72 protein-coding genes (1 of these 72 only partly in view) are annotated in these 115,343 nt (G+C 64.2%); 21 read left to right on the forward strand and 51 right to left on the reverse strand.

Going from position 1 to position 115,343, the window contains the following annotated elements; genetic code table 11:
- The first annotated feature begins 72 nt into the window (after positions 1-72).
- On the forward strand, positions 73-1,200 hold the full coding sequence (locus tag ACFOW7_RS06915) for a ribonucleotide-diphosphate reductase subunit beta (RefSeq protein WP_449252217.1): 1,128 nt from the start codon (positions 73-75) through the stop codon (positions 1,198-1,200).
- Positions 1,201-1,784: 584 nt separating this feature from the next.
- On the opposite strand, the gene ACFOW7_RS06920 is transcribed toward ACFOW7_RS06915, so the two are convergent.
- Both ACFOW7_RS06920 and ACFOW7_RS06925 read right to left on the reverse strand, forming a co-directional pair.
- A complete protein-coding gene (locus tag ACFOW7_RS06920; protein ID WP_378162463.1) occupies positions 1,785-2,273 on the reverse strand; it encodes an FKBP-type peptidyl-prolyl cis-trans isomerase in 489 nt (162 codons plus the stop codon).
- Between the two features lie 30 nt (positions 2,274-2,303).
- Positions 2,304-2,810, reverse strand: a complete 507-nt coding sequence (locus ACFOW7_RS06925) for a peroxiredoxin (protein WP_378162465.1) — start codon at positions 2,808-2,810, stop codon at positions 2,304-2,306.
- Between the two features lie 39 nt (positions 2,811-2,849).
- Here ACFOW7_RS06925 and ACFOW7_RS06930 point away from each other — a divergent pair, with 39 nt between their 5' ends.
- From ACFOW7_RS06930 to ACFOW7_RS06945, 4 genes are all read left to right on the forward strand, one after another.
- Positions 2,850-3,971, forward strand: coding sequence for a JmjC domain-containing protein (locus tag ACFOW7_RS06930; RefSeq protein WP_378162468.1), 1,122 nt, complete (start codon positions 2,850-2,852; stop codon positions 3,969-3,971).
- Positions 3,972-4,001: 30 nt separating this feature from the next.
- Positions 4,002-4,415, forward strand: a complete 414-nt coding sequence (locus tag ACFOW7_RS06935; RefSeq protein WP_378162470.1) for a YchJ family protein — start codon at positions 4,002-4,004, stop codon at positions 4,413-4,415.
- Positions 4,416-4,826: 411 nt separating this feature from the next.
- The gene (locus ACFOW7_RS06940; protein WP_378162472.1) at positions 4,827-5,621 is read left to right on the forward strand and encodes a substrate-binding periplasmic protein; all 795 of its coding nucleotides are present in this window, start codon (positions 4,827-4,829) and stop codon (positions 5,619-5,621) included.
- A 92-nt stretch (positions 5,622-5,713) separates the two neighbouring features.
- Positions 5,714-6,937 (forward strand): AlkA N-terminal domain-containing protein, encoded by a 1,224-nt coding sequence (locus tag ACFOW7_RS06945; protein ID WP_378162474.1) that lies wholly within the window; start codon positions 5,714-5,716, stop codon positions 6,935-6,937.
- A gap of 289 nt (positions 6,938-7,226) precedes the next feature.
- On the opposite strand, the gene ACFOW7_RS06950 is transcribed toward ACFOW7_RS06945, so the two are convergent.
- The 7 genes from ACFOW7_RS06950 to ACFOW7_RS06980 all read right to left on the reverse strand — a co-directional run bounded on the left by ACFOW7_RS06950 (position 7,227) and on the right by ACFOW7_RS06980 (position 16,157).
- A complete protein-coding gene (locus tag ACFOW7_RS06950; RefSeq protein ID WP_378162476.1) occupies positions 7,227-9,392 on the reverse strand; it encodes a primosomal protein N' in 2,166 nt (721 codons plus the stop codon).
- A 359-nt stretch (positions 9,393-9,751) separates the two neighbouring features.
- The gene (gene hemE / locus ACFOW7_RS06955) at positions 9,752-10,822 is read right to left on the reverse strand and encodes a uroporphyrinogen decarboxylase (RefSeq protein WP_378162478.1); all 1,071 of its coding nucleotides are present in this window, start codon (positions 10,820-10,822) and stop codon (positions 9,752-9,754) included.
- Positions 10,823-10,991: 169 nt separating this feature from the next.
- Positions 10,992-11,450 (reverse strand): hypothetical protein, encoded by a 459-nt coding sequence (locus ACFOW7_RS06960; RefSeq protein ID WP_378162480.1) that lies wholly within the window; start codon positions 11,448-11,450, stop codon positions 10,992-10,994.
- 259 nt (positions 11,451-11,709) lie between these two features.
- Positions 11,710-13,413, reverse strand: a complete 1,704-nt coding sequence (locus tag ACFOW7_RS06965) for a glutamine--tRNA ligase/YqeY domain fusion protein (protein WP_378162482.1) — start codon at positions 13,411-13,413, stop codon at positions 11,710-11,712.
- Between the two features lie 256 nt (positions 13,414-13,669).
- Positions 13,670-14,647, reverse strand: coding sequence for a questin oxidase family protein (locus tag ACFOW7_RS06970; RefSeq protein WP_378162485.1), 978 nt, complete (start codon positions 14,645-14,647; stop codon positions 13,670-13,672).
- Between the two features lie 274 nt (positions 14,648-14,921).
- Entirely contained in the window at positions 14,922-15,800 is an 879-nt protein-coding gene (locus ACFOW7_RS06975; RefSeq protein WP_378162487.1) for a GNAT family N-acetyltransferase, read from the reverse strand.
- Between the two features lie 3 nt (positions 15,801-15,803).
- Positions 15,804-16,157: a DMT family protein gene (locus ACFOW7_RS06980; RefSeq protein ID WP_378162489.1), complete on the reverse strand. Its 354-nt coding sequence runs from the start codon at positions 16,155-16,157 to the stop codon at positions 15,804-15,806.
- Between the two features lie 66 nt (positions 16,158-16,223).
- On the opposite strand from ACFOW7_RS06980, the gene ACFOW7_RS06985 reads away from it, so the two are divergent.
- The 4 genes from ACFOW7_RS06985 to pyrC all read left to right on the forward strand — a co-directional run bounded on the left by ACFOW7_RS06985 (position 16,224) and on the right by pyrC (position 21,568).
- Positions 16,224-17,423, forward strand: coding sequence for a tetratricopeptide repeat protein (locus ACFOW7_RS06985; RefSeq protein ID WP_378162491.1), 1,200 nt, complete (start codon positions 16,224-16,226; stop codon positions 17,421-17,423).
- Positions 17,424-17,471: 48 nt separating this feature from the next.
- Entirely contained in the window at positions 17,472-18,731 is a 1,260-nt protein-coding gene (locus ACFOW7_RS06990; protein ID WP_378162493.1) for a L,D-transpeptidase family protein, read from the forward strand.
- A 571-nt stretch (positions 18,732-19,302) separates the two neighbouring features.
- Complete coding sequence (clsB, locus tag ACFOW7_RS06995; RefSeq protein WP_378162495.1) at positions 19,303-20,466, forward strand: cardiolipin synthase ClsB; 1,164 nt, start codon at positions 19,303-19,305, stop codon at positions 20,464-20,466.
- A gap of 64 nt (positions 20,467-20,530) precedes the next feature.
- Entirely contained in the window at positions 20,531-21,568 is a 1,038-nt protein-coding gene (pyrC, locus tag ACFOW7_RS07000; RefSeq protein WP_378162497.1) for a dihydroorotase, read from the forward strand.
- A 288-nt stretch (positions 21,569-21,856) separates the two neighbouring features.
- Here pyrC and ACFOW7_RS07005 read toward each other — a convergent pair whose 3' ends face one another.
- The 6 genes from ACFOW7_RS07005 to ACFOW7_RS07030 all read right to left on the reverse strand — a co-directional run bounded on the left by ACFOW7_RS07005 (position 21,857) and on the right by ACFOW7_RS07030 (position 35,486).
- On the reverse strand, positions 21,857-22,861 hold the full coding sequence (locus ACFOW7_RS07005; protein WP_378162499.1) for an ABC transporter substrate-binding protein: 1,005 nt from the start codon (positions 22,859-22,861) through the stop codon (positions 21,857-21,859).
- Complete coding sequence (locus tag ACFOW7_RS07010; protein WP_378162501.1) at positions 22,861-24,864, reverse strand: MFS transporter; 2,004 nt, start codon at positions 24,862-24,864, stop codon at positions 22,861-22,863. Before ACFOW7_RS07010 ends, ACFOW7_RS07005 begins: the two co-directional genes overlap by 1 nt.
- Positions 24,861-25,688: a hypothetical protein gene (locus ACFOW7_RS07015; protein WP_378162503.1), complete on the reverse strand. Its 828-nt coding sequence runs from the start codon at positions 25,686-25,688 to the stop codon at positions 24,861-24,863. Before ACFOW7_RS07015 ends, ACFOW7_RS07010 begins: the two co-directional genes overlap by 4 nt.
- Before the next feature lie 23 nt (positions 25,689-25,711).
- Entirely contained in the window at positions 25,712-27,343 is a 1,632-nt protein-coding gene (locus ACFOW7_RS07020) for a serine hydrolase (RefSeq protein WP_378162505.1), read from the reverse strand.
- A gap of 311 nt (positions 27,344-27,654) precedes the next feature.
- The gene (locus ACFOW7_RS07025) at positions 27,655-34,881 is read right to left on the reverse strand and encodes an amino acid adenylation domain-containing protein (protein ID WP_378162507.1); all 7,227 of its coding nucleotides are present in this window, start codon (positions 34,879-34,881) and stop codon (positions 27,655-27,657) included.
- 8 nt (positions 34,882-34,889) lie between these two features.
- Complete coding sequence (locus ACFOW7_RS07030; protein ID WP_378162510.1) at positions 34,890-35,486, reverse strand: YcjF family protein; 597 nt, start codon at positions 35,484-35,486, stop codon at positions 34,890-34,892.
- A 94-nt stretch (positions 35,487-35,580) separates the two neighbouring features.
- Between ACFOW7_RS07030 and ACFOW7_RS07035 the strand changes: the two genes are divergently transcribed.
- Positions 35,581-36,252: a hypothetical protein gene (locus ACFOW7_RS07035; RefSeq protein ID WP_378162512.1), complete on the forward strand. Its 672-nt coding sequence runs from the start codon at positions 35,581-35,583 to the stop codon at positions 36,250-36,252.
- Between the two features lie 433 nt (positions 36,253-36,685).
- On the opposite strand, the gene ACFOW7_RS07040 is transcribed toward ACFOW7_RS07035, so the two are convergent.
- The 14 genes from ACFOW7_RS07040 to maiA form a co-directional block, all read right to left on the reverse strand.
- On the reverse strand, positions 36,686-46,180 hold the full coding sequence (locus ACFOW7_RS07040; RefSeq protein ID WP_378162514.1) for an amino acid adenylation domain-containing protein: 9,495 nt from the start codon (positions 46,178-46,180) through the stop codon (positions 36,686-36,688).
- Positions 46,181-46,655: 475 nt separating this feature from the next.
- Positions 46,656-47,678, reverse strand: coding sequence for a DUF481 domain-containing protein (locus ACFOW7_RS07045; RefSeq protein WP_378162516.1), 1,023 nt, complete (start codon positions 47,676-47,678; stop codon positions 46,656-46,658).
- A gap of 56 nt (positions 47,679-47,734) precedes the next feature.
- Positions 47,735-49,603 (reverse strand): asparagine synthase (glutamine-hydrolyzing), encoded by a 1,869-nt coding sequence (asnB, locus tag ACFOW7_RS07050; RefSeq protein WP_378162518.1) that lies wholly within the window; start codon positions 49,601-49,603, stop codon positions 47,735-47,737.
- Positions 49,604-49,606: 3 nt separating this feature from the next.
- Positions 49,607-54,049 carry an amino acid adenylation domain-containing protein gene (locus ACFOW7_RS07055; RefSeq protein WP_378162520.1) on the reverse strand — a complete coding sequence of 1,481 codons (4,443 nt, stop codon included), beginning with the start codon at positions 54,047-54,049 and terminating at the stop codon, positions 49,607-49,609.
- Positions 54,050-54,059: 10 nt separating this feature from the next.
- Positions 54,060-64,169, reverse strand: a complete 10,110-nt coding sequence (locus tag ACFOW7_RS07060; protein WP_378162522.1) for an amino acid adenylation domain-containing protein — start codon at positions 64,167-64,169, stop codon at positions 54,060-54,062.
- A 244-nt stretch (positions 64,170-64,413) separates the two neighbouring features.
- The gene (locus tag ACFOW7_RS07065) at positions 64,414-64,995 is read right to left on the reverse strand and encodes a YcjF family protein (RefSeq protein ID WP_378162524.1); all 582 of its coding nucleotides are present in this window, start codon (positions 64,993-64,995) and stop codon (positions 64,414-64,416) included.
- A gap of 854 nt (positions 64,996-65,849) precedes the next feature.
- On the reverse strand, positions 65,850-67,370 hold the full coding sequence (locus ACFOW7_RS07070; protein WP_378162526.1) for a prohibitin family protein: 1,521 nt from the start codon (positions 67,368-67,370) through the stop codon (positions 65,850-65,852).
- Positions 67,363-69,006, reverse strand: a complete 1,644-nt coding sequence (locus tag ACFOW7_RS07075; RefSeq protein WP_378162528.1) for a cyclic peptide export ABC transporter — start codon at positions 69,004-69,006, stop codon at positions 67,363-67,365. The genes ACFOW7_RS07070 and ACFOW7_RS07075 overlap by 8 nt, the downstream gene beginning before the upstream one ends.
- 19 nt (positions 69,007-69,025) lie before the next feature.
- Positions 69,026-69,217 (reverse strand): hypothetical protein, encoded by a 192-nt coding sequence (locus ACFOW7_RS07080; protein ID WP_378162530.1) that lies wholly within the window; start codon positions 69,215-69,217, stop codon positions 69,026-69,028.
- A 47-nt stretch (positions 69,218-69,264) separates the two neighbouring features.
- Positions 69,265-69,804: a hypothetical protein gene (locus ACFOW7_RS07085; protein WP_378162532.1), complete on the reverse strand. Its 540-nt coding sequence runs from the start codon at positions 69,802-69,804 to the stop codon at positions 69,265-69,267.
- Positions 69,794-70,555: a thioesterase II family protein gene (locus ACFOW7_RS07090; protein ID WP_378162534.1), complete on the reverse strand. Its 762-nt coding sequence runs from the start codon at positions 70,553-70,555 to the stop codon at positions 69,794-69,796. Before ACFOW7_RS07090 ends, ACFOW7_RS07085 begins: the two co-directional genes overlap by 11 nt.
- Before the next feature lie 370 nt (positions 70,556-70,925).
- Entirely contained in the window at positions 70,926-74,471 is a 3,546-nt protein-coding gene (locus ACFOW7_RS07095; protein ID WP_378162536.1) for an indolepyruvate ferredoxin oxidoreductase family protein, read from the reverse strand.
- Between the two features lie 878 nt (positions 74,472-75,349).
- Entirely contained in the window at positions 75,350-77,653 is a 2,304-nt protein-coding gene (locus ACFOW7_RS07100) for a hypothetical protein (RefSeq protein WP_378162538.1), read from the reverse strand.
- 869 nt (positions 77,654-78,522) lie between these two features.
- Positions 78,523-79,170: a maleylacetoacetate isomerase gene (maiA, locus tag ACFOW7_RS07105; protein WP_378162540.1), complete on the reverse strand. Its 648-nt coding sequence runs from the start codon at positions 79,168-79,170 to the stop codon at positions 78,523-78,525.
- A 300-nt stretch (positions 79,171-79,470) separates the two neighbouring features.
- On the opposite strand from maiA, the gene ACFOW7_RS07110 reads away from it, so the two are divergent.
- Positions 79,471-80,622: a DUF3103 family protein gene (locus tag ACFOW7_RS07110; protein WP_378162542.1), complete on the forward strand. Its 1,152-nt coding sequence runs from the start codon at positions 79,471-79,473 to the stop codon at positions 80,620-80,622.
- A gap of 572 nt (positions 80,623-81,194) precedes the next feature.
- Here ACFOW7_RS07110 and ACFOW7_RS07115 read toward each other — a convergent pair.
- The 7 genes from ACFOW7_RS07115 to ACFOW7_RS07145 form a co-directional block, all read right to left on the reverse strand.
- Positions 81,195-83,687, reverse strand: coding sequence for a phosphoketolase family protein (locus ACFOW7_RS07115; RefSeq protein ID WP_378162544.1), 2,493 nt, complete (start codon positions 83,685-83,687; stop codon positions 81,195-81,197).
- Positions 83,684-84,583: a ribose-phosphate pyrophosphokinase gene (locus ACFOW7_RS07120; protein ID WP_378162546.1), complete on the reverse strand. Its 900-nt coding sequence runs from the start codon at positions 84,581-84,583 to the stop codon at positions 83,684-83,686. Before ACFOW7_RS07120 ends, ACFOW7_RS07115 begins: the two co-directional genes overlap by 4 nt.
- The gene (locus ACFOW7_RS07125; protein ID WP_378162549.1) at positions 84,576-86,081 is read right to left on the reverse strand and encodes a thymidine phosphorylase family protein; all 1,506 of its coding nucleotides are present in this window, start codon (positions 86,079-86,081) and stop codon (positions 84,576-84,578) included. The genes ACFOW7_RS07120 and ACFOW7_RS07125 overlap by 8 nt, the downstream gene beginning before the upstream one ends.
- Positions 86,078-87,448, reverse strand: coding sequence for an MBL fold metallo-hydrolase RNA specificity domain-containing protein (locus ACFOW7_RS07130; protein WP_378162552.1), 1,371 nt, complete (start codon positions 87,446-87,448; stop codon positions 86,078-86,080). Before ACFOW7_RS07130 ends, ACFOW7_RS07125 begins: the two co-directional genes overlap by 4 nt.
- Positions 87,449-87,711: 263 nt before the next feature.
- Positions 87,712-88,215, reverse strand: a complete 504-nt coding sequence (locus ACFOW7_RS07135) for an Hsp20/alpha crystallin family protein (protein ID WP_378162554.1) — start codon at positions 88,213-88,215, stop codon at positions 87,712-87,714.
- A 55-nt stretch (positions 88,216-88,270) separates the two neighbouring features.
- The gene (locus ACFOW7_RS07140) at positions 88,271-88,672 is read right to left on the reverse strand and encodes an Hsp20/alpha crystallin family protein (protein WP_378162555.1); all 402 of its coding nucleotides are present in this window, start codon (positions 88,670-88,672) and stop codon (positions 88,271-88,273) included.
- Positions 88,673-88,694: 22 nt separating this feature from the next.
- Positions 88,695-89,135 (reverse strand): Hsp20/alpha crystallin family protein, encoded by a 441-nt coding sequence (locus ACFOW7_RS07145; protein ID WP_378162557.1) that lies wholly within the window; start codon positions 89,133-89,135, stop codon positions 88,695-88,697.
- Positions 89,136-89,298: 163 nt separating this feature from the next.
- On the opposite strand from ACFOW7_RS07145, the gene ACFOW7_RS07150 reads away from it, so the two are divergent.
- From ACFOW7_RS07150 to ACFOW7_RS07165, 4 genes are all read left to right on the forward strand, one after another.
- Entirely contained in the window at positions 89,299-90,228 is a 930-nt protein-coding gene (locus ACFOW7_RS07150; protein ID WP_378162559.1) for a DnaJ C-terminal domain-containing protein, read from the forward strand.
- A gap of 14 nt (positions 90,229-90,242) precedes the next feature.
- Positions 90,243-90,557: a chaperone modulator CbpM gene (locus ACFOW7_RS07155; protein ID WP_378162561.1), complete on the forward strand. Its 315-nt coding sequence runs from the start codon at positions 90,243-90,245 to the stop codon at positions 90,555-90,557.
- 57 nt (positions 90,558-90,614) lie between these two features.
- Positions 90,615-91,154 carry a macro domain-containing protein gene (locus tag ACFOW7_RS07160; protein WP_378162563.1) on the forward strand — a complete coding sequence of 180 codons (540 nt, stop codon included), beginning with the start codon at positions 90,615-90,617 and terminating at the stop codon, positions 91,152-91,154.
- 164 nt (positions 91,155-91,318) lie between these two features.
- Entirely contained in the window at positions 91,319-91,906 is a 588-nt protein-coding gene (locus ACFOW7_RS07165) for an NAD(P)H-dependent oxidoreductase (RefSeq protein WP_378162565.1), read from the forward strand.
- A gap of 253 nt (positions 91,907-92,159) precedes the next feature.
- On the opposite strand, the gene ACFOW7_RS07170 is transcribed toward ACFOW7_RS07165, so the two are convergent.
- From ACFOW7_RS07170 to ACFOW7_RS07210, 9 genes are all read right to left on the reverse strand, one after another.
- Positions 92,160-93,485: an alkaline phosphatase D family protein gene (locus ACFOW7_RS07170; protein ID WP_378162567.1), complete on the reverse strand. Its 1,326-nt coding sequence runs from the start codon at positions 93,483-93,485 to the stop codon at positions 92,160-92,162.
- Between the two features lie 2 nt (positions 93,486-93,487).
- A complete protein-coding gene (locus tag ACFOW7_RS07175) occupies positions 93,488-94,096 on the reverse strand; it encodes a MotA/TolQ/ExbB proton channel family protein (RefSeq protein WP_378162569.1) in 609 nt (202 codons plus the stop codon).
- A gap of 55 nt (positions 94,097-94,151) precedes the next feature.
- On the reverse strand, positions 94,152-96,431 hold the full coding sequence (locus ACFOW7_RS07180; protein ID WP_378162572.1) for a TonB-dependent receptor: 2,280 nt from the start codon (positions 96,429-96,431) through the stop codon (positions 94,152-94,154).
- A 75-nt stretch (positions 96,432-96,506) separates the two neighbouring features.
- Entirely contained in the window at positions 96,507-97,220 is a 714-nt protein-coding gene (locus ACFOW7_RS07185) for an energy transducer TonB family protein (protein WP_378162574.1), read from the reverse strand.
- 7 nt (positions 97,221-97,227) lie between these two features.
- Positions 97,228-97,668 (reverse strand): ExbD/TolR family protein, encoded by a 441-nt coding sequence (locus ACFOW7_RS07190; RefSeq protein WP_378162576.1) that lies wholly within the window; start codon positions 97,666-97,668, stop codon positions 97,228-97,230.
- Positions 97,669-97,826: 158 nt separating this feature from the next.
- Complete coding sequence (locus ACFOW7_RS07195) at positions 97,827-98,810, reverse strand: fumarylacetoacetate hydrolase family protein (protein WP_378162578.1); 984 nt, start codon at positions 98,808-98,810, stop codon at positions 97,827-97,829.
- A gap of 231 nt (positions 98,811-99,041) precedes the next feature.
- Positions 99,042-100,163 carry a homogentisate 1,2-dioxygenase gene (locus tag ACFOW7_RS07200; RefSeq protein WP_378162580.1) on the reverse strand — a complete coding sequence of 374 codons (1,122 nt, stop codon included), beginning with the start codon at positions 100,161-100,163 and terminating at the stop codon, positions 99,042-99,044.
- A gap of 51 nt (positions 100,164-100,214) precedes the next feature.
- A complete protein-coding gene (gene hppD, locus ACFOW7_RS07205) occupies positions 100,215-101,294 on the reverse strand; it encodes a 4-hydroxyphenylpyruvate dioxygenase (RefSeq protein ID WP_378162582.1) in 1,080 nt (359 codons plus the stop codon).
- A 57-nt stretch (positions 101,295-101,351) separates the two neighbouring features.
- A complete protein-coding gene (locus tag ACFOW7_RS07210) occupies positions 101,352-102,143 on the reverse strand; it encodes a phenylalanine 4-monooxygenase (protein WP_378162584.1) in 792 nt (263 codons plus the stop codon).
- A 158-nt stretch (positions 102,144-102,301) separates the two neighbouring features.
- Between ACFOW7_RS07210 and ACFOW7_RS07215 the strand changes: the two genes are divergently transcribed.
- Together ACFOW7_RS07215 and ACFOW7_RS07220 are read left to right on the forward strand one after the other, a co-directional pair.
- Positions 102,302-102,805: an Lrp/AsnC family transcriptional regulator gene (locus ACFOW7_RS07215; RefSeq protein WP_378162586.1), complete on the forward strand. Its 504-nt coding sequence runs from the start codon at positions 102,302-102,304 to the stop codon at positions 102,803-102,805.
- A 65-nt stretch (positions 102,806-102,870) separates the two neighbouring features.
- Positions 102,871-103,557: an adenylate/guanylate cyclase domain-containing protein gene (locus tag ACFOW7_RS07220; RefSeq protein ID WP_378162588.1), complete on the forward strand. Its 687-nt coding sequence runs from the start codon at positions 102,871-102,873 to the stop codon at positions 103,555-103,557.
- A 403-nt stretch (positions 103,558-103,960) separates the two neighbouring features.
- On the opposite strand, the gene ACFOW7_RS07225 is transcribed toward ACFOW7_RS07220, so the two are convergent.
- Complete coding sequence (locus tag ACFOW7_RS07225; protein ID WP_378162590.1) at positions 103,961-104,407, reverse strand: CesT family type III secretion system chaperone; 447 nt, start codon at positions 104,405-104,407, stop codon at positions 103,961-103,963.
- Between the two features lie 143 nt (positions 104,408-104,550).
- Positions 104,551-106,491 carry a patatin-like phospholipase family protein gene (locus ACFOW7_RS07230; RefSeq protein ID WP_378162592.1) on the reverse strand — a complete coding sequence of 647 codons (1,941 nt, stop codon included), beginning with the start codon at positions 106,489-106,491 and terminating at the stop codon, positions 104,551-104,553.
- Between the two features lie 330 nt (positions 106,492-106,821).
- Between ACFOW7_RS07230 and ACFOW7_RS07235 the strand changes: the two genes are divergently transcribed.
- The 3 genes from ACFOW7_RS07235 to bfr all read left to right on the forward strand — a co-directional run bounded on the left by ACFOW7_RS07235 (position 106,822) and on the right by bfr (position 109,422).
- Positions 106,822-108,465: an electron transfer flavoprotein-ubiquinone oxidoreductase gene (locus ACFOW7_RS07235; RefSeq protein ID WP_378167984.1), complete on the forward strand. Its 1,644-nt coding sequence runs from the start codon at positions 106,822-106,824 to the stop codon at positions 108,463-108,465.
- A 146-nt stretch (positions 108,466-108,611) separates the two neighbouring features.
- Entirely contained in the window at positions 108,612-108,827 is a 216-nt protein-coding gene (locus ACFOW7_RS07240; RefSeq protein WP_378162594.1) for a bacterioferritin-associated ferredoxin, read from the forward strand.
- A 130-nt stretch (positions 108,828-108,957) separates the two neighbouring features.
- Entirely contained in the window at positions 108,958-109,422 is a 465-nt protein-coding gene (bfr, locus tag ACFOW7_RS07245; RefSeq protein ID WP_378162596.1) for a bacterioferritin, read from the forward strand.
- Between the two features lie 61 nt (positions 109,423-109,483).
- Here bfr and ACFOW7_RS07250 read toward each other — a convergent pair whose 3' ends face one another.
- Positions 109,484-110,098, reverse strand: a complete 615-nt coding sequence (locus ACFOW7_RS07250; protein ID WP_378162599.1) for an FMN-dependent NADH-azoreductase — start codon at positions 110,096-110,098, stop codon at positions 109,484-109,486.
- Between the two features lie 133 nt (positions 110,099-110,231).
- Here ACFOW7_RS07250 and ACFOW7_RS07255 point away from each other — a divergent pair, with 133 nt between their 5' ends.
- Entirely contained in the window at positions 110,232-111,146 is a 915-nt protein-coding gene (locus ACFOW7_RS07255) for a LysR substrate-binding domain-containing protein (protein WP_378162601.1), read from the forward strand.
- Positions 111,147-111,207: 61 nt separating this feature from the next.
- Here the strand turns inward: ACFOW7_RS07255 and ACFOW7_RS07260 are convergent, their stop codons facing one another.
- The 3 genes from ACFOW7_RS07260 to scpB form a co-directional block, all read right to left on the reverse strand.
- Positions 111,208-111,771, reverse strand: coding sequence for a phasin family protein (locus tag ACFOW7_RS07260; protein WP_378162603.1), 564 nt, complete (start codon positions 111,769-111,771; stop codon positions 111,208-111,210).
- Between the two features lie 488 nt (positions 111,772-112,259).
- Positions 112,260-114,407, reverse strand: a complete 2,148-nt coding sequence (locus ACFOW7_RS07265) for an HDOD domain-containing protein (RefSeq protein ID WP_378162605.1) — start codon at positions 114,405-114,407, stop codon at positions 112,260-112,262.
- A 752-nt stretch (positions 114,408-115,159) separates the two neighbouring features.
- Positions 115,160-115,343 carry the final stretch of an SMC-Scp complex subunit ScpB gene (gene scpB, locus ACFOW7_RS07270; RefSeq protein WP_378162607.1) on the reverse strand. The gene runs 386 nt beyond the window's last position, so 184 of the gene's 570 nt are visible here — the last part of the coding sequence; the start codon falls outside the window, past its right edge; its stop codon occupies positions 115,160-115,162.

Genomic DNA, 115,343 nt, shown 5'->3' on the forward strand with positions numbered 1-115,343 from the left:
GCCGGACGATTTCGACGCCGAATTCATCAAGTAAGCAAGATTTATCAGCAATTTCGCAAGACAGGAGCCGCCATGCTGAACTGGGAAGACGACACCGTGCAAACTCCGCGCCCCGCCCCGCAAACCCCCGCCCAACCGGGTACCGGCGCCCACCAGGCCGGCAGCATGAACGCGGTCAACCATGGACGGGTATCGGCAGTCGACAAGCGCATCATCAACGGCCAGACCGATGTGAATCAGCTGGTCCCGTTCAAATACAAATGGGCCTGGGAAAAATATCTGGCTACCTGCGCCAACCACTGGATGCCGCAGGAAGTGAACATGCAGCGGGACATCGAGCTGTGGAAGAATCCGAACGGCCTGACCGAAGACGAGCGTCGCATCGTCAAGCGCAATCTGGGCTTCTTTGTGACCGCCGATAGTCTGGCCGCCAACAATATCGTGCTTGGCACCTACCGCCACATCACGGCGCCCGAATGCCGTCAGTTCCTGCTGCGGCAGGCATTTGAAGAGGCCATTCATACCCACGCCTATCAATATATTGTCGAGAGTCTGGGTCTGGACGAGGCAGAAGTCTTCAATGCCTATCACGAAATCAAATCGATCCGCGACAAGGACGATTTCCTGATTCCGTTCATCGACACCCTGACCGACCCGAATTTCAAGACCGGCACCCCCGAAGCCGACCAGCAACTGCTGCGTTCGCTGATCGTGTTTGCCTGCATCATGGAAGGCATCTTCTTCTACGTCGGTTTCGTGCAGATCCTGTCGCTGGGCCGTCAGAACAAGATGACCGGCGCGGCGGAGCAGTATCAATACATTCTGCGTGATGAGTCGATGCACTGTAATTTCGGTATCGACCTGATCAACACGATCAAGCTGGAAAACCCGCATCTTTGGAACGAAGAGTTCAAGCAAAGCTTGATCGGCCTGTTCCAGAAAGCCGTTGACCTCGAATATGCCTACGCCGAAGACACCATGCCGCGCGGCGTGCTGGGCCTGAATGCTTCGATGTTCAAGGAATACCTGCGGTTTATCTGTAACCGCCGCATGCAACAGATTGGCCTGGAGCCGCTGTTCGCTGGTGCGACCAATCCGTTCCCGTGGATGTCGGAAATGATCGATCTGAAGAAAGAGAAGAATTTCTTTGAGACGAGAGTGATTGAGTATCAGTCGGGTGGGGCGTTGAGCTGGGATTGAAACAGAATTAGCAGACTCTCTGACGATAATTTCTGCGTCTTGTGCACTTGACAATACAACCATTCAGGTTGTGAAGTGAAAAGCTAAAAACGGCCCCATCATTGGGGCCGTTTTTTATTGCGACTGACAATACGACGAGCTTAGATCCTGTTATGCACTTCTATTGTAAGCCGCGTCCAGCCTAGCTTTGCGATCGATTTTTAGCTTCGTGGGGATGTAGCACTTTTCATGTATTTCACTCTTCCTCTCTGCTGGATACAAGAGGTGCTCCCTTGTAAATATTTAGTACATAACACCCTCTAGAAGAGAGATTGTCGGGGCAATTGTGTCATATGATTTTACTAGTGATGTATCCGCTTCCAGCTGGTTTAATGATATATAAAAGATTCGAATTAAATAAAAATCTGCCATGGTCAACGACGGATGAATATTTTCAATGTCAAATCCTCTCCCCGATAGATGGACGGTAATGAAAGAAGCTTTGAGAAAGGCTTTTGGTTTTTCTCTCGCTAAAGCTATATCAAGCTGGCGCAAAAAAAACGAGACGGCGGGCGAACCCGCCGTCTCGTCTTTTCGTGTACGACTTAGTGGTGGTGATGACCGTCCGGGCCGTGGGCGTGGCCGTGGGCCAGCTCTTCGTCCGAGGCCTTGCGCACGTCGGCGACGGTGGCAACGAAGCGCACGGTCTTGCCGGCCAGCGGGTGGTTGCCGTCGATCTCGGCCTTGCCATCGGCGATCTGGGTGACGGTGAACAGCATGTATTCACCGGTTTCCGGATCGTCGGCCTCGAACATCATGCCGACCTCGACTTCTTCGGGGAAGGCATCGAGCGGCTCGATACGGACCAGCGAAGCGTCGTATTCGCCAAAAGCGTCATCGGGTTCCATGGTGACGTCGATCTTGTCGCCGACCTTCTTGCCGTGGAGTGCCTCCTCGACCGTCGGGAAGATGCCGTCATAGCCGCCATGCAGATAGACCATCGGCGCATCTTGAGGCGTCTGGTCGAGCAGTTCACCGCTGACATCGAACATCTCGTAATTGAGCGACACGACGGTATTCTTGATGATTTCCATGAGGGGAGATTCCTGTTTTGTAATGGGCGCTCACGCGCCTAGTTGCTGAATAAGACGGAGGACCTCCGCCGCGTGTCCGCGCGGGCTGACGTGGTAAAGCGCATGGCGGACGAGACCGTCGCGATCGACGACGAAAGTCGAGCGGATCGTGCCCAATTTTATCATGCCGTTCCGCTCCTGCTCGCGCAGCGTGTAATACCGTCGCGATGCCTCGCCTTCGCCATCGGACAACAGGCGCACCTGCAAGCCATGTTTGTCGCGAAATTCCTCGTGGCAAAGCGGATCGTCGAGGCTGACGCCCAGGATGACGCTGCCGGCACGGTGGAACTTGTCGGCCAGCTCGGAGAACTCGATGGCCTCGACCGTGCAGCCTGGATCGTCGTCACGGTGATAGAAGTAAAGTACGACATGCTTGTCGCCGCGATAGTCCGATAGTCGCACCATTTCCATGGTGGCATCGGGCAGTTCGAAATCGGGGGCGGCTACTCCAGGAGACAGCATGATGTTTCCTCCCTGACGGCGCACGCTCGCGGTCATGCGATAATCGGAACCGGTTTCTTCTTCCTGTATACCTCAATGTCGAATCCGCCGCTGGCAGACCTGTCTCCCGCCACCTTCCTTGCCGACTACTGGCAAAAACGCCCGCTGCTGATCCGCAACGCCGTCGAACGCTTCGATTGGCTGCCCGACCTCGCCGAGTTGATCACGCTGGCCGGCCGCGATGAGGTCGAATCGCGGCTGGTCGAGCAACGCCAGGGCCGCTGGCGTTGTGAGAACGGACCGTTCAAGCCGGCCCGCTTCAAACGTCTGGCCGACAGTGACTGGACCGTTCTGATCCAGAACGTCAACCACCATATCCCCTTCGCTGCCGAGCTTTTGCACCGCTTCAACTTCATTCCGCAGGTGCGGCTCGACGATCTGATGATCAGCTATGCCCCGGCAGGCGGCGGCGTCGGACCGCATTTCGATTCCTACGACGTGTTCCTGCTCCAGGTCGGCGGCCGCAAGCGCTGGCGCATCTCGTCGCAGGACGATCTGGAGCTGGTCGAAGATGCCCCGCTCAAGATACTCAAACGTTTCCAATCCGAGCAGGAATGGGTGCTGGAGCACGGCGATATGCTGTATCTGCCGCCGCGTTTTGCCCATGACGGCGTGGCGCTCGAACCGGGCATGACCTGGTCGATCGGCTTTCGCGCGCCAAGTACCCAGGAGCTGGCCACTCAGTTTCTCGACTTTCTGCGCGACCGCATCAACCTCGACGGTCGCTATGCCGACCCCGATCTGCGCCCGACCGCCGAGCCGGCCCGCTTGCCCGAGGATTTCCTCGGCCGGGTATCGGCCATGCTGGCGCAGATCACCTGGGACGAAGCGCTGGTGCGTGAATTCGCCGGCTGCTATTTCAGCGAGCCTAAACCGCATGTGTTCTACGATTCGCCTGACGACCTGCCCGATGAGGACGAATTCGCCGCCGAACTGAGCGAGCGCGGGATTGTGCTCGATCTCAAGAGCGTAATGCTGTTCGACGATGAGCGCGTCTATCTCAACGGCGAAGTGCTCGATAGCGAGGCGGAAGCCCTGCCTGTACTGCGCCAGCTCGCCAACGAGCGGCATCTGCCGCCGGCTGATTATCCCGAAGCGGTCATCGAAGTGCTCTACCAGGCTTTCGACGACGGCTATCTGCAATGGCCGGCCGACTAACGGCTTTTCCCTACAGTTTTCCCTATTGCCATGTCCAAGAAATTCTCGTTTCCTGTCGATTGCCCCTGTGGCAGCGGCAAACCCTACAAGCAGTGCTGCGGCCCGTTCCATTTCGGCGACGACGCCCCGCCGACGGCCGAAGCGCTGATGCGTTCGCGCTACAGCGCCTACGCCATGCGGAAAACCGATTACCTGCTCGCTACCTGGCATCCGGAAACCCGGCCACAGGAACTCGATCTGAGCAGCGACACCACCAAATGGACCGGCCTGACCATCGTCACCACCGAAGGCGGCACGCCTAACGATCTCGAAGGCACGGTCGAATTCGTCGCCCGCTACAAGATCGGCGGCCGCGCCGCCAAGCTGGCCGAAAAAAGCCGGTTTGAGCGCATCGGTGGCCGTTGGCTTTATCTTGACGGCCAGGTTGAGGGCGACGAGGAGTGATTCTCAGCAAAAAGGGCACGAAAGTGCCCTTTTTTAGATATCTCTACCAACCTTAAAAAGATTTCGCGCCTTATTTTCCAATCAACCTCTATCGTTGGTTCCCCTCTCCTTCTTTCTCCGCATCTTGCCGCAGCCAGCAGCCAGCAGCCAGCAGCCAGCAGCCAGCAGCCAGCAGCCAGCAGCCACCTCAAAAACGGCAAGACATGAAACGATAAGTTCCTAATATTTTCCCAAATAGGCCTTGCATATATTTTGCAAGATTTTTTCTATTACTTATTCTCCCTTTTCCTTTTCCGCATTTCGTCGCCCAGCCTCTCCGTTGGGTCGCGCGCAAGTATCCGCTCCCTATACTGCAAACAGACTCAGCCTTATCGCCGCCCTGTGGCGGTTCATTTTCAGTGGGAGGCCGGCATGTCCATCCGCTTTATCAGTCTGATTGCCGCGCTCTGTCTGGGGCCACTGCTGGCGCTGGCGGAGCCGGTTGAATTCCACGTCGCCTATGAGGACAAGGACACGCCCGACCATACCGGGACGATCGATGTACCGGCCAATAATCCGGGCATCACGGTGGAGATGCTCAATATGCTGCCAAGCCGTATCCCCGAGTTGCGGCTGGTCTATTCGCGCAAACCCTGGGCACGCTGTCTGATGGAACTGGAAGCAGGCACGGCGGACGCCGTGTTTGCCAGCAGCTTCAAGACCGAGCGGCTCAAGATCGGCGTCTATCCGATGAAGAACGGCAAGGTGGACCGGACTTACCGGATCGACACCAAATCCTACAGCCTCTACAAACGCAAGGATTCCCAGGTGAATTGGGATGGCAGCCGGTTTGACAACGTCAGGCAGGAAATCGTCGCCATGCGCGGCTATGCGGTCGCCGACGATCTGCGCAAGCTCGGCATTGCGGTCCATGAGGTCGATCGTTCGGAAAATGCGTTTCGGATGGTATTGAGCGGTCGGGTCGACGGCTTTGCCCAGCTGACCGAGGTGGGCGATTACACACTGAGGAAATATCCCGATCTCAATCAGGCGATTATCAAGGTCGAAGTGCCGCTGGCGGTCAAGGATTACTACTTGCAGATCAGCCATGCCTTCTACAACCGCTATCCCGAGCTGAGCCAGACCATCTGGAAGACTCTGGCCGATATTCGCCAGGCCGAACAGGACCGGCTCAACGCCAAATACATGCCCTTCTATCAGGAATAGCCAGGGCTTTCATTTCCTGGTCCAAAGACGCAGCTATCGCTACGTGGCCGAGGGTCGGAAACCGTCAGGGGTTTGTGGCTGTCGGACAGACGATGACGCCCTGGGAACTGAACACCGACCTCTCCTGCCCACCCATCATCACCCGGGCGCTGGCGCTGATCGAGGCTGGCGCGCCCGATGGTGCCAGCGTGGCCGGGCGGCTGGGCGTGGACGAGCATTCCTTGCAGCACCTGTTCACCGCTCAGGTCGGCACGCCCATGGAGGCAGTGGCGACCATGCACCGGCTTTCACTGGCGCGGCAGCTACTCGACGCGACTTCCCTGTCGCTGGTCGATCTTGCCGATGTCGCCGGTTTCAGCAGTCTTCAGCACTTCAACGAAGCCTTCCAGACCATATTCAAGCACCCGCCCGGCAGCCGCAGATCTGACCGTTCAGGCGAAACGGGCCGTCTCCACGAGATCCGCCTGCTGCTGCCCTACCAACCGCCCTATGACTGGCCAGCCATGCTGACCTTTCTCCGTGCCCGTGCCATTTCGGGCATCGAAACGGTCGTCAATGGCGTCTACCAGCGCAGCTTCGACCTCCAGGGCGTGACCGGTGCGCTCAGTGTCGAGCCGGGCGCGACCGACGCACTGCAGGTCACGATACGCAGCGCCGCCCGCCCGCCTTTATTGCAGCTGCTTGCCCGGGTCAGGGCGCAGTTCGATCTGGCGGCCGATCCGCAGCGCATCGCCAGCCAACTGGGGCGGCATGCGCTGTTGGCGCCGCTGATTCAGGCCCGTCCCGGCTTGCGTCTGCCCGGATCATGGGACGGTTTCGAGCTGGCGGTGCGGGCAGTGCTCAACCAGCAGATCACTACAGCCGGTGCCATCCGGATCGCCGGCAAGCTGGTGCAACAGTTCGGTACGCCCGTGGCCGAGCCGCTGGCGCCTGGGCTGACCCATCTCTTCCCGACCGCAACGCGTCTGGCGGAAGCGGAGCTGAGCGCGCTCGGTTTACCCGGCGCCCGGCGCGCCGCGCTCAAGGGCGTGGCTGGGTTACTGGCCGCGCAGCCTGAATTGCTCGCCCTTCATGCCGAGCGGGAATCGGCGTTGGCGGCACTGCGGGCGATCCCGGGGATTGGCGACTGGACCGCGCAATACATTGCCTTGCGCGGCTTGCGCGATACCGATGCATTTCCGGCAGGCGACGTGGTGTTGCGGAAAGCCTTGAGTCGTCTTACCGGCATCGAATGTGATCAACGACAGGCCAAAGCGTTCGCCGAGGCTTGGCGGCCGTCGCGCGGTTATGCGGCGCAGTATTTGTGGGGGCTATGAAGAAGAGGAAGGTGGGCTTTTGCAGTAGATTGGATAAATACTTTCATATTTCTTTTTTTCTATCTATCTATCTATCAAATGTTTTGCATGTTTTCTAAAAAACGGGGTTTTTCTGTCTGCCGACGACCTCCCGCCCAGAGCATCTTCCCGTCAATTCGGCATCAGGTGCGTCCAGGAGACGTGAGGCTTAGTGGCGACGCCAATCAAACGGAAATGCACCCAAGCCGCCCGCAGCATCTCCTGTTCCGCAATAGCAGACCGGGACGCCAGGCTGCGCCAACAGCCGAAGCTATATTTCCAGCGGATCGACATCGAGCGCCCAGCGCACCTTGACGCCCTTGAGGGCACGCAGCGCACGCATCCAGTCGGCCAGCACCGACTGAAGCCGGCCGCGATGGGGCGATTGCAACAGCAGTTGTGCCCGTTCGCGGTCGTTGAGCCGTTGCATGGCGGCCGGAACCGGATCGAACAGCTCGACGCCGTCGCACAGCGGTGCCAGCGTGGCGGCCTGGCGCAGAAAAGCCAGCGCATCCTCGATCTCGGCAGCTTCGGCGCGCAGGACGGCCTGATGGACAAATGGCGGAAAGCTGGCGCGATGCCGTTCAGCCAGCTCTGAAGCGGCAAAAGCGGCGTAATCGCCCTGGGCCAGCGCTTCGTAGAGTGGATGCTCGGGGAAATCGGTCTGCACGATCACCTCGCCGCGATGCTCGGCGCGGCCGGCGCGGCCGGCGACCTGGGCCAGTTGGGCGTACAGCCGCTCGGCGGCGCGGAAATCGGCCGCGAACAGACCGCCGTCGGCACCGACCACCACCACCAGGGTCAGACGCGGGAAGTCATGGCCTTTGGCCAGCATCTGGGTGCCGACCAGAATATCGGCGCGGCCGCCGTGAATATCGTCGAGCGCGGCGGCAAAGCTGCCTTTGCGCCGGGTGCTGTCACGGTCGATCCGCAGCACCTGGGCATGGGGAAAGCGCGCGATCAGCAAGTCTTCGAGCCGCTGGGTGCCTTGGCCCAACGGACGTAGGTCCTGGTTGCCGCAGCCCGGACAGACCGGAGGCAGCCGGTCTTCCAGACCGCAGTAATGGCAGCGCAGCACACGTTCGCGCAGATGGAGGGTAAAGCGGGCCGAGCAACGGCGGCAGGCAGCCATCCAGCCGCATTCGCCGCACATCATGACTGGGGCGTAGCCGCGTCGGTTCAGGAACACCAGCACCTGTTCGCGTCGCGCCAGACGCTCGCCGATCGCTTGCAGGCTGTGACGGTGCAGCCCTTCTTGCAGCGGCTGCCGGCGGGTGGGCAGCAACAGCACCTCGGGCTGCTCGGCGCCCACCACGGCGCGCTGGCTCAGGCCCAGGCGGCGATAGCGGCCGATTTCGGCGTTATGCCAGCTCTCCAGCGCCGGGGTGGCCGAGCCCAGCACCACGGCCACACCGCGCTGGCGCGCCCGGTAGACCGCCATATCGCGCGCCGAATAGCGCAGGCCGTCCTGCTGCTTGAACGAGCTGTCGTGCTCCTCGTCCACGATCACCAAGCCCAGTTCCGGCATCGGCGTGAACACCGCGAGCCGGGTGCCGATCACCAGCCGGGCTTGCCCCGTGGCAGCCGCCACCCAGCCGGCGGCGCGCTCGCCGTCGGCGACCCCGCTATGGAGACTGACCAGCGACACCTTGGGGAAACGGGCGCGGAAACGGGTTTCCAGTTGTGGCGTCAGATTGATTTCCGGCACCAGCACCAGCACCTGACGCCCACGCGCCAGCGCCGCTGCGATGGCGCGCAGATAGACCTCGGTCTTGCCACTGCCGGTCACGCCATGCAGCAGGAAAGGCTGGAAGCCCTCGGCCGCGGCAATGGCCTCGACCGCGGTTTGTTGTTCGGCATTGAGCACAGGACCGACCGCATCGGCCGGATCGAACGGCGGCGGCACCGCTTGCACCGCCTTGACCCAACCGATGGCCAGCCATTGCTGCACCACCTTCCAGGCACCCGGCGCCAGCGCGCGCAGCTCGGCCTCGCTGCGGCTATGGGCCAGCTCGGTCGCCAACCGGTGTTGCATCACCGCCCGGGCCGGCAGCAATTGGCGCAAGGCCACGGCATCGACCGCCTGATAGCGCTGCGCTTCCTTGCTGCGGAACGGCGCCGGTTCGCGGAAGCGGCCGGGCAGCGCGGTATGGATGACCTGGCCCAGCGGGTGCTGGTAGTAGTCGGCGCAGAAATGGAACAGTTCGAGCAGATCGGCCGGCAGCGCCGGCATATCGTCGAGAATGGTCTCGACCGGCTTGATCGCGTATTGGCCGGCAGGCTCGGCCACCGTCTCGACGATCACGCCGACGCGACGCTTATTGCCGAACGGCACCACCGCCCGCCGGCCGATGTCGGCAGCGGTGGCCAGCTCTACCCGATAGTCGAAACAGCCAGCCAGCGGGACATCGAGGGCGACGCGAACATATTCGAACATTGTCAAACGAAAAATTTTTTGCCACGTCAGTCGGCGCTAAGTCACGGGTCCGACAGCGCTTTTCCAACTGTCCACAGAAACTGTGGATAATTTTGTGGGCAAGTTCTGGTTAAGTCGCTAAACCCCGGACGGAACAGGCAATTTGCTGGCTTGCCCAAAAAACGGGCAATCGGTTAAATCGTTGATAATCAACAACTTAACCTCAAAGCCCTGTTGCCACCCAGGCTGAAAGGGGCTTGACAGGTAGCGCTTCACTCTGAAAAGCCAGTGTGCATAAGTTACAAGCCACTATCGCGGCGATTTCTCAACAGATGCAGCCAAACCCCTGTTTTCCTGGGGAAAACCCCTGGTTTTCCGCTTCAGACCCCGGCGTGATAAGGAAGCGACAGACGGTGTACCGCATCGACCAGGGCCGCCACATGCTCAGGTGGAGTGAACTGGGAGATGCCATGGCCCAGATTGAACACATGGCCATGGCCCTGACCATAGTCGCCCAGCAGACGTGCCACCTCGCGCTCGATCATCGCCGGTTGGGCAAACAGCGCATTGGGGTCGAGATTGCCCTGCAAGGCCACCCGGTCGCCCACCAGCGCCCGCGCCGCGCCCAGATCGACGGTCCAGTCGAGCCCCACTGCATCGGCGCCGCAGCTGGCAATCTCGTCAAGCCACAGGCCACCGCCCTTGGTGAACACGATCACCGGCACCTGACGGCCATCGCGCTCGCGGGTCAGACCCGCGACGATACGCTGCATATAGTCGAGCGAGAATTCCTGGTATTTGCCGTAGGCCAGCGCCCCACCCCAGCTGTCGAAGATCATCACCGCCTGGGCCCCCGCTTCGATCTGGGCATTGAGATAGGCGGTCACGGCGCGGGCGTTGATGTCGAGGATATGGTGCAGCAGATCAGGCCGGTCAAACAGCATGGTCTTGATCCGGCTGAAGGTAGTCGAGCCGCCGCCTTCGACCATATAGCAAGCGAGGGTGAACGGGCTGCCCGAGAAGCCGATCAGCGGCACGCTGCCATCGAGCGCACGACGGATCTGGCTCACGGCATCGATCACATAGCCCAGATGATCGACCGGATCGGGCACCGACAGATTGCGGATTTCCCATTCCTCCCGGAGCGGCCGCTCGAACTTCGGCCCCTCGCCTTCGGAGAAATACAGCCCCAGTCCCATGGCATCGGGGATGGTCAGGATGTCGGAAAACAGGATCGCCGCATCGAGCGGATAGCGGGCCAGCGGTTGCAGCGTGACTTCGGTCGCCAGATCGGTGTTCTTGCACAGATCGAGGAAGGAGCCGGCGCGCTTGCGCGTCTCGCGGTACTCGGGCAGATAGCGCCCGGCCTGACGCATCAGCCACACCGGGGTGTAATCGGTGGGCTGACGCAGCAAGGCGCGCAGAAAGGTGTCGTTCTTGAGTTTGCTCATGCGGGAATCGCTTCCGGAATCGAAAGCTGGCGGCAACGGACCGGGACTGCCGTAGCGGTCGGTCCCCGCAAGGAGGACATAGCCGTGCCAGCTTTAAGAAATTTTAATTTTTAAACCAACAAGGCTATATGCCTTGCACAGCTATTGCAGAATTTTTTCTGCCAATAACTCAGCGCTTGATCACGCGCGCTTCGATTTCATAACCCTGCCCGAGCTTGTGCCGCTGCGGTGCCACACCACCGGCCTTGAGCGGCACCGTGGCGGAAAACACCTTTTTCGCGACCGGCACGAGCGGCTTGCACGACTCGGGTTTCTGCGCCTTGATCGCCTCGTCATGGCCTTCGACCAGATGATGTTCAAGATTCAAGATGGCACCGTCCTCACCGGGCTTGAGGCTGGCAGTCACGCCGGCAAACAGCCAGACCGAGTCGAGCTGCCGGGTGGGGGTGCATTGCAGACGCTGGTATTCGTCCTCGCTGCCGAAGCGGCCGGGACCCTCGTCCTGGCTATCGACGCTGCCCATCTGGACCACGTCGCCATCTTTGAGCAACTGGAACTGCACCGCGTACTGGGGCGCTGCCGCGCAATAGAGCGGCACCAGCGCCAGCAGCCAGAAAACAGGCTTCATCGCGGATATCCTTTGCGGTTGCGGAAGGCGCTGTCGCCTTCCGATAGTCGGGCTTTCCATCGGGCACTCTCCACCAGGTCGCCAGGCCAGTGGCCCTCCCTGCCCTGCCTGGCCTAAACCATGGCGGGGCCGGACGCCAGCGGTGCGTTACGCCTTGCGGCTGACGCAGCCTGTCCAGCGCCCGGGGCGGACCCGGGCTGAAGCGTCCTGGCGCCTCTGTGCTTGGACTGGGGCGCCATCTCGTCGTCAAGAACAGCGCTCAAGCCTGCTTGGCCCAGCTATCCTTGAGCCCCACCGTGCGGTTGAACACCACCCGGCCCGGGGCGTGGTCGTAGCGGTCGGTGACGAAATAGCCCAACCGTTCGAACTGATAGCGGGTCTCGGGCGCGGCATCGGCCACACAGGCTTCGATATAGCCTGTGCTGACGCGCAGCGACTCGGGATTGATAAAACCCTTGAAATCGAGATATTCGCCATCGGCGCCGCGCACCGCATCGGGCCGCAGCTCGGTGAACAGGCGGTCATACAGCCGCACTTCGGCCTCGATGGCGTGTTCGGCCGAAATCCAGTGGATCACACCCTTGACCTTGCGGCCGACCGGGTTCTTGCCCAGCGTCTCGTGGTCGATCGAGCAGCGCAGTTCGACCACCTGGCCGTTGGCGTCCTTGATGACCTCGTCGCACTTGATCACATAGGAATAGCGCAGCCGCACTTCGCCGCCCGGGGTCAGCCGTTGCCAGCCCGGCGGCGGCACTTCGGCGAAATCGTCACGCTCGATATACAGCGTGGCCGCCAGCGGCACTTCGCGCTCGCCGAATTCGGGATGGTTGGGATGGAAAGGCGCGCTGCGCGAGCCGGTCACGCCGGCTTCGAAATTGGTCAGCGTCACCTTGATCGGGTCGAGCACGGCCATCACGCGCGGGGCTTCGCTTTCGAGCACTTCGCGCACGGCGCCCTCGAGCACCGACAGATCGATCACATTCTCGCTCTTGGAGATCCCGCAGCGCTGGGCAAACAGCCGGATACCGGCGGCCGTATAGCCGCGTCGACGCATACCCGACACGGTCGGCATGCGCGGGTCGTCCCAACCGGCCACCAGCCCTTCGCTGACCAGTTGGTTGAGCTTGCGCTTGGAAGTGACGGTGTAGAGCAGTTCAAGCCGCGAGAATTCGATCTGTTGCGGGTGGCAGTCGATGCTGATGTTGTCGAGCACCCAGTCGTACAGCGGCCGGTGGTCTTCGAATTCCAGCGTACAGAGCGAGTGGGTGATGCCTTCGATCGCATCCGAGATGCAGTGGGTGTAGTCGTACATCGGGTAGATGCACCACTTGTCACCGGTACGGATATGGTGGGCGCGGCGAATCCGGTAGATCACCGGATCGCGCAGATTGATATTGGGCGAGGCCATATCGATCTTGAGCCGCAGGGTACGGCTGCCGTCGGCGAATTCGCCGGCCTTCATGCGGCGGAACAGATCGAGGTTCTCAGCCGGGCTGCGCTCGCGGTACGGGCTGGGCCGGCCCGGTTCGGTCAGATTGCCACGGTATTCGCGCATCTGTTCCGGCGTCAGTTCGCAGACATAGGCCAGACCTTTTTCGATCAGCTCTTCGGCGTAGCGGTAGAGCCGGTCGAAATAGTCGGAAGCCCATTTGACTTCACCGTCCCAGTCAAAGCCGAGCCATTTGATATCGTCCTGGATGGCCAGGGCGTATTCCTCGGATTCCTTCTCGGGATTGGTGTCGTCAAAGCGCAGATTGCAGTGGGAGTCATAACCCCGGGCGCGGTAGTCGTCCTGGATGCCGAAGTTGAGGCAGATCGACTTGGCATGGCCGACGTGCAGATAGCCATTGGGTTCAGGCGGGAAACGGGTGACGGTCTTGTCGTGTTTGCCCGCCGCCAGATCGGCATCGATCAGGTTGCGAATAAAGTTGCTGGCGACGGGGCTGTTGTTCTCGGTCGTCATAGTTGGGGCAGGATCAGATCGGATTATTGCAATCGGTCGAGTTTACCCGATTCCCCCTCACCTGAGCCGCCCTGCCGCTGACCGTATCGTCAGAAAGATGCCCGAGGGTCGGTGGCAAACGAAGGACAGCAGTGGATAGCTGGGGAGGGTGTGGTGAGGAGGAGGCAAAGGGATAAGCAAGAAAATTGCTTTTTCTTTTATTTACCTCACTATGACTAGCAATGATATTGCTCAATTTTTTCCAAAAATTCCCGGCTCAACTCAGCCCCACCGCCCGGGCGGCAATCGCCCGATAAAGCGGATTGGCATAGCAGGCCGCTTCTTCGCGGCAGGCATGCACCAGCTTGATCACATGCTCATCGTCGGCGGCCAGGGCGCGCAGTCGAATATCGGGCCAGTCGGCCCCTGTGGGCGGCTCGGCCGGCTGTCCGGGCAGGCTGGTCGTGCTGCTGAGCCAGGCCCCGACAAAGGCCGGCCATAGTGCAGGCAGCGGGTCGGCCGGAACGCGGCCATTGAGACAACGGATCGCATGGCACCCCGTGACGAGGTGCAGCAAGGTGAAGTTGGGGGTATGCCACAACAGTTCGGCCGCCGTACGGGCCAGCTCGGCCAGACTCAGCCCCGCCGGCAGTTGCCGGGTCTGCTCGGCAAATTCGGGCTGGCTGGCGATCCGCTCCACCCGGGCGCTGATGGTGCGCTCGGGCCAGTTCTGCCGCAGCGCAGGCTCCGCACCGATACGCCGTAGCCGGGCCAAGACGGACGCTGATTCCCCGGCGGAGCCTGGCCGGGCCAGTGGGAGTTTCAGATAGGTCGCCGCAAAGCTCGCCATGGCGTCGGCAATTTCGTTGTGATCCTCCACACGCAGGGCATAGGCGAGCCGGATCGGCCCATGAAAGGCCGCCGCGCCGCATCCCAGCAGCAAGGCCGGCAGATCGCGCCCCAGCACCACTTCGACGCCGTTGCGGGCGATTTCAGCCCGGTAGTGGCGCCGGTAGGCCGGGTAGAAATCGCGCTGACCAAGCCGGCCATGCCAGTCATCGAGCAGCCGGCCGTCGTCGTGGCAGGGCGACAACTGTGGCGTGTAGGCGTCCTGGAAAGCCGTCAGCCGCTGCGGATCGGCGCCCAGCTCGGCCAGGGCGACCAGGGTCATGGGCAAATGGTTGTAGAGCTCGAGATCGTGGTAGCGGTAGAAATGGTCGTAGTCGGCATTGCGCCGCAGCAGCTCGTTCAGCATCGTTCTGTCTCCTCCTCGTTGACGCAGCGTGGCGTCTGCCCAGGGTTTTTACTGCCTTACCCAGCGATTCTAGGCAGCACGAAGCCTTTGAAAAAATCAATTAAAACAATTTAAGCAATTTGTAAAAACTATATAAATCGAACCGACCGATCATAGGACGGTCCGGCAGTCAGGCAGTACTGGCGCGGGATACGCCAGCGCATTTGCAGACAGTGCGGAGGTAGCCCTCTCAGAGCCCAGGCGTGTGGCACTCAACCAGGCTGGCGACGCCGCTTCAAACAGCGGGGCACTGCGCCTCGCGGCGCAGGCCGATGCCGCGATAGACCAGTGCAAAGCCGGCGCGCTGATAGAGCTTGAGCGCTTCGGGCTTGTCGTTGCGGACCGTGAGATTGACGGCGGACAGGTCCGGATCGGCATACGCAAGCGTCAGCGCCGCATCGAGCAAGGCCCGACCCACTCCCTGGCCGCGCCGGTCGGGCCGCACGGCCACATACTCGATATAGGCTTCGCGGCCATCGAGCTCAGGCAGCATGGCCAGATAGCCGAGCAGCTCGCCGTCTGCCTCGACCGTCAGCAGGTGTTCGCCCGGCCCGTTGCGGGCGGCCATGGCGGTGGCGTCGAGATAGGTATCGGGAAAGGCTTCACGATGGATCGCTGTCACTGCCGGCAACTGTCCGGGAGCGAACGGCGTGACCTGGAAGCGGCTCGGGACGGGCGCCGGGGCCGGGCGCTCGGACCGCATCACCTGGGCGCAGACATAGCGGGAAAAGCCGGCCGCCTCGACATCGGCGATCAGCGGGGTGGCCGGCGCATCGATATAGGCGTAGAGGCGACTGGCCTGATTCTCGGGCAGGGCGAGTGTCGCGGCAAGCACGGTGCGGCGGGCGGCGCTATCGGCCGGGTCGCGCGACCAGGGGCCATAGAGCCAGCCGTGGCCGTCACAGACATGAATACCACACAGCGCCTGCGGCACTCCGTCCTGCCACAAGGCCAGCCAGCCCCGGCCCAGGTCGATGCCTTCGCTGGCCAGATCGGCGGCGATGCCTGCGGGATCGCGGGCGATATGCAGGCAATGCTGGGTCGGATCGGAATTCGCCTGGGCAATCAGGGCCAGAACGGCCGCGTGCTGCGAGGGAACGAGCGGGGTGGGCATCGATCAGCTCCGGAACATGAAATAGACGGCCCCCATCAGGCACAGGCTGGCCCAGACGAAGTCCCATTTAAACGGCTGACCCATATAGAACATCGCAAACGGGATGAATACGGTCAGGGTGATGGCTTCCTGGATGATCTTGAGCTGGGCGAGGCTATAGACGCCATAGCCGATGCGATTGGCCGGCACCTGGAGCAGGTACTCGAACAAGGCAATCCCCCAACTGGCCAGTGCTGCCAGATACCACGGCTTGGCCGCCATATCCTTCAGATGGGCGTACCAGGCAAAGGTCATGAAAACGTTGGAAGCGATCAACAACAGTACAGTCTGTAGCGAGGCAGGAAGCGCAAGTGACATGGCGGATGCGGGGAAAGAATTTATTGATACAATCGCGAGCCAGAAAACAGCCGACCAGTGTATCAGATGCCCATTTCCCGCCTCGCGCCCGCGCTGTTGTGCCTAGGGCTGACCGTCCTGCCCGCCTCGGCCGACGAAGCCCGCGACGTGGCCGAACTGATCGGCCGGGGTCAGTCCAAAGCCGCCCTGGAACGGGTCGATGAGGCGCTGGCCAAACAGCCGCGTGACGCCCGGCTGCGCTTTCTGCGCGGCGTGGCGCTGGCCGAACAGCAACGTCCGGTCGAGGCCATCAGCGTGTTCGTTGCCCTGACTGCCGATCATCCCACCCTGCCCGAGCCGTATAACAATCTGGCGGTGCTGTACGCCCAGCAGGGAGAGCTCGACAAGGCGCGGGCGGCCTTGCAGCAGGCGATCCGCACCAATCCGGCCTATGCCACGGCCCATGCCAATCTGGCCGATGTCTATGCCAAGCTGGCTGCCCAGGCCTACGACCGGGCCTTGCAGCTCGATGTGGCCGAGCGCCGCTACGCCCCGCCGGCCGCCGGCACCCCCGCGCCGACCCAGCCCAAGCTGGCCTTGGTCAAAGAACTCTATACCCCGGTGCCGGGCACCCCTTCGGTGGTCGCGGCAGTAAGACCGGTGACGCCGCCCCCGGCCATCCCGGCCAAGCCGCCCGCGCCGATGGTGGTGGCCAGTGCGCCGCCGTCCAAACCCGTGCCGGTGCCCGTTCCGCCAGCGCCCACCCCGCCGCCTCCTGCTGTCGCAGCCAAACCGGTCCCACCGCCCCCAACGCCTGTGGTCGCCCCACCGGTCAGCAAGCCCGTGGCGGCAGCCCCGGCACCCGTCGCGGCCGTCCCGAGCACAAGCAAACCGGTCGATGCCACCGCGACCAAGCCGCAGCCGCCGGTCAAGCCCGATGCCGACAGGGCCGCCGAGGTCGAGCTGACCCGGGCGGTCAATGGCTGGGCCGATGCCTGGTCCGACCAGCGCGTCGCCGCCTATCTCGGCTACTACGGCCGCGCCTTCAAGCCGCCCAAGGGCGAATCGCGCGCAGCCTGGGAAGCCAGCCGGCGCGAACGGATCGCCGGTGCCAAGCGAATCGAGGTCAAGGTGCAGAACGTCCGGGTCAAGCTCAATGGCGACGAGGCCGAAGTCCGCTTCGTGCAACGTTACCGCTCCGACCGGCTCGATTCATCGACCGGCAAGACCCTGATCTTCCAGAAGCAGGGAGAACGCTGGCTCATCAAGGAAGAGCGAGTAGGATGATCGTCAGTGCTTTCCCTTTGCAGCCCGAACCGATAGGCAGTTAATCCGATGCGTTCCTGGTTCAAGATCGCCACTTGTCTGGCCGCCGGTCTCTATCTGGCGCCGCCCGCCAATTCGATGCACTGGCAACGCGGCAGCCCGGTGCCGCCGCAACTGACCGAACGCGCACCGAGTCTTGCCGCCGACACCCATCCGGAGCGGGTGATCGTGGCAGCCCTGACCGCCGTCCGGCAAAACCGGCTCGACGACGCCAACCGGCTGATCGACGCGCTGCTGGCCACCCGGCCCAATTACCGGCTGGCCCATCTGATCAAGGGTGATCTGCTGCTGGCCCGGGCCCAGCCGCTCAACCAGCTCGGCAACGCCACGCCCACCAGCGCCGACAAGCTCAACGACCTGCGCCAGGAAGCGCTGATGCGGCTGGCCCGCTACGGCGCGCCGACCCCGACCACGCAAATCCCGGCCAATCTGCTGCAACTGTCGCCTTCGCAGGAATATGCCGTCGTGGTCGATGCCAGCAGCGCCCGTATTTATGTCTTCCGCAACGACCAGGGCACGCCGCGCTATCTGGCCGACTTCTACGCCACCATCGGCAAGCTCGGTTTTGGCAAGAGCAAGGAAGGCGACCAGCGCACGCCTCTTGGCGTCTATTTTGTTACCGGTCATATGCCGCGCGCCGAACTCGACCAGCGCTACGGCGTGCAGGCCGAACTCTATGGCGTGGGCGCCTGGCCGCTGTCCTACCCCAACGAATGGGACCGCCAGCAAGGCCGCACCGGCCACGGTATCTGGCTGCACGGCGTGCCCTTCGATACCTACAGCCGCGCGCCCCAGGCATCCAACGGCTGCGTGGCGCTGTCCAATGCCGATATGAGCGCACTGGCCGCGATGCTCAAACCAGGCACGCCGGTGGTCATCACCCCCACGATCGAATGGCTCAAACCCGCCGAGTGGCAGGTACGCCAACAGGCCGCCCGCGCCGAGATCGACGCCTGGCGCCGCGATTGGGAAAGCCTCGATACCCCGCGCTATCTGTCGCACTACGGCCGCAACTTCCGCGTCGGCAATACCGATCTGAACAGCTGGAATGCCCAGAAAGCTCAGGTCAACGCCGGCAAGCGCTGGGCCAAGGTGGCGCTCAACGATCTGAGCCTGTTCTTCTACCCCACGGCCGACCAGCCGATGCTGATGGCCAATTTCGAGCAGGATTACCGCAGCGACAATCTGGAAAACCAGATGCGCAAACGGCTCTATCTGCAACGCGAACAGGGGGATTGGAAGGTGGTGTTCGAGGGGGCGGGACGGTAAGACGGATGGCTAAATAGAAAATTATCTGCAAATCATTTGCCATATCTGAAGCGGAAAATAAACAGAAATAAATAGTCTCCGCTTAACACTTTCCCATTCTTCCCATGCCCCACCCATCCCGCTGCCAAACGGCCCTGCCCGCCTCGGCAAGCACTCCAACCGGACACCACAGGCTTGGCCGTCCGGTCCCCCAGGCGGCTGGCGTGTGTCCGATCAGACCCATCGGACGGGTCCGCCACTGAGGTCGGGTCGGTGCAGGTGCTGAAGCATTTCCATTTAAAGCGGCGTCGCCAGCCTGGTGGAAGGCTACGGCCTGCGCTTTGAGGTCGGGACACTGACTCCGGCTTGACGAGAAATGCTCTGAGGAGGCGCAGGCTTGTTGGCGCCAGGCCAGCGGGAACAGCCATCCTGTTCGACGGTCGATGCTGCTACGCCGTCTTCCTGAAGCGGGAATGCGGTTTGCGGCGATAGCTGCCGCGACGGGTGGAGCGACTCCCGCCATGGTTTCTGCCGGATGGCCGCTTTGCGGCGATTGCGGCCCGACTATTTTCCCGATCCCCGGCCTGCTCGCATGCGCTATCAGCCGAATAACCAGATAACCCTGCTGATCAACGGTACCGACTATTTCCCGGCCCTGCTGAGGGCCATCGATGCCGCACGCGAAGAGATCTTTCTGGAAAGCTATCTGTTCGAGGCCGACGTCACCGGCCGTCAGGTTTCGGCGCGGTTGATGCGGGCGGCGCGGCGCGGGGTGCGGGTACAGTTGCTGATCGACGGTTTCGGCGCCGGCGATCTGCCCTGGTCGCTGCGTCGCAGCTTTGCCCGGGCCGGGGTGCGCCTGTTGTTCTTCCGACCCGAGGTGTCACGTCTGTCGCTCAAGCGGCAGCGACTGCGCCGGATGCACCGCAAGTTGGCGGCGATCGATAACCGGATCGGCTTTGTCGGCGGCATCAATATCCTCGACGATATCGACCAGCCCGACTGGCCGCCGCGCTACGACTATGCGCTGCGAATCGAAGGGCCGCTGGCGGCCGAATTGCGGCTGGCCGCCGTCAAACTCTGGCGGCAGGAATGCTGGCGCCAGCTCAAGCGCGACTGGTCGCGCCTGCCGCGCCGGATGACCCTGCCGCCGCCAGCGGGCGAGGTCTCGGCAGCGCTGGTGATCCGCGACAACTTCCGCCATCGCCGCGCCATCGAGAACGCCTATCTCGACGCCATCCGCCAGGCGCGCCACGAGATCGTGCTGGCCAATGCCTACTTCCTGCCCGGACGCAGCTTTCGCGCCGCTCTGGTCGCTGCGGCGCAGCGTGGGGTACGGGTGGTGGTGCTGTTGCAGGGTCAGGTCGATAACCCGCTGATCCATTACGCCACCCGCGATCTGTACCGCCATCTGGTTGACGCCGGGGTGGAGATTCACGAATACGTCAAAGGGCTGATGCACGCCAAAGTCGCGGTGATCGACCGGCTCTGGGTGACGGTGGGTTCGTCCAACATCGACCCGTTCAGCCTGATGCTGGCGCGCGAGGCCAATGTGGTGGTGCAGCATGCGCCGCTGGCGGCCGAGCTGCGCAAGGATCTGCAACGGGCGATCGAATCGGATTGCCAGCAGGTGGTGCCGGCGTCGTTGGTCAAGGCGCCATGGTGGCGGCGCCTGGTGCCGTGGTGTGCCTATCTGCTGGTGCGGCTACTGATGGAGATGACCGGTTACGGCCATCGCGAATACCGCGAGGAATAGCCGCCATCGCCAAAACTGCCTGCTTGGCCGGATAATCACGCTTGTCCCATTCGAGGTAGTCCCCATGAACTCGCTCACCCTGATCCGCCCCGACGACTGGCATCTGCACCTGCGCGACGGCGATGCACTCAAGGCCGTACTGCCCGACACCGCGCGCCGCTTCGGCCGCGCCATCGTGATGCCCAATCTGAAGCCGCCTGTGCGCACCGTCGAAGACGCTGCCGCCTATCGCGAGCGTATCCTGGCCGCACTGCCCGCCGGGCTGAACTTCGAGCCGCTGATGACGCTTTATCTCACCGACGTCACCCCGCCCGAAGAGATCGCCAAGGTCAAGGACAGCGGCTTTGTCAAGGCGCTCAAGCTCTATCCGGCCGGTGCCACCACCAATTCCGACGCCGGGGTCACCGACGTCAATAAAGTCCTGCCCACGCTGGCTGCCATGGCCGAATTGGGCATTCCGCTGCTGGTTCACGGCGAAGTCACCGACCCGGCCATCGATGTGTTCGACCGCGAAGCGGTGTTCATCGACCGGGTGATGAAGCCGCTGCTCGACAAGCTGCCCGACCTCAAGGTGGTGTTCGAACATATCACCACCCAGCAGGCTGCCCATTTCGTCTGGTGTGCCGGCGAGCGGGTCGGTGCCACCATTACCGCCCACCATCTGCTGATGAACCGCAATGCGCTGTTCACGGGCGGTATCCGGCCGCATCACTACTGCCTGCCAGTGCTCAAGCGCGAAGTCCACCGCGAGGCGCTGCTGGAAGTGGCGATCAGCGGCAATCCCCGTTTCTTCCTCGGCACCGACAGCGCCCCGCACGGCAAATCGACCAAGGAAGCGGCCTGCGGCTGTGCCGGCATGTATACCGCCCACGCCGGCATCGAGCTGTACGCCGAAGCGTTCGACGCCGCCGGCGCCCTCGACCGGCTCGAAGGCTTCGCCAGCCGTTTCGGCCCGCTGTTCTATGGTCTGCCGGCCAATGCCGACACCATCACCCTGACCCGGGAAACCGTCGAAGTCCCGGCCAGCCTGCCCTACGCCGGCGGCGACACCCTGGTGCCGCTGCGAGCCGGTGAAACGGTCGGCTGGAAGTTGGCCGACTGAGCAAGGTGGGTGAATTTGCCTTGGCGCCGTTCCAGCTAACTCGGCGTCAGCGGCTCCGGCCACGACGCATCAGGCTGAGGCCAATCAGCCAATGTTGCCAGTGACGCCACTTGCAAAGGAAATGCGCCAAGCGTGGCGTCCAGAACGGCCAGATGCATCAGTCGCCAAGCGGTATAAGGCCCGCTTGCCTCTGTCCGCCCAAAGCTCATGACTGCCCGTCATGGCAGCTTATGGGCTGCACCTAGCGGTGCTGGCTCATCTGGATGCCCTGCTGACAGCGCAGTGGTCTTAGAACTTCACCACCTCCGCAAACTTGAACGCCGACACCGGCGGATAGACCTTCAACTGCTTGGCCGCTTCCATATTCACCAGATAGGAGAAGCGGTTGAGCCGGTCGATTTCGATATCGGCCGGGCGTTTGCCGCCGAGCAGGATCTGCTCGGCCTTGTAGCCGACGAATTCGCCCAGGTTGTAGTAGCGGCTGACCAGGCCCAGCAGCGCCCCGGCCTGGCGGATCGGGGTTTCTGCGGCGGAAAACACCGGCACGCCGGCAGCGCGGGCCGGTTCGATGATGCGGCGGGCGTTGGCGATCACGAAGGAGTCCGACGGTAGATAGAGAAAGTCGGGCTGCTGCACCAACAAGCGGTTCATGACGGCTGCGAGTTCGCTCATCACCGGTTTCTCATCGGCATCGAGCGTCATCGGTGCCAGTAACAGCGTGGTCTCGCGTCCTACGGCAGCCTTGAGTTGGGCGATGGTCAGTATCGAATTGGCCTCGGCCGGGTTGTAGATCACCCCCAGCCGCCTCGCAGGGCGCACGCTATGGAGCGCCCGCAGTTGGGCATCCATCGGCACCAGATGCGACGCCCCGGTCAGATTGCGCCCCGACGATGTCAATCTTGGCACCAACCGGGCACCGACCGGGTCGGCCACGATATTGAAGACCAGGGGAATATCGGTGATATGGCGGGTCGGATCGACCGTATCGATCGTCCCGGCCACCTCGGCCGTCACCGTGGTGCCGAAGGTGTAGATCAGATCGGGCCGCAGCGTGCGGGCTTCCCGGACAAACTCGGCGATGCGGCGCCGGTCCTCGTGGGCATCGCGCACGATAAACTCGGCCGCGATACCACGCCGGCTGAAATACTCCATAAAGCCCTTCTCGGCCTCGGTCATGCCCCGATAGAGGATCAGCATGATGCGCCAGGGCGGCCGCTCGCCAGCCGGATACGTGGCGGTCGTGGCCAGGATGGCCGTCAAGCCCAGCAGAAAACGGCGACGGGGCCAGGCCATCAAGCCTCCTTGCGACGGTCGCGGTGTTCTATCCATTGGAAAAAGCCCGTGAACAGCGTGGCACACACCAGGCACAGAATGCCGATGCCGTAGAAGGCCCCTTTGAAGCCATAGTGGGTAATCAGCAGACCGGCAATCAGCGGTCCCAGCACATTCCCCAACCGCTCGATCAGCCGGAAGATGCCGGTGGCCGTTCCCATCCCGACCTCGCGTACCACGTCCTTGCAGAAATCGCCGACCAGTGCCAGTTGCGGCGACACGCCGATCGAGTGGGCGACGCCCAGCAAGGTGATGCTCAGCGCCACTCCAAAGGTATTGTCCTCGAGATAGATCGCCAGCATCGCCAGCGCCGCCATATAGCCGCCGATCCCCACAAACCAGCGCTGATGGCCAAAGCGGTCGGCGAGCCGGGCAATCATCGGCGACACCGCCACGATCACCAGCCCATAGGCCATCATCGCCCGGCCGGTGGACGACTGGTTGCTGCCCAGGTATTTGAGATAGAGCGGCGCGGCATAGTAGAGAAAACCAGTCAGCGCGATCTTGGATGGAATCGCCGCCAGGAAGGTGATCGCGACGAAACGTGGATTGCGCAGCAGCAGACGGAAGTCGCCCAGGCTGAGCTTGCGCTTGGCTGCCTGCGGCGCTACCGGCTGGGCATGGAGGAAACGCAGCGCAAACAGCGCCGTGGCGGCGCTCAGCCCGGCCGACAGCAGGAAGGTCATGCCATAGCCGACCCGGTCGGCCAGGATGCCGCCGATTGCCGCGCCCGACAGCGAGCCGGCAAAGAAGCTCGCCAGAAAGATCGCCATGCCTTTGGTGCGCTGCTCGGGCGGCGTGTTGTTGGCGATATAGCTTTGCGCCGTCACGAACACCAGCCCATAGCCCAGCGCCGTCATCGAACGCCACAGCACCAGATCGAACAGGCTCTGCGCCCCGGCTGTCAGCAGCAGGCCCGCGCAGGTCACCGTCGCGCCGATGGCAAACGCGCGGCGGTGGCCGACCCGGTCGCCCCACAGCCCGGCCCACGGCATCGACAAGGCCCAGACGAACATGAAGATCGAGATCGGCAGGCCGATCACCAGCTCGCGCGACAGTCCCCAGTGCGGCGAATAGAACTGACCGACGAACAGCGGGAAGAACGACAGCGACAGCGATTCGGCAAAGATCAGCAGGAAGAACGGCCAGCGGATATAGTCCACCGCCGTATCGCGCAGGGTCAGCGACTGTTCGGCCAGATGGAACTGGAAACCGCGCACCCGCTCAAGCGCGCCGTGGCGCAGCCGGCGCAGGGTGTCGGCGCGCCGGTTGAGTGCGTCCATCAGGCGGTTGAGCGGGCCATTGAGCCGGCCGATGCCCCCCTGGTAGCCCGGCGGCAGATAGTGGCGGAAGTCGCCACGGCCGACCCGCGCCAGGAATTCATGCAATAGCGTCGCCGGCCCCTGCACGCAGATCGTCAGCACAAAGCGCAACAGCTCCATGGCGATCAGGGTGGCAACGATCAGCACGGTCAGCACGTCGTAGCCCAATTCCCTGATCTGGTCCTCGACAATCGCGGCCTGCTGGCCCAGATGGAGCACGCTGACGCCATCGGCCAGCGGCAGGCGGGTATCGTAGTAGTCGCCGACCCGTATCGTCTGGGCTGCGTCGGCATCGGTCGGACTTGGCCGGGCGATCCGGCCAAGTCCGACCGGCAGGGCCGCGCCGCTGCGATAGAGAATATTGCCCGCCGGGTCGGCAATCGCCAGATAGTCGACGCCGGGGTTGTCACGTCGCACCGAGTCGAGAAACTCGACAGCACCGACCAGGGCATCGGGCGGCACACCGCTGCGGTAGGCGCTCTCGAGCACCCCGCCGGCCGAGCGGCCCACCACGGCCACGGTGCGTGCCATCTCGGGCGGCAGGGTGCGCTCGAAATGGCCCAGCGCCAGCCAGGACAGCACGATGGCCGAACCGATCACCAGCAGGGTCGACATCAGGATCAGGCGGGTCTGCAAGGTCATGACGACGCTCCCTCACCGGCCCCTTCCGCCTCGTCCGGATCGGCTTCCACCCGCGCCAGCTCGCGGTCGGCGGCACGGATCTGATCGATAAAACGCTGCACCCCTTCCTGCAAGGACTGATCGAGCTGATTGGGCGGCAGCCTCACTGCCTCATCGCGCGCCATCAGATCGAGCGAGCCGGCCACCTGGTCGATCTGGCTGGTGAAACGGCGGGTCAGCAGCCAGGCACCGATCAGGCTCAGCAAGGTAAACAGCAGTTGGGTCGCCAGTGCCGCCTGGGCCAGCCGGGTCAACATGGCGTCGGTAATCTCATCGATCCCGCGCCGGTCGTAGGCGATCACCACCGCTCCTTCCTTGACCCCGAAATTGTTGACGTAGGACAGCCCGACCAGATAGCTGTCGCCGCTGCGTGCCCGCCACCAACTGTCGGCGGCGGTGGCGGCGGCATGGTCGCGCCAGTAGTCGGCCGATTGCTCGGGCACATCGCCATTGCCGAGCAACCAGCGGCCTTCCTGATTGCTGAGCCCGGCGAAGCTGATCCCCGAATGGCGCAGCCGCAGGCCGTTGAGTATCTGCGGCAGACGCTCGTTGGCAGCCGGGGTCAGGCCGATGTTCATGCCCGCCTCGACGGTCTGGCGCAGGTCGCGCGCCAGCACCAGATAGCGCGTGACATGCTGTTCATGCAGATTCTTGCGGAAGTTGGCGTAGTTGAGCAGCGCCACCAGCGCCAGCACAAAGCCGATCACCAGCGACACCATGCCGCCGACCAGCAGCCACAGGGGCAGCGGTCGGCGGGAGAGAACGGCAGCGGGGGGAGAGGTCACTGCAACGTTCTCCTAGCGCAGGATCAATACTCGGTTAGGAAGCCCGGCCGGCGCTGTTCGCCGGCATAGGCCGCTTCTTGGCGCAGCATCACGCTGCTGGCCGGTACCGGACGGGTCGGCCACAGTTTCTGTAATACCTTATAGGTCATTACTGCACTGTAGTCGGGCATGGCCAGGGTGCGGTTATAGAAGAAGGACAGCGAGACATCCTTGTCCGGCACGTAGTACATCTGCGAGGTATAGCCGATCATCCCGCCCTGGTGGCCGATCAGGTTGGCGCCGTTGTCGCGGACGATGCCCAGGCCGTAGCTCAGATTGCTCTCGCCCGTGAACGGGATGAACTGCATACGCTGCTGCTGCATCGCCGGCGTCAGCAAGGTGCCGCGCCCGAGCAGCGTGGCGATCTTGGCCAGATCCTCGGTGGTCGAGATCACATCGCCCGAGGACCAGACGGTCGACGGGTCGCGGATCGTCACATCGGAGAACAGACCGGTGAGGCTGTCCACATAATAGCCGCGCGAGAACGGCGTAGGCAGCGTGATATCGCCCATTCTGGGGATCGAGGTGCCGTTGAGGCCATGGGGTCGCAGCACCCATTCCTCCACCGCCTCCTCATACAGCGTACCGCTCAGATAGGGCAGCATCAGCCCGAGCAGCACATAGTTGGTATTGGAATAGCTGAAGGTGCCGTAGGCCGGCCGGTTCGGCACGTTATTGGCGTACTGGAGCAGCTCATACGGGTGGTAGAAGGCCATGGGCTGGGATTCGAACGCCGTACCCCAGGTCTGGTTGGTGGTGAAGTTGCCAAGGCCGCTGGTGTGCTGAAGCAGATTGCGCACCGTGATCGGGGCGATATTGTAGGTCGGCAGATAGGTCTGCATCACCGGACCCAGCGTCTTGGTCGCCGGATCATCGAGCCCGACCCGGCCGGCGCCGGCCAGTTGCAGGATGGCCGTCGCGACCAGCGGCTTGGTGTTGCTGCCGATGCGGAAACGCGTATTGGCGGTCATCGGCTGGCGGGTGGTCAGGTCGGCGTAGCCGCTGGTGGTGCTCCAGGTGGTGCCGTCGGGGTAGCGGATCGACATGGCCGTGCCCGGAATATCATATTGCTCGGTCGACTGATCGACGATGATCTGGATCTGCCGCTGTTCCTCGGTATCGCGCCGGGCGCCTGCTACCTTGAACTGCCAGCAGTATTCGCGGCTCAGGGGCTGGCCGGTGCTGCTCTTGATCGAGGTGGACAGTCTGGCCGAATAGCGCTGGTTGCCCGCCAGCAGCTCGGCCGGGTCGAAGACGATGCCAGGCAGGGTCGAGTCGTAGCGGACCCGGCCGGTCACCGCCGTGCCGCTTTCATTGCGCACGGTGATCGAGTTGGCGTCGATGCTGTTGGGGTCGAGTGCCGCGGTAAAGGCGGCCACCACCAGCGAATTGGTGGCAGCGTCGATGCTGTCATGGCTGCGGCTGGTATAGAGCACCTGGGGTGAGCCGGCCGGCACCGCCAAGCCTTCGATCGGCCCGAGGCATTCGGGTTGGGCCTGTACGGGCGGGGTGACTGGCGTATCGCTGCCCGAGTCGTCGTTGCAACCGCCCAGCCCCAGGGGCAGTAGCAGGCCAGCCAGCAGCCAGCTTATCGGGCTACTACGGGTAAAAGCCATGTTCAACGTCCTTTCTGTCCGGTTCGGATAAACAACGGTCGACAGGCCGGACCCACCGGCTGCCGACCGGGTTCGATACGAGTCGCCGCCTCGGTCGACGAGGGTGCGGCAGAGTTACCGTGGATGGGCGCCGACAGGCATCGGCGCCTCCCGGGCTTTTCAGCAAGGCGCTTGATCGCTCCGTCTGGCCGGCCTTTCCCCTCTCTCGGGAACGGCCGGCGCGGCTGGATCGAAGCATCAATCTTTATTCATTTTTTATTTAATTTGTCTTTTTTACTTGCACCTCTCTGTCCATATTTTTTCCAAAACCCTTAACCCACCGCCGCGTCAGCGCCCTGCCAGGCAGCCAGAATGGCTGCCGCGCTGGCTTGCAGTTGGGCCGGGGCCAGCAGTTGGTGGTGGCTGGCGCCAAGCGGAATCTCCTCGTAACCGGTCGCCAGATGCGACCAGTCGCGCCACCACTGGTGCGGCGGCAGAGCGCCGCCGAGATCGGCCAGCAGATGGACCACCGGACAGACCAATGGCTCGGTCGGCAGGAAGGCATCGATCGCCTCGCGATAGCGACGCTCGCGCTGCAACAGCCGCTCGCGCGCCGCAGTGAGGCGCTCGCCCGGCTGTGCCGCCAAGGCCACCAATCCCTCACTCAGCGGGGTCGCGGCAGCTTCGCGCGCGCCGTCAACATGCCAGCAGTCGAGCAACAACACCCGCTCCACCGCGCAACCGCGATCAGCCAGCCGGGCCGCCAGCCCCAAAGCAAGCTTGCCGCCGCCCGAATAGCCGAGCAGGGTCAGCCGCTTGCCATCGCGGCAGTCGGCGACCTCATCGGCCAGACCGTCGAGCCAGGGGGCGATCTGCTCGAAGTCGACATCGAGGCTGAGCAGACTGCGGCCGGGCCAATGGGCGGCAAGTGCCGCGTAGACCACGCCGAGTCCTGGTGATGGCGGCAGCGCCAGCAAGGTGCTGTCGCTGTTTCCCGCGCCATAGCGGCGCAGCCGGCCGCTGCTGACGGTGGTGGCGCACGGACGCGCCAGCGCGTCGGCCAGCCGACGTGGGCTGGGGTGCTCGAAGATCAGCTCGGCCGGGCACGGCAGACCAAGCCGTCGTTCGAGTTCGCGAGCCAGCCGCATCGCCGCCAGGCTGTTGCCGCCCGCAGCGAAGAAGTCGGCATCGATCTCGATCGTCGGCAGCACGCTGCGAAAGCCTTCGAGCACGGTCTCAAGCCACGGCGAAGCGGGAAGCGGGGTGGTAGTGGCAGAAGGGGCAACAGGCAGGGCCGCCAGCGCGGCCCGGTCCACCTTGCCGTTGACGGTCAGGGGCAGCTGGTCGAGCCAGCGCAGCCGGGCCGGCAGCAGATGCGGCGGCAGCAGCGCCGCCAGCCGGTGGCGCAATACAGCCTCATCGGTCGGCTCACCGCACAGGAAAGCGAGCAACTGGTCGCCATCGACGCCGGTTTCGACCGTCACGGCCGCAGCCGTGACACCGGGCTGGGCCAGCAAGGCGGCTTCCAGCTCGCCTGGCTCACAGCGCTGACCGCGAATCTTGACCTGATCGTCGCGCCGGCCCAGATAGATCAGCCGACCGTCGTCGCGCCACAGCGCCAGGTCACCGGTGCGATAGCCGCGCTCGCCGGCTGCGGTGCGGTAGAAACGCGCCAGGGACTCGCCCGGACGGTTGAGATAGCCAAGCGCCACGCCGATGCCTTCGACGCACAGTTCACCGGCGACGCCGATGGGCTGGTCATGGTCCTGGGCGTTGACGATCCGGATCCGGCTGTTGGCAATCGGCCGCCCGATCGGCAACCGGCCCTGACCGTCGGCGGCGGCAACTGCGCCCAGCGTGGCGCAGACGGCCGTCTCGGTCGGACCGTAGGCGTTGAAGACCGTCAGTCCGGGCCGGGCGACCCGTTCGAGGTCATGGGCAAACGCCGCCTCGCCCGCCAGGATCAGACAGCGCAGACTGGCCAGATCGGCCGGGTCGAGATGGCGCAGATGGGACGGGGTGAAAGTGGCCACCGATACCTGATGGTCGCGCAGGAAACGGCCGAGCCGGACCGGATCGCGGGCGGTCGCGCCATCGACCAGGGCGAGCGCGGCGCCGCACAGCCAGGCCATGAAGCATTCCGACAGCGAGGCATCGAAACAGCAGGCCGCCAGTTGCAGCGCCGTATCGTCGGCCGTCATGGCAAAGGCCTGCATCTGGTCGGCGATCATATTGGCAAAGGCGCGCTGCGATACCTTCACGCCCTTGGGCCGGCCGGTCGAGCCCGAGGTATAGAGCAGATAGGCAGGTGCGTCGGGGTCGGGACGGACCGCCGGCAGCTCGGCCGCCTCGCCCTCCCCTTGCTCACAGAACAACTCGACCATCGTCGGCACCCCGGCCGCCCGCAACCTGTGCGCCAGCGCAGGGCGGGTCAGCACCGTCAGGGCGCCGGCATCTTCGATCAGCTCGCGCAGCCGGGCGTCGGGATGACGCGGGTCGAGCGGCAGATAGACGCAACCGGCCTGTAGCGTGGCCAATAGCGCCACGGCCCAGTCGGCGTCGCGCTCGTGCAGGACGGCCACGATATTGCCGGGCACGACGCCCGGTTGGCGCAACAGGGTATGGGCCAGCCGGCGGGCGCGGCGGTCGAGTTCGGCGTAGCTGAACGTACCCGTTTCGCCACGCAAGGCCGTGCGCTCGGGCGTGCGGGCGGCCTGCTCGCTGAACCAGCGCCCCAGATCGGCCAATGGCGCCGCCTGCGGCTCGCCCCGGCCGAAACCGGCCAGCAGTGCGGCTTCGCTGCCATCGAGCAGCGGCAGCGAACCGATGGGCCGCTGCGGCTGGTCCAGTGCAGCACTCAGCAGCGTCTCAAGCCGCGCCAGCAGCCGCGCGGCTGTGGCCGGCTCGTACAGATCGAGGCTGTAGCGCAGCCGACACGACAGCGCACCGTCGCGGTCCACGCCGAACTCGAATACCAGATCGAACGCCGCGCCTTCGCTGTCGAGCGGCAGATCGTCGACGGCCACGCCTTCGAGCGAGGCGGGCGGACGCGGCGAGTTTTGCAGCACCAACAGGGCGTCGAACAACGGATGACGGCCCGGCTGCCGCACCGGCGTCAGTTCATCGACCAGCCGGTCGAACGGCCAGGCGGCATGGTCAAGCGCAGCCTGGGCGCGCTCGGTGGCGCTGCTCAGCACCTCGGCAAAACTGTCCTCGCCGTCGAGTTCCAGATCGAGCACCACGGTATTCACAAACAGCCCGACCGTGCTTTCGATCTCGGGCCGGTCGCGGCCGGCCACCGGTGTACCGAGACGGACCCGGCCTTCGCGATCATGCCGATACAGCAGCACGGCCAGCGCCGCCGTCACAAAGCCGAACAGGCCGCTGCGCTGCGCCGCCAGCCGCCGTTGCAGCAGCTCGGCATCGGCGCACAGTCGGCGCTCGACACTGGCGCCGCGTCCCGAAGGCTGAGCCGGACGGGGCCGGTCAGGCGGAATCATGGCGATCGGACCGGGTGCAGCGAGCCGTTCGCGCCAGTAGGCACGCGCCCGCTGCCATTCCTGCGCGGCCTCGGCCGAGCGGGTCCAGACGGCGTAGTCGCGGTAGCGCAGCACGCTGCCCTCGCGGTCGGGCCGGCCGTTATAGGCGGCAGCGAGACTATCGAGCAGCAGACCGAACGACCAGCCGTCGCCGGCGATATGGTGCAGCACGATGCCAAGCACCGCTTCGGCCGGACCCAGCCGGTAGAGCAGAAAGCGCACCGGCGGCTCGGCGTCGAGCCGCAGCGGCTCGCGCAAGCGGCGGCCGATCTCGCGGCTGGCCGATTCGGCCTCTCCGGGCCAGTCGCACACTTCCAGCACAGGGCCCTTGGGCAGGATGCATTGCCGCAGCCCCTCGGCCGTCTCCAGATAGATGGTGCGCAGCATGTCATGACGCGCCACGGTGTCCGTCACCGCCGCCGCCAGCGCCTGCGCATCGAGCCGGCCACGCAGGCGGAAGGCGGCACCGAGCTGATAGGCCGAGGCGGCACCGAGCCGGCTCAGCAGCCACATCCGCTCCTGCTGCGGCGAGACGGGATAGTGCTCCGCCTCGGCAACCGGCGCGATGGGGCGGCGACCCGCTGCCGAGGCCGGACTGGCCGCAAGCAGACCCGCCAGTGCCCGCACGGTGTCGTGGCGGAAGAAATCCACCAGCGCGATGGCACAGCCAAAGACGTGTTCGATCCGCGAGACCACCCGCACCGCATGCAGGCTATGGCCGCCTTGCTCGGCAAACGGTCGCAGCGCGTCGATGGCGCTGTGGCCCAGCACCTCGGCAAAGATGGCGGCGATTTTCTCTTCGGCCGGACCCGCTGGTGGCGTGCTGACTGGCGCAGCGTGACCGGACTGGACCGTTGCAGCGGCTGTCCAGCCACGGCAATAGGCAAGCAGCGGCAGATAGTGGAGGCCGTGGCGCAGGCGCGCTTCGTTGACCAAGGCCAGCGGGAAGGCCGGCCGCACCAGTCGGGTGGTCGGCTCGGTCGAGGTGGGAACAGACGTTATGGCGCTCGGCGGCGGTGCTGCCGGCTCCTGTTCGGGGAAGCAGTAATCATCGAGCAGCGTGACGGCATCGATTTCAGCGCCGAGCTCGCTCAGGCGACACTCGAAGTTATCGTCTCCCAGCGAACGCCACGGTGCTGTGGCCAGGAAATCACGGACCGGCTGATTGCGCTCGGTCGGACGCAGCGGTGCCGTGATCCGCTCGCAGCCGCTGCGGCGAGCCAGCCGGCCCAGCGCGCACAGGATGGCCCATTCGGCGCGGCGGCCCAGGACACGGCAGCTCAACAGCAGCGTATCGATTTCAAGGCAGCGGCCGGGGCTGTCCAGCCGCAGCAATAGCGCGCCCGTCAGGCCATAGCGGCCGAAGCGGTCCTCGACCTCGACGGCCAGCGCCATCTGGCCCGCTGTGGTGGCGAATTCGCCGATTTCAGACTCGCTGCGCCGGCGTCCGCTCAGATTGAACTGGTTGGTGCGCAGGCTCAGTTGCGACAGCCGCGTCCACTGCCACGGCCGCGCCGGCCCGATACGCACGGTCAGCCCGATCTGGCGGGCAAAGGTACCGTCGTCGCGCTCGCTCAGCCGCTCCCGCAGCGAATCGCGTTCGCGCTCGGCACGCAGCAGATCGGCCCGTTCGCGGTCCTCGCGGGTGATCTCAGCCACATCGAAGGCCCAGACCCGGGCCAGCCAGGCCGGGAACTGGCGCGCATCGGCCGGCAGGGGCAGCGCCAGCGCTTCGGGGCAGCCGTTCATCACTTCGGTGCATTCGGCCGGGCTGTCATCGAGCAGCACAAAACTGTCAACGCCCAGATTCAGCTCGCGGGCCAGTGCCCGCAGATTGTCCGATTTAGGCTGCCAGTTGATCGCCGCCGCCGAGACATGTTCGCGCTTGAGCAGCATCTCGGACCGGCGCTCGAAGACTGCCCAGACATCGGCCTCGACATTCTTGCTGGCCAGCGCGATCAGCCAGCCCTCGGCCCGACGGGCCAGCAGAAAGGACTGCAAGGCCAGATGGCCTTCGCTCAGCACCACGCCTTCGGGTCCGACCTCGCCGCAGACATCGCCCCACAAGGTGTTGTCGCAATCGACGGCGATCACCTTGAACGGCGGCCGGGCACGGCAGACCACGGCACGGGCCAGCTCGGCCCCGAGAGCGGCACAGCCGGCCGTCGAATACGGCAGATGGCCGACCAGATCGGCGACCGGGTCGAACAGGGGACCGTCCACTTCCTGACGCAGCAGCTCGTCGATCTGGCGCACCGTCACGCCGGGCAGCTCAGCCACTTCGGCCTCGAAGCGCCGCTGCCAGGCCTGGGCGTGTCGGGCTTCGGCCGAGTCGGTGCCGGCACAGGGAAGGCCGAATACCACCAACGGCAATCCGCCCGGCCGGTTCCGTACCGCGTCGAGCATGGCGCTGCCGAGCTGGTCGAGCTGGCTCAGCGCCTGTCCGTCATCGGCCAGATCGCGCAGCGCGTCGGCAAAGCGGAACAGCAACAGGCCGAAGCGGCCACGGTTGAGCGGGCTGGCCGGATCGTGCAGCGCTTGCAGGCACTGGTTATAGGGCGCGAGCACGATCTCGGCCGGACAGGCCCATTCACGCAGCCAGCGGCGGGCGGCGTCGGCGACGGGTTCGGCGGTGAAGCTCGCAGCAACGCCGATCGGCCCGGGCGCCGGGGTGCGCCGCTCGGCCTCGGCCAGCTCGATGGCGCCCTGCTCCGGGTTGGCGATAGCAGCTTCGGCCAGGGTCTCGAAACGGGCAGCCACTTCGGCCATCACGGCGCTGTCGTACAGACCACGATGGAAACGCAGCCGCAATACCGTGTCGTCGCCGGGCAGGAACTGGCATTCGAACGGATAGTGGGTGTATTCGAACAGGCCGACGTCGTCTTCGATGGGGCGCGGCAGATCGGGGTCGGGTGCCGTGGCCTCGGCCTGCGGGTAGTTCTCGAACACCAGCACATGGTCGATCAGCGCCTGCCGCAGCGGGTGGTCGTTCATCGCTTCGGACAGGGGGTGATGATGATGCTCGCGCGCGGCGATGGCCGCTTGCTGGACCCGGCCCAGCAGCTGGCGCAGCGGCGGATTGTCGTCAAAGCGCACCCGTACCGGCACGGCATTGATGAAGATCCCCACGGTCCGCTCGGCTTCGGCCAGATCGCTGGGCCGCCCCGAGACGGTGGCGGCAAATACCGCATCGCGCCGGCCGTTGAGCCGACCCAGCAGCAGCCCCCACAGCGTCTGCACCACTTCGCTCAGGGTGACGCCGGCTTCGCGCGCCAGCGTCTGCAACCCGGCCACCGTCGCCGGCGCCAGGGTGTGGCGGACTTCACCGGCAGCGTAATCCTGCTGACTTGCCGTACCGAACCGGGCTTCGAGCCGGTGCGGCATCGGGGTGGCGATCTCGAAGCCCGCCAGCAGCGTGCGCCAGAAATCGCGCGAGGCGTGGCGGTCGCGGTCTGCCAGCCAGCGGATATAGGCCGAGAACGGCGGCGCCGGGGGCAGACGCAGCGGCGTGCCGTGCAACTCGGCCAGGTAGAGCGCATCGAGGTCGCGTTCAAGGATGGCCAGACTCCAGCCATCGAGCAGGATATGGTGAAAGCTCCACACCACCCGGTGCAGCCGCTCGCCCACCTTGAACAGCGCCAGCCGCAGCGGCACTTCGCGGGTCAGCTCGAAGCCGCGTGCCACATCGGCCGCCTTGTAGCGCGCCATCGCACTCTGGCGCGCTTCGGCGTCGAGTGCGCTCAGGTCTTCGTAATGGAACAGCAAGGGCGCCTGCTTCAACACCAGTTGCACCGGTTGCGGCACCTTGCGCACGGCAAACACGGTGCGCAGGATGTCATGGCGATCCACCAGCTTCTGCCACGCCGCCTGCCAGCGCACCACATCGAGCGGGCCGTCGAGTCCGTAGTCGATCTGCTCGAAATAGGCGTGCGAGTCGGGTTCGCGCAGGGCGTGGTAGAGCATGCCTTCCTGTAGCGGTGACAGGGCGTACAGATTCTTGATATTGCTGCGTTCGATCATGGATGGGATCACCGGCTCTGCCGCGCAGCCTGGTGACGGATCACTTCGGCGGCGGCGTAATGGGGGTCGAGGTCGGACAGCGTGCCGTCGGTTTCAAAGTGGGCGATGAACACCTGGCCGATGGCATAGGTCAGTCCCGAGGCGATCACCGCCGAGGGGACGAAACTGGTAAAGAAACTCGCCACCGATACCGCTGCCAGCGCACTGCCGGCCGCCCAGCCCGTCGATACACCACCGACCGTGGCCGCCAGCAGCGCCCGCAGCCGGTGTTCGGTGAAATCGACCGAATAGAGCTGGCACAGGCGACGCACCAGCTTCAACTGGATGGCAAAGCTCGCCAGGGTATCGATCAAGGGCACCGGAATCGCCATCGAGGCGCCCGCCAGCAGGGCATGTTCACGCACAATGTCCTCGGCGTAATGGCGACGTGCCGACACCGATTCCTCCTTCGAGATCGGTTTGAGCAGACCGGCTTTCTTGCGCACCGACGGCTGGCGCTTGCTGGAGGGCACGACTTCAGCGACAGCCGGCAACGATTCGGGGGCTGCGGCAACCTCAACCTTGGCAGGCTGAACCGGCGCCGGCTGGGCCGATTCGGCAACCACGGCCGGGACGCTGCGCTCTGGCTCAGAAGACGACTGCTTATCGCCACCGGCTGGCCCTGACGCCGCCTCAGACTTCTTGGGCGTCGCATCCTTCTTGGCACTGCTTTCGTGTGAAGAAGCGCTGCCCGCCTTCAACACCGACTCCGCCTTGGCCTCGCTCGGACGCCCCGACGAGGCATCCGACGCCTTCAATGCCGGCGCCGCTTTCGCCTCGCCTGGACGCACCGACGAGGCACCCGACGCCTTCAGCGACGGTTCCGCTTTCGCTTCACTCGGACGCACCGACGAGGCACCCGACACTTTCAGCGACGGTTCCGCTTTCGCTTCGCTCGGACGCACCGATGAGGCACCCGACACTTTCAGCGACGGTTCCGCTTTCGCTTCGCTCGGACGTACCGATGAGGCACCCGACACCTTCAGCGACGGTTCCGCTTTCGCTTCGCTCGGACGTACCGATGAGGCACCCGACACCTTCCGCGACGGTTCCGCTTTCGCTTCGCTCGGACGCACCGATGAGGCATCCGATGCCTTCAACGCCGGCTCCGTCCTCGCCTCGCTCGGATGCACCGATGAGGCATCCGACGCCTTCGAGGTCGGGTTTGTCTTTGTGTCGTTTGGATGCGGCGAGGGGGCATCCGATGGCTTCGACGACAGGTCGAGTTTGACTTGGGTCGGCGCAAGCGAAGCGCTGCCCGAGCCTTTCAGGGCAGGATCGGCCTGGGTATCGCCCGGTCGCATCGATGCGGCTTCGGCGGTTTGGCGCTGAGGTTCGGCTTTGGCACCAGCGGGGCGCACCAGCGATTCATCCGAGGGTTGCAGGGCAGCCTGGCGTTGGTCGGCGGGTTGCGTGCCGGTTTCTGCCTGGGCGGCCTGCTTGGTTGTGTTGGCGCCGGACGGATTTGCTGCGGTGCCAGCCGTTTGGGCGCTGGCGGATTTCGCCTCGTGCCGTTTGGCACCGGCCGGCCGTTGGCCATGGCGGTGCGAGGATGTCTTTTTTGAATCGGTCATGCGACTTCCTCCTTGCAAGGTTGAGGCGAGCGATGACGGATCGGTCGCCGGGACGCCATAACTTCCCTCTGGACAAGTAAAATATTTATTTCTGAATATTTACTGACATACATCTAGCACCGTTTTTTCCTGAAATTTTCCTTTTCAAACGGACAGGCGGAGACGGCTCGATTCCGTCTCCGCCGGCCATTTCATCGCACGCTCTGCTCCAGATCGTCGAGGAAGGCATCGAGCGCGGCGATGTCCATCCCGTCGAAGTCGATGTCGCTCGGGCTCAGTTGCGGCGCGCTGCAATCACGGCAGTGTTCGGCCAGCTCATGCAGATTGCGCTCGAAGTCGCGCCGCAGCGTCTCGAACAGCGCAAGCGGGTAGCGGCCGCTGTCGGCCACCATCCGCACATGGAGGCAGCCGTCCTTGACCTCGGCCGTTACATCGAGCGCATGGGGAAGACGGGTATCGGGCGCGATCTCGTCGCCGGTCGATTCGGGTGCCAGCAGCAACGGCATGGCATCGTCGAAGCGGCCCAGGTAGTTGAAGCTGGTTTCGGCGACCGGTCCGTGCGCCAGCTCGGCATCACCGTGCAGATAGCGCAGCACCCCATAGCCGAGCCCACGGTCGGGCACTCCCCGCAGCGCTTCCTTGACCTGGCGCACGCACAGCGACCACTGCTCGGCATCGACCTGCACGCAAAGCGGATACATCGCGGTAAACCAACCGACGCTGCGCGACAGATCGAGGTCATCGAACAAAGGCTCACGACCATGCCCTTCGAGTGCGATACGGCAGACCGGGTGGTACTGGATCTGCGCCAGCGTGCGCAGCCAGGCGGCCAGCAACAGCTCGTCACCCTGGGTCTGATAGGCCGTATGACCGTCGCCAAGCAGCAGGCCGGTCGCGGTCGAATCGAGCACGAACGCCAGCAGCGGCCGCGCCTCGACTGGCGCCGGCACCGCCTCGGCGCGCAGCTGCGGCAGATGACCGCACGGCTGTCCCAACCGCTCGCGCCAATAGGCACGCTGCTCGACAAAGCGTGGCTCGGCCGCCAGCCGGCGCGCCCAGGCGGCCGGCGAATGGGTGCGCGGCGGCAGCTCGGCCTGCTCGTCCTTGAGCAAGCGGGACAGATCGTCGAGCAGCACGCGCCATGACACCCCGTCCACGGCCCAGTGATGAATGGTCAGGAACAGGCGGGCCGCCTCGGGCAGACGGTAGAGCACCGCTTGCAGCAGCGGCGCCTCGGCCGGGCGGAAGGACGCCTGGGTCGCGGCGATATCGGCCTGCATCTGCGCCAGCTCGGTACAGCCGACCTCGCGCAGCGCAGCCGGCTGTGCCGACTCGAAACGCTGCCATGGCCGCCCGGACGCATCGCGGCCAAAACGCAGCCGCAGGGCATCGTGCCGGTCGATCAGCCGGTCCAGCGCACTCTGCACCGTCGCCAGCGTGGTAGCGGCCGGCAACACCAGCAATATCGATTGGTTGAAATGGTGGGCGCTGCTGAAGTCCTGTTCGAGGAACCAGTGCTGGATCGGCAACAACGGCGCCTGGCCCCACTCGACCGACACGGCCGCACGACCCGACGTGCGTTCGGCCAACTGTGGCGCCAGCGCGGCAATGGTCGGGCTTTGCAGCAACTGGGTGACTTTGAGCTGGAAGCCCCGTTCACGCAGTCGTGCCGCGATCTGGATCGCCTGGATCGAATCGCCGCCCAGGGCGAAATAGTTGTCCTCGACGCCAAAGTCCTGCCGGCCCAATACCTCGGCCCAGCACTGCCACAGCACCTGCTCGCGACCTTCGCTGGGCGCGACCACTGCCGCCAGCGGCGCTGCGGCAGGTTCGGGCGCAGGCAGGGCGGCACGGTCCACCTTGCCATTGCGGTTCAGCGGCAGCGCCGCCAGTGCGACACAGTGCGCCGGCCGCATATAGCCCGGCAGCCGCTCGGCCAGATGAGCACGCAAGACGGCTTCCCCGACCTGCGCCCCGGACGCGACGGTGTAATAGGCCACCAGTTCCAGATTGCCCTGTGCCGTCGCCCGCGGCATCACATGGACCTGGGCGACCCCGGGCAGCGTCAGCAGCGCCTGCTCGACCTCGCCCAGTTCCACCCGATAGCCGCGAATCTTGACCTGTCCATCGAGCCGGCCCAGGAACACGATGGCGCCATCGTCGCGCCGCAAGGTCAGATCGCCGCTGCGATAGAGCGGCTCATCGACCGAGCGGACCCGCACAAAACGCTCGGCAGTCGTCTCCGGCAGGCCCAGATAACCGAGCGCCAGCCCCGCCCCACCGATATACAGCTCGCCCGGCACGCCGACCGGCGCGGGTTCGCCCAGCGCATCGAGCACATGGGCCGTGGTGTGACCGATCGGCAAGCCGATCGGCAGACGCGGATGGATACCCGCCAGATCGGCAGGTTGCACCACATGGAAGGTGGAGAAGGTGGTGGTTTCGGTCGGTCCGTAGACATGGACCAGCGCGCCGGGCTGCATCAGCCCGAGTGCCCGTTCGACCAGCGGCAGATTGGCTTCCTGGCCGCCGAAGTAGAGCTTGCGCAGCCGGCGCAGCGACTGCGGTGCCGCTTGCACCCACTGGTTGAATAGCGCCGTGGTGACAAACGACACGGTGACGCCGTGCCGCTCGACGAAATCGGCCAGCGCCTCTGGGTCCATCGCCGTATCACGGTCGGGCAGACACAGGGCCAGACCATGACACAGCGCGGCAAACAGATCGAAGGTGGCGCCGTCGAAGGCGTAGTTGGACAGTTGCAGCAAGCGGTCGCCCGTGACGGGCTCGAAGTACCGGCTGTCCGACACCAGCCGCAACACCGCACGCTGCGGTGTCGAGACGCCCTTGGGCCGACCGGTCGAGCCCGAGGTGTACATCAGATAGATCGGGGCCTCGCCGCCACGGCGCGCCACCTGCACGGGCTGTCCGTGGCCGACTTCATCGAGCTGCAACAAGGGCAGCGCCGGCAGATCGTCGCGCTCGCGCTCCCGGTCGTAGAGCAGCAGCGCCGCGCCGCTGTCTTCGAGCAGGAAACGCCGGCGTGCAGACGGCGCATCGGGCTCGATCGGCACATAGGCCGAACCCACCTTGAGCACGGCGAGTACGGCCACGATCCAGCCCGGCCCCCGCTCGAATTGCAGCGCGATATGCCGGCCGGCCGCCGCCTCGACGCCCAGCGCCGCCTGGATGCGGGCTGCCCAGTCGGCTGCGGCGGCGTCAAGCCGGCCATAGCTCCAGCTCTCCCGATCATCGATCAACGCCGGCGCCTCGGGCATTGCCTGGGCCCAGTATTCGAAACGCTCCAGCACGCTGCTGTCAGCCAGTGCCGGTGAGGCGGGATTGAGCGTATCGAGCAGCCAATGCCGTTCAGCAGGCGCCAGCCAGTCGAGCCGATGGAGCGCTGCTGCCGGCGTGGCCGCGGCGGCCTCGATCAGCCGGAACAGCCGCTCGGCCAATGCCTGGACCGTGGCTGGGGCAAACAGATCGCTGTCGTATTCCAGATCGAGCCGGCCGCCCTGGCCGTCCAGACCGAACATCCAGCACAGATCGCAACGCGAGCCACTGCGCGGCAGCTCGCGTTCGGCACAGACGACGCCGTCGAGTTGCAGCGGTCCACCCAGCGGTTCGACCGACAACATCACATCGAACAGCGGCGAGCGGGCCGTATCGCGCTCCAGACCCAGCTCCCCGACCAGCCGGTCGAAGGGATAGCCCTGGTGCTGCACCCCCTCCGCCACCTTGGCCGCGGTCCACGCCAGCCAGTCGGCGAACGGCATCTCGGGCACCAGGCGGTCGCGCAGCGGCAGGGTGTTGACGAAACAGCCGACCATCCGCTCGCTGTCGGGATGCAGTCGCCCGGCCACCGGCGCACCGATCACCAGATCGGTCTGGCCCGCCAGACGCCACAGCAGCAGCCGCAGCGCAGCGAGCGCCACCGCAAACTCGCCGCAGCGGGCGCGCTCGGCCAGGCTGGCCAGCGCCGTGCGGGTCGCCGGCGACAAGGGCAGCCGCAGCGTGGCGCCGCGCAGCCCCTGGACTGCCGGGCGCGGGAAGTCGGTCTGTAGATCGAGCGTGGGCAGCGGTCCGGCCAGCTCGCGCCGCCAGTAATCGGCATCGGCCGCAAAATCGCCGCGCGCCAGCGATTCACGCCAGTGCACCGACAATTCGCGATAGGACGAAGGCAGGGCCGGCCAGTCGGGCGCGCGGCCGGCGCGGCGGGCAGCGTAGGCCAGCGCCAGATCGTGCGCCAGCAGCGGCATCGACCAGCCGTCCGCCGCGATATGGTGCAGCACCGTCAGCAGGCTGCCGCGTCCCGGACCTTCCTGGCACCACAGCACGCGCAGCGGCCATTGCTGCGCCAGATCGAACGGCCGGTCGCGGAATTCGAGCAAGCGCGCCCGCCGCTCGTCTTGGCTCAATGCCGAGCCATCGAACTCGTGCCAGGCAACCGCGCCGGGCGGGTCGAGCCGTTGCAGCGGCTCTGCGCCCTCGACCACGATCCGGCTGCGCAGCACCGCATGGCGCCCGGCCAGATCGGCAAATGCGGTGCGCAGGGCCGGCAGATCGAGTGGTCCTTCGATCTCGCTTGCTCCGGCGATATGGTAGGCGGCGCTGGCCTGGCCGATGCCATGGAGCACCCACAGCCGCTGCTGCATCGGCGACAGCGGCGCCGGGGCGGTGTCGGACAGGGCCGCCAGCGGGGCCGCCCCGGGCGCCGAGTCGCCACCCAGCCTTGCCGCCAGCGAAGCCGGCGTTGGCGCTGCATACAGATCGGCCAGTGTCACCGCCCGCTGCAAGGCACGCGCCGCACGCAATACCAGCCGGTTGGCGGCCAGACTGCGCCCGCCCAGGGCAAAGAAGTCGGCGTGACGGCCCACCTGGGCCAGATCGAGCACTTCACACCACAGTCGCGCCAGTGCCGTCTCGGTCGGACCGACCGGCTCGGTGCGGTCATGGCTCAGCGCCGCCCGCGGCTCGGGCAGCGCAGCCACATCGAGCTTGCCGTTGGCGTTGAGCGGCAGTGCCGTCAGGCGCACCAACAGCCTTGGCACCATATAGTCGGGCAGTCGGCTCGCCAGAGCTTCGATCAGTTGCTGACGCTGGGCCGCTTCGTCCACCTGGGCCGCCTCGGCCGTGGGTGTCCAGTAGGCGACCAGCGCCGTATCGTCGCCAACGGGCCGCACCAGCACGCGGCCGTCCATCACGCCAGGCAGACTGACCAGCGCCCGCTCGACTTCGCCGATCTCGATCCGGTGGCCGCGCACCTTGACCTGACCGTCGAGCCGACCCAGGAATACCAGTGAGCCGTCGGCCCGCCGCACTACCCGGTCGCCGCTGCGATAGCGCGGCGTGCCGTCGGCGGCAAGGCCGAAAACGGTGGCGCTCAGGGCACTCTGGCCCAGATAGCCCAAGCCCACCCCGACCCCTTCGATCAGCAGCTCGCCCGGCACGCCGACCGGCAGCGGCGTCAGATCGGGCGCCACCACGCGCAGCGCCGTGTTGGCGGTGGGTCGGCCCAGCGGCAGCGGTCCCTCGCCTGCGGCGTCGAGACATTCGTGAAAGGCCGCACAGACGGCGGTTTCGCTCGGGCCATAGGCATTGATGTAGCGGATGCCCTGCGCCAGCACCCGCGCCACATCGGCCCGGCGCGGCGACTCGCCGCCGGTGTTGAGCAGGCGCAGCGGCAGCAGCGGCAGCTCGATCAGACTGTTGAGAAAACCGGGCGTCACCGCCGCCACCGTCACCCCGTAGCGGCGCAACGCCTCGACAAAGCCTTGCGGCGTGGCGGTGCGGGCGCGGTCGGTCAGCACCAGCGCTGCCCCCGAACCCAGGGCCAGGAAGATTTCAAACAGCGCCACATCGAAAGCGGGTGCGACGAATTGCAATACCCGGTCCGTGGGCTGCATATCGAGCGCCTCGATCTGGTCTTCGATCATATTGAGGAAGGCACGATGGCTGACCTGGACCGCCTTGGGCCGGCCGGTCGAGCCCGAGGTGTAGATCAGATAGGCCGGCGCAAGCGGATCACCCCCCGTCTGCGGCGGCACCGGTCGGCCCGGCAGATCGAAGCCTGCCACCACCGTGGCGATCTGCTGCGGCAGACCGGCGCGGCGCAAGCGGGCTTCCTGGGTCGCGTCGGTCAGCACCACGCCCGCACCGGCATCGGCGATCAGATCAAGCAGACGGGTGTCGGGGAAGGCCGGGTCGAGCGGCAGATAGACCGCCCCCGCCTTGAGCGTGGCCAGCAGCGCCAGCGGCCATTGCGGGGTGCGCTCGAGCAGCACGGCGACAATCTGGCCGGGCTTGACGCCCTGCGCCAGTACCAGCCGCTCGGCCAGCGCATTGGCGGTCTGGTCGAGCGTGCGGTAGTCGATCTCGCCGGCGTCGCCCAACAGTGCCGGCGCCTCAGGCCGCAGCGCGGCCTGACGGGCAAACGCCGCCTCGATCGTGCCAAGCGGCAAGGGCCGGCTCGGGCCGTTTTCCCAGTCGCGCAGCGCTTCGAGTTCGGCCTGATCAAGCATCGGCAAGGCCGCCACCGTGGCGTCCGCCGCGGTCGGCAAGGCCGCCAGCAGATTGGCCAGATGGCGCCCCAGCCTGGCGACGAATGCCGGTTCGAACAGCGCGCGGCGGTAATCGAGCCGCAGCCGCCAGCCTTGCGGACCGACTGCCAGCCGCAGCGTCAGATCGTAGCGGGCGGCACCGGGGTCGAGTTCATGTTCGAGCACGGCAAGCGGCTCAAGCGCCAGTTCGCCCGGCGCCGGTTCCATCGCCAGCATCACCTCGAACAGCGGATTACGCAGCGGATCGCGCGCATCGCCATAGTCGGCGGCCAGCCGCTCGAACGGGTAGTCCTGATGGGCATGGAGTTCTGCCACCGCGCGGCGGGTGCGTTCGAGCAGCTCGCCCAGCCCCAGCCCCGGCTGCACCTTGAGTGCCAGCGGCAGGGTATTGACGAAGAAACCGACCGTATCGGCCAGTTGCGGATGGCCCCGGCCTTCGACCGGGGTGCCGAATACCACCGTATCGCTGCCGCCATAACGTTGCAGCAGCACCGCCAGCGCCGCCGCCACCCCCATGAAGGGTGTGGCCTGACGCGCGGCCAGCCAGGCCTGCAACTGGGCCGCCGTGTCGGCCCCCAGCTCGATCGCGGCCGTCGCCGCCCGACCGTCGTCGCGCCGCACCGACTCGGGCGAACGGGTCGGCAGCATGGCACGGCGGTCCAGATCGGCCAGCCGACCGCGCCAGTAGTCGCGGTGACGACTGAGCTCGGTCTGGCGCGCTTCACTGGCCTGCCAGTGCGCCACATCACGCATCTGCAAGGGTGCCTCGCCCAATGACGGTGTATGGCCGGCGCACAGGGCCCGATAGGCCGTGGCCAGTTCGCGGTTCATCAGCGCCATCGACCAGCCGTCGCAGATCAGGTGATGCATCAACACCAGCAGATGATGGCGCTCGGGCGTATCGCGCAGCAGGGCCACGCGCCACAGCGGCGCGCCGGCTTCGAGACCCACGGCCAATTCACGTTCGATGGCCACCGCAAGCGGCTCGATCTGGCCTTCGCCCAGGTCTTTCTCGACCCAGGCCACCTCGGCCCGCTCGAGCACCCGTTGGCGCGGGCCGTCTTCGCCGGCCTCGAACACCGTGCGCAGCGATTCATGCCGGTCCATCAGACACTGGAAGGCCGCGCGCAAGGCCAGCGGGTCGAGTTCGCCATGAAGTTCCAGCCATTCGGGATTGAGATAGAGCGCTTCGCGTCCCTCGATCCGGGTCAGCACCCACAGCCGCGCCTGGGCTTCGGTAAGTGGATAGTCGGACGCCAGCGGGGCGCGCTCGATGGCCGCCTGTTGCGGTCCGGGCTGGCTGGCGGCGAGCCGGCGGGCCAGCGCGCGGACCGTGCCGTCCTCAAAGAAATCGCGCAGCGTCAGGCTGGCGCCGAACTGACGGTTGATGCGGCCAAGCAGGCCGATGGCACGCAGCGAGTTGCCGCCGATATGGAGGAACTGGCTCTCGACGCTGACCCGATCCAGCGCCAGCGCTTCGGCCCATAGCTGTGCCAGCGCGGTTTCGAGTTCGCCTTCGGGCGCGACAAAGCCACGATCGCCGGTCTGCAAGGCTTCGGGACGCGGCAGGGCGCGGCGGTCGATCTTGCCGTTGAGGTTGCGCGGGAAGTCATCGAGACAGACCACATGGCCCGGCAACATCCCGGTCGGCAGCGTCTGCGCCAGATGCTCGCGCATGGCCGTCTCGCAGTCGGTGCGACCGTCGGGCAGCACCGCCGGATCGGCCAGCGTGAAATACACCACCAGCCGGTTGCCACCATCGGCCAGCCGGAAGGCATGGGCCACCGCTTCGCCGATGCCGGGCCATTGCCGCATCGCCAGTTCGATCTCGGGCAGTTCGATCCGTACCCCGTCGATCTTGACCTGCCGATCGGCCCGACCAACGAATTCGATGCTGCCGTCGGGCCGGTAGCGGCCGAGGTCACCGGTCTTGTAGATCCGGTCATTGGGGTCGTCGCCAAGCGGGTTGACGATAAAGGCAGCCGCCGTGGTGTCCGGATCGCGGTAGTAGCCATTGCTGGCAAACGGGGTCTTGATATGCAGCTCCCCCACCTCGCCCGGCTCGCATAGCCGGCCGTTGGCCAGGATCAGCACCACGGCATTGGCGATCGGCCGGCCCAGCGGCACGATGGCGCCGGGCGCGTAGGCTTCCTCGATACGATGGAACAGCTTGGCCAGCGTGGTTTCCGACGGGCCATAGAAATTGATCAGTTGCGCCCGGCCACCGGCAGCCTCGCGCCAGTTGGCCACATCGGCGCCATAGAGCGGTTCGCCCGCCAGCACCACCTGGCGCAGCGAGTCGGGCGCCCGGCTCAGGTCGCGGGCGGCCCGGGTCAGCAGGCGGAACAAGGACGGAACGCAATGGAGCAGCGTAATCCGGCTGCGTTCGAGCCAATCGAGCAGCGCATGGCTATCGGCCCGGTCGGCCGGCTCGGGAATCACCAGCGTGCCGCCCGCCAGCAGCGGCACAAAGATCTCGCGCAGGCAGACATCGAACGTTGGCGCTGCCAGCCAACTGGCCCGGGTGTGCGAGTCCAGGCCGAATTCCGTCTTCTCCCAGTGGGCGAAATGGCTCACGCCCTTGTTGCGGCCGGCAATCAGCTTGGGCACCCCGGTCGAGCCCGAAGTCTGGATCAGATACCCCGTATCGTCGTCACCGGCCAGAATCGGCGGGTTGGCATCCCCGGCCGAAGCCGGCAGGCCATGGAGCCGCGCCACATCAAGCGGCAGCAGCGACACCCCTTGCGGACAACGCTCGGCCATCGCGCGCACCGTGGCCTCGTCCTGCGGCCGCAGGCACAGCACGCGCGGGTTGACCATACCGAACAACTGCCGCTGCCGCGCCTCGGGCGCGGCCAGATCGAGCGCCATGAAGATGGCGCCGCGCTTGATGGTGGCCAGGATACCGATCAGACATTCGATACTGGCCGGCATGGCCAGACCGACCACATCGCCCGGCACCACCCCGGCGTCGCGCAGGGCAGCGGCCGCCAGATTGACCAGTCGATTGAGCGCCCGATAGCTGAGCTGGCGCGTTGCCTGTTCCACAGCGATCGCGTCGCCGCCCGAAGCCATCAGATGTTCGACCACGGCGTGCAGGTTTTTTTTATTCAGGGCTGAATTCACTCGCAAGCTCCAAGAAAATGGGGAGGTGGGCGCCGTTCCGGCCGGCACCGGCCAGGAACGATCCTGCAAAACGGCTTCTACAAGGTACTTCCCAATAATTTTTTGTTTTTGTTTGAACACCGCTCCACATATGGCGGATTTCTTTCCTGAAACTTTCCTCTGTGGATGAATCCAGGTCGGGTCCGCCACAGCCACTTCGCCGCCAGACCCCTCGGACGCTGACCGGACCCACCACCTTCGCAGACACCAATCCCGCGGCAGCAGCCCGCTCCGCGCTGTCCGGCATCACGTCGTCCTGTGCTGCACCGCTTCGCCCGGATCGCGCGGCGAGGGCCGGTCCGTTCGGGGCCGGTCCGGACGCAGCAATGCGCACGGCGAGTGAGCCGAACGCATTGTTTATTTCTTTTCTTCTATAACTGACTACTGGTCTTGCAGATATTTTTCCTGAAATTTTATTTTTAGACGCTTCTCTCCCCTAATACTGGAAAGTGAAGTTCAAGCGCCGCGTATAGTCGGCGCGCAGCACATCGGGCCAGGGGTTGCTGTCGTAGCGTTTCTCGAAGCCGAAGCTCAGCACCGCCTTGGGAGCCAGCTGGTAATCGAGATTGAGCGAGGCGAGATAGCGGTAGCGGTGGACATATTCAGCCGCCACATAGCGTCCGCTGCGCGGATTGACTGGGTCGAGCACATAGCGCCCCGAGCGTCCGCCGTCGTTGATCAGCCGAAAGCCCTGACGCAGCGACCAGGCCGGTGCGAGCTGCCATTGCAGGGTCTGGTAGGTGTAGAGGATGTCGCTGTCGCGCCGGTTGATGCCGACGTAATCGCGCACGAATTCCATATAGTTTTCGCGGAAACGCCCCAGCCCGACGAAGGTGTCGAGCCGCAGCCCCGGCCGGTCGATCCAGTAGTAGCCAACCCCGGCGAGCACGGTATGGCGGCTGTCGATCAGGTTCTGCTCGTCGAGCTCCCAGATATAGCCGCCACCGACGTACCAGTTGGGGCTGAGGTCGCGCCGCAGCGTCTCCTGGACGATACGGTAGTCCTTCTCGTTGAGGCCGCCACTGACCTGCTCGATCTTGCGCTTGTCGATCGATACCGACAGCTCGTTGGTCCAATGGCCGATCTGGCTATAGGCCTTGCCGCCGATCCGCAGCGCATGGCCCGAATCATTGCCGCCCAGCGAGGTGGCCGACAGATTGGCTTCGAGATGGTGGCGCCAGCCATCGCGGTTGGGGTAGAGGAAGCTACTGTGATTCCACCAGTCGGGCATGCCTTCAGCAGGCGGCGCCGCCAGCGGCAAGGCCGCAGGCGCCGGGACCGTCGGGGTAGAGGGTGTCTCATGCTGACGCGCCGTCAGCTCCTTGAGTGCTGCGGCGTAACCGGCCTTGAAGCCGGCGTCGTAGCCCGGTTGCTGCTCGACGGCCGTGTCGGCCGACACGGCCGCCGCCAGCAGCAGACTCCACAGGCCAGGGCCGGCGCAATGGACGGATCGGTTCATGGCATTCCTTGTCTGTTGTTCCATGTTTTTCTGCCTCACCCTGCCTTGGCGGGCGCTCAGCTCCGCGCCGGCATGTCGAATTCCTCAAGGAAGATCTGGAAGGTCAGCACCACCATCAGCAGATCGACATCGAAGGTCTGGTTGACGCTGAAACCGGGCCGCAGATACGCCTGACGCAGACGCTCGACCGTGGCCGCGTTGAAATAGCCCTGACGGCGGATGCGCTCGGGCGCCAGCAGATCGGCGATCCACTCGGCCCCGCCGGCCAGGAGCGCGGGACTGCCCGGCGCCACAAAGGCGAATTTCTCGCGCTCGATGATGGCAGGCGGCACATAGCGCCGTGCCACGGTGCGCAGCGGGTATTTCTCGCGGCCGTCGCCGATCAGCAGATCGGGCGGCAGCCGCCGCACCAGATCGATCAGATCGCGATCGAGAAAGGGATAGCGGCCCTCGACGCTATGGGCGAAGGTCATCCGGTCGCCATGGTCGGTCAGCAGATGGTCGGCGATTCGCAGCTTGAAATCGACATAGGAGCGGCGGTGGATCGGATGGCGCCGCCGCAGCCGTTCATGCGGCACGGGCGCCGTGCGGGTGGCGGCGAACTCGGCATGGCGCGCCGCCAGATCAGGGGCATAGAGCGCGGCCAGGGTGTCGTGGAAAGCGTGGTAATCGCGCTCATAGAAAAACTCGCCATCGCCCCACAGCTTCTCGCGCAGCTGACGCTCGGCCCAGCCGTCGCCATCGAGCAGACCCTCGTCGAGACGGTCGCCGCGCAAGGCATCGAGCCGATAGCCGACGTAGCCGGCGAACAGCTCGTCGGCTCCTTCCCCGGACAGCACCACCTTGCAGCCCGCCGCTCGCACCCCTTCGGCCAGGGCGTGCGAGCAGGTGTCATAGCTCTCGCGCAACGGCGACTCGGCATGGCGGATCACCGCCCGCAGCCGGCGCTCGATATCGGTGGGCGCAAACGCAATCTCATGGTGACGGCTGCCCAGCCGGTCGCTGACCATGCGCTGGTAACGACGCTCGTCGATGCGGGCATCGTCGAACACGATGGAGAACGAATGCCACGCTTCAGCGGGCCGCAGGCGGTGGATCAGGCCGGCGATCAGCGAGGAATCGAGCCCCCCGCTCAGATAGAAGCCCACCTCGACATCGGCTTCGAGCCGGCGCGCCACCGCCTGGCGCAGGCAGTGGTCGAGCTGTTCTTCCCAGTCCGCCGGCGCCTCGCGGGCGGCTTGTTCGGGATAGTCGAGATCCCAATAGGCGCGTGTCTCGATCCGGCCGTCCTCCAGTATCAGCAGATGCCCCGCCGGCAACGAGCGGATGCCCTGGAACATGGTGGTCGGGCTGATCAGGCCGGGAAAGGTCAGACATTGATCGAGCCCGGTCGGATCGACGACCCGTATCACATGCGGATGGGCAAGCAGCGCCTTGATTTCCGAGGCAAACAGCAACTGGCCCTCGGCCACCGTGTAGTAGAGCGGGCAGATGCCGACCGGATCGCGCGCCAGCAGCAGGCGGTGGGCGGCGCGGTCATAGAGCGCCCAGGCGAACTGGCCGTTGAGCCGGTCCACTGCCCCTTCGGCGTATTCCTCATACAGATGGGGCAGCACCTCGACATCGCAGCGCGACACGAAGCGATGCCCGCGCGCTTCGAGTTCCTGGCGCAGGTCGCGATGGTTGAAGATTTCACCGTTGCAGACCGAGACATAGCGGCCGTCGGCGCTGAAGTGGGGCTGATTGCCTTCGGGGCGCGGGTCAACGATGGCCAGCCGGCGAAAGCCCAGCCCGGCTGGGCCGGCGACGTGCAGTCCGCGGTCGTCGGGGCCACGATGGATCAGGGCGTCGCGCATCTGCTCGACCAACCCGGCCTCGACCGCACGGCGACGGTCGAGCGAAACGATGCCTGCAATGCCGCACATGATTCAGAACTCCTCGTCGAGTGCCAGACTGGCGGCCAGGATCGCAGCGGTATCGCGCGGCGCGGCATCGCCGCGCAGGCGGCGCGCCAGCTCGGCCAGCGACAGGGCCGGTTCTTCCACCAGCGCCTGCAAGGCCGCTTCCCAATGTTCGAGCAGACGGGCCGCGCTGGTCGGCTCGAACAGACCGCTGTCGTATTCGAGAAAACCGTATAGCCCGGAGGGATCGCTCCATAGCTCGAAATCGACATCGAAGCGGCTCGACCAGGACTGGCCCGGGTAGGCGGTGGTCAGTGCGCCGTCGAAACACGGCAGCGGCAGCGGCTGCTGATGCAGGATCAGCATGGCGTCGAACACCGGATGACGGCCGGGCGCGGCCGCCAGGCCCAGCGACTCGACCAGGCAGGCAAACGGATACTCGGCATGGGCCAACACGGTCTCGATCTCGTGCTGGGCCGACTCGCGCAGGGCCGCCAGACTCGTCTGGGCCGTAAAGCGCAGCCGCAGCGGCAGCAGGTTGAGATGAAGGCCGACCTGGTCCTGCCATTCGGGCCGGTCGCGGCCCGATACCGGTGTGCCGAGCACGATATCGGTCTGGCCACTGGCCAGATGGAGCACCGCGACCGTCGCGGCGACCGCCGCGGCAAAACGGTCGCCGCCCGACAGGGCCGCCTGCCAGCGCTCGGCCAGCACGGCCGGAGCCGACCAGTCGCTGCGCGCCCCGCGCCGCTGGCGTTGCGGCCGACGCGGCAGATCGAGCGGCAGTGACAGGCTGGGCAGATCGGCGAGATGGCGACGCCAGAAGCCGGCATGGTCGAGTTCGCGCCAGACGGCCACGCGCTGACGCTGCCAGTGGGCAAAGTCGCGGTAACGCCAGACCGGCGCTGGCGGCAGCGCCTCGCCGCGATAGGCCAGCGCCAGATCGCGGACCAGCAGTGCATCGGACCAGCCGTCGCTGATGATATGGTGGGTCACCAGCGCCAGCACCGCGTGCGGGTCGGCGCCGCCCACCTCGATCAGCGCCAGCCGGAACAGCGGCCCATGCGCCAGATCGAACGGCCGGGTGGTGATCTCGCTCAGCAGCGCCGGCACGGCTCCGGGCTGCTCGACCCGCTGCCGTTCGACCTGGCAGGGCATGCTGCCGAGCACCCGCTGCCGGGGCGTGCCGCCACTGCCGTCAAATACCGTGCGCAGCGATTCATGCCGCGCCACCAGCGCCGTCCAGGCGCGCTCCAGCCGGTCGGCATCGAGCCCCGGATCGACCCGGTAAGCGCCCGGCACGTTATAGCCGGCGTAACCGGGCACCAGCTGGTCGAGTACCCAGAGCGATTCCTGTTGCAGCGACAGCGGATGATCGGCCGACTCCGGCGCATGGGCGATGGCCGCGTCCAGTGGCGCTGCCGCCACCCGACGCGCCAGCGCGCGGGCGTCGCGCGCCTGGTAAAGATCGGCCAGCCGCAGCGAGGCACGCAGGGCACGGTTGATCCGGCCGATGGCCCGCATCGCCAGCAGGCTGTGCCCGCCCAGCGCAAAGAAGTCGTCATCGACACCCAGTGGCCGCTGCAAGACCTCGGCAAACGCCGCCACGATGGCGGCTTCGGTCGGGTCCGCCGACGCTTCGATTCGCTCGGTGCGGATCGAAGCAGGCAGCGGCAAGGCGCGACGGTCGAGCTTGTTGTTGGGGGTCTGCGGCAGTTCGTCCAGGCTGAGCCAGTGGCTCGGAATCAGCGCATCGGGCAGCCAACTCGCCAGCCGCCGCCGCCCTTCCTCGGCCGTGATGGCCGGGGCACCGGGACGCGGCACCAGATAGGCAATCAGTTCAGGCTCGCCCCGGCCCAGATCGGCCACGCCGACCACCGCATCGCGCAGCTCGGCAAAGCGGCGCAGCGCCGCCTCGATCTCGCCGGGCTCGATGCGCACGCCGCGAATCTTGACCTGATCGTCGCGCCGCCCCAGATAACGCAGCCGACCGGCGCCGTCCCAGCCGGCCAGATCGCCGGTCAGATAGATCGGGCCGGCCGCCAGCTCAGGCCGCTCGATAAAGCGGCGCGCACTGACTTCGGGCTGATCGAGATAAGCGGCGCTGACGCCGATCCCGGCAATCGCCAGTTCGCCCACGGTGCCGTCGAGCTGAAGCCGGCCGGCCTGGTCGAGCACCAGCAGCTGTTCGCCCGGAAAGGCGCGGCCCAGATGGACCGGGCCGGCATCGAGTTCGGCCTGGCTTGACCAGATCGTGGTCTCGGTCGGGCCATAGACATTGAAGACCCGCGCCGGCAGTTCACGCAGCCGTGCCGCCAGCGCCGGTGTCAGCGCCTCGCCGCCGACCAGCACCGTGGACAGACGGGCCAGCGCCGCCTCGGCACCGCTCTCGAACAGCAGCTTGAAACGGGTCGGGGTCGATTGCAGCACATCGACCGCCTGCGCCTCGATCAACTCGGCCAGACGCAGCGGGTCGCGCGCCTGGGCGGCATCGGCGAGCACCACCGTCATGCCGTACCAGAGCGCGCCGATCAGTTCGAGCGCCGCAATATCGAACGACACCGTGGTGACGGCCAATAGCCGCCGTCCCGGCGCAAAGCCGAACAACTGCCCCAGCGCACCGAAGAAGGCAGCGGCGTTGCGGTGGCGCACCACCACGCCCTTGGGGCGGCCAGTCGAGCCGGAAGTGAAGATCACATAGGCCGGGTCATCGGGCGTCACCGTCGTGGCAAGTGGCGGCGCGGACAGCGCAGCGTCCACCCGCAGCGTCGGCCAATGTCCGGCCAGCCCGGCCAGGGTCGTCTCGCTGCCCAGCACCAGGCGGCAGCCGCTGTCGCCCAGCATCTGTTCGATCCGCTGTGGCGGGAAATCCGGATCGACCGGCACATAGGCCGCCCCGGCCTGGAGCACGGCCAACAGGGCCACCACCAGTTCGGGCGTGCGCTCGCACAGCACCGCCACCCGGTCGCCCCGATTCAGCTCGACCCGCTGCCGCAGCGCAGCAGCCAGTCCTTCGACCCGGGCCAGCAGTTCGCCGTAGCTCAGCGTGATACCGCCCTGCTGCAAGGCCGCACGGGCCGGGTCGTGGCGGGCGTGGTCGAGCCAGCCCGACTGAGCCAGCGCCGGCGGCTCGAACCACAGCGGTCCCTGACCGCGCATCAGCAGCCGGGTCCGCGTCTCCGCGTCGATCAGCGTCAGTTCACTCACGCTGCGCCCGGGTTGGCGCGCCACCTGTTCCAGCACCAGCCGATAGGCTTCAGCCAGCGCTTCGAGCGCATGGGGAGCCACTTTGCCGTCGCCGCTGCGCAGCGTCAGGGTCAATGCCTCGCTGCCCGGTGTCAGCACGACTTCGAGCGGATAGGGAGTGTGTTCATAAAATGCCACCTCGCGCAGGGCGAGTTCCGGCGTCAGCGGACCGGTCAATCGCCCCTGGTCGGCGTACTGGACGATAAACACATGGTCGATCCGCGCCCCGGCGAGCGCCAGGGCTTCTCCGAGCGGCAGATGCTGATGCGGCAGCGCGGCAAAGCTCTGCTCGCGCGCCATATCGAGCAGTTCCAGCCAGGAAGTGGTCGCTTGCCAGCGCAGCCGCAGCGGCAAGGTATTGATCAGCAGACCGACCAGCCGGTCGCTGTCGGGCAGTTCGGCCGGACGGCCCGCCACCACCGTGGGAAGCAACAGGTCATTGCGCTGCGCCAGCGACCCGGCCACCACGGCCCAGGCCGCCAGCAGCGCATGTTGCAGCGCGGCGCCGCGCGAGCGGGCCAGTTCGGTCAGCTGGACGGCCAGCGTGGCCGGCAGCCGCAGCACATATTCAAGCGGGCTGGCGCCGCCAGCCGGCTCGGGCGGCAACAGACAGCCGCCCAACAGCGCATCGGGCTCGCAGCCGGCCAGCCGTTCACGCCAGAAATGGCGGGCGGCATCGGCGTCCTGACTGAGCAGCCAGCGCTGGAAGGTCTCGTAAGACGGCGCTGGCGGAAGCTCAGCCACCCCGCCGGCCCGATAGTGGGTCAGCACCTCGTCGAGCACGAGGCCGATGCTCCAGCCGTCGAGCAGGATATGGTGAAAGCTCCACAGCAGGCAGTGCTGTCCGGCCGGGTCGTGGAATTCGGTGATTCGCCACGGATGTTCGCGTTCGAGCGCAAACGGCTGGGCCCGGTCGATCCGCAGCACCGCCTCGGCCTCGACCACCTCGGGCAGACTGCGCCAGACCAGCGTTTCGTGCCAGGGCACCACCTGGACCGGCCGCGACACCCGATCGTAGACAAAACGGCCGCGCAGGGCTTCGTGGCGATCGAGCACGGCCTGCCAGGCGGCCCGCATCGCGGCGATATCGAGCCGACCGACAAAGCGCAGCAGCAGTTGCTCATGGTAGGCGGCCGAGCCATCGACGCTGGCGGCGTGGTGAAGCAGGCCCTGCTGCATCGGCGTCAGGGCGTAGACCTGTTTGACTTCTGCTTGGCTGAACATGGCCGCTCGCTTACCGGAACAGATCGGCCAGCTCGTCAGCGGCAAGCCCGGCCGGATTGGTCGGCTCGGCCGTCGCCGTCTGGCGCAGCGGGGTCAGTTGCCGCGCCAGCGCTTCCGCCTGCGGGTGCGAGAAGATCTGGTCAAGGCTCAGCGCAAAGCCGGCGCCATGGAGCCTGGCTACCAGACGCAAGGCCCGGATCGAGTCGCCACCCAGCACGAAATAATCGTCGTCAAGCCCGGCCTCGACACCCAGTACCTCCGAGAACGCCTGCAATACCGCCGCTTCGGCCGCAGTGGCCGGCACACGCCGGGCGCCCTCTGCCGCACGCCGTGGTGCGGGTTCGGGCAGCGCACGGCGGTCGAGCTTGCCGTTGGGGGTCTGCGGCAGCCGCTCCAGCGCGACAAAACGGGCCGGCACCATGGTCTCTGGCAGCTTGCCGGCCAGCCAGTGGCGCCAGGTGGCTTCATCAAGCCCGTTCGCCATTCCACCGCGCAATACCAGATAAGCCACCAGTAGCGCCTCGCCCGTGCTGTCGTGCCGCAGCGTCACGGCCGCCTCGGCCACTTCGGGATGATGGCGTAGCGCAGCCTCGATCTCGCCCGGTTCGATCCGGGTGCCGCGTAGCTTGATCTGGTCATCGTTGCGGCCGACGTAATAAAGCCTGCCGTCGGCGCCCCAGCGGCCCAGGTCGCCGGTCAGATAGAGCGGACCTTCTGCCAGCGCCGGCCGATAGACAAAACGGCCATCGGTCAGCTCAGGCTGGCCCAGATAGCCCGCCGACACGCCGACGCCACCGATGGCAATCTCACCGATCGCGCCTTCGGGCAGCAATTCGCCGTCGCGGTCGAGCACGAACAGTTGCTGGCCCGGCAGTGCCCGGCCCAGACAGGGGCTTGCCGCATCGAGCAGACAGGCGCTCGACCAGATGGTGGTTTCGGTCGGACCATAGACGCCAAAGCTGCGACCCGGCCGGGTGGCGAGCCGCGCCGCCAGCGCTGGACTCAGCGCTTCGCCGCCGACCAGCAGGGTTTCGAGCCGATCGAGCTGGCCGTCGCCATCGAGCGCGAGCAGCGGTGCCAGCCGGGTCGGCGTCAGTTGCAGGGTGTCGATCTGCTGCTCACCAAGCAGCGCCAGCACGGTGGCCGGATCGCGCGCCTCCCGGCTGCTGGCCAGCACCACCGTCATGCCGTGCCACAGCGTGCCCAGCAGTTCCAGCGCGGCAATATCGAAGGACACGGTGGTCAGCGCCAGCATCCGGTGGCCGGCGGCAAAGCCGAAGCTCGTGCCGAGCTGACCGAAGAAGGCTGCCGCATTGCGATGGCGCACCATCACGCCCTTGGGGCGGCCGGTCGAGCCGGAAGTGAAGATCACATAGGCCAGATCATCGGGACCGATGCCGGTCACGGGCGACTCGTCGGAGGCGCCGGCATCGGGCCGGTCGATCCGCTGCACGGGCAGCATCTCAGGCAATACGGCACGGCCGAGTGCCGCGGCGTCGCCCAGCACCATCCTGGCGCCGCTGTCTTCGAGCATGGCGGCGATGCGCTCGGGCGGGAAATCGGGGTCGATCGGCACATAGGCCGCGCCGGCTTGCAGAATGGCCAGCAGGCCGATCAGCAGATCGGGCGTCCGTTCACATAACAGCGCCACCCGGTCATTGGCCTGTAATGCCACCCGCCGGCGCAGGGTATGGGCAAGCTGGTTGGCGCGGCCAAGCAGTTCGCGATAGCTGAGTTGCGTCTCCCCCTGCACCAGGGCGATCGCCGCGCCGCGCTCGGCGACCTGAGCCACGATACCGGCACAGGCGGTGGCCGGCGCAGCGGTCCAATCGGGACCGCGTCCCCAGCTCAGTTGACGGGCACGACCGACGTCACTGAGAAAGGGCAGCTCGGTGGTCAGCGAACCCAGCCGCTCGGGCAAGGCGCGCAGCAGATCGAGATAGAGGTCGAGATGACGCCGGGCCGTCTCGGCCCGGAACAGATCGGTGGCGTATTCGCAGCGCAGTTGCAGGCCGCCTTCTGCCTCGACGGCTTCCATGCTGAGGTCGAACATCGCCGCGCCGCGCGAGACCGTCAGCGTCTCGCAGCGCAGCCCCGGCAGCCGGTATACCCGGTCCTCGCCGTTTTCCATGATGAACATCACGTCGAACAGCGGATTGCGCGACAGATCGCGTTGCAGCTCAAGCGCGCGCAGCAGTTCCTCGAGCGGATAGTCCTGGTGCTCCAGCGCCCCGAGAAACACCCGATGGCACTGCCGGGCATGCTCGACAAAGCTCTGTACCGTGCCGGCAAGCCGTAGCGGCAGGGTCTGGGCGAACATGCCGACAGTGCCGGCAAAGCGCTCGTCGCTGCGCCCGCCGACCGGCACGCCGACCACCACCTCGTCCTGACCGCTCATCTTCTGCAACAGCAGGCTCCAGGCCGCCAGCAATACCGGGAACAACGGCAGGCGCTGCTGCCGTGCCGCTTCACGCAGCCGGGCGGTCGTGGCGGCGTCGAGCGTCGCATAGCAGTCGTCACCGCGCTGGCTGCGCCGTGCCGGACGCGGAAAGTCGGTCGGCAGCGCCAGCAGCTCGGGCAGGCTGGCGAACTGTCGCCGCCAATAGTCGGCACCGGCCGGCGAAGGCGCCGCCGTCTCGCTCTGATCGAGTGCCTGCACCAGCGGCCGGGGCAGCGACTTGCCCTGATACAGGGCCATCAGCTCGGTGGCGATCAGATTGAGCGACAGACCATCGACCACGATATGGTGGGCATCCATCGCCAGCACATGGTGCTCGCGGCCCAGTTCAAACAAGACGGCCCGAAACAGCGGCGCCTGCCCCAGCTCGAACGGTCGCATGAATTCGCGCAGCCGCGCCGTCAGCGCCGCCGGCTCGATCGAGGCACGTTCGAGGGTCAAGCCGGCTTCTGCCACCACTTCCTGCCGCACGCCCTGCTCGTCGAGGAAGAAGCGGGTCCGCAGTGCATCATGACGGCGGAACACCCCCTGCAAGGCCGCTTCGAGCGCCGCCACATCGAGCGGACCATGGAGCGCAATCGCCAGCGGCACGTTGTAGGCGGTATTGGCGCCTTCGAGCTGGTTCAGGGCAAACAGGCGCCGCTGGGCCGGACTGGCCGGACCCGAACGTTTGCGCGGCGGCGGGCCGTCGGGGCTGCGGAAGGCAAAGCCGCCCGCCCGCAACTGCGCCACGGCCTGTTCGACTGCCGTGATGATGCGTTCGACATCGGCATCGCTATGGGCCACCGACAGGAAGCAGATACGCCGCTCCCAGATATAGACGCCCTGCAAATTGAGCAGCAGCGCGAACAAATCCATCTCGATCGGCTGGAACAGCGCGGCATAACGGCCGTTGCCATCGAAGCGGAACAGCGAGCCGAAATGGTTGAGGGTGATCGGCACCGACTCGGCGGCAAAGAAGCTGTTGAGCCGCTCGGCCATTCGGCGGGTACGCTCGTTGAGGTCGCGATAGAGCGTGGGCGAGGATTCGATCAAGGCAAGACCGGCGCGGGCCGCTGCCAGCGACAGCGGATGCTTGACGTAGGTGCCGCCGAAATAGATTACCTCGTGCTCGGGGCGCGAATCGTCGCCATAGCGCCAATCGCCGCCATCGACGGCATCGAGGAAACGGGCCGAGCCGGCCACGATGCTCAGCGGCAGGCCGCCGCCGACGATCTTGCCGTAGGTGGCCATATCGGCGCGGATGCCGAACGCTTCCTGGGCACCGCCGGCGGCGATGCGAAAGCCGGTGATCATCTCGTCGAAGATCAGCGCCGTGCCGCTCTTGGCGGTGATCTCGCGCAGCGACTGCAAGAAGGCGCGCGGCTGGAAACCGGGCCGGCGCGACTGCACCGGCTCGACCAGCACGGCCGCCAGTTCATGGGCATGCGTCCTGACCTGCTCCAGCCCTTCCTCGGTGCCGTAGTTGACGATCAACAGGTCCTCGACCATTCCCGGGGGAATCCCGGCACCGGTCGGGAACACCCGGCCTTCATGCTCGACGCCGAGCACCCCGTCCCAGGTACCGTGATAGGCACCGCTGAACACCACGATCTTGCGCCGGCCCGTCACGGCACGCGCCAGACGCACGGCCATCATCACCGCTTCGGCGCCGGTATTGCAGAACGTCACCCGCTCCATCCCGGTCAGCCGGCTGACCTGGGCCGCCACCTCGGCCGCCAGCGGTGTCTGCGGGCCGATGGCAAAGCTCCTGGCCGCCTGCGCCTGCACCGCCTCGACCACACTGGCCGGCGAGTGGCCCAACAAGCCGATGCCGCAGCCCATGGTGATATCGATGTACTCGTTGCCATCGACATCGATCAGACGCGAGCCCTCGGTTCGATCGGAGGCGATCGGATACATCATTTCCTTGAGGCTGTAGCGGAAACTCAACGTGTTCTTCCAGTCGGCCAGCACACGGCGATGGTCCTGGGCCAGCCGGCGCGAGCCCGGGGTGCGGGCCGTATAGCGCTCGACCAGTTCAGTGACGAAACGGCGCTGCCGCTGGTCCAGCGTGTCCTCATCGAGCTTGAGCGAGCGGAAATTCGGCACGGCCGGCCGCTCGGCCTCGGTCGGCTGGACCACGGGTGCCTGCAGTGCCTGGACGGCCACGGCCGGCTGCACGGCAGGTGCCGCCTGCAGCACGACCGGCTGGGCGCTGTGGCCAAGCAGACTGAGCTGCTGCTGCATCAGCCGGCTCATTGCATCGAGCTGGAGCGCCAGCACACCTTGCAGCGAACCGTCGAGCGGCACGGCGGCGGGCTGCATAACCGGGGCCGCTGCGGGCGCGGCATGGAGCACGGGAGCCGGCACGGCAGCCGTGGCAGGCGGCGCGGCCCGCTGTAGCGGCGGCGCGACCGCTGCGGCCGCCGGTGCGGTTTCGGCCAGCCGGCCGGCGATCTTGCGGGCGGTTTCCAGTCCCTCGTAGAACTCGGCCAGGGTGGCATGCAGCCCATGCTGCCTTTCGAGCTGCGACCCCAGTTGCACCAGCATCAGTGAGTCCAGCCCAAGTTCGAGCAGCGACAGGTCGGCATCGACCTCGTCGGCGGCAAGACCCGTGAGCTGGGCAATCAGCCCGACCACCAGCGAAAGAGAGGATGCGAGGGAAGCCGGATCGGCCATGGAAAACGCCTCCTGGGCAATAGAAGAAAGGGAAGACGAAACAGGATCGGGCATCGCCAGCAGCACAGCCTGGCCGCTTGCCTCATCACGCACCGGCTCGACCCGGAAACCGGCCTCGACCAGCGCTTCGTGCCAGTGGGCCAGATCGAGCAGCGGCGAATCGGGCAGCCGGCGGAACCGGTCGACGGCACGATGCCAGCCCGGTGCGATGCCAAATACCAGATGGACAAAACCATGCGGCTGCACCTGCTCATGGAGCACCAGACAGCCGTCGGCCGCCAGCAGCGGCCTGAGGTTATTGAGGCAGGCCACGATATCGGCCGTGGCATGGAGCACGTTGTTGGCGATGATCAGATCGAACTCGCCCGCCACCAGGCCCTGCCCGGCTGCCGGCTGCTCCAGATCGAACAGGGCGAACTCAAGCGTCGCGTCCTGACCAAGCCGGGCCTGCAAATAAGGGAAGAAACCCCGGCTGATATCGGTACAGAGATAGCGGCCATGCCAGTCGGCCGGCAGGCTGGCCCGCACCGCCGCCGTGGTGCTGCCGGTACCGGTGCCGACTTCGAGAATGCGCAGACGCTCGCGGCGCGGGTGGCCGGCCAGCCGTGCCGCCACCACATCGGCCACACGGCGGTTGTAGCTGTCCTGTACCTCGTTGTCGGCATAGCAGGCCGCTACCCGGCTCATCTCGCCACCGGGGAACAGCACTTCGGTCGGATGCAGACGACCGGCCAGAATGGCCGGATAGGCATCGAGGCAGGCATCGATCAGATCGAGCGTGCCGGCCATGCGTGGGTGGCGGCCCAGCAGCGCCGCCCGCTCCGTCGCCAGCGAACCAGCGTCATGACCGCTGCCCGCCGGCAACAGCGTAAGCGAGCTGGCATCGAGCGCAATCAAGCCAGCCCTGGCCAGTACGGCCAGGCCACCGTCCAGCACGCCCAGCCGCGCCGGATCGACCCGGGCTGCCAGCGCCGCGCGCGATTCGGGCCGGCCGGGCTCGCGCAGGACGTCGTAATGGTTGCGGAGGAGATCGAGAAAGCGCCGCTCGGCGTAGTGGTCGATGCGTCGGTAGATCGCGTCGGCATCGAGCCTTCCTCCAGGCAGCACCGGCTCGCGCCAGTGACGTTTACGCTGGAAGGGATAAGGCGGCAGATCGACCCGGCGTCGGCCGGGGCCGGCATAGCGGGGCCAGTCAACGCGATGACCACGCGCCGCCAGCGTCGCCAGCACTTCGGCCAGCGTGTCGGCGGCGGCCTTGCCGCGTCGGACCGAGGCAAGCCAGGCGTTGTCAGGAGACGGTGGCGCGGCCGGACGCTCAAGCCCCAAGGCGCTCAATACCGCCGCCGGGCCGATCTCGACATAGCTGTAGCCAGGCGTCTGGCCGAGCCGGCCCAGCGCCGCATCGAAACGGACCGGGGCCACGATCTGGCGGGCGAAATAGCCCGGGTCGAGCACTCGGCCGAGGTAGTCCTCGCCGTCGACGCTGGAAATCCAGTGGCAGCACGCCGGTTGATAGTCAACTTCCGCACAGCACTGGGCAAATGCCTCGGCCGCCGCACTCATCAGCGGACTGTGGAAGGCATGCGACACCTGCAGGCGGCGTGCTTGCCGGCCAACCGGGCCCAGCCCGGCTAACAATTCCTCCAGCGCATCCGTTTCGCCCGACACCACGACACGCTGCGGACCATTGAAAGCCGCCAGCGCCAGCCGTCCGCCATAGGGCGCGATGGCCGCTTCGGCGCTTGCGGCATCGAGCGGCAGCGCGGCCATCGCCCCGCCTTCGGGCAAGGCCGCCATCAGTTCGCCACGCTGACGGACCAGCCACAGCGCATCGGCAAATTCCAGCACCCCGGCAGATACGGCCGCGGCAAATTCGCCGATGCTGTGCCCCACCACGGCGTCGGGCTCGATGCCCCAGTGGCGCCACAGCTCGGCCAGCGCCGCCTCAAAGCAGAAGATCGCCAGTTGCGCCCGATCGGTCTGCGCCAGGGCCGCCGCGTCGCTCGACGCGTCGAGCAGACCGGCCAGCACGCCCGGGTGGCCATCGGCCTGTAGCAGCGACTCGGCCAGATCGAGGCTGCGCCGGAACACCGGTTCGCTGTCGTACAACTGGCGGGCCATGCCCGGGTACTGGCAGCCCTGGCCGGTAAACAGGAAACACAGCCCGGCCGCCTCTCCCTGGCCCGTCCGGCGATACGGACTGGCCGGATCGGTCAGCGCCGTCGCCAGCGCAGCCGGCTCATCGCCCCAGACGCTCAAACGCTCGGCAAACGACTGCCGACTGCCATGGCTGCTGAACAGCAGATCGGCCGCGGCCGCACGGTCGGTGTGCGCCAAGGCAGCGGCATAGCGTCCGGCCAGCGCCGTCAGCGCTTCGCTGGTCGGGGCCGACAGCACCAGCAGCAGGGGCCGCTCGGGCGGCGCCAGCACGGGCATCGGCTGGTCCGGCACCTCGACCACCACATGGGAATTGGTACCGCTGAAGCCAAACGAGCTGACCGCCGCCACCCGCCGGCCCTGCCGCGCCGGCCAGGGCCGCAGGCCGGTCACCACCTCAAGCGGCAGCGTCGACCAATCGACCCGGCTGCTTGGCGGTTCGGCATGGAGACTGGCCGGTATCCGGCCCGCCTCCATCGCCAGCACCACCTTGCATAGCGAGGCGATACCGGCTGCGGCCTCCAGATGACCGATCTGCGATTTGACCGAGCCGATGGGCAGCGGCGTCTGGCGCGAACCATCGCGTTGCAGCACTTCCGCCAGCGCTTCGAGCTCAATCGGATCGCCAATCGGCGTGCCGGTGCCATGGGCTTCGAGATAGTCAATATCGGCAGCCCGGCAAGCCGCGCGCTGCCACGCCTCCTCGATCACCCGCGACTGCGCCGCGCCATTGGGCGCGCTGAAGCCGGTGCTCGCCCCATCCTGATTGAGGGCCGTGGCGGCAATCCGGGCCCGTACCCGCCGGCCGCCCGCCGCGGCATCGCTTTCGCGCTCCAGGATCAGTACGGCACAGCCTTCGGCCCGTACATAGCCGTCGGCCTGATCGGAGAAGGTATGGCAGCGGCCGGTCGGCGACAGAATGCCGGCCTTGGAGAAATAGACATACAGATGCGGCGTCAGCAGCGCATTGACCCCGGCCACCACCGCCAGCTCGCATTCGCCCTGGCGCAGCGCCTGGACGGCCAGATGGAGCGCCACCAGCGAGGACGAGCAGGCGGTATCCACCGCCATATTGGCGCCCTGCCAGCCGAAGAAGTAGGACAAGCGGCCGGCGGCGGTGCAGTCCATCGCGCCAGCGGCGCTGTAGGGGTCGAGCGTGGCCAGATCGTTGCCGTAGAGCGTGGCCGTCTTGTAATCGTCGGTACTGAGCCCGGCATAGACCGCCACTCGCCGCCCCTTGAGCGACAAGGGCGGAAAGCCGGCGTTTTCCAGGGCTTCCCAGCACACTTCGAGCAGCAGGCGCTGCTGTGGATCGAGCGCGCTGGCTTCTTTGGGGGTCAGACGGAATAGACGGGCGTCGAAGTCACGCAGATCCTGCCCTTCGATAAAGCCGCCCCAACGGCTGACGCTCTTGCCAGGCGCCGCCCGGTCGGGGTGATACCAGGCCGCAGCGTCCCAGCGCTCGGGTGGAATCGGTCCAATCGGGTCGCGGCCCGATTCGAGCAGCGCCCAGTACGCGGCAGGATCGTTGGCGCCACCGGGAAAGCGGCAGGCCATGCCGACAATCGCCACCGGGGCGTCGCCGGTCGATTCCCTGGGCGTCGCCACCGTGGCGGTCGGTTTCACGGCGGCCAGCTCAGCAAGCAACAAGGCGGGCGTCGGGCAGCGATAGGCCAGCGTGGCCGGCAGTACCCGGCCCAGCCGTGCGGCCAGCGCCCGGGTCAGGGCCACGGTCTGGACCGAGCTGAGGCCAAGCTCTCCCCAGCTGGTCTCCAGCGCCTCTGCCAGCGGCACGGGCCGGCCCACCGTTTCGGCCAACGCGGTTTCGAGCGTGGCTGTCAGCGCGGCCGTGTCGGGCGTTGGGGTGTCGGGGGAGGCGTGGTGCGAGTCGGACACGGCAGCAGGACGCTCGGCCAGGGTGGCCAGCGTGTCGTCGAGCAATGCCACGCCCTCTTCGCGGTGCAGAGTGGGCAGAACCGGCAGCAGCAGCCGTTGGGCACCGAACAGATTGGCAATGTGCTGAGCAAGCACCGGGTGCGGGCCGACTTCGATCACACAGCCGGGACGCAGCCGGCCAAGCAGCGTGGCCGCTTCGACGAAACGGATGGGCTGGCGGATATGCCGCGCCCAGTAGCCGCCATCGAGCGTCTGGCCCGGCAGGACTGTGGCCTCACACGAAGACAGAAACGGTACGGCACTGGCGCGCGGTCGCAGCGCCGTCAGTTGCGCCATGAAGTCGGGCAGGCCTGCTTCGACCGCCGCGCTGTGAAAAGGCAGACTGACACTGAGCAGCCGGTGCGACACGCCTTCGTGCTCAAGCCGCGCCAGCAGCGGCATCAGCGCGTCGTCGTCGCCTGCGACCACACTGGCACCGGGGCCGTTGATGGCGGCAAGTTCGAGCCCGCGACAGTCGCGCAGCCGTGCGGCCACCGCTTCGGCGTCGAGCGCCACATGGAGCATCCGCCCAGGCGGCGTTGCCCGCATCAGCTCACAGTGGGCGCTCACCAGCCGGGCTGCGTCATCGAGCGTCAGCGCATCGGCCGCGACCGCCGCCGCCACTTCGCCGGCGCTATGACCCAGCACCATGGCCGGGCGTACGCCGTGGGCAGACAGATAGTCGGTCAGGGCAAGCTGGATGGCAAACGTGGCCGGGTAACTGAGCGTGGTGTCGTCCCAGTCGGCCTTGCCGTCGCCGAGCAAAAGGCCGGTCAGACGAAGATCGGAGTACGGCGCAAACGCCGCGTCCACCTGTTCGAGACGACGGCGGAATCCGGCATCGCGTCGCGCCAGCGGGCGCGCCATATCGGGCCAGTGGGCGCCGACGCCCGAGTATACGAATGCCACATCGCGCACGCGGTGTCCCCCTCGTTGCAGCGTTGACTCTTGGTGTGGTGGATGGGGGTGGACAGCACGTCCATCCGGACACAAACCATTTCAAGACCCGGCGCCTGAGCACCTGCCGGCCTTGCGTCTCCCGTGCCAACCCGGCCTGTGCCGGCCGTCGGTCTGCCCGGTCTCCCTGACGCCTGTCCCACCCGAAGCAAGCTCACCGTCTGTAGTCGCGCAGCAGCCACAGACGGTGAAGGCCTTACGACTTCTTGACGTTCTCGACCACGTCCTTGCCGGCTTCCTTGGCTTCACGCACGAACTGCTTGCCTTCAGCAAAGGCCTTGCTGAAATGCGAAGACACCGAGCGCGGGTCGAAGTCGAGGAAGGTGCCGCCCGACTCGAAGTGCTGCACGAACACCTTGCCCAGGGCATAGGTGGCGGCACCGGCAGTGATCGAGACCGCCGCGGCGCCGGCCAGTTGACCGACAAAGGGCACGATCTTCAGCACGCTGGCCACCGGCGCGGCAATCGCCACTGGGGCGTAGGCGCCGAGCACGGCGCCGATCAGCTTCTTGCCGAGTTGGTCGGTCAGCGACAGACCATAGAAATTGCCGAGCTTGCGCAGCAGATTGAGCTGTACCCCGCTCAATGCCAGTACATCCACCCCCGGCACCGGAATCAGACCGACCGTCAGGGCCACGAGCGAATGGGTTTCGATGGTGCTGGACGTGGCGGCAATACGCTCGTCGAGCGAGAGGTTCCGAGCGGAAGGTTCGGAATGGTCATCTTGATTGGCATGTTGACCGGTTTGAACTTTCGTTTCGCGTGTTACGGCTTCCATGGGCGGTATCCTTTTCAATGGTGAAGAGACACTGGAGCCAACAAACAATAGAACATCCAGAATAGTTCTGCTGAATGTTTTTAAAAAATTTTTTGGAATATCCGACGCGCGGTACTATGAGCCAACAAAATGAATGACAAAAACATTAAATATTATCTGGTTATTTTATTTATCAACGACTACCGCACCAAATCTTGAATCTATTTGTCCAAAAACTTTCATACAGGACCGACCAACAAAAAAGCATCACCCCGGCCACAGCAAGCAGGCATAACGTAATTTCAGAATATTCGCCCAGACGGATCGCACACCAGGCAATGCTGTCATTTATACAACAGCAGAATACCAGACCCATTCGTTGCCAGAATCGAATAATTAGGGGGAATTTATTGGAATTTTATTGATGGATGCGTAGGCGATTTCCTCCAGATATTTTTCACCGCCTGCTGAATGCGGTATTTTCCAGAAGCTCTGACCAATATGACGCCCGCCCTATCGGCCGAAGATCGTTTTCAACATAGCGTCCAACAGCAGCGCCAGGCAGATCAGCCAGCCGCCCCCCTTCTGCCACCAAAACAAACTTCCCTCCGGATACCCACCACAGCGCCTTAAGCTGCTCTGCGCTGCGGCTGACGCAGCCTGTGAGTTCGTGCTCCACCACAGCTCTGTCGGACCGGATGGAGCCGGAGCCGGAGCCGGAGCCGGAGCCGGAGCCGGAGCCGGAGCCGGAGCCGGAGCCGGAGCCGGAGCCGGAGCAAGAATTATCGATTTTTTAAAAAGACGCTTATATCCGGCTCCATACTTAGCACGTTAATCACATGAATCTTTCCATTTGCTCCGAACTGCTTCCCACCTCAGCCCCCTGTCTGCCATACCGCCCGCAGACGTTGCCACCATGACTGGTCCGGCTCTGCCGCTTCGGTGTGCTGACGAGGCTTGGCCGGGGCGCGGTCATGCTGGCCGACGCTGTCGCGCAGCACGGCCCGGTCCTGGCTGGTGCTCTGCGGGATCACCGCACTATGTCCATGCCGCCTGGGCTGCGCGGCCGCCACCACCGGCGCAGCAGCCGTGGCCGCGGTCGTGGCGGTCGTCGCATTGCTTGGCGTGGTGGTGGTCGCGGTGGCCGGGGTCGTTGCCGTACTGCTGGTGGATGACGTGGTACTGGCAGGTATCGTGGCAGTGCTTGAGTGGGCTGCCACCGTCGAATTGTTGTTCTGGTTGCCGGCAGCATGCGTCCCGCGCAGGCCATGGCCGCCCTCCTCGGTATTGAGGATCAGCGGCAGGCCGTTCTTGCCGTTGCCGATCACCACCACCTTGGCATTGGGCGAATTGGCCAGGGCCAGGGTGGCCTCGATGCCGCGCCAGCGCAGATAGGTGTCGGACATGGTATTGCTGATGATTTCCTGGAAGTTGCGGATGCTCAGTGCCTCGATCCGCTTGCGTTCGGCTTCCTTCTCCTCGCGGGCGATCTTGAACACGAACTCCTCGACCTCATGCGAGGCCACGGCCTTGCGCACGATGGCTTCCTGCACGCCCTTGGGCAGCGTGATCCCCTTGATCAGCACATCTTCGAGCACAAACCACGGAATGCTGTTGAGGCACTTGTCCTTGCGATAGCCCGGGTCGAGCTTGGAGCACTGCAACTCGATGCGCCGCTGCTCCTCGATGGCTCGCTCGGCCGCCTGGACCAGCGAACTCGCGGCATCGGGGTCGATCCGCTTGAGTGCCTCGACCTCGTGCTTCAGGTCGGCCTTGTCGATCCGAGCCTGCGGGCTGTCGGGGTCGGGATCGGGGTTGAAGTTGTTGCGCAGCTCTTCGCGCACCGTGCGGGCGATGGTCGACTGGATCACCAGTCGCCGCTCGGTATAGATCTCATCAGGGCGATAGACCGACAGCACATCGCGGGCACGCGCCGTCACGGTCGGGTTGAGCAGGTCTTCCTCGTATTTGGGACCGACATACTTATGCAGCCGGCCCACCGAGCCACGCACCAGCCGGTAGCGCCATACCAGATCGACCGAGATGCTGAGGCCATCGGATGACAACACCTCGATCTGCCGCTCGACCTGACGCAGGCGCAGGTCATAGATCGCCACCTTGTCCCACGGCCAGGTGAAGATCGTGCCTTCGCTCTCGGGCATGCCTTCCTCGGTACCGCCAAGGAAACGCTTCCAGCGCACCCCGACATGACCAGCCGGGATCGTATGGATGATCAGGGGCAAAGTGAAAATGATCAGCGCAAGCAGAATCAGACCGGCGATCAGCAGATCGTCACGGTAGCGGCGCAGACGGACCTTGAGCCGATCCCAGAAACCGACCCGCCACGACTCCTCGGGCGGCAGTTGCAGCGGGTCCAGCACCAGTGGGCTATTCATGGACCGGCTCCTTATACAGTTCGGTCAGTCGGCCTTCGTCCATATGGAGGCGGCGATCGGCCTGATGGAAGTAACGGTCGTCGTGGGTGATGGCGATCACGGTCTTGCCCAATACCTTCAGTTCAGGAATCAGCTCGTTGTAGAACTTGGCGCGGAAATGCGGGTCCTGGTCGGCTGCCCACTCGTCGAGGATCACGATGGGCTTCTCCTCCAGCACCGCCGCGATATAGGCTAGCCGCTTGCGCTGGCCGGTCGACAGCTCCACCGTCGAAAAGCGGTCGGGCAGGATGCGCACCTTGTCGGCGATCTCCATATGCTCGGTCCAGCGCAATGCCTCGTCCGGATCGGGCGTAGGCAAGCCGTAGAGCTTGGGAAACAGATGGAAATCGGCGAACACGCCGCAGAACAGATTGCGATAGTCCTGCACCCGCTCGCGGTCGATGCGGATGCCGTCAAGGACAATCTCGCCCGAAGCCGGCGGATAGAGCCCGGTCAGCAGGCGCAGAAAGGTGGTCTTGCCGCTGCCGTTGCCGCCCGTGATAAAGATCACTTCGCCGGCACGCACCGTCAGATCGATCGGCCCGACCGAGAACCGGTTCTCGCCCTGCTCATGGCGGAAGAACACCCGGTGCAGATCGAGCCGCGAGAAGGTCTGCTCGGTCAGCGGCGCGCCGACCTCGTCGGTGCGCGCCTCGGGCTCCTTCAGATTGGCGTCGAGCAGCAAGGACAGCCGCTCGATATTCTCAGCCGCGGCATTGGCCATCGCCATCTGCGGCACGGCGGTCATCACCCCGGAGATCGGCCCGATCAGGAACATCACCGCCGTCAGAGTCTTCATGATGGTTTCGGAATAGCTCGGACTCAGTGCCGGCATCAGAAACACCACTGCCCCCAGCAGCACGAAGAACGACAACTGGGCAAAGATGAAGTGGGTCGCCAGCGCCCGCTGTGCCTGCTTGCGGAAAGCCGCCGTGCGGGCCGAGGCTTCCGAGGCATCGCGGATCACTGCATAGGCCCGCCGCGTCGACAGCTTGATTTCCTTGAAGCCTTCGAGCACCCCGCTCACCAGGTCATGCAACTGACCCTGTTCCATCCCGGCGCGCTGCAATGCCGCTTTGACGGTGCGGATCTTGCGCCGGTAGATCTGCGCCGACACGGCCAGCACCATCACCGTCAACAGCAGCGAAGCCGGTGAGATGGCCGCCAGATAGATCGCCGCCCACACGATCAGAATGCCCGCCTGCGCCCCCAGCACCAGACCGCTGGCCGTCTGCGAGATCACCTGGGTGTCGGCGGTGATCGCATTGAAGATCAGGCCGCGGCCAATATGCTCCACGCCGCTCAATTCGCTGCGATGGAGCCGGTCGATCAGCCGGCGGCGGTGGCGATGCACGATATTTTCCACCTCGTCGGTGGTGACGATCAGCACATAGCGCTGGGCATAGACATAGGCGCTGATCGCCAGCCCGAACAGCACGATCGAATAGAACTGCGACTCGCCCCGTTCGAGCGCCACCGCCGCATGGTTGACGATGGCCAGCACCGCCGCGTTGGCGCCACCGGCGATCACCGCCATCAGCGCCAGCCGGCGCAGCGAGGTCTTGCTTTCCTTGACCAGGAGTTCAACGAGCTTCATGGATTGGTCCCGTTGCCCTTCACGGTCGGCGTTCCTGTTTGCGTCGCAGCTCGGTTTCGAGCGAGACGAACATCAGCAGATACAACAGCATGATCACCGGAGTGACGATCACCGAAAACAGAAAGCAGCGGAAGAAACCAAGCTGACTCTGCCGTCCCAGATAGGCCACCATGGCACACAGGGCGAGATACAGCACAAACGGTACGGGCATAGCACTCCCTCGGGTAAGCCGGCGACCGGTCCGGTCGCTGGGTCGGTTCAATCCTGGCGGTACAGCGGAATGGCCCCGCCGTCGACCGGACGAATATCGGGACCGCAGTCACGGCCATCGGCATAGACGCAATGGATCACCTTGACCTGGCCTTTCAGGCCGATGCACTGGTCGGTATCGAGCTGGTAGAAGTAGCGGAATACCGAGCCTTGCACCGGCACCTTGATAAAGTTGGTGACGGTCGAGCCGACGCTGCGCTCGTCCTTGCGGGTGAAGAAATGGATGCTGAAGGCGATATCGCTGATCGCGGCATTGGAGAAGTTCACCACCCGCAGTTGCGGCGAACAGGCGCGCGGCAGACCGGTGGCCTCGGGCACCCCGAACAGCAGCGCCGAGCCGATGGCCACCAGAATCGGTCCAGGCGGCCGTTTGCGCCGGATGGCGCTTTGCAGCGATTCATCCTCTTGCAGGATCTGGGCAGCCCGGGTCACCGGCCCCGCATGCGGCGGGTCGGCCGCTACCGGCAGGCTGAGCGAACAGGCCAGCAACAGGGCCAGGGCCGGGCGGAAGGTGAGCTTATGATGCATGGGAAGCCTCGCGATGGAGCGCCGCCAGATCGGTGCCCAGGCATGCCAGGAATTCCGGTGCACTGCGCAAGAAGAAATGCCCGCCCACGAACTCGCGCAGCACGAAGCCCAGCGGGGCATAGGCAGCCCAACCGGCCATCAGGGCGGCATTGGCGCTGTCGTCGTCACGGCCGCAGTAGCCGATCAGCGGGCAGCGGCTGGGGCGGGGCAAGGTAGCACTCTCGATCAGCGCGAAATCGTGGCGCAGGACCCGGAACACCATTTCCGACCACTCGGGATCGGCCAGCACCATCTCAGGCACCCCGTCATAGCGGCGCACATATTCGATGAATTCGGCCTGCGGCAAGGCGGACACGCCCTGATGATGGGCAACGCCGTCGGGCGCCCGGTTGGCCGCCACCCATAACTGCTGCGGCGGCGGACAGCCCAGCTCAGCCAGGCGGTTCTCGAGCGCCAGCGCCAGCCGCGCCCCCATGCTGTAGCCAAACAGCCCATACGGCCGGTCGAGATAGGGAAGCAGTGCCTGGGCCAGGGCCTCGACCATCGTGCCGAAGTCGCGCAGACAGGGAGCGTGGAGATGGGTCTCATGGCCCGGATACTGCACCGGCGCCACCGCCCAAGGCCGCAGGGCCAGACGCCAGGGCAGGAAATTGGAAGCCCCGCCACCGGCATAAGGCAGACAGAACAGCCGCAGCGGCGCCTCGCCGCCCAGCCCGAATGGAAACCACGGATCGGTGCTAGCGCCCGTCATCGGCCACTCCACCATACTCGGCCGCCCTTAGCAGCCCGGATAGTCGCGGCGTCACGCATGCCGTCTCCCCTGTGCCGGCCGGGTCGAATGCCCGGCGCTTTGTCGTTTGGATCACGCCGGCCGATTCTATACACAAAGCCCGCTCGGCGGGTCGGTCCACACAAGAAAATAAAATTTTCGGTATTAAGCTTGCAACATATAGATTTGCTTTTAGATAAAAATGAAAAATAGAAGACCATCGATCACAATTTGTCATCGAATGGTCCGCCACCTGGGCGGCAGGCAACCGGACCGACGGGCGGGTGCCTGTAAACAAAGGGCTGGGCAGGTCGAAAGGACGGGTGGCGTCTCCTGTAGCGCGTGGCAGCCCTCAGGGCACCTGCTTGAGTGGAATCACCCGGCGCGGCGCGGCCAGCGTTTCCGCCTCGTCGCGCGGCTCGCCCAGCGGCGACTGGTAACTGATCCCGAGCCGATGGGCCAGCCGGCGCTCGATCGCTTCGACCCGCGCCACATTGGCCAGCTTGACCGGCCCGAAGCCGCGTATGCCCTGGGCCGCCTTGGCGAAACTCACCGCGTCGCCATGGTTGCCGAGATTGAGCTGGCTCAGGATCAGATTGATATGGAGCACATAGCAGCCGACCAGCCGGCGCTCCAGCCGGCGCTCATGGGTCCAGCCGAACGGGTCGAGCAGGGTGCCGCGCAGCGGCTTGAGCGCGGCCAGCAGCGTCAGCGGCCAGCGGAACGCCTGGCCGAAGCGGGTCTTGGCCGGCCGCTTGCCACGTCGGCGGCGCGACAGCCACAGCGGCGGCGCCAGATGGAAAGTGAAGCGATAGTCCTGCCCGGGCGTACCGTCGAAGCTCTCGCCCAGCCGCGCTTGCAGAACACCATCGCTGAGCAGGCGGGCGACTTCGTATTCGTCCTTGTAGGCCATCAGGCGCGCCAGACTGGTCGCGACGGCCAGGGTCAGCGGCAGTGTGGCCTCCTCGCCCAACAAGGCCCGTTCACGTCGCCGCACCGTATCGACCATCTGGCGATAACGCTCGGCGTAGCGGCGGTTCTGGTAGGCGCCAAGCAGACTCATGGTGCGGGCCAGCAGTGCCTCGACATCCTGTGGCGGCGCCTCCTCGCGCTGCCAGGGCGACGGTTCGGGCAGCGGCACGGCATCGACGGCGGCAAGCCGACCCAGCGCAAAGGCGCGCAGATTCTGCGTCACCGCCACCGCATTGAGTTCGATCGCCCGTTGCAGCGCAGCGAGTGGCAGCGGCAGCCAGCCGCGCTGGAAGGCGAAACCGAGCAGCACCATATTGGCGCACACCGCATCGCCCAACAGCCGCCGGCTCAGGTTCTGCGCTTCGCACAGCGCCGGCGTGCGGCCGGCGGCCCGGCTCAGTGCCGCTTGCAGGGCGGCGCCGTCGAGCCGGGCATCGGGGTCCTGCACAAACTGATGGGTCGGGGTCTCGCGCGGGTCGAGCACCACATGGCTATGACCCGGCCGCAGCGTTGCCAGTACCTGCGGACTCGCCCCCACCACCAGATCGCACGCCAGCACCAGATGGGCACGGCCATGGTCGACCCGGCTTTGCTGCAGACCGACCGAGGCGTCGGCAAAGCGGACAAACGAATGGACCGCCCCACCCTTTTGCGCCATGCCGGTGTAGTCGAGCGAGGAAACCGCGCGGCCGCACAGATGGGCTGCCATCGCGATAATGGCGCCGACCGTCACCACGCCCGTGCCGCCGATTCCGGCCACCACCACATCGCAGCTCGGCCCGTCGGGCAAGGCGGCAGGCGGCGGGCTGAGCCGGGCCACCAGCTGTTCCAGCAGCTCGCCCAGCTCGGCCGGCCGACGCGGCTTGGCGCCATGGAGGCTCAACATGCTGGGGCAGAAGCCGTCGAGGCAGGCGGTATCGCGGTTGCAGGCCGACTGGTCGATCCGGCGCTTGCGGCCAAGCGGGGTATCGAACGGCTCGATCGCCACGCAGTTGGACTGAACCCCGCAATCGCCGCAGCCGTCGCACAGTTCGGGATGGATAAACACCCGGGTAGCCGGCACCGTCTCGGGCTGGCGCTTGCGCCGCCGCCGCAGTTCGGCGGCACAGGTCTGGTCGAAGATCAGTGCCGAGACGCCGTCGATCTCACGCAAGCGGCGCTGCATGCTGTCGAGCTGATCGCGCTCGCCCAGCCAGGCACCGGGCGGAAACTGGTCACGCCGCCGGGCCACCCCTTCGCCGAGCACCGCAATCACCCGCACCCCTTCATGGGCCAGTTGCCAGGCCAGTTGTGGCACGCTCAGCCGGCCATCGACCGCCTGGCCGCCCGTCATCGCGACCGCGTCGTTGTACAGAATCTTGAAGGTGATGGCGGTGCCGGCCGCGATGGCCTGGCGGATCGCCAGCACGCCCGAGTGGAAATAGGTGCCGTCACCGAGGTTCTGAAAGATATGGCGACGCCGGGTGAAGGCGGCCTGGGCTACCCAGTCCACGCCCTCCCCGCCCATCTGCACCAGTCCCACCGTATCGCGTTCCATCCACGACGCCATAAAGTGGCAACCGGTGCCGCCATGCGCTTCTGAGCCTTCGGGCACCCGGGTGGACAGATTGTGCGGGCAGCCGGCGCAGTAGAACGGCAGGCGGCGCGGCAAGCCGGTGCTGTCGGGCAGCGCAGGCAATAGACAGTCGCGCACCGGGCCGCCCTGGCTGCGCAGGAAAGCCGCGAACAGGGGCGCCAGCATGGCGGGGCGCAGTTCATCGACCAGCGGAATCAGGGGTCGGCCGTCGAGATCGGTCTTGCCGAGCACCCGGGGCCGCTCACCGTCTGGCAGGTTATAGAGTTGGGCGCGCAACTGGTTTTCCAGTAGCGGGCCTTTTTCCTCGACCACCAGCACCGCCGTCAGCCCGCGGGCGAATTCGGCCAGCCTTTGTCGTTCGAGCGGAAACACCAGGCCGGGCTTATAGATACGGACCGCGCCGCGTTCTGCCTCGTCGAGTTCGAGATAGTCGAGCGCGGCGCTGACATCGAGCGCCGCCTTGCCGCAGGTCAGGATGCCCAGTCGGGCCGTGGGCGCCCGGTTGATCCAGCGGTCGATGCTGTGGCGGGCGGCAAAGCGGGCCACGGCCGCGAGCCGGCGCGGCAGCCGCGCTTCGATGGCCATGCCGGGAAGATCAGGCCAGCGGTTATGCAGATCGCTATCGGGGTCGGGCGAGCTTTCCCAGACGGTGCGTATCCGGTCCAGAGAGACCGAGGCGCCGGTATTGGCGGTTTCCGAGGCGAGTTTGAGGCCGACCCAGGCGCCCGAGTAGCGCGACAGTGCCCAGCCATAGAGGCCGAATTCCAGCACTTCCTCGAGGGTGGCGGGGTGAAGCACCGGCATCGACCAGGCCGCCATCACTCCTTCGCTTTGATGCGACATCGACGAGGACACGCAGCCATGGTCGTCACCGACCACCACCAGCACCCCGCCATGGGGCGAGGCACCATAGCTGTGACCATGGCGCAGCGCATCGCCGGCGCGATCGAGCCCCGGTCCCTTGCCGTACCACAAGCCGAATACCCCGGCGACTTCACGTTCGGGGTCGGCTTCAACCCGCTGGCTGCCCAGCACGGCCGTGGCGGCCATTTCCTCGTTGACGGCCGGCAGAAAACGAATCCGCCGCTCGGCCAGCCACGCCGCCGCCTGCTGCAACTGCTGGTCGTAGCCCCCCAGGGGCGAGCCACGGTAGCCGCTGACAAAACCCCCGGTCTTGAGGCCGGCACGTCGATCCAACTCGCTTTGCCACAAGGGCAAGCGCACCAGCGCCCGCATGCCGGTCAGGAATACCCGACCGCGCTCAGCCAACAGGGCGTCATCCAATTGGTAATCGAGTGATATGTCCTCGGGAGTCACCACCTCAGCGGGCGGCATCGCGGATTTAAGCATCGAATACCCTTTGTCTGGCGCCATGTGCTGGTCCGCAAATTCTTATTAGGATCGCTGCTAAGGCTAATCGGTCTTTGATGACAACTTGACGAAAGCGGGTCAGAGCAGACCGATCCATGACCACGCGGTCATAAGAATCTAGTTCAAGCCGATCGGATGTAAAGCCAGGCAAAACTTGAGAAAGAAGCAATTGACTGGGAAGGCCGTCCAATATAATCAATGAATAATTAATGAAATCACTGCAAAGCCACCTTTACCCCTTCCTCCAACCGAAGGATGCCCGGCGAATTTCTCCAGAATAATCAACACACAAGGCAAGCGGGGTCGCTTCCGGAATCTATTGGACAGTGGCGTGTTCAGCCACCTCCGCCTCCACTGCCGCATCGACACAATAAATTCGGCTATCGAAAATTCCGGTCGCGGCAACGCGACAAAAAAAGCCGTCAACCCGGTTTATCGGGTGGGCTTATCGAGCAAGAAAATACAAGTGTGGTTTTGGCGCAATAGTCGGCGCCGACATTGACCGGCTTGTACCAATATCGCCGATTCAATTTTTGGGACAGTTTGCAGTAAGCAATTCACACAAAGAAATTGGCGATATAAAAAAATGCCAATCGGTGCAGAAAGAAAACTGGGCAGCGGCAAGCTCAGGCGGCTCGGCTGGCTCGGCCATGGCGAACGACATAGACCATTTTGCGAGCCGGGTGCCAGTCGATACTGCCCGACCCTTTTGCTTGCCGGGGAGGAGGACGCGCTGGAGAGCAGGCTTGGGCAGAGGGTCCGGGGCCGGTTTGGGCCGGACCCGGACGCTAAGTGCGCATCCTTAACCGCTCTGGGATTGCGGACTTGGACGCGCTATCGAGGCTGACGAGGCGCTGTCAAAGCTCCCACTGCAACTTGACCGTCAGCTCCCGGCTCTCCCGCCCGGGTGCGCGCTCGCGCACCCAACCGGCGCTCCAGGAGCGACCATGGCCCCAGCTATGGCGATACAGCAGCGAGCGATGCCGTTCACGCTCGGCCCACGGTTCGATATCGGCCCGCACATCGGCCCGGTGTTCAAGCAGCGTGTTCTGGGCAATCCAGCGCAGCGAGTCGCGCGGGCTCAGATGAAGCACCGCCAGCCAACGCCAGCTGCTTTCGATATAAGCGGGTTGTCCGGCCGGATCGCGCACCCAGGCCCGGCTCCAGCGGTGATCCGACTCAAGGCTCCAGCCGCCGCGCAGCGGAAAGCGCAACTGGGCTTCGAGCCAGCCGTTACCACCGCGCCCTACCCGGTCGGCTTCATCGTCGAGCCGGCGGCCCACGGTGAATTCGCCGCTGATACTGGCCAGCCACGGCCACGGTGCCGATTCAAAGCCGAGATGGACGGCCGGTATCTCATGCAGCCGACCATAAGGCCGGGCGCGGCGCTGATCAAGGCCCAGGTCGAGCCAGAGATTGGTCCGCCGCGCCGCCCATAGCGAAATGCCGGGCTGGAAGCGCCGTTCCACCACTTCGCCGCCTGGTATTTGATGGGTCGGATCGGCCAGGGTGCGGCTGTCGAACAAGGCTAGCGTCGCTTCCAGGTCATACAGCGACAGCGTCGAGCCGGCCAGAACGAGGCTCGGGTCGCCCAGGCGGCGGGTGATTTTCCACTCGGTATTGCGTACGCCGGACTGGGCGACGAAGCCGTTGTCGTGGACAAAGCCAGGACCGATCCATTGCCAGTCGATTTCATGAATCCAGTCCGCCGAGCGGTAATCGGCCTTGGCCGACAGATAGCTGCCTTCACGCCGGGGCGAGCGCCAGGGATTGCCGTCTTCGTCGAAACCGGCTGTGTTGTCCGAGCGCAGCATGGTCCAGCGCAACTGCCCCTGCCCGCCTTCACCGAGCGCACCACGCCATTGGCCATCGAGCCCGACCGCCCGGTTCTGGCGACCTTCACCGTAATCGCGTGCCGACGCCAGCAGCCCCCACGACGCCAACTGTCCATGCCAGCGGGCCCGCACCAGACTGGCCTGTGATACCCGCGTCTGCCGCCATTCCTCGGTCAGATAAGGGCTGCCACGCAACAGCGTACCGCCCTGGTCGTCATTGACGCTCAACACCGTGGCGTCGGCATTGGCACCGCGCCAGGTGGCACGCGCGCCCCAGCGCGGGTCGGTAATCGTGCGCGAATAAAAGGCCGGCAGCGGCAAGCCCAGCACGTCTGCGCTCTCCAGAAAAAATGCGCGCTTTTCAGGCAGGCTGAGTGCAATCCGGCTGGCGCCGCTGCTGGTCGGTACATCGAGTTCGACCTGGGAGAAATCGGGGTTGAGGGTGGCGTTGAACACCCAGTCGGCCCGCGGCCGCCAGTGAATATCCGCGCCCAGGCTGGCCTTGCTGTCGCGCGCTTCTCTGCTCCGACGCTGGCGCAGCGTCAGTTCAGGCCGCACGCTGAGAAAACTGCGGTCGCGCACTTCGCCCAGCAGCTCGTCCAGCCCTTCCATCTGCTGCTGTCTCGACAGCAGATTCAGGTCGTCCTTGGTCAGTGGCGCACTGAGCAACAACATGCCATCGGCGTGCGGGATGCTGCGCGCCACGGTAATGCGCCAGGGCGCACCATCGACATAGGGGTAGCGCAGACTGGCCAGCGGCCAGCGGATTTCCATGCTGTAGCCATCGGACAGGCGCTGCACGGCGGCCTCGATGGGGAAATCGGGGCCGAAATCGTTTTTGTCTTCGTCGGCCCGGTAGAGACCATCGGCCAGACTGCCGGCCACGCCGACCCGGATAAACTGCGCCGCACCACCACGCCCGGTGGGATCGAGCCAGACCGAGATAAAGTCCTGATCACGGTAGACCTGATCACGCCGGGTCAGCACGCCATGAATCTGTTCGGGCTTATCCCAGGCGCGCACGCCAATGATCAGCGCGTCGCGGTCGGCCAACACCTGCACCGTAGTGCGCAATTCACTCGGGGCGACCTGGTTGTCAGCCGGCTCATACTGATAGAAACCATCATGAGGCGGCACCTGGGCCCAGATCGCCTCATCAAGATGACCGTCGATACGCGGTGCAGCTTCGGTCGGCGCCAGCAGCTTGACCCGGAGCCGGGCAGCTTCGCCAGGCAGTGCTTCAGCCGCCAGCACCGCCGGACCCAGCAGGCCAATGAGCGGTGACGCCAGTGCGCTAACAAAAGCCTTACGTTTATTGCTATTCAATGAAGGATTTCCTCGATAAGTCGTCCCGACTCCGGGACTTATTCTCAAATGACTTACGCCATGCCTTATAAGAGGCCCGACGTAAGAATTCCGAAAGATTTCAAAGAAAACTACCGTGCAATTTACGCACAAACTGTGTCCATTTTTCTGCAACCAATAAAGCCAATGCAGTTCCATGGATGGCAAAGCACCGGATTCTACTCACACTCTTCCGAAAAACATAAGCCCATGATTAACAACTCACAGTTGCATCCAAGCAGGCATAAACCATTCCAGACCAAATAAACCCGAAACAAAACATCAACTTGAATTCAAAAACCCTGACCCCACCTCCCAACCCGTCCCTTGAAATACCCAACCTCGCCTTCTGCCCTGCCATAAAGCCACTGATCTGGGCGCTTCTCCATCTTTGTTGACCATGAATATCACTGTGTATTGACCGATACGGAAGTGAACTCGATGAATCGTTTTTCTTTTATTTATCTCCGCTTTGGAGTCGGCAATTCGACGACAGATAAGGAGACAGAGAGAAGTCGGAGGAGGAGGCGAACAGGAACTGGATGGCAGTTTTATGACAAATGCTGTACAGAGCATTAGCTCGTATACAAAATAAAGGAAATTTTCATGAAATCCCCTGGCTGAGACGGCCTGGCCTTGCGGCTGCCTGTGAAGGTGGGAGGAGGAATTGAACAGCCCGATGCATCAGATCGATTGTCAGAGATATTGGACAGAAATTTGTATTTATATATATTTACAGGGCCACTTCTGGCAGTTGTTTTTCTTTATTTTTTCATTTTGCCCGCAAAAAAAGCCAGGGCCGCCTTGGATCAGGCGGCCCTGGCCGGTCGAACCGATTGTTGGCGTCCGCCCTACTCGGCGTCGGCCTGCTTGCTCGGATGCGTTTCGGAGAAGGCATGCAGCGTGTTGAGATGGGCATCGATCCGGCATAGCGTCGGGAAGGCTTGCAGATCGAGCTGCAAGCGGCGGGCATTGAACATCTGCGGCACCAGGCAGATGTCGGCCAGCGTCACCGCGTCGCCATGGCAGAACAGATTGGCGCCGTTGTTGGCCAGGCGCGTTTCGAGTGCCTCGAAACCCAGACGTATCCAGTGGCGATACCAATCGTCCACCTGCTGCTGGTCGTGGCCCAGCGTGTTCTTCAGGTATTGGATCACCCGTAAGTTATTGATCGGATGAATATCACAGGCAATCGACAATGCACTGGCCCGCACCTGGGCCCGCTCGATCGCATTGCCGGGCAGCAGCGGCGGATAGGGATAACGCTCTTCCAGATATTCGCAGATCGCCAGCGACTGGGTCAGTACCGCACCGTCATCGACCAGTGCCGGCACCAGCCCTTGCGGATTGAGCGCCCGGAAAACCTCGCTGTGCTGTTGACCGCCATCGCGCAGCAGGTGGATGGATACGGTCTCGTAGTCCAAGCCTTTCCATGCCAGAGCAATGCGGACTCGCCAGGCAGCGGACGAGCGAAAGTAATTGTAGAGCTTGCGGGACATCGAAAATCTCCTAGACAGGGCAATCCAGCCCATTGTAATGACAGGCTCAACAGGCTGAAATCCAGACCTGGAGCCGTTTTCGACACGGCCGTACCAATTCTTACGTCAGACTTAAGTTCAACAATTTAAAACTGCGGCATATTCACAACAAAAAATAATATACGGTTGGCATTGAATATGGGGCCCTCATAAGCTGTGCCGGTCACTTACATGACGGGTGGAGCACGCCACCCGTTGCCGACAACGTGCCGGCACGGTACCGGTACGCCAACCATCACGTGCAAGAGGAGTTGTAACCCCATGATCAAACGTCCGTTGTTCGCCCTGACCCTGTTGGCGCTGGGCGCCACACAGGCCCTGGCCGCCACCCCCGCCGTCGAGAAGACGCCCCATATCGAGCAACTGCAGTTCGTCGATCAAGCCAAGCGCAAGCTGGCCGTCGATGTGGCCCAGATGCTCAATGATCCGTCGTTCTCCCATCTGCTGAGCGAAAAGCTGCAAGGTCAGCGTGAAGTGATGATCAACCCGCTGATGAGTGAATACCGTCAGCGCGATCCGATGAACATCGCCAAGGCCGAAGCCGCCGACACGCTGCAAGCCATGGATCTGGCCACACGCCAGCACAAGGGCATCACCGCCTACAGCAAGGGTCTGCTCCAGGTTCGTATGGTGGCCCCGCAGGGCATGTCCACCGAGAACGTCGATACCAGCAACATGCTGGTGGCGTTCGAACCGGCCGGTGACGACAAGCACTGGAAGGAAGTGGAAGCCTATGACCGCTTCGGCAATGTCCACAAACTCGACGCCAAGGTGCAGCCGTCGATGCCGGTGCTGGTCGCCGACATCAATGGCAGCGAAGACCTGCGCGCCGGCGTGGCCATGATGAACGAAGCCTTCAAGAGCCGTGGCTGGGGTGGCCTGAACGTGCGTCCGCGCGCTGGCTACGTTGAAACCACCAAGCTCGAGAAGATCCGTCTGGCAACCGACGAAGAACCGTGGATCTCGGGCAAGGCCGAAGTCTACGCGCTGGTGTCGGGCATCAACCCGTCCGAGGAAAAGCCGACCATCGCCGTGGTCGATATGCCTTACCTCGACTATGCCAACACCGACTACGCCCCGAACCAACTGGTGCTGTTCTGGAGCAACTACCGCTACGCCGCAGCCAACCTGCAACTGTTCGAGCACGACGATAACACCAACTACCAAGACCTGGTGGTGGCCATCGTCTCGGGCGTCGAGAAGATTCTGCTGGCCTTCAAGCCGGAATTCGCCGCCATCGCCACCGTCGCCGGTGCCATCCTGCAAGCCATGCCGGCCCACTGGTTCAGCAATGACGACGACTACATCGACAGCTTCTACACGCTGGAAAAAGGCAAGACCTACACCGACTACAAGGGTGTGGGCGGCAATGCGATGATGACGCTGAAGCCGTACCGTCTGCGCGAGCAGTAAGCCCGTAGCTGCCGGGAGTGGCGGCTTACCGAGCCGCCCGGGTGCGGCCCCGGCCACAAGCCAGGGCGCGCCAATATGCAACTCCCCCGAGATTTCCCGACACAACTCCCGGACTATTTCTCGGCAGCGACACCCGGCCCGCGCCTAAGCAATGCCCCGGTTCTTCCGGGGCATTCTCTTTTCCGCTACCGCCTCCATCCCCGAAGTCTCCCGACCGTCTTCAATAAGGACAGCACCACAGCCCGCAAAACCGCAGGCTGCGCCAAAGTCCGCCCGGTCCACCCTGAGCCAGGCGGGGAGACAATAGATATAAGCTGCGAGAGCGGCTCTGCTTCATCCTCGGTATCCGAATCAAAGGCTCTTCAGGGGGCCAACGCACCCGTGTGGCGGACGCACTGTGTCCTTGGATCGATCCATGAGGAGTCAAACAATGGTCCGAGACCTCACGTTCCCACCGCGCCTTTTGACGAGGATTTTTGCCTTTTTAAATTATTTATCTCTATGTTACTCACTGGATCTTGAAGATATTTTTCCTGATTTTTTCCAAATAAACGCCGACCAAGCCGCCAGCCTCAACGCAGTTCAGCCGGATCACCCAAACCCAGCACGGCATCCCGTTCTTCCGGCGTCAGCCATTCATCGAGTCCGCAATGAAGCAGACCGGCAGCCGCGGCCAGCACATGGGCCCAGGTGGCCTGATTGGCGTACAGCATTCCGGCCGCATCGAGCGTGCCGCCACGGTTGCGAAAACCCAGCACCCGGGTGTGCTGCGGACCGGTATCGATGGTGCGTAAGGTGCCGATCAAGGGTTCAGGCCGGGTATGGGTCAGAATCACCCGCTGAATCAAACGGGTGGGAAAGCAGCGTGCGACGGCATCGGGATCGGCCAAGATCGTGGCCTCGATTGCATCGCGTGCCAGCCGCAGCCGTCCCGGTTCGTACAGGTAGACCAGACTATGTGCCACTTCATGCTCGGCAAGCCGGCGCGAAGCGCGCAGCATTTCGGTCAATTGATAGGCACCGACTGCCACCAACAACAGCCGCTCATCGTCGGCGCCGCTGCCATGGAGGCGGACAAAGCCATCGCGCACCATGGCCTCGGCCTGGTCCCGGCTCAGACGGGTCGGCACCGTGCGCTTGGGCGCCACCACGCACCAGATCTGGCCACGGCTGCGATAACAGGCGTCGAGCGTGGCCACGGCGCCGTTCCAGTCAGGCGGAAAGACCACTCGGGCCCGGTCGTTCATTTCGCCGATCCAGGCTTCGGCCAGCGTGGTGTCCTGATGGGACAGCTCGTTCTTGCCGTTCTCCCAGGCGTGCGAAGACAGCAACAGCGGGAGGGACAGCCAGCCGGGCGGCCGACCGGCCTCGCTCTGGTGGCGGGCAAACAGCACCTCCTGCCGCAGTGCTCCCAGCATCTTGACGGCGAACGCCTCGTAGCTGACCGCGAGATTGAGTCCGCCCTTATTAGCCAGCACCGCGCTGATCACCGCTTCCTCATTGAGCGCGGTAATCACCCCACCCGTGATCGACTCGGGCGCACCGGCTTCAGGATGGGTGGCGCGATGCTGGAAGCGCTCCAGCGTCTGCGCCATGCCATTGCTGCGCAACTCATCGGGGTTGCCGACCCGCACGCGCAGTTGCGGGTTGGCAGCGGCAATCGCGCAGAACGCCGCATCGCAGGCCGCCATCGGCGACAGCGTGCCGGGCGCCTCGCGCCAGGGCAGCTCGGTGCGGCGCAGGTCGGGCTGACGCCGGGTCAGCGCATGGTCGCGTTCAAGCGGCCGTTGCTGTGCGTCATGGGTATGCAGACAGGCAAGCGCCGCGTCCAGCTCCGACGGCGACACCCATAAACAGGCCGTCGCCGCATTGAAGCGCTCACGCGCCGTATCATCGGAAGCCGGGTTGGCCCCCAGCGGCAGATTGTGGGCCAGATTGCTGCCAGCACCGGGAAAGCCGAAGCCCTTGGGCGCATGGGCAATGGCATAGGGCAGCCGCACCGGATAGCTGGCCTTGCCCGCCGCCACCGCAGCGGCCTCGGCCTCAAGATGACGTTCCATCTCCAGAATGGCCCAGGCAAACGCGGCCGGGTCGGTGCCGTCGATTTCGACCGGATCGAAGCCGTTGAGCTGTAGATGCTCGATAAACCACGCCACCCCACCATCCTGCTCGACCCCGCTGCGCTGCTCGATACGGCGGCCGTTCAGGATCATCACCGGCAGCGCCGCACCGCAATCCTCGGCCCGCCACCAGCGCGGCGCCCAGTCGCTGCCGCGCTGTTCCTCGAAGGCGCCGTCGCTCAGAAAGGCCACCAGCGTCTCGCCGGGCAAGGGCATATGGACGTATTGCAGCTCGGCAAACCCCAGATAGCCGCCTTCGATCAGACCACCCGCCGTATGAGCATTGACATGGCTGCCAAGCGGCGCCGCCGGCTGGCCGTTGGCGTCGATGGCGTAGCGGTAGAAATCCTGGCAAAGCCGGCTCAGCCCCGCCTCATCGGTGCCATAGCGCTGAGCCTGCTCGGGATGGAGATTGCCCAGCAGGACATTGACCGCATCGATTGCCGCCACGCAATGGCCCTGCCCCATCAACCAGCTCCGGGTATGACCGCTCAAGGCATTGGCCAGCAGATAGCCGACATAGGCCGGCACCATATTGAGCGAGCCACCGGTATGGCCTTCGGGGGAAGGCTTGAAATCCTCTTCGGTCAGCGGCGCCCCATCGAGCCTTACCCGTCGCGCATAGGTCATATGCGCCACCAGCCACATCGCCGCGCTGCATAAGCGGTCGGCCGCACGCAGCAAGGCCAGCGCCTTTGCTTCTTCGAGATGTTTGAGCAGCCCGCGCACCCGATCCTGGGTCACCGAGGCATGGGCGATCACCCCATAACCGGCCGCCCACTCGGCAAACGCCGGGTCGTCCGGCAAAGGTGCCGCCACCTGCGGCATAAAGGCACTGCTGCGGCCGATACGCAGCTTTTGATAAGGGAAACCGAGCCGGCCATCGCGCTGATGCGACAGCGCGTCGGGACCATCGGGCTGCAACAGATCGTGGAGCTTGCTCATCGGGATTCTCCAATCAGGCCGCGCAACGCCTCGGCCAGCAGCGGGACCAGATCGATCCGGTTGGTAGGATGAGGAATGCTGTTGCTGCTGACCACCTGCGCCGCCCCGCTCGCTTCGAGTGTGGCCAGCGCGTCGCCGGCGAGGATGGGATGGACCGCCACGCAAACGGGTGCCACCAGGCCGGCTTGCTTCAGCCGCGCAACGGCCGCGGCCATGGTCCGGCCGGTCGATAAGATATCGTCGAGCAGTACCGGCGTATGGTCACGCCAGGTGGCAACGTCAGGCAGCGATACGCTGACGTTGCGGTCGCCCTGCCGCACCTTGCTCAACACGATATACGGTGCGCCCAGCCGGGCGGCCACAGCGGCTGTCCAGGGTTCGCTTTCGCTGTCGGGACCGACCAGCAGGGGCCGCGTGACCTCGTGCCGCAGCCAGTCGGCCAGTGCCGGCGCAGCGGTGAGCGCGACGGCCTCGCAGCGATAAATCTCATCAAGATGCCGGTAGCGATGGAGATGTGGCTCGACCGTCAGCAGAAAATCAAAACTATCCGACAAGATCCTGGCATAAGTCCGCGAACTGATCGCTTCGCCCGGGGCAAAGCGGCAGTCCTGACGCAGATAAGCCAGATAAGGCGCAATCAGCCCGACGCGGCACGCCCCCAGCTCACGTGCCGCGTCGGCAGCGAACAACAGCGGCAGCGTCTTGCGCGCCGGGTCGTCGAGGCTGCCCAGCAAGACCACGCAGCGGCCGCTCAGGTTTGCAGGCACCGTCACCCGTACTTCGCCATCGGGAAACCAGTGCAGTTGCAGCGACGCCCATTCATAACCGCAGGCCGTCGCCAGTGCTTGAGCCAGGGCCTCCTGGCCTGGGAAAACCAACAGCAGCGCATCAGTCATGGTGAATTCCAATCACGCCCGTCTGCTCCGCCGCATAGCGTGCGGCGTAACGCAGCTCGCCCGGGGCTTCGGCATGCAGGGTAAACAAGGGCTGGCCGGCTTCGACCCGCTGCCCCAGCTTGATATGCAGATCGACCCCGGCTGCCTTGGCTTCCGGGGCACCGGCCAGTTTGGCAATGCGGGCAAGGACCCGATTGTCGATCTGGGTCACCCGCCCGGCCTGAGCGGCCGTGACCACTTCGGTCAGCGGTGCACAGGGCACACTGCGCAAACCGCCCTGGGCCTCGCAGATTGCTTCGAACTGACGCCAGGCCAGCCCCTGCTCCAGCAATTCGGCCGCCCGACTCATGCCTTCGCCGGGAGCAGCCGCGTCGCCCATTTCGAGCACCCGACCAGCGAGCCACAAGGCGCGCAGCCGCAGATCGCCCGGGGCCTCCGCGTCGTTACGCAGCACCTGCAACAGATCGCGCGCTTCGAGCGCCGGACCGATGCCGCGACCGATGGGCTGGCTTCCGTCGCTCAGTACCGTCTCCACCATCAGTCCCAGCTCGGCCCCGACCCGGCACAGCCGCTTGCTCAATTTGCGCGCAAGCACCGCTGAGCGTACTTTGGCGCTCGGCCCGACCGGCAGATCGATCAATACCCGGTCCGAGCCGGCAGCGATCTTCTTCGACAGGATCGACGCCACCAGTTGGCCGTCGCTATCGAGGTCGAGCGAGCGTTCGATTCGGATCAGCAGATCGTCGGCCGGGCTGAGCTGCATGCCGCCGCCCCATACCACGCAGCCGCCGGTACGCTCGACCACCCGGCGGATGGCGCTCAGATCGAGATCGACCGGCGCCAGCACTTCCATGGTGTCGGCAGTTCCGGCAGGCGAAGTAATGGCACGCGAAGACGTCTTGGGCATCAGCAGGCCCGCCGCGGTGACGATGGCGACCACGATAGGCGTGGTGCGATTGCCGGGCAGGCCACCGACACAGTGTTTATCGACCACCGGATGGCTCCCCCAGTCGAGCCGGGCGCCAGCCGCCACCATGGCCCGGGTCAGTGAGGCGGTTTCGCGGATATCGAGCCGCTCGCCGGCACAGGCCGCGACAAAGGCAGCCAGGTGCAGGTCCGACAGCCGGCCATTGACGGTGTCGGCCACGATGGCTTCGAAATGCGGACCGTTGAGCCGGTGGCCGTAGAGTTTTTCCCGGATAAAGCTCTCGGCCCGCAGTACCGGCACATGGGAGAAATACAGCTGGTCGCCTGCCACCACCCCGAGTCGCTGCTGGGCGGAAACGCTCAGCGACACTTCATCGATGCCCAGCAGATCGCTATGCACGGTATTGAGGGTGGCGATCAGGCTGTGTCCATTGGCCGCGACCACCAGCCGGGTCTGCGCCGCAAACCCCTCGGCACGGCAGATATGGCAGCCCGCGTTCATATACACGATATGGTCGTGGGCGCTATCGATGCCGAGCGGGCGAAAACGTAAGCCGCTGGGACGATTCATGATGCGCTCAGCTCGATCCGTTGCAGATAGTCGGGCACGCTGGCCGACCAGTGCAGTTCGTTGCCGATCCGGCGGCGCAGCGTATCGGCGGCGTCGGGCTCGCCATGGACCACAAAGGTATGGCAAGGCGCTCGCTCGAAGCCGCGCAGCCAGTCGAGCGTCTCGTCGGCGTCGGCATGGGCCGAGAAATTGGGCACGCTCTCGACCCGGGCCCGGATCGGCACTTCTTCGCCATAGATCCGCACGGTCCGCGCCCCGCCCAGCATGGCCGCACCCCGGGTACCACCCGCTTGAAAGCCCGAGAAAACGATGGCATTGCGCGGATCGGGCGCAAAGGCGCGGATATGGTGGAGCACCCGCCCTCCGGTCGCCATCCCGCTGGCAGACAGGATGATCATCGGCCCGTGCCGGGCGTTGAGTGCCTTGGACTCCTCGACCGATTGCACCACCGTGGCAACCCGGCACATGGCGGTGCATTCCTCCCGGCTCAGCCGGTGCTCGCCCTGATGGCGCAGAAAGATCGTGGTGGCATCGACCGCCATCGGACTGTTGAGAAACACCGGCACCCGCGGAATCTCACCGGCCTCCTGCAAGCGATACAGCAGATAGAGCAGGCTCTGCGCCCGTCCCACGGCAAAGGTCGGGATCACCACCACGCCCTGGTGGGCCACGGTATTGCGGATGATCTCGCCCAGCCGCACCCGGGGGTCTTCGGCCGCATGCTGCCGGTCGCCATAGGTCGATTCGACCAGCAGCCAGTCGGCTTCGCGCACCAGCGCCGGCGGCTTCATGATCAAGTCGTTGGGCCGGCCCAGATCGCCGGAGAACACGATCGTCTGCCCTTCGGCACGGATTTCCACGCTTGCCGCACCGAGGATATGGCCGGCCGGTCGAAAACGCAGCGTCACGCCAGGACCCAGTGCCATTTCCTGCTCAAACGGCAATGGCCGCAATGCGCCAAGACAGCGTTCGGCGTCACGTTCGGTATAAAGCGGCAAGGCCGGGCTGTGTTTGGAGCTATGGCGCAGATTGGCCCAATTGGCCTCTTCCTCGAGCAGATGGCCGCTGTCGGGCAACAGGATGCTGCACAGATCGCGGGTGGCCTCGGTGCAGTACACCGGCCCGCGGAAACCCTCGCGCACCAGCAGCGGCAGATAACCGCTGTGATCGAGATGGGCATGGCTCAGCACCACTGCGTCGATCTCGGCCGGATCGCACGGCAAGGGTGCCCAGTTGCGCAGCCGCAGTTGCTTCCAACCTTGAAACAGACCGCAATCGACCAGCAGCCGCAGGCCGCCCACCTCAAGCAGATATTTCGACCCCGTCACCGTATTGGTGCCGCCCAGAAAGCTGAGGTGGATAGCCATAAATCCTCCAGAAGCATGCAGGTAAGCATTCGGCGAGAGCCAGCCCGGTATGGCCCTCTGCTAAGCAGGCTACGCCTGTGTCTAAAGGTAATATTGACCAGAATCAAACCGTAACCAGCATCAACCTTGGCCTGTTTGCGGTCGCCTAAAGCTGGACGATAAAAAGCAAAATATCCTGCAAAAACATTTGCAAGATATTTTGCTTTATCTAGAAGAAAATTAATGAAAAGCGCAGTTCAGTCAGTGAGACCTGCCGAACCGTGTCAGTCAGGACTGATCTGGATCGAACGTGGTTTTTCGCGCTGGGTCTTGGGCAGGTCAACCCGCAGTACCCCGTTCCGGTAAGAAGCATTGGCCTGCTCGGCCAATACCGGCGCCGGCAAGGGCACCACGCGGCGGAAGCTGCCATAGGCGCATTGCAGCATACGCCAGCGGCCGTTATCGCTTTCACGCTGGAAGCGTTTCTCGCCGCTGATCACCAGCTTGTCGCCCTCGATATCGATCTGGATATCCTGCTTGTCCATCCCGGGCAGTTCGAGCCGTACCACCACGCGCTTGTCGTCCTCGAACACATCGCCGCCCAGCATCGACCAGCCGTGGACCGGCAGATAGTGGCCGTCATCGACCTCGCTGCGGTCGGGGAGCTGCGAATTCTGCGCAGGCTTGAAGTAAGTCAGTGCGCTGGTGGCCGATTTGCTCAGCTGGCGCCAGCCTTCGGTCATCGACTCCCAGAGCTGTTCGAGTCCCTGTTTGAAATCATTGGCCATCTTGCTCTCCTTCAACGGGCCGCCGCGGCGGCCCGCCCGTCATGATGCCTATCGACTATCTGGCCGCACCGGCCACCTTGACCTCGATCTTGCGCGGCTGCACCTGCTCGGTCTTGGGAATGCGCAGGGTCAGCACCCCATGGTGGAACTCTGCCTGCACCTTGTCGGCGTCCAGTTCCTTCGACAGGGTGAACACCCGCTGGTAGCGCGGCAGGCTGACCTCGACATGGCTCGATTGCAGCCCTTCGGGGATTTCCAGACCGAGCTGACCTTCGATGGTCAGGGTATTGGCCTCGATCTGTAGGCTGAGCTTATCGCGCGGCACACCGGGCAGATCGGCATAGAGGGTGATCCCTCTGCTGTCTTCGATCACCTGGACCGGTGGAATCAGGCTGGCCTCGCTGCGGGCCTGCTCCTGGGTCTGGTTTTGACGGTTGGCGACGCTAGTGTTGTCCATGATCCTGTTCTCCTTACTTACCTTACTGGATGCTGATACGGCGCGGCTGCGGGGCTTCTTGACGCGGTACGCGGATATGCAGCACGCCATCCTGGTAATTGGCCTGGACCGAGTTGGGGTCGATATCGTCGGGCAGGGTGACGACACGACGGAAACGGCCGCTGAAGCACTCGTCGATATGCAGCGTGGCCTTGTCCTCGGGCTTGGGCTGGGCCACCTGCCGCTCGCCGGCGATGGTCAGTACGCCTTTTTCGATCTGTACATCGAGACTGGCCGGGTCGATGCCCGGCGCGAAGGCGTAGATTTCCACCGAACGCGGGGTAGTTCCGATATTCATCGCCGGAAAGCCGCCACGGGCGATGCCCCGAATGCTGGGGGACAAGTCGTAGGAATGCTGTAGTTCGCGCTGGAGACGGTCCAGTTCGGCAAACATATCGCGGGGGAACAGACTACGGTAGAACATAACGAGATCCTCCTTTTCGCACTGTGCGACCCGTAACCGGGCCGCCCATTGCCGTATATCAGAGCGCTCCTCGCCAACTTCAAGACCTTGAATTTTCGCCTTTTCACCGCATCTACACGCGTAGCGCAAAAAAGCTGCAAGTGATTGATTCTGGAGAACTTGTATGCAATTTCACGACTACTATCAAACCCTGGGGGTAGCGCGCGATGCCACGGCGGAGCAGATCCGCACGGCCTTTCGCAAGCTGGCCCGCCAGTATCATCCCGATGTCTCCAAAGAAGCCGATGCCGAAGTCCGGATGAAGGAGATCAACGAGGCTTATACGGTGCTGTCCGACCCCGAGCGGCGGGCTGCCTACGACCAGTTGGGTCAGGGCTTCCAGGCCGGACAGGATTTCCGGCCGCCGCCCAATTGGGATACGGGCTTCGAGTTTTCCGGCACCGGCTTTGGGGGGCATGGGGCTGCCGATTTCAGCGATTTCTTTGCCGAGCTGTTCGGCCGGATGGGCGGCGCGCATGGTTTTCAGGGCCACGGCGCACGCCAGGGCGAAGATCACCACGCCAAGATCCAGCTCGACCTCGAAGACGCCTTTACCGGCCCTACCCGGCAGATCACCCTCAAAGTCCCGCAGACCGACCCGCAGGGCCGGGTCCGGCTGGCGCATCGGACGCTCAATGTGCGGATTCCACGCGGGGTATGCGAAGGCCAGCTGATCCGGCTCGCCGGTCAGGGCGCACCGGGGCCGGCCGGCAGGCCGGCGGGTGATCTGTTGCTCGAAGTGCATTTCAAGCCGCACCCGCGCTTTCGGGTCAGCGGCCGCGATCTGCATCTGACCTTGCCGGTGGCGCCATGGGAGGCGGCACTGGGTGCGGTGGTCGAAGTCAGGCTGCCTGACGGCAGCGTCAAGATGCGCATTCCGGAAGGTGCGCAGAGCGGCCAGTCGTTGCGGGTACGCGGCAAGGGGATTCCGGGTAATCCAGCAGGCGATCTGCTGCTCGAACTGGCTGTCAGGCTGCCACCGGCCGACACGCCGCAGGCGCGGCAGCTGTATGAGACGATGGCACGCGAACTGGCATTCGATCCGCGCCGCTAAGGAGGGCTTGAGCGATGGACAACAAGGTCTTGATCGGCAGTCTGATGGAAGAAAGCTGGCTGACACTCGAACAGATGGCAGCTATCTGTCAGGTCGAGCATGAATGGCTGTTGCGCCATATCGACGAAGGGTTATTTCCGCAAATCGAAAGCGTTGCCGGCATCTGGCGCTTCTCCAGCCCGATGGTGTCGCGGGCCCGGCGTATGCGCTGGATCGAACGAGATTTCGATGCCGTGCCGGAGTTGGCGGCCTTGGTGGCAGATTTGTTGGAGGAGATGGATACGCTGCGGAAACAGCTTGCCCAACGTTCACCCGATTGGCCGCTTTAAACTGATTTCTGTATAGTGGCGCCCCGCTTTATGCGGGGCATTTTTATTGATTAATCAATGCTTTCAAAAGAAGGGAATAGGATGAAACAAATTAGCGGCAATCTGCTGGACCTCGCTGAAGCCGGTCAGTTCGACCTGATCGTTCATGGCTGTAACTGCTTCTGCACTATGGGGGCCGGCCTCGCCAAAACCATCAGGCAACACTATCCCGAAGCCTTCGCCGCCGACGCAGCCACCGTGGCGGCCGACCGCAACAAACTCGGCACATACAGCATCGCCACCATTCGACGCGGCCCGGTCGAGTTCCTGATCGTCAACGCCTATACCCAGTACGACTGGCGCGGTCGCCATATCAAAGCCGACTACGATGCCATCCGCTCGGTCTTTGCCAGATTGCGCCAGACGTTTCCGGATAAACGGATCGGCTACCCATTGATCGGCGCGGGTCTGGCGCGCGGCGATTGGAAACTTATCTCCAGCATTATCGAGGCGGAACTCGCTGGTATGGACCATGCCCTGGTCGTACTTCCCAACCAGGAGCCGCCAACAAAATTCTGTGCAATAAGCCTGACGAGACCTATACACCATGGCAAATGAAGGACGCAGAAATCTGCCGAGCAATGCTTGAGCATCTTCCCTAACCCCCATTTGATTATGTAAATAAAAGTCACACAATAAGCCATAGGAAAATTGCGTTGGATCAACGCGGCTCCCGCCACCCGCTTCCAGAATGAGGCTTCACTCGGCGGAGCAAAAACATCATGGGCAAGCGCATTGTGCTGATCCAGGGCCATCCTGATCTTGGTGAGCGTCATTGGTGTCATGCACTTGAAGCGGCGTATGCCGAAGGAGCGCAGGCGGCAGGGCATGAAGTGGAGCGGATCGATATTGCCACCCTCCAGTTTCCCCTGTTGCGCAGTCAGTACGACTGGGAGCACGGTAGCGTCCCTCCGGCGTTGGAAGAACCGCAGCGCCTTATCAAATGGGCCGAACATATTGTGATCTTCTTCCCGCTCTGGCTGGGCGATATGCCAGCGCTGCTCAAGGGTTTTCTGGAGCAGATAGCGCGGCCGGGTTTTGCCTTCACCGGGGAAGGCAAAAATCCTTTGGCACATAAAGGACTAACCGGACGTTCCGCCCGGGTGGTGGTGACGATGGGAATGCCTGCTGCCGTCTACCGGCTATATTTCCGCGCCCATAGCGTCCGCTCGCTTGAGCGCAATATTCTGGGTTTCGTGGGCATGTCGCCGGTCAATGAGACGCTGATCGGCTCGGTCGGCAACCTCGATATGGTCGAAGCCGGCAAATGGCTGGGCCGCCTGAGAAAGCTCGGTGCGGCGGCTGAATAAGGGACCAGGCAGGGAGTTCGTCTCCCCTGCCCCTCCGCCACCACACACTCTCTCAAGGCATTATGTATATTCCCATCACTATATAAATTTCCAGAAATCCGAGTCATCAGGCTTCAAAATAAAAAATTCTGCAAAATAGTTTCAACATTTGCTGCGCCATATAGATAAAAATGAAAAACGCCAGCATGGAAGCCTCCATAGCTGGCGTTTTTGCCGACGGCGGACATACCGGTCCACCGCGATTCCAAATCACTTACTTGGGATAAGTCAGTTCAGCCCGGCTCAATGCTTTTTCCCACTTCACTTCACCGTCGGCGTTGATCACCTTGATCACCACCCGGCGCTCAGCCTTTTTGCCCTGGAACTCCAGCGAGCAGAAGCTGCGCTCGCCCGCCACCAGCGTGCCTGGCACCAGTTCCGGCTGCTGGTTGAGCTTGGGGTCGTTATGGCCGCCCGAAGTCAGCGGCGAGCAGGTCAGATCGTAGAGCGGATAGCCGTTGCGGCGCTCGACGCGGCTCAGTTGGGCGCGATGGACATCGCCCGACATAAAGAACACGCCTTCGAGCCTGACCTTCTGCATCCAGTCGAAGAAAGCCTCGCGCTCGGCCGGGTAGTCGTTCCAATCGTCGGCCCGCTCCTCGTTGCGCAGGAACAGGCTGCCGCCCACCACCACCTTGAAGGCCGCGGTCGAACCAAGCAGCGCGTTTTTCAGCCAGCGCATCTGTTCCGGCCCGAACATCGTCTTGTCGGGGCTGGCGGGCATGGCCGGATCGTCGCGGTAGCTGCGGTTGTCGAGCAGGAAGAAATCGACGTCGTTGAAACTAAAGGTGGTAAAGGCCCCCGGCAGCTCGGGCAGACCGAAGGACGGATTGGGCCAGTAGCGCTGCTGCAGCTTCAGGGCCTCGCCCTTGAAGACAAAGCTGCGGTTGGCGTCGTTGGGACCATAGTCATGGTCGTCCCAGATCGCCGCATGGCCCCCAACCTGGAAAATCGACTGCATATAGCCCTGGCTGCGCTCACGCTTCCAGCGGTAGGCCATGCCTTCGGGGCTCGAATAGTCGACTTCGCGGTAATAGACATTGTCGCCAAGCCAGAGCGTCAGATCGGGCTTTTGCTCGGCCATGCGCGGGAAGATGGTCAGATGGCGGTCGCCGTAGGGCTTGCCCGGACGGTCGAACGGCGGCTCGTTGCCGTAATTGCACGAACCGGCCACCACCTTGAAATCGGGCGCATCACGGCGCCACTGCCACAGTTCCTGGGTGGCGAACTGCAATTCCTTGCCGACCGGCTTGCCGTCGAACAGCACCCTGTAGCCATAGCGCTCGCCCGGTTCGAGCCCGAACAGGCGAATCTTGGCGGAGAAGTCCTCGGCCGCGCCGAGGACCTGAACTTCACTGCGTCGACGGGTCTTGGGCGCCGACAGCGGCCAATACTCGACGCTGGCACGGGCGGCGCCGTCGGCTTGCAGCCACAGCGTCACGCCACGATGCGTAGGCGGCCCGGCCATCGGCCCGGCAACCAGATCGGCGGCTGCGACACCGCCCCCCAACAGCAGGGCCAACAGGGCAGGACGCCACATGCTTACTCTTCCTTGTAGTGAGTGCCGATACCGGCGCGCAGCAGCAGGATCTTGATATGGTCGTTGATGCGCTCGACCCGTTCCTGGAAGTGGTTGAAGAACACCAGACCGAACAGCGCGATCGAGATACCCAGCGCGGTCGCGAACAGCGCCGTACCGATACCCTTCGATACGCCCGACGGATCGGAAATACCGCTCGAAGCCAGCACCGCGAAGGTATCGATAATACCGAGAATGGTACCCAGCAGACCAAGCAGCGGTGCGGCGGTAACGATGGTGTCGAGCAGCCACAGACGCTGATGGAGCTTGGCTTTCATCGCGATATAGATCGCGTCCGACATGTCTTCGAGGTCGGAACGGCGACGGAGCTGGTCTTTGGTCTCCAGCATCTGACGCAGCACATCGACCGGAACCGAATCACGATTCACCAGTTCCTTGGGCAGCTCGCCCAGGTCGTGGATATCGTGGTGCATCACGGCTTCCAGTTCGCGCGCATGCTTCATGGTCACGAAATAGAAAATCAGCCGCTCGCCAATGACGAACACCGCCAGCGCGGCGCAGACGTACATGGCGTAGAAGGAAATATCGTGCAGGATTTTGACGCTATCCATGGTCTCAGTCTCGCTGTGAGCGGCGGGGCAGCCCCCCGCCGCATCGGGTCACGCTTTAGAAATCGGCCGAGAACACCACGCTGGTAAAGCGGGCGTTACCGATATCGTAGTTGGGCGAGAACGCCGCCACGCCGCCGTAGGCCACCGCATTGGTGGACGTGCTCGGGATACCGGCCAGATAGTTCTTATCGAACAGGTTCTGCACCGACAGACGCACCGAAGCGTTGCGGAACCAGGCGGTGTCCTTGAAGCGGTAGCCGGCGCTCAGATCATAGACGGTGGCCGAGCTGATCGACTCGTCGTTGGTCAGGTCGCCATAGCGCTTGCCGGTGTACTTGGCCGACAGGCTGGTGCTGAAACCGCCCAGCTGATAGGTCACGCCAGCCGAAGCCAGCAGACGCGGGGTGTCGACCATCTGCTTGCCCGACGTCGGCAGTTCGACCAGCTGACGGTTGGCGCCCTGGGTCTTGAAGTTGTCGAGCTGCTTGGAGCGGGTCAGGGTCAGCGAACCGTAGCCCGACAGACCGTTGATCGGCCGCGAAGCCATTTCGAGTTCCAGACCGCGGACTTCCACATCGCCCACGTTGTAGTTGCGGCGCGTGCCGTCTTCATCCTGGCGCGAAGCCTGGCGATCCTTGAAGTCGACCGAGAACAGCGAACCGCTGAAGTTGAACAGCTCGCCCTGGAAGCGATAGCCCAGGTCGATATTGATCGAGCGTTCCGGGTTGATATCGCGGGCCGAACCGTCGGGGTTGCGCTCGAACAGCACGAAGTTCTGCGGAGCGCGGAAGTTCTTCGACACGGCAGCAAACAGATGGCTTTGCTGGTCGATCTGGAACTTGGCCGAGGCATTGGGCAGGATCTGGTCCCAGCTGCGGCTGACTTCGCGGTACTGCGCCTGGGTTTCCGAGCCCGAACCGTAGTCGTAGCCTTCACGTTCGGTCTTGGGCGTGCGCACGCCGACCAGGAAGCTCCACTTGTCGCCCAGCGAGAACGCGTCTTCGGCGAAGAACTGGGTTGCGGTGGTGATGGTGCGCCAGTTGCGGTTCTGGTAGATCTGGCCGTCGTTGCGCAGCACCACCGAGCCATCGGCCCAGTCGTCCATCGGACGGCCGTTGTCGTCGATAAAGACGTAGGGCTGGGTCTGACGATGGCGGGCACGTTCCCACCACAGGCCCAGGCGCAGCTTGTGGTCGTTCAGTTGCCAGTTGAGGCGGGCCGTCACGCCGGGACGGTGGGTGACGGTCTTGGAGATCCGGTAGAAAGCCACCGTATCGAGGCGGTCGCCGTCGCCGTTGAGGTCGCGGCCGCCGGTGGTGAAATCGGCTTCGCGCAGGGTGTTGCCGTTGGCACCGCCGCCGAAGCCGTACCAGAAGTACGGTTCGAGGTTGAAGCTCATATTGGCGCCCAGGGCCACGGTAGCCTTACCGGTGAACAGGGCGTTCTCGAACGGGTTCTTGTTGAGGTCGTAGTAGTTGGTCAGACCGCTTTCGCTGTCGGCCCGGCCGGCAGTGACGCGACGGCCGCCGAAAGTGCCGTCGTAGTCGTAGAAACGGCCGAAGGTCTGATAGTTCTGCTTGCTGGTGCGACGCAGGAAGTGGTTGACCGCCTTGTTGTAGTCAACGCCGGCCGACACCGAATGGCCGCCGCCGATATTCCACACCGACTTGGCGGTGACGTGGGTACGGTCGGCCTGGCCAACACCGCGCCACTTGTCCGACTCGGCCTTCGACACCGACAGGAAGGACTTGACCGGACCGGTCTTGCCCGTATCGAGACGGACAAAGGTCTTGAACATATGGTCGTCGCCGACGGTCTGGCTGAACTTGACCCGGAACCTGTCGAGCGGGTTCTGCGACACCATACCCACATTGCCGCCGGTGGCGCCAACGTGCGGGGCGTCGTTGTCGGTGGTGCCCTGGGTCACGAACACTTCTTCGAGGTTCTCGGCGTCGCTGTATTCCTGCGGGAACACGTCATAGCTGCCCGAATCGTTGACCGGGGCGCCGTCGATGGTGAAGCCCATCTGGCTGGCCGAGAAGCCACGGATGGTCAGCGTGCCGCCGAACAGGCCGGTGGCGTCCTGCGAGGAGGCATTCACGCCCGGCATCTGCGAAATCAGTTGATACGGGTTGGCCGTCGCGGGTTTTTCTTCGATGGCCTTCTTGCCGACCGAGGAACGGGCCTTGGCGGTTTCTTCCTGGATCATCTTGCCGCCGCCGAAGGCGCCGGTGCCTTGAACCTTGATCTCACCGACGCTGACGCTGTCGGCGGCCCAGACGGTGCTGGCCAGGCCCGCGATCAACGCGGCGATATGAGTCTTTCTGAAATACACGGTGGTTCTCCCTGTTTATCTGATCGGGTGGACCGCGCCGGCCGTGCCGACGCGGACGAAAACGGTGGCGGACGCCTATTCCTGCTGCGGCGGCGTATAGGTCAGCACAGCGGTAAAGCGCTGCGAGTCCTTGCCGGCAAACGCGTCGTCGGGGATGTGCTCGACCTTGGTGACACGCTTGAGGAAGTCGCGCGTGGCGGCATTGAGCAGCATCGAATCGGCAGGCTTGTCGATGCCCGAATCGATCACCCGGCCATCGCGTGCCACCAGCAACCAGACCTCGACCTTGCCTTCAGGCCGTTGCAGCGAGGCTTCCTTGCCGGTCGGGTAACGCTTGACCTGCTCCAGGTAGTTGCGCAGCTTGGCGATATACGCCCCTTCAATGGCCGCACTATTGCTGACCTTGGGGGCCGGCGGCTGCGGCGGAGGCGGCGGCGGTGTGTCGGCCTTGGGCGGCGGCGTCTCGGCCTTGGGCGGCGGAGGCGGCGGCGTCGGGCTCGGGTCGGGCACCGGCGTCTGTACCGGTACGGGCGCGGGCTTGGGGGGTTCGGGCGCCGGTTGCGGTGCCGGGGCCGGTTCGGGCGGCGGCGGCGTCGGTTCTGGCGGGGGTGGAGGCGGCGGCGGCGGCGGCGGAATCTCGCTCTCGTCGATCAGTTGCACCTCGACCGGCGCCTCGTATTTGGGTTTGACCGAGGTGGCGTTCTTGAAACCGCCGCCTACCAGGGCTGCCACCACCAGGGCGGCGGGCAGCGCCGAGACGATATCGCGATAACGGTACAGAGAAGACATCGACGGCTTACTTCTTCTTGGTCGCGAAAGAGATGGCTTCGAAGCCGTTGCCTTTGAGTGCGTCCATGACGTCGATCACTCGTTGGAACTCCGTCGAGCGGTCGGCATTGACGATAATGACCAGCTTTTCGTTGGGCTTTTGCATGGCGCGCAACTTGGGCGCCAGTTGTTCCAGCACGACATCCTTGCCATCGAGCTGGAGTTCGCCGGTAGCGGCGAGCGTGATGATGGCGTTTTTCTGCGCCTTGAGATCCTGGGCCACACCCGACGACGGCAGCGCCGTCTTGACACCCAGAGCAGGAATCACGTTCAGGCTGAGCAGCACGAAAAACACCAGCAAAAACATCATCACGTCGATCATCGGGATGATTTCGATGCGGGCTTTCGGCTTCTTGGGCTCTTCCCATTTACGCATGATCGGACTCCCCGTTTCTGCAAAGGCGCGCATGGTACGTATCTGGCATAAAGTTCAAAAGAAGTTTTTGTTACTTTTGAAGGACTTGTGGCTTAAGGGCAACAGTTGCCGAAAGGAAAAACAACGCCGCCCAGTTGGGCGGCGTCGATTACATTTAATTACAGCGTTTTATTAGAGTATTCGCACCTGCTCTACCCCGCCACGAGCTGCACGGTCTGCTCGATGCTGCCGAAGATCGACCGGCCCTCGAGGTCGAGCATATCGATCCGCACCCGGTCGCCCGCCTTGAGGAACGGGGTCTTGGCCGCGCCCTGCTCGATCGTCTCGATCATCCGCACTTCGGCCAGACAGCAGGAGCCGCGCGTGCGGTCACGGTTCGATACCGTGCCCGACCCGACGATCGAGCCCGCCACCAGACCGCGGGTACGGGCCAGATGGGCGATCAGATCGGCATGGCTGAACTGCATCTCTTCGCCGGCATTGGGCTCACCGAGCCAGCGGTCATTGACCCAGGTACGCAGCGGCAGGTGAAGCCGGTCGTCGCGCCAGTGGCCTTCGAGCTCGTCGGGCGTCACGGCCACCGGCGAAAACGCCGAGGCGGGCTTGGACAGCACAAAGCCGAATCCCTTGGCCAATTCGTTCGGAATCAGATTGCGCAGGCTGACATCGTTGACCAGCATCAGCAGCTTGATATGACGGCCAGCCTCGGCAGCCGAGGTACCCACCGCCACATCGTCGGTAATCACTGCCAGTTCCGCTTCGAGATCGGTGCCCCAGGCTTCGTCGCGGATCACGATCGGGTCGCGCGCGCCCAGCATCTCGTCCGAGCCGCCCTGATACATCAGCGGATCGGTGTAGAACGAGGGCGGCATCTCGGCGCCGCGCGCCTTGCGCACCAGCTCGACATGGTTGAGATAGGCCGAGCCATCGACCCACTGGTAAGCGCGCGGCAAGGGGGCCGCGCAGGCAGCGGGGTCGAACGGCTGGGCGTCGGCGATGGCGCCGCTGTTGAGCCGGTCCGATACGGCCTTGAGACGCGGCTCGGACGTGGCCCAGTCATCAAGCGCCTGCTGCAAGGTGGCGGCGATCTCGGGCACCGCCACATAGTGGCTCAGGTCACGACTGACCACCACCAGGCGGCCATCGCGACCATGCTTCAGGCTTGCAAGTTTCATTTTTTAACTCCAACAGCTCTGTACCTAGCAGCCGTTTTTCCTGTTATTTGAATTAAGTTGGATACCGCTTTGCTTTCCAGCAGGCGTCCGCTGCCACGGCAGCCTAGGAGTCAGCCCCAGCCGGGATTGGGCCGTCGCCGTGGAGGCGAACGGGGGTGACTCAGGCCGCCTGATGGCCAAGGCAGCGGGCAGTGGTGCGGGCCTGGCCGCCGTGTCCGGCGGCCGGCACCATCACTTCACCTGCCAGGACGCCGCGTAACCGGTCCATTCGACCTTGAGCGCCTCCTCGCTCAGGTCAAGCGGGTCGCGCGCGTCGATCATCACGGCCACTTCGTCGGTTTCCTTCTTGGCCGCAGCAGCCCCGGCGGCGAACGCCTTGGGATGGGGGCCGTGGGTAAAGCCCGAGGGATGGAAAGTCACCATACCCGGGTGGATATTGTCGCGGCTGAAGAAATTGCCCTTGTGATAGAAGATCACTTCGTCGTAGTCGTCGTTGTTATGGAAGAACGGCACCTTGAGCGCACCGGGGTCGGACTCGATCGGTCGCGGGCAGAAGGTGGTGACGATAAAACGATCGGTCTGGAAGGTGGTATGGACCGAAGGCGGCAGATGGTAGCGATGCGACATCACCGGCCGGATATCGCGCCAGTTGAGTCGCACCGGGGTCAGGTCACCATGCCAGCCCAGCGCATCGAGCGGATTGTAGGGGTAGCGGATCGTGGTCAGGGCCGCCCGCCGCTTGACCACCACCGTGGTTTCCGTCTCGGTCTGCTGGGCCCGGAAGGCGTCGTCCATCACCGGGCGTACCAGCACGGCCGGGTCGAAGATCGCGTGCGGGCCGAGCATGCCCTTGTCGGGCAGCCGGTAGCTCGATTCGGTCGCTTCGATCAACAGTACGGCAAGCGGCGCCGTCACATCGATCCGCCACATGGTGCCGCGCGGCAGCACCACATAGTCGCCCTCGCCGATCTCCAGACGGCCCCAGTCGCAGAACAGCGCACCGGCGCCGTCGTGGACGAACAGCAGCTGGTCGCCATCGGAATTGCGCGCCAGCGCCGTCATCGACTCGGCCAGCCGCCACCAGCGCACTTCGCAATGGGCGTTTTTGAGCATCACCGGCGCCTGCCACGGCAGCGTGTGCTGGCTTTTCAGTTCACAGAAATCCAGGGCGCGCGGCCGGACCGGGCCGTCGAAATCGATCCAGCCGGTGGGCGGATGGCGATGGACAAAATGCGCCGCCGGCCCGCCAAAGCCTTCCTTGCCCATCTCGCGCTCGAAGGTGCCATCGGGCAGATCGCAATGGGCCTGCTTGGTATGGGTGCCCTCGCTCAAGGGCAGTCGAATCCACTCCATCTCGTTCTCCTTGCCGACACCTGGCGGCGCCGGCCATCTCATCGTTGTGGATCAGGCCACGCTGTCTTCGGCTTGCAGCACGCCGCGCCGCACCTGGTCGAGTTCGATCGATTCGAACAGGGCGCGGAAATTACCCTCGCCAAAGCCTTCGTCACCCTTGCGCTGGATGATCTCGAAGAAGATCGGGCCGATCACGGTCTCGGTAAAGATCTGCAACAGCAGGCCGCCGCCGGGCGAGCCGTCGAGCAGGATCTTGTTCTCCTTGAGCCGCGCCACCGGCTCGCCGTGGCCGGGCAGACGCTTGTCGAGCAGTTCGTAATAGGTATCGGGGGTATCGAGGAAGCGCATGCCACGGGCACGCAGCTTTTCCACCGTGGCGAAGATGTCCTTGGTGCTCAGGGCAATATGCTGGATGCCCTCGCCACGGTAGGCGCGCAGGTATTCCTCGATCTGCGACTTGTCGTCGGACGATTCGTTGATCGGAATCCGGATCTTGCCGCACGGGCTGGTCATGGCACGGCTCTTGAGGCCGGTCAGCTTGCCTTCGATGTCGAAGTAGCGGATTTCACGGAAATTGAACAACTGCTCGTAGAACATCGCCCACTCGGCCATGGCGCCACGGTGGACGTTATGGGTCAGGTGGTCGATCAGATTGAGACCGCAGTCGTTGCGGGCGGGGTCGATCTCCCGGTCGTAGACAAAGTCGATATCGTAGATCGACACGCCCGAGCCATTGCCCGGATAGCGATCAACCAGATACAGCAGCGAGTCACCGATGCCCTTGATCGCCGGGATATTGAGTTCCATGGCATTGGGCCGGCTCTCCACGCCCCAGGCGCCCAGATCGAGCGCACGGCGGTAGGCGGCAGCGGCATCCTTGACCCGGAAGGCCATCGCACACACCGACGGGCCGTGCTGGCGCGAGAAGCGCTGGGCAAAGCCATGCGGTTCGGCGTTGACGATGAAGTTGATATCGCCCTGCCGGTACAGCACGCAGTCCTTCGAACGATGGCGGGCGATCTGGGTAAAGCCCAACAGTTCGAACAAGCTGCCGAGGGCGCGTGGGTCGGGACCGGTGAATTCGACGAATTCGAAGCCGTCGGTGCCCATCGGGTTGATCGGGTCGAGCATGGGAGTCTCCTCTTCGGTGTCAGATGCGGCTGGCGGCGCCCCCGCGCCGCCGCACGCTCAGTTCAACAGGCCGTGACTGCGGGCCCAGGTATAGAAGCTGTCCTCAAGCTGGTCGAACGAATCGATCACGAACAGATCGTCCTGCATATGCCAGATGTCGTAGGAGCGATTCATGATCACATCGAGGTCGAAAGCATGTTTGGTGGTGGCATCAGACAGGCTGTGCAGCACTTCGCCCGGCGACGACACGATGCCGGCCCCGTAGATGCGCAGGCCGCCCGGATTGCGGATCAGGCCGAATTCGACCGTGAACCAGTAGATACGCGGCAGCCAGTCACGCGCCGGATGGCCTTCGGGCATGCGCTCGAAAGCAGCGACACCGGCGCGGCCAAAGGCTTCGAAAAAGGCGCAGAAACGGGGATTGACCAACAGCGGCGCATGTCCCAGCAGGTCGTGGAACATATCGGGGCTTGGGGTGTACTCGATCTCGTCAGGACGACGGATAAAGTCGGTCGAGGGAAACAGCCGCTCGGACAGCAGCTTGAAGAATTCGTAGTTGGGAACCAGACCGTCCACCCGGGTCAGGCGCCAGCCACTATGGCGTTCGATATGGTCGGAGATGTCGGCCAGACGGGGAATCCGATCTGCCGGGAAATCCACGGCTTCCAGCCCGGCCAGGAATTCGTCGCAGGCACGGCCAGGCAGGACCTTCTGCTGATTGGCATACAAAGTCGCCCAAGTGTGATGTTCGACATCGGTATAAGGGGGTACGGCGACTTCGTGAATATCCCGGTAATCAGGCAAACATTCCTGCATACCACGCGGAAGGTCAGTAATAGCGTTATCCATGATCTTATGTCTCCAGGCGTGCCCACGCCGGTTGGTACTGGGCGCGCGAAATGATACGCAAGGATAAGACCAGTCTGCCGCAATTTGATTGCGATTTCCGCCGTAGAGCAGCGCAGCATTGGCATAAAATGCCAAAAAACCGGGGACATGGAGCGGAAATGATCGAACTCGACAAGCTGGACCTGAAAATCCTGGCGGCATTGCAGGAAAACGGCCGTCTGACCAATCTGGAGCTGGCGGAGGCCATCAGCCTGTCGCCTTCCCCGACGCTGCGCCGCCTGAAGCGGCTCGAGAGCGAAGGGGTGATCCACCGCTATGTTGCCCTGCTCGAACCCACCCAGTTGGGTCTGGGGCTGGAAGCCTTTGTCCGGGTACTGCTCGATAAGCGTGGCAAACAACATACCGCCAGCTTTACCCAGGCGGTGCAAGGTTGGTCCGAGGTGATCGCCTGCCATGCGATGGCCGGTGAGATGGACTACCTGTTACGGGTGGTATTCGAAGATCTGGCGCATTTCTCGCGCTTTGTGATGGATACGCTGTTGCAGCATCCGGGCGTGGTCGATGTGAAGTCGAGTTTCGTGCTGGCAACCGTCAAGCAGACCACCGCCCTGCCCTTGCAACACCTCAGCGCTGCCCGGCGCCGCCGCAGCGAACTGCCCTGACTGACGGACGGCTCAGCAGTACGGACTATGCTGAAAGCGCCAAGTAGTCCGAACAGGCGATTGATATGAGCAGCTCGACCGTTTCCGACCCCTCCGACTATCGACAACTATGGCTGGAGGCGTCAGCGCGCAATGCCGAGCTGACCCGCTCGCTGCTGCCCGAGCGGCTGGCGGCGCAGTTGGCGCGGCCCGAGTCGATCCTGGCCGAAGGGCATGCCGACGTCACCGTGCTGTTTGCCGATATCGTCGGCTTTACCCGGCTGGCCGCCGAGTTGACGCCGTATGCGGTGGTGGAATTGCTGGACAGCTTCTTTGGCCCGATCGACCTGCTGTGCGAGCAATTGCAGTTGGAAAAGATCAAGACCATCGGCGACGCCTATATGCTGGCCGGTGGTCTCGAACCCGATGGCGACGGCCGCCATACCGAACGGGTGCTCGAAGCGGCACTCGATATCCTGACCCTGGCCCGGCGCCATCCGCCCGTCTGTGGCGAGCGCTTTGCGGTACGGATCGGCTTTGCCACCGGACCCGTCGTGGCCGGCGTGATCGGCCGCAAGAAACTCAATTACGACCTGTGGGGCGACACCGTCAATCTGGCGATGCGGCTGTGCGACGAGGCGGTGCCGATGGAGGTGCTGTTCGACGAACTCAGCTTTCTGAGCCTGGCCGGTCCGCACGGCAGCATCGGCCCGCAGGTGATGCAGATTCGCGGTAAAGGCCCAGTGCAGACCTACCGGCTGCAGGCGACGTGACCGGTGGATTTCGCCAGCCAGCGCATTTCCAGCCAATTCAGCATCAGCGTGGCCGGACCTCAAAGCGCAGGCATACAGCACTCCATCGGGCTGAGCGGCGAGGCCAAGTTGAATGGCAATGCCTCCACACCAAAACAGGTTCGAATCGATTGCCAGGCAGGAGCCCTCACTGTCCGATCCAAGGACCGCACTGCCGCCAACAACGGCAATGAGATGGGCGCTACCACCCGTGGCGGCATCAAGATCCCTCATGCCGCGCTGTGGCTGACAGCGCCCTTTGAGATGCGGGCTTGGACGCCCGATCAGGACCCGCCTTCCGATATCACAGTTATTATTTATTTTTTAATAAATACATCCACAATCCTTGCAGACAAATTGCAGAATATATTTATTCTGCTTGAATCTACACCAACGCCAGCCCCGCCGGTGCCGTTTCCCTTCCCTCCTCCACTTCCGGCTCCGCCAACAGGCCACGCCAGCGCACCACCAGCTCCGCCAGCGCAAAGGCCAGGTCGGCAATCCGCTCGGCTTGTTCCAAGCCAATCGGCCAGCGCGCCCAGGCCAGCAGCTCACCAGCCTGATCGAGCGACAATTGGAAGGGCTGCTCAGGCGCATCCATCTGGTTGGCCTGCAATAAGCGCCACAGCAGGGCAGGCGGCGCGTCCGCAGCTAGACGGCCGATTCTGGCAGCCAGCAGCAGGTCATGATCGTCAGCGCTGAATAGATGGACGGTGATCTGGCCATCGATGGTCAGCCGACAGATGCCCGGCTCATCGGCGGGCAGTTCGGCCAGTGCCAGCACAGCAGCCAGCGCAGTGGTCAGTTGGGTGAAACGGGGGAAATCGTTCATGAGGCAATTTTTCCGGGAACAGATGAGTCTCTGGGCAAGCGCCATGGACGCGGAGTCGTGCACTTGCCTGAAGACGGGTTTCTTATCTTGATCAGGTGGGCTTGCCTGTGCGACAGATCCGCAGACAGGCCACCGTCCTGTCGTCAGGCCTCGGGAAAACGTGCCGCTCGGGCCCGGCTGACCACCTCGGGTTCGCCAAAGCCGATCAGCAGACGGTGGCGATAGTGGGCGATCAGATCGTCAAGGGCGCGGTTGATGTCGGCATGGGACTCGGCACGGCGCAATGCCGCTTCGACCCGGCTCAGCACCACTGCGTTATGGCCGCTTTGCATGGCGCGGAACCGGGCCGGATAGACCAGATCGCGCAACAGGTTGAACGCCGCTGTTTTGGCATCGCGCCTGCTGGCTTCCTCCAGTGCGGCGGCCAGGGTGGCCGAGCCGGCAGCGCCCTGGATACGGCCTTGATCGAGCAGTCGCTGTAGATCGGTGGCCGGCGGGCGGTTGAGCTGGCGCGCCAGATAAGCCAGCCGCTCGGGGTTGCCCTCGGCCAGCCGGTCGAGCTGTTGCAACTGCCCGGCCAGGGGCTGCGTGGTGAGGTCCAGCCGGTTGGCCGCCAGACTGGCCACGCTGGCCGCCAGGGCATCGATGGCTTGATCGGCTTCGCGACGCACATGCAGCACGGCCACAATGGCCTCATGCTGACCGCAGTCGGACGCAGCGAGTTCGCGCAGATCGGCCTCATCGAGCGCATACAGCGCCTGATCGAGCGAGGCAAACCGCAGATCGAGCGGCTTACGCTGGTCCAGATGGGCATTCACATCGGCGGCCAGGTCGCGTTGCAGCGCCCGTTTGGCCGCCTCGCTCATCCCGAAATTCAAGGTGCCGTTGCGCAAACCGCTGAAATGACCTTCTTCATTGCGTAGCCGCACCATCACCAGTTGATCGCGATGCACCAGCAGTTGGCGCTGCTGAAAGTGGCTACAGGCCGAGTGGTCGGCGCCGACGATCCAATCCTTGAGCCGGCTCAGCAGACCACCGCGCTTTTCCGGCACGGCACCCGTCATCACCTGACGCAGACTGCCGCCTTCAAAGCCAAATACGATCTGATCGCTGGCAGGCAATGGTTCAGCAGCCGGATCGGCATCGACGAGGGCGGCCACCGGAATATTGAGCATCACCCCGCCATCCTGGAAGCAGTGCGCCATCCCGTAGGGCATCTGGTGTTCGACCTGACGAAATACATAGGGAAAGGCGCCCGAGATATGGGCGGCTTTGGCGATATCCATCTCGGGCGTGGCATCGGCCGAGAACAAGGCGAGCTGGCCTTGGCCATCGATCATTGCCGTACCGGTGCAACGGAGTTCCTTGATTGACGGGATCAGGCGCGACAGGACGCGCAGATCGCCAAATGTCACGCCGGCGCCGGCTTCCAGCCGGCTGCGGATCTCAGTCAGGGCTGGTGTGGCGGGATGGTCAGCCAGATAGCGCTCGAGATGGCCAAGTACCGCGCGGCGGCCCTGCTCGCGGATCAGCGTCTCCAGGCCGGCCGCCTCGGCCTGGAAATGGCCGCCGATCAGTGCCTGGAAGTCGAGAGTATTGGATAGCTCGGTGAACTGCTCGGCCGACAGACCGCAGGCCAGTACCGCCGCCGTGATGGCGCCGGCCGAGGAGCCGGCCAGCGTCTTGACGCCGTCGAGCACGCCGCGTTGTTGCAGCGCCTGGATCGCCCCGGGATAGGCTGCCCCTTTGGCGCCGCCTCCCGAGAACACCAGTTGCCGCACCGGTGGCCGATCGAGCCGCAGCCGGACCGAACCGTCGGCGTGAAGGTCAAGGTCGAGGTGACGGGGACCGACAGCCCGGGCCAACGCTTCTGCTCCACCCAGATCAGCCGGGGCGCTGACCCGGCGGGTCAGCCGAGCGGCGGGCAGGTCGCCACGCCGCCATGGGCTGTCTGGCCGGACCCGCTCGCTGCCATTGTCGACGTGGCGGGCCGTCGGCCCGGCGGCGAAATCGTCGAGCGGGCCGGAGCCCGAGATACAGGGCAGACAGAAAAGGGAAACGTTGCCGTGAATGCCAGTCGTCATGCGGAAAACCTCCTGAAATTCGAAGTGGGTGCTTACTTGACCCTTACGCTATGTGACGGCGGTGCTGTTATGGTTTCGTCTTTTTGCACGACAGTGCTCTGCCGGCTGTTGCGCCGATACAAAGCAAGCGCTTGAACGATGAGCTATCCATAAGGAGGTATCGGCGTGGAAAGCGCGTCCGGCCAAGCAGCGGCGAGCCTGGCGATTTAAACGGCCGTTTTGATGCGATAGCGGCTCGTCCCTTATCATTGGGGTTTAACGCATATCGTCATGGCTGCCCGATCGGCCGCCCCCCACAAGAGCGAGAGGAACACAGTGGAACGCGAATTCATGGAATACGACGTGGTGATCGTCGGCGCCGGCCCGGCCGGTCTGTCGGCGGCCATCCGTTTGAAGCAGCTGGCGGCGCAGCAGAACCGCGAAATCAGCGTCTGCGTGCTGGAGAAAGGTTCAGAGGTCGGCGCCCATATCCTGTCGGGTGCAGTGATCGATCCGATTGCGCTCAAGGAGCTGTTCCCCGACTGGAAGGAGCGCGGCGCCCCGCTCAATACCCCGGTGACTGAAGACCGCTTCCTGATCCTTGAAGCCGACGAAGCTTACCGCATCCCCAATTTCCTGTTGCCGCCCTTGATGAACAATCACGGCAACTACATCGTCAGCCTCGGGAATGTCTGCCGCTGGCTCGCCGGTCAGGCCGAGGAGCTGGGCGTCGAAATCTACCCGGGCTTTGCCGCCGCCGAAGTGCTGTACCATGATGACGGCTCGGTCAAGGGCGTGGCCACCGGCGATATGGGCGTGGCCCGTGACGGCAGCCACAAGCCCGAATACGCCGCCGGAATGGAGCTGCATGCCAAATACACCTTGATCGCCGAAGGCGTGCGCGGCTCGCTCGCCAAGGAGCTGCAACAGCGTTTCGACCTGCGCAACGGGGTCGATCCGCAGAAGTTCGGGATCGGCATCAAAGAACTGTGGCGCATCGACCCGAAAAAACATCAGCCGGGCCTGGTGATCCACTCGCAAGGCTGGCCGCTCGATGCCTCGACCGGGGGCGGTTCCTTCCTCTACCATCTGGAAGACAATCAGGTGGCGGTGGGCTTCGTGGTCCACCTCAACTATGAAAACCCGCACCTCAGCCCCTATGAGGAATTCCAACGCTTCAAGACCCATGAGGCGATCCGTGGCTTCTTCGAAGGCGGCAAACGGCTTGCCTATGGCGCCCGCGCCATCAATGAAGGCGGCCTGCAATCGATTCCCAAGCTGACCTTCCCCGGGGGCGCGCTGATCGGCTGCTCGGCCGGCTTTGTCAACCTGCCCCGTATCAAGGGCAGCCATAACGCCATGAAGTCAGGGATGCTGGCGGCCGAAGCGGCCTTTGACGCCATCGTCCAGCAAAACCGTGCCGGCCACGATGAGCTGACCGCCTATGCCGAGGCACTGCGCCGTTCCTGGGTATGGGAAGACCTCGACCGGGTGCGCAATATCAAGCCGGCCCTGACCCGCTTTGGCATGTGGGGCGGCACGATCTACGGCGGCTTCGATATGTGGTGTCATTCGCTGGGTCTGCGCCTGCCCTGGACCTTGCGCCATACCAAGGCCGACCACGAAAGCCTGCGCCCGGCCGATGAATGCGATCCGATCGAGTATCCCAAGGCCGATGGCGTGCTGACCTTCGATCGCTTGAGCTCGGTGTTCATCTCCAACACCAACCATGAAGAAGACCAGCCCAGCCATCTGAAGCTCAAGAATCCGGCACTGGCGGTAGAGGTCAATCTGCAACGCTATGCCGGCCCCGAACAGCGCTTCTGCCCGGCCGGGGTCTATGAATTCGTCGGCATCGCCGAGGGCTCGCCGCGTTTGCAGATCAACGCCCAGAACTGCGTCCACTGCAAGACCTGCGATATCAAAGACCCGACCCAGAATATCAACTGGGTGGTACCCGAAGGCGGCGGCGGGCCGAACTATCCCAATATGTAAGCGACCCGACAAACGGCAAGCGCGACACGGCGGCCTTCTGGTCGCCGTTTTTTTGCACAAACAGACAGTCTGACAATGAGAACCAATTGTATTTGTGGTTGATAATGGCTATCATTCACACAGTTTCAGGTTTCCGGGGCATCTCCATGTACGTCTGCATCTGCAATGCCGTCACCGACAAGCAAATCCGCTTGGCTGTCCGCGATGGTTGTGGCTCGATGCGCGACCTGCGCAAGGAACTTGGGGTAGCCGGTTGCTGCGGCAAGTGCGCTGTTACCGCCCAAAGCGTCATGCGTGAGGAACAAGGCCGTACCAGTCGCAACGGCAGTGCCTGTTTCGGCGACACCTTGGTGCCTGCCTGAAAAAACAATTCCCATTCTCTCTCCGAGCCGCCTGAAACCGGCTCTGGAGCTTGTTTTGCGCCTTTTTGCGACTTACCATTCTGTGGATGCGCGGACCCGACCGCGCCCACCGATGTGGAAAGGAACAAAAATGAAAGGCGACAAACAGGTCATTGCCTATCTCAATGGCGCGCTCAAAAACGAGCTGACCGCGATCAACCAGTACTTTCTCCACGCCCGTATGTTCAAGAGCTGGGGTCTGTCCAAGCTCAATGACCACGAGTACCACGAATCCATCGATGAAATGAAGCATGCCGATCAACTGATCGAGCGCATCCTGTTTCTCGAAGGCCTGCCCAATTTGCAGGAGCTGGGCAAGATCTATATCGGCGAGGATACCCAGGAGATCCTCGAATGCGACCTCAAGCTCGAAATGGAGGCCGTTCCGCTGCTCAAAGAAGCGATCGCCTACTGCGAAACGGTCAGCGACTACATCAGCCGTGAGCTGTTCGAGTCGATCCTGGAAAGCGAAGAAGAACATATCGACTGGCTCGAAACCCAGCTCGAACTGATCGTCAAGATCGGCATCCAGAACTATCTGCAATCGCAGACCTAGTCTCCCTACAGCAAACAAAAAGCCGCCGTGAATCCCACGGCGGCTTTTTAACGTCAGTCGTTCAGGCCAGTGCCGGCTCGAACAACTCGGCAATCTGCTGACGGGCCACGGCAAAGCCGCTTTCGCGCGCAGCCGGCCCCATCGCCAGCCCCTGGGCACGCACCACGTCGATCTCGGTGATACCCAAAAAACCCAATACCAACCGCAGATAATCCTCATGAGCGATGCTCGAAGGCTGACCGGCATGCAAGCCGCCGGCCGTAGACACGATCACCACCCGCTTGTCGCCTGCCAGCCCGACCGGCCCGTTCTCGGTATAGCGGAAGGTCTTGCCAGCGACAGCGATACGGTCGATCCAGGCTTTGAGCTGGCTCGGTACGCTGAAGTTATACATCGGGGCCCCCAGCACGATCACCTCGGCCGCGAGGAATTCCTCCAGAATCGCCGCCCCGAGCGCCGCCTCATGCTGCTGGGTATGGGTACGCAATTCGGCCGGGGTAGCGGCGGCAGCAAAGCTCTGGCCCGACAGATGGGTGGTGGCGTCGTTGGCCAGGTCGCGGTAGACCACTTCCAGACCCGGCTGATTCAGCTTCCAGGCCTCGACGACTTCACGGGTCAGTTGGCGCGAAGCCGAAGCGTCGCCCAGAATGCTCGAATCCAGATGCAGTACCTTCATGATGTACTCCAAATACTTGTGTTTGATGATACGGCTGGGTTGGCCGTGTACTTGGAATCATCATAAGATTTGCAACAGTGCCCCACTAGACAGCCAATTTGCATCACATTGTTCCATCTGAGAAACAATATCCATGCATGATCTGAATGCCCTGTATTACTTTGCCCAGGTGGTCAAACACGGCGGTTTTGCCGCCGCCGGGCGGGCGCTGGGCCTGCCCAAGTCGACCTTATCTCGCCGGATCGCCGAGTTGGAACAACGGCTCGGGGTACGCCTTCTGCAACGCAGTACCCGCCGCTTGGCACTCACTGAGGTAGGGGAACGTTATCTGCGCCATTGCCAGGCGCTGGTGGAAGAGGCCGAGGCGGCGGAGCAGGCCGTGGCCAACTTACGGGCCGAGCCAAGCGGACGGCTGCGGATCGCCTGTCCCGGTTCGCTGGCGCGGCAGGAGTTGTCGCAGCGCCTGCCGGCCTTTCTGGCGCGTTATCCCAAACTCCAACTTGAATTCGTGCTGACCGGACGGCGGGTCGATCTGATCGAGGAAGGCATCGATGTCGCGCTGCGGGTGCGGATTGCCGGTCAGGAAGACCCGCATCTGGCCACCCGTCGGCTGCGGCCGATGCAGGCCTATCTGGTGGCCTCGCCCGCCCTGTTCGCCGAACGATCGATGCCAGACCGACCCGAGGAGCTGGCCCAATTACCGCTGCTGGGTGCGGTCGGTCCCGATAGGCGGATGAGCCTGGCGCTGCTCGATCCGACAGGCAAGCTGTGCGAATACCATTTCGAGGTACGTCTGGCTGTCGATGATTTCCATCTGCGCAAACCAGCGGCGCTGGCTGGGCTGGGCATCACTTTCCTGCCCGAGTACTACTGCGCCGACGAGTTGGCAGCCGGGACCCTGATCAAGGTACTCCCCGACTGGTCGTTGCCGCCGACCATCTTGCATGTGGTCTATCCCACCCAACGCGGCCTGTCGCCGGCAGTGCGGGCGCTGGTCGATTTCCTGGCCGAGCATCTGGCAGCTGAGCCGAGCCAGCCGGATGACTGAATCAACCCAACAAAAAGCCCCGCACATTGGCGGGGCTTTTTGATTACTGCCGGCCGTCGATTCAGGCAGCGGCCGGGTTATTGGTGGTCTTGCGGCTGGCGCGCTCGGCAGCCTTGACCGAGGTTTCGGCGGCGGCGACGCCGGCTTCGGCGATATCGTTGGAGACCTTCTTGGCAGTCTTGACCACCGTGCCATAAGCCGAGGTGGCGGTGGCGACGGCGTTCTTCAGGGTGGACACCATGATCTCCGAACCCGCCGGGGCCGAACGGGCGGCCTTGTCCAGGGTGGTGGCGAGATTGCGGTTGAATTCGCCGACTTCTTCTTCGATCAGTTGGGTGATTTCCGACTGGGTGTCGCTGGCGACGTCGTAGACATCTTTGGCCACGGCCAGCGCCTTATCGACCAGCGGTTGGGCCAGTTGCTGTTGCAGGGCAACCAGACCCTGAATATCGCGGACTTCGGACAGTGCCCGGGCGGTTTGGCTGTTGTCCTTGAGCAGTTCACGTGCGTAATTGAGTTGCAGATTGGCCAGTCTTTCCACCCCGGCAATGGCGATATTGGACAGGCGGATCGACTTTTCCAGTTGGTTCTGGCTGATCCGGGCGAAATCGGTGGCTGCGAACATGGCTTATCTCCTTTAGTGGCTTGGGCGGGAATCCACACGGTTGCGACACCGTGCCGCGCGGATTATTGCGCTGCAACATCCCGCTATTATGAAACCGGAGTACGGCAAGCGTCAATCCGGCTTGTGCGACGCACAATATAGAGGAATAGGAAAAATTACAATAAAAACAAGATTCTCCGGCAGAGAACAAAAACTCTAATGCGGCATCGCACATTGACCCAATAAACCCTTGGCTCTTCAAGAACCGTAGTCCATGAAGACGGCATAGCCAATCTGACGGTCGACACGATATTTGGAAAAAATCAAGACATTCCTGCCAAATAACAGGAAGGAAAAATCAAGAAAAATAAAATTACCTGCTTTATGTAGGTCAGCCCACCCTCACTACACGCTCCACCAGGAAAACCGCACAGTGTCCACCGGCGAGCCGCCGCAGCGTCTTTTGCCACCGTTGTGATGACACAACAGCCGGTCAGTTAATGGACAAGTCACGCGGGAGGCAGCTTCTGCCGGATCGCCAGTACCGCTTGATTACGCAAGGTGTGGCAAAGCCGTCGAGTGCGTGGGCCAAGCCGCAGCCTGCCCACCGCCGCCCCGACATAGATCAGACCCACTACCCGTCTATCGACGACCAAGGGCCACAGCATCAGACTGCGGCTGGCGCCGAGCTTGCGATACCAGGCGGGGATGCGTACCAGCGGCGGTGCCGACTCGATATCGTCAAGCAACAGATCGCGGTTGTGCGCCAGGGTTTCGCCGAAGATATCCTCGCTGCCACCAAGCGGTACCACGAACTGCGGCAGCAACTGCTCGATCCGGTCACCAAAGCCGAAACGGCCAACCAGTGCATGTCGCCTTGGGTTGAGCACCGCAATCAGCGCCTGTTCGGCTTCGAGTTGGCGGTAGAGCGTCTCGACGATCACATAGAGCAGATCGTCGAGATGAAAGTCGGCCACCAGCGCCTCGGTCACCTCCTGGATGCAATTGGACAAGGCCTCGACCTGTTCCGGCCGGTCCTGCGGCACCGGCTGAGCGGGTTCGGGCGTAGCCGGCTCAGGTGTCGTGCCTTCCGCGGGCGGACGTTCGCCCAGAAAGCGCCGCAGCCGGATCAGGATGCCGTCGGGGCGCAGATTCAGACCGAAGATTTCCGCCTCGCGCAGACAGGCGCGGGCGGCGGTTTCCAGAATGGCGTGCAGATCGGTTTCGCGCAGCCCCAGCGCCGCACCATAGTGCTGGCGCACCTGGATGAGTTGCTGCCCCAGGGCGGCGGGTTCACCCAGCGCCGCCTCGGTCAGGGTGCTGGCTGCATTGGCAAATAAGCGCAGCCAGTCGGCGTCGTGACGGGGTTTACGTGGCGGGTTGGGCTCCAGCCCCAAGCTGACGACGAATTTATCGGGCAGATGCCATTCATGGGCCACTGCCACGCCAAGCTCCTCGAAGCTGCTGCCCAATACCTGACGCGCCGCTGCCGATTCGGCCTCACCGCTCGCTACCCGGCGGGCAATCTCGGCCATCTCGTCATGGAAGAAAAACAGCGCCGTCAGCCGCCCCAGCGGGTGCATCAGGCCGACGATTCGTGCTTCCTCCTGGCTTGGATAGTTGCAGCGCATTGCCAACAGCCGCGCCACCAGGCCGATCAGGAAAGCCTGCGCCACCTCGTCCTTGAGCTGCTCGGCCTGGGCGCGGTCATGCAATTGCTCGATGAATACCAGCGACAGCGCAATCGATTTGATGGTCTCGAAGCCAAGCACCATGATGGCGCGCGACACCGTGCTGATGGTGCCGCCAAACTGGCCGTAGCTGGCCGAATTGGCCAGCCGCAGCACCTTATTGGTCAGGGAGAAGTCATGCAGGATCACGGTAGCGAGCACCTGTAGGCGCTCGCCGTCGAGTTCGGTGATACGGCCGATCGCGCTGATGGCGCGCGACAGGGCCGGAAAGTCGTCATTGTCGTCAAGCCGGGCCAGACTGCCGCCAGCCGGGCCACTGCGGTCGGGACCATAGCGCTGGTCACGGTAATCGACCAGGGCGCCGCGCAGATCGAGCACGGTGGCCAGCCGTGGCGCGCCCGATTCACCGAGCGCCCCCAGCACCAGCGCCTCCAGCCCGACATCGATATCGGGATTGGCCGGCAACAGAATCTCGCCCCGCTCATTGGGCTGCGGCGCCATTCCGGTCAGCAGTTCGTACAGCAATTCACCTGCCGCGCGGCGCGCCTCGACATAGGGCGCCCCGGCCGGCACCACGGCAGCGGCAAGCAGCGATTCGTCCTCACCCAGCAAGATCCGCTCAGGTAATAGCGGGCCGCAGCGCGTGCCGGTCAACATGGCGTGGACCACCCCATCGAGCAGCCGTAACAGCAGCAACACTGCCTCGCGCACCGGCAACGGCCGGCCCGCCAGCCGATCGAGCAGCCGTTCGCCCTCGCGCCATTCATAGACCAGCCACGATTCGCCGTCGTGCTCGGCAGTGCCAAGCAATGGCGTCAGGCTGGCATGGCCTGCCGCCTGTGCCTCGATGGTTCGTCCCAGCAACCAAGGCGCTGCGACCAATAACACCGGCCGCCCATCCGCCATATGGCCGCGCCGCGTCTCGCCACTCTTGTCGAGCGCGACTATGCCCAGCAGTTCGCCCATGCTCTCCTCCGCGCAACCGATGGATCGCCTTATGGCGCTGCCGTCCCGACGCCGGTGCCGCCTGCGCGTCACCTGCCCCGCCGACCCGGCGCCCCCCAGCGCCTCAGCCGTCATGTCAGCGATCCTATATTCTTTACAGCCTAGTCCAATATTCCAATAAACGATGTAACGCCGCAGCGGGACCGACGGGCGGTTGAGCTGGCTCGAACAGCCCGGCAGATCACCAGCCTCTCCCTCCACATCCGCCCACTCAGCCTCCTCCATGGCGGATAGATTCCTCAAGCAAAAAGTCAAATTTCAGGAAAAGTGTTTGCTAGACATACAGCAGAAAATAATCGTTTTTAAATTTTTCATGCATGAACCCCCGGAAGAAAGCAGCACCATTTCCACGCCGCATCACGCCCCACACCCGCCCTACCCACGACCGAAAAACTGCAAGTCGTCACACCGATCCAGCTTCAATACAGCGTCCAGACAAGCAAAGTCGCCAGGGCATCCAGACCGAAGCTCACAAGCCACGGCGGCATCCATGGCTCTGTCCTGTGCGGACAATGACCCTGATGTGTCGGGCCGCTTGGCAGCCAAGCCGACTCAAGGGTTTGCGGACGTTGATATCGTTGCTGAAGACGATCGGAGATTTACTGTGCGCTCGCTTGGAAACAGCAGCGAGGACGCAAGCGATGAGCCATGACGCTGCTTTGCGGCTGACAGGGCCAAGGGCTTGCAGACGGTTTCTGGAGCAAGAAGGGGATTCAGGACTCGTCGCCACCAGCCAGATCAGGCACGGCCAGGGCGCCCAATTCGGTCAGCGGCGGCAGTTCGGCCTTGCTCTTGAGGCCGAGGTCGTCCAGGAATTGCCGGGTGGTGGCATAGAGGCCTGGACGGCCGGGGGTTTCGCGATAGGCCACTACCTCGATCCAATTGCGCTCTTCGAGC

The organism is Chitinimonas lacunae (assembly GCF_042650885.1).
Lineage (GTDB): Bacteria > Pseudomonadota > Gammaproteobacteria > Burkholderiales > Chitinimonadaceae > Chitinimonas_A > Chitinimonas_A lacunae.

Coding starts and splice junctions, on each gene's coding strand:
- ACFOW7_RS07200 (WP_378162580.1), bottom strand. CDS start 100,163: ATGGAGTGGATTCGACTGCCCTTGAGCGAGGGCACCCATACCAAGCAG.
- ACFOW7_RS06960 (WP_378162480.1), bottom strand. CDS start 11,450: ATGAAGCCTGTTTTCTGGCTGCTGGCGCTGGTGCCGCTCTATTGCGCG.
- ACFOW7_RS06935 (WP_378162470.1), top strand. CDS start 4,002: ATGTCCAAGAAATTCTCGTTTCCTGTCGATTGCCCCTGTGGCAGCGGC.
- ACFOW7_RS07215 (WP_378162586.1), top strand. CDS start 102,302: ATGATCGAACTCGACAAGCTGGACCTGAAAATCCTGGCGGCATTGCAG.
- ACFOW7_RS07265 (WP_378162605.1), bottom strand. CDS start 114,407: ATGGGCGAACTGCTGGGCATAGTCGCGCTCGACAAGAGTGGCGAGACG.
- bfr (WP_378162596.1), top strand. CDS start 108,958: ATGAAAGGCGACAAACAGGTCATTGCCTATCTCAATGGCGCGCTCAAA.
- ACFOW7_RS06945 (WP_378162474.1), top strand. CDS start 5,714: ATGACGCCCTGGGAACTGAACACCGACCTCTCCTGCCCACCCATCATC.
- ACFOW7_RS07170 (WP_378162567.1), bottom strand. CDS start 93,485: ATGTGGCGTCCTGCCCTGTTGGCCCTGCTGTTGGGGGGCGGTGTCGCA.
- ACFOW7_RS07135 (WP_378162554.1), bottom strand. CDS start 88,215: ATGGCCAATGATTTCAAACAGGGACTCGAACAGCTCTGGGAGTCGATG.
- ACFOW7_RS07260 (WP_378162603.1), bottom strand. CDS start 111,771: ATGTTCGCAGCCACCGATTTCGCCCGGATCAGCCAGAACCAACTGGAA.
- ACFOW7_RS07165 (WP_378162565.1), top strand. CDS start 91,319: ATGGGCAAGCGCATTGTGCTGATCCAGGGCCATCCTGATCTTGGTGAG.
- ACFOW7_RS07240 (WP_378162594.1), top strand. CDS start 108,612: ATGTACGTCTGCATCTGCAATGCCGTCACCGACAAGCAAATCCGCTTG.
- ACFOW7_RS07020 (WP_378162505.1), bottom strand. CDS start 27,343: ATGGCTTTTACCCGTAGTAGCCCGATAAGCTGGCTGCTGGCTGGCCTG.
- asnB (WP_378162518.1), bottom strand. CDS start 49,603: ATGTGCGGCATTGCAGGCATCGTTTCGCTCGACCGTCGCCGTGCGGTC.
- ACFOW7_RS07120 (WP_378162546.1), bottom strand. CDS start 84,583: ATGACTGATGCGCTGCTGTTGGTTTTCCCAGGCCAGGAGGCCCTGGCT.
- ACFOW7_RS07155 (WP_378162561.1), top strand. CDS start 90,243: ATGGACAACAAGGTCTTGATCGGCAGTCTGATGGAAGAAAGCTGGCTG.
- ACFOW7_RS07175 (WP_378162569.1), bottom strand. CDS start 94,096: ATGGATAGCGTCAAAATCCTGCACGATATTTCCTTCTACGCCATGTAC.
- clsB (WP_378162495.1), top strand. CDS start 19,303: ATGCGCTATCAGCCGAATAACCAGATAACCCTGCTGATCAACGGTACC.
- ACFOW7_RS07055 (WP_378162520.1), bottom strand. CDS start 54,049: ATGTTCAGCCAAGCAGAAGTCAAACAGGTCTACGCCCTGACGCCGATG.
- ACFOW7_RS07010 (WP_378162501.1), bottom strand. CDS start 24,864: ATGACCTTGCAGACCCGCCTGATCCTGATGTCGACCCTGCTGGTGATC.
- ACFOW7_RS07125 (WP_378162549.1), bottom strand. CDS start 86,081: ATGAATCGTCCCAGCGGCTTACGTTTTCGCCCGCTCGGCATCGATAGC.
- ACFOW7_RS06985 (WP_378162491.1), top strand. CDS start 16,224: ATGCCCATTTCCCGCCTCGCGCCCGCGCTGTTGTGCCTAGGGCTGACC.
- ACFOW7_RS07080 (WP_378162530.1), bottom strand. CDS start 69,217: ATGCCCGTACCGTTTGTGCTGTATCTCGCCCTGTGTGCCATGGTGGCC.
- ACFOW7_RS06990 (WP_378162493.1), top strand. CDS start 17,472: ATGCGTTCCTGGTTCAAGATCGCCACTTGTCTGGCCGCCGGTCTCTAT.
- maiA (WP_378162540.1), bottom strand. CDS start 79,170: ATGTCCCGCAAGCTCTACAATTACTTTCGCTCGTCCGCTGCCTGGCGA.
- ACFOW7_RS07145 (WP_378162557.1), bottom strand. CDS start 89,135: ATGTTCTACCGTAGTCTGTTCCCCCGCGATATGTTTGCCGAACTGGAC.
- ACFOW7_RS07025 (WP_378162507.1), bottom strand. CDS start 34,881: ATGATCGAACGCAGCAATATCAAGAATCTGTACGCCCTGTCACCGCTA.
- ACFOW7_RS07190 (WP_378162576.1), bottom strand. CDS start 97,668: ATGCGCGCCTTTGCAGAAACGGGGAGTCCGATCATGCGTAAATGGGAA.
- ACFOW7_RS06975 (WP_378162487.1), bottom strand. CDS start 15,800: ATGCCCACCCCGCTCGTTCCCTCGCAGCACGCGGCCGTTCTGGCCCTG.
- ACFOW7_RS07150 (WP_378162559.1), top strand. CDS start 89,299: ATGCAATTTCACGACTACTATCAAACCCTGGGGGTAGCGCGCGATGCC.
- ACFOW7_RS07065 (WP_378162524.1), bottom strand. CDS start 64,995: ATGGAAGCCGTAACACGCGAAACGAAAGTTCAAACCGGTCAACATGCC.
- ACFOW7_RS07115 (WP_378162544.1), bottom strand. CDS start 83,687: ATGAGCAAGCTCCACGATCTGTTGCAGCCCGATGGTCCCGACGCGCTG.
- ACFOW7_RS06940 (WP_378162472.1), top strand. CDS start 4,827: ATGTCCATCCGCTTTATCAGTCTGATTGCCGCGCTCTGTCTGGGGCCA.
- ACFOW7_RS06915 (WP_449252217.1), top strand. CDS start 73: ATGCTGAACTGGGAAGACGACACCGTGCAAACTCCGCGCCCCGCCCCG.
- ACFOW7_RS06920 (WP_378162463.1), bottom strand. CDS start 2,273: ATGGAAATCATCAAGAATACCGTCGTGTCGCTCAATTACGAGATGTTC.
- ACFOW7_RS07255 (WP_378162601.1), top strand. CDS start 110,232: ATGCATGATCTGAATGCCCTGTATTACTTTGCCCAGGTGGTCAAACAC.
- ACFOW7_RS07090 (WP_378162534.1), bottom strand. CDS start 70,555: ATGACGGGCGCTAGCACCGATCCGTGGTTTCCATTCGGGCTGGGCGGC.
- ACFOW7_RS07075 (WP_378162528.1), bottom strand. CDS start 69,006: ATGAAGCTCGTTGAACTCCTGGTCAAGGAAAGCAAGACCTCGCTGCGC.
- ACFOW7_RS06950 (WP_378162476.1), bottom strand. CDS start 9,392: ATGTTCGAATATGTTCGCGTCGCCCTCGATGTCCCGCTGGCTGGCTGT.
- ACFOW7_RS06965 (WP_378162482.1), bottom strand. CDS start 13,413: ATGACGACCGAGAACAACAGCCCCGTCGCCAGCAACTTTATTCGCAAC.
- ACFOW7_RS07220 (WP_378162588.1), top strand. CDS start 102,871: ATGAGCAGCTCGACCGTTTCCGACCCCTCCGACTATCGACAACTATGG.
- ACFOW7_RS07250 (WP_378162599.1), bottom strand. CDS start 110,098: ATGAAGGTACTGCATCTGGATTCGAGCATTCTGGGCGACGCTTCGGCT.
- ACFOW7_RS07235 (WP_378167984.1), top strand. CDS start 106,822: ATGGAATACGACGTGGTGATCGTCGGCGCCGGCCCGGCCGGTCTGTCG.
- ACFOW7_RS06930 (WP_378162468.1), top strand. CDS start 2,850: ATGTCGAATCCGCCGCTGGCAGACCTGTCTCCCGCCACCTTCCTTGCC.
- ACFOW7_RS07110 (WP_378162542.1), top strand. CDS start 79,471: ATGATCAAACGTCCGTTGTTCGCCCTGACCCTGTTGGCGCTGGGCGCC.
- ACFOW7_RS07005 (WP_378162499.1), bottom strand. CDS start 22,861: ATGGCCTGGCCCCGTCGCCGTTTTCTGCTGGGCTTGACGGCCATCCTG.
- pyrC (WP_378162497.1), top strand. CDS start 20,531: ATGAACTCGCTCACCCTGATCCGCCCCGACGACTGGCATCTGCACCTG.
- ACFOW7_RS07095 (WP_378162536.1), bottom strand. CDS start 74,471: ATGCTTAAATCCGCGATGCCGCCCGCTGAGGTGGTGACTCCCGAGGAC.
- ACFOW7_RS07210 (WP_378162584.1), bottom strand. CDS start 102,143: ATGGATAACGCTATTACTGACCTTCCGCGTGGTATGCAGGAATGTTTG.
- ACFOW7_RS07230 (WP_378162592.1), bottom strand. CDS start 106,491: ATGACGACTGGCATTCACGGCAACGTTTCCCTTTTCTGTCTGCCCTGT.
- ACFOW7_RS07045 (WP_378162516.1), bottom strand. CDS start 47,678: ATGAACCGATCCGTCCATTGCGCCGGCCCTGGCCTGTGGAGTCTGCTG.
- ACFOW7_RS07140 (WP_378162555.1), bottom strand. CDS start 88,672: ATGGACAACACTAGCGTCGCCAACCGTCAAAACCAGACCCAGGAGCAG.
- ACFOW7_RS07185 (WP_378162574.1), bottom strand. CDS start 97,220: ATGTCTTCTCTGTACCGTTATCGCGATATCGTCTCGGCGCTGCCCGCC.
- ACFOW7_RS06925 (WP_378162465.1), bottom strand. CDS start 2,810: ATGACCGCGAGCGTGCGCCGTCAGGGAGGAAACATCATGCTGTCTCCT.
- ACFOW7_RS06970 (WP_378162485.1), bottom strand. CDS start 14,647: ATGCTGAACGAGCTGCTGCGGCGCAATGCCGACTACGACCATTTCTAC.
- ACFOW7_RS06980 (WP_378162489.1), bottom strand. CDS start 16,157: ATGTCACTTGCGCTTCCTGCCTCGCTACAGACTGTACTGTTGTTGATC.
- ACFOW7_RS07085 (WP_378162532.1), bottom strand. CDS start 69,804: ATGCATCATAAGCTCACCTTCCGCCCGGCCCTGGCCCTGTTGCTGGCC.
- hppD (WP_378162582.1), bottom strand. CDS start 101,294: ATGCTCGACCCGATCAACCCGATGGGCACCGACGGCTTCGAATTCGTC.
- hemE (WP_378162478.1), bottom strand. CDS start 10,822: ATGAGCAAACTCAAGAACGACACCTTTCTGCGCGCCTTGCTGCGTCAG.
- ACFOW7_RS07070 (WP_378162526.1), bottom strand. CDS start 67,370: ATGAATAGCCCACTGGTGCTGGACCCGCTGCAACTGCCGCCCGAGGAG.
- ACFOW7_RS07195 (WP_378162578.1), bottom strand. CDS start 98,810: ATGAAACTTGCAAGCCTGAAGCATGGTCGCGATGGCCGCCTGGTGGTG.
- ACFOW7_RS07160 (WP_378162563.1), top strand. CDS start 90,615: ATGCTTTCAAAAGAAGGGAATAGGATGAAACAAATTAGCGGCAATCTG.
- ACFOW7_RS07130 (WP_378162552.1), bottom strand. CDS start 87,448: ATGGCTATCCACCTCAGCTTTCTGGGCGGCACCAATACGGTGACGGGG.
- ACFOW7_RS07225 (WP_378162590.1), bottom strand. CDS start 104,407: ATGAACGATTTCCCCCGTTTCACCCAACTGACCACTGCGCTGGCTGCT.